Raw genomic sequence first — 100,104 nt, forward strand, 5'->3', positions numbered from 1 at the left:
TTCCCAGGCGGTACAGAAGCGCGGCGGGATTTCCGTCCTCGATCCGGACGAGACAAGGGACACTCTCAATTTGCCAACCGTGAGCCAGTCCCGGGGCATAGTTGATATTGCAGAGGCCGACAGGAATGTCCGGGTGCATGGCCGCGATGACTTCAAGCATGCGCATGCCTACCTTGCAAGTCCCGCACAGTGGCGTATAAAAATAGATAAAGCGAATATCCTGCTTCGCCGCTTTACCGCCCGATCGTTTCAACAGTTGCTTCTCGGTCCATTCCGGCAGCATCGTCTGCTCCCCCATCTTTTTTACATGTTGCTTCCTTGTGTACTAATCTATTAGAATGTAGCTATATATGACAAGGGCAGGTGTGAAAGATGTCAGACTCCACGAACATAAACGAGCCGCGCAAGATCAGCTTGGCTGATGCCATTAAAAACAAGCTCGCGCAGAAAAAACAAGGGCAGCACGAAGCCAGGGCAAACGCCCAACAGCGGGCAGGCAGCGATGCGGTCATGCGCAGCCAGAACAATAAAAAGCCAAACAACCAAAGGCGCCGTACCGGCGGGAGCTAGTCTTGCGCTCCGCAGCCGTATGGGAAAGAAGGATGAGCACCGCTTGATCGGCGGCAGCTCATCCTTTTTCCTGTTTCCGTTATGCGTACAGCGCTTCACGCTGCTTCTTGATCTCTTCATTCTCCAAGTATTCATCATATGTGATGCTCTTGTCGATCAAACCGTTCGGAGTAATTTCGATAATCCGGTTGGCAATGGTTTGCACGAATTGATGGTCATGAGAAACGAAAAGAATCGTTCCGTCGAAGTCGATTAATCCGTTGTTGAGCGCCGTGATAGATTCCAGATCCAAGTGGTTTGTCGGCTCATCCAGAATCAGCACATTGCCGCCGCTCATCATCATTTTGGAAAGCATGCAGCGCACCTTCTCGCCCCCGGACAGCACGCTCGCCTTCTTTAATGCTTCTTCGCCGGAGAACAGCATGCGTCCAAGGAACCCGCGGATGTACGATTCATCCTGCTCCTTGGAGTATTGGCGCAGCCAATCGACCAGGTTCAAGTCCGTATCGAAATAAGCGGAGTTGTCTTTCGGGAAATACGCTTGCGAAGTCGTTATGCCCCAGCTGAATTCGCCCGAATCCGCTTCAATTTCGCCCATCAGAATTTGGAAGAGCGTGGTCTTGGCAATGCCGTTCGGTCCAACGAAAGCGATCTTATCGCCTTTATTGACCGTAAAGCTGATATTGTTCAACACCTGCTGCCCGTCGATCGTTTTATTGATCCGATCAACGGTAAGCAGCTGCTTGCCCGCTTCACGCTCCGGCGTGAATTTGATGAACGGGTACTTCCTTGTGGACGGTTTAATATCCTCGAGCTGCAGCTTCTCAAGCATTTTCTTACGGGAGGTCGCCTGCTTCGATTTGGACGCGTTTGCGCTAAAACGACGAATGAACTCCTCAAGCTCCTTGCGCTTCTCTTCCGTCTTCTTGTTCTGCTCTCTGACAAGCTTCAAGGCAAGCTGACTCGATTCGTACCAGAAATCGTAGTTACCGACATAAAGCTGGATTTTACCGAAATCGATGTCGGCAATATGCGTACATACCTGATTCAAAAAATGGCGGTCATGGGATACAACAATGACCGTCCCTTCGAATTTGGCCAGGAAATTCTCCAGCCAATTGATGGATTCGATATCCAAATGGTTCGTCGGCTCGTCAAGCAGCAGGATGTTCGGATTTCCGAACAGGGCTTGAGCCAGCAAAACACGTACTTTCTGATTGCCGTCCAGCTCTTTCATTTTCAGATCATGCAGATCTTTGGGAATACCGAGCCCGATCAAAAGCTCGGCCGCATCGGATTCCGCTTGCCAGCCGTCCAGATCCTGAAACTCGCCTTCCAGCTCCGCGGCGCGCATCCCGTCCTCCTCGGAAAAATCGGGCTTGGCGTACAAAGCGTCCTTTTCCTCCATAATCTGAAACAACCGCGCATGGCCCATAATGACGGTTTTGAGCACTTCCACTTCTTCATATTCAAAATGGTTCTGCTTCAGCACGGCCAGCCGTTCGCCCGGAGTAATGCTTACTTCGCCTTTATTCGGCTCCAGCTCGCCGGACAAAATTTTTAAAAAGGTCGATTTACCGGCACCGTTAGCGCCGATTAAGCCATAGCAGTTTCCCGGTGTAAATTTGATGTTGACATCCTCGAATAAAGCTCGTTTTCCGTATCTCAAGGTGACGTTCGTAACGGTAATCATATGATAAAAAACCTACTTTCCAAATAGACTGAAGTATCCCTTAAAAGATGACAGCTTCCAAATTTATATTATAGCACAAGTTGCATACGGTTCCCAATACGTGTAAGTTTTTTTACGCTTCGGTCTATTTGTTCCGTGCAATCGTTTCTACAAGCTCGGACAGCTCCGCCCAGCGGTCCATGGTCTGCTCCAGCTTGACGGTAAGCTCCTGCTCCTCGCGGTACAGCTCCTGCACCTTGCCGTAATCGCTCCCGGCCTTTTCAATTTCCTGTCTAACGTGCGCCAAACGCTCCTCCAGCCCGGCGATAATGCCTTCGATTTCGTCCCATTCTTTCTGTTCCTTGTAAGAAAGCTTCCGGGGACGGTTCGGCTCGCGCTTATCATTGGCGGCAGCTTCAGAAGCCTCGGCCGGCTTCGATTCCCGTTTCTCCGCTTCAGCTTGCTTCGTCAGCCGGACGGACTCCATGTACTCCGTGTAGTTTCCGTAAAACCTGGTAACCCGTCCTTCCCCTTCGAACACAAACAAGTGATCGGCCGTCCGGTCCAGAAAATACCGGTCATGGGATACGGTGATGACAACACCGGGAAAATCCTCCAGGTACTCCTCAAGAATCGTAAGCGTCTGAATATCGAGATCATTGGTCGGTTCGTCCAGCAGCAGCACGTTCGGCTCTCCCATCAATGTGCGAAGCAGGTAGAGCCTGCGCTTTTCTCCGCCCGACAGCTTCCCGATCGGCGTCCATTGCTGAGCAGGGGTAAACAGGAAGCGCTCAAGCATCTGCGCTGCGGTCACCGTGTCGCCGCTTGCCGTGCGTACGACCTCCGCCGCCTCCTTGATGTAGTCGATGGCGCGCTGCTTCTCATCCATTTCCACGCTCTCCTGCGTATAATACGCCAGCTTCACCGTCGTCCCTGTGACGATGGCGCCCTCATCAGGTTTCAGACGCCCGGCCAGCATATTCAAGAACGTCGACTTCCCGCTGCCATTCGGTCCGATAATGCCGATACGGTCTTCCGGAAGCACGATATAGCTGAAATCCCTGATTAATGTCCGGCTTCCGATTGATTTGGTGACGTTCTCCAGCTCCATTATTTTTTTGCCGAGACGGCTTGCGCCGAGCGAAATATCCAGGTTCGCCGCCGGTCCGTCCGTTTTGCGGTCGCGCAGCTCGATAACGCGATCCACACGCGCCTTTTGCTTCGTCGTTCTGGCCTTCGCTCCCCGGCGCAGCCAGGCCAACTCGCGGCGCAGCAGATTTTGACGCTTATCCTCTTCCGCCGCTTCCCGCTCAAGCCGGTCCGCTTTCTTCTCCAGGAACGATGCATAATTGCCTTCATAGCTGTAAAGCTTGCCCCGGTCGAGCTCAAAGATCCGGTTCGTCACGCGATCCAGAAAATATCTGTCATGCGTAACCAGCAGCAATGCTCCCTCCCATTTTGCCAGGAAATCCTCCAGCCATTCCACCGTTTCGTGGTCGATATGGTTGGTGGGCTCATCCAGAATAAGTAAATCCGCCGGTTGGATGAGCACTCGCGCCATTGCCACGCGCTTGCGCTGTCCTCCGGAAAGCGTACCGACCTTTTGGCCGAAGTCGCGGATACCGAGCTTGGTCAGCACGGTCTTCGCCGTTGTAGACGCATCCCATGCTCCTGTGGCATCCATTCGCTGCTGTGCGGCAAACAGCTTGGCCTGCCGCTTTTCATCCTCCGGAGCCAGCTGCAGCTCGGCAAGCGCCCGTTCATATTCCCGGAGCGCCTGCATGATCGGAGTGTCACCGAAAAACACTTGTTCGAGCACCGTAGAATCCGGATCGAATGAAGGATTTTGCGGCAGATACTCGACATGGAAATGATTGGCATGAATCAGCTTGCCCTGCTCCAATGGTTCCAGTCCGGCCATCACCTTGAGCAGCGTTGACTTGCCGGTGCCGTTCACGCCGACAAGACCGATCCGCTCCTTTTCATTGATCTGGAATGTCATATCGTCAAAAAGTACTTTTTCACCATAGCTTTTGGATAAATGTTCAACCGTCAATATGTTCACGAGGCTCCTCGCTCCTTCGCAATAGAATACGGTTCTGCGGGCTCCGTCACGTATGCGGCGAGCAGGGCCGTTGTCTGTACGATCGCTTCGACGTGCGTCCGTTCCATCGCGTGGGAGGCGTGCACCCCCGGTCCGATCAGCGCCGCCCGAATGTTGCCGCCAGCTCGAAGCGCTGCGGAAGCGTCCGATCCGTAATGCGGATAGATGTCTACGGCATGCTTCAGTCCATCGCGTTTTGCCAACTCGATCAGTCTGGTGGTCATCGCGTAATCGTATGGACCGGAGGAATCCTTGGCGCAGATCGACACATCGAACTCCGTACAGGTCAGGTCGTCGCCGATGGCCCCCATATCGACGGCAATCATTTCTTCGATATCCTGCGGAATCCAGGCCGCCCCGTGTCCGACTTCCTCATAGGTGCTGATCAATATCTTCAGCTTGCGTGCAGGTACGACCGACTCCCGCCTGATGAGCTCAAGCAGCCCGAACAGCGCAGCCACCCCCGCTTTATCGTCGAGATGCCTCGATTTAATAAATCCGTTGGTTTTAAACTGCGTTCTCGGATCAAATGAAATAAAGTCACCGGGGGCGATGCCGAGCGCCTTTACCTCGTCCGCACTGCTTACACGTTCATCCAGACGCACTTCCATGACGGCTTCTTCCCGTTTCAGGTCACGGGCATCCGAAAAGACGTGAACCGACGGCTTATGGGTCAGGATCGTACCATCGTAGGTCCTTCCGTCACGGGTATGCACCCGGCAGTATTCATTCTCAATGGCCCCCATCATGTATCCTCCGATCAAGGTCAAACGCAGAGCGCCGTTCCCTTTGATCGATCGCACCATGGCACCGAGCGTATCGACGTGCCCGGACAGGCCGATGACCGGGTCCTCACGGCGTCCCTGCACCTCGATAATGCCGCAGCCTTTGGGGGTAAAGTCCATCGCATACCCAAGTTTATCGGCTTCCCGGGCAAGCTTGTCCATGATCTCCCCGCAGAAGCCGCTTGGACTCGGCGTTTTGAGCAGCATGTCCAGCACCTGAAGCACATAGTCTTGATTGACGTTCCATTTCAAGGTCTTCGCCCCTTTCTTGCTTCTATTTTCATTTTCGTGTAAGCTACGTTTGGACACAATGAAGGAGGTTTAATTTTACATGTCAGAAACAGCATTGCCGCCCAAAACTTGCAGCATCGACCAACTGGTGACCAAGGAAAACGACGTAGAAAAGGTGCTAAGCGGCGAAAAAACGGCGACTCGCCGAAACGGACGCTACGCCGATGTCGGCGAGATCATGGAGCTGAAAGGCCGTAAATTCGAAATCACGAAAGTATACCAGCAGTCCTTGGGCGAGTTAACGGACGAAGCCGTTCAAACCGAAGGATACCCTAATGTGGAAGCATACAAAAATTACATATTGTCCATGCATGCCGGAATGCCTTGGCTGCCTCACATGAAGGTGTGGGTTCACGAGTTCCGCGCGGTATGATATGCAAAAACAGTGTAGCCGCCTTTTCGACGGCAACCCAAGGTGCGGTCTCTCCGCACCCCGCCCGTCAACAGGCGCCTGCTACACTGTTTTTGTACTCCCTAACGATGGAGGCCTTATTTCATGTATCCTTGGCTTGTATTCATTCATTCCCTTAGCGCGATGGTGTCGATCGGACCTTACATCGTGCTTATTCCTATGCTCCGGAAGCTGAAAAGCTCCGAGGGAGCCGTGACGGATTCCTATCTGGATTCGTTCCAATTCACCGTTCGCCTGACCAAGCATGCCGGACATGTCCTCGTCGGTTCCGGGCTGCTCCTTATGTGGCTGGGCGACTGGCCTTGGACCACGCCATGGATCGCAGGCACGTTTATCGTACTGTTCGCCTCGCTGTTCTTCCTGGCGCGCGCCTTTTCTCCAACCATCCGCAAGCTGCGCGAACCGGGTCATGACCGCATCGCCCTGGTCCGAAAGCTGGGACGGGCGCTGTACATCTATTTATTCGTTCTTTTCCTGATGTTGTGGCTGATGGTGATGAAGCCTCAGCTTTGGTAACCGCTGCTCATGCCGGAATCAGCTCTCGAAATCGACGCAAATGCTGGTTCCGTCGAGCACTTGCTTCATGTGCGCTTTCACCTCAAGATGGACCGGGTGATTGTCGTACACCTGCAGGTCTTCAAGCGAATCGAACTTCGTAATCAGCACGATGTCATAGGAACGTTCCAGATGAAGCACGTCGATACCCACTTCAATATGGCGAAGCACCGGAATTTTCCCCTCCATATTTTTGAGCACATCGTAAGTCGCCTTTACGGACTCCGGGCTCCGGTCTTTCAGCTTAAACATCACTACATGGGTTATCATCTCATTCGCTCCCCTTTATATCCCATATCTTTTTTTGCTGCATCTCATAGCGTCGATATGCTGCTGTATATGGATAATCTGCCATTTGCAGAATTTTTCCGAAGTTAGCGGCGCAATTCGTCAGCCATTGGATTTTACTGCCTATAAAAGAAAATTTCTTTATCAAGAATTCATTATAACATTGAAAGTGTCCCGTAATCTACTGAAATCCTGACTTCCATTTGCGGAGAATAACAGAAAATACGCCAAGCATTCTTTTCAGGAAAAGAATGCTTAGCTGAAAATGGACGTTCACACGTCTCCTGACAGAAACAGGCGCCGTTCCTGACGGCTCCAGCAGCAGCAGACTGATGTTGTCCTCCGATTTCTTACTCAAAGCCCTGGAGAGCAGCTCATCGCACATCTCCTGAGCGTCCATTCCACTTTGCCGCAGCTTGCGAAGCATGGAAGCAACGGATGGATCGGAATAAAGATTATGAAATCCGTCGCTTGTTACGAGAAACAACGTATGAGCCGAATACAAGCCGGAACGTATGTAAATATCGGGATCCTTACGCATGCCAAGCGACTGCAGCAGGACATGGCGCTTCGGATGCGTGCGGGCGCGCTTGGCGGACATCCGTCCCCTGCGCACCTGCTCGGCAGCCCATGAATGGTCACGGGTCAACCGGCCGCATTGGCCGTTCGGCTTTAAGCGGTAAATCCGGCAGTCTCCCACATGGACAATGGTATATACAGGTTCAACAAGAAGGAGCAGCGTGAGCGTTGTGCCGAGCGCATCGTTTCTTTGGATCGCCGCATCACGAATTTCCCTGTTTATAGAACGAAAAAGCGCTTCGCCCTCCTGCGCCAACGCCGTTAAAGCGTCTGCCGAAACAAGCTGGGGCAAGCGATTGTCGAGCCATGCTTTTACCCTTTGTACGGCAAGCTCGCTGGCCCAACCGCCGTCGGCCGTCCCTCCCATCCCGTCGGCAATGGCTGCGGCGGCATAAGGCTTTCCTTCCCGGCTCGTCCCCATCCGGAGCAGCGAGCGGTCTTCATTCCATGTGCGAAACCACCCGGAGTGCGTGGCCGCTCCGTACCGCCAATGCACGGCAATCGTTTTTTTCACCCGTCAAGACCCCATTTTAAACGTAAATTCGGTCGTTACGATCTTTACTATATCACCTTCTTTCAAAGGCTGCACCTGGTATGGTACCAGAGCTTCCCCATTCAGGGTCGTACCGTTGAGCGAACCCAGATCGCGAATCCCATATCCTTCCTGATCCTGTAAGATTTCCGCATGAAGACGGGACACCCCCTCTTCGGCATGGATCAAATCCGCTTCATCAGCAGCGCGTCCTATAACGAAGCCGGGCTTTTGAATGCAAGCCTGCTCCCGAACGCCATCCCTGAAGAATTCCAGGAAAGGCTCAGCGCACTTTTCCTTTCGGGCAGGCCTTCCAAGGAATACGGTGGCGTCGGGAGGACTGAGCAACATCGTTCGCATCGCCAGATCAGGCGCAGGGGTTAAGGAAGGAAACGGTTCCACCGGTTGGATCTCCTCTTTTAACGGCTCCTTCCGCTGCACCGGTTCCGCAAGGCCGATTCTCGAGAAAAATCCGCCGTCGCCTCCGGCATCCCCGTAATCAGGAGCCCAATCTTCTACAGACGGCTCATCCTCAGCTTCGGGGCCTGCAGCATGACGAATCCGGCGCAGGAAGACAAGGGCGGCCGCACCGAACAGCACAGTCAGTCCGGCACAGACATACAGCATAAGTTCTTGGGGCTGATCGGCATAAAGCTTCCAAATCAACCCCCACATCAGCACAGTCAAGAGTACGATCCAGAGCTGCTTCTTCTTGTGCCGGTTCTCTTCCCTGCCTCGGGCTTCGTATACCTCATCTGTCGACAAGATTGGCGAAACGGCCTGCGCGTGCTGCATATCATCGAATTCTCGGCGCTCCTGCGGCTTTTCCATTATTTTTCGATCAACGGCAGACGGTTTCTCCGGCAGCTCCAAGGACGATGGAATCCCGGGCGGAACTGCTGCGGGAGTTTCCTCAAGAAGGTTCAACTGGTTGTGCAGCAGCTGCTTCAGCTCGGGCAAGTTGAAGGAATCCTCCTGCAAATAGCGCATCAGTTCCTGAAAGCCGCTGCCATGAAGCTCGGTAACGCGGTGGATCCAACGGGAAGCCAACTGCTGAATATCCGAGGACACCGGATGTTTGCCTGTCAAATTGTTTTTGGGCACGTAAGTCAAATACAGATCCTGCAATCCGCTGCCGCAGTAGATGTACTCTTCCTTAAGCACATATCGTCCGGGCTGCAGCATATAAACTTTACTGTCATCGAGGATTTCAATGATCCTTAGCAGCAAACTATAATAACTGCGAAGCGTCAACTGCTCCATGCGGAGCCAATAGGCAAGCATTCTCTTGCCAGTGATGTTGTAGTGAAGCCGCATTTGGCCATCCTTCGCTTCTACCTGCAGCTCAAGCAGTCTGGGAATCCGGTTGGCCGAGAGCATATTGACCTGAAAGGAGGATAGCTCTTCCTGCTCTCCATGAGGAAAAGTGAGGACCATATAATGCCCATGCTCACTTACGTAATTCACTTGCAGACCATAAAGCTGCTGATCCACTCCGTTGTCCTCCTCTCAGCCTAAAATAAGGGTGTACGCCGCCCCCGGCGCTACAGCCCACATAAAAGGAAAGCGCAGACGGCTTCCCGGATCCCCTGCCCATTCAGACGGGTGCAGATCGTGGAAAATGACGATGCGGAGCAGTGACACAGCCGTATCTTTCAGCCTTTGAACTCCGTCGCTGCGCCATAACAAAATTACTACGGCGATACATCCGGCCACCAGAAGGGAAGCTGCCATAGCATACAATACAAGGGTCGCGCCAACAAGCGATCCCAATGCGGCAAACAGCTTTACATCACCGGCAGCTACTGCACGTATCGCATATAAGGCCAGCATCGGAACAAAGCCGCATAGAAATCCAAGACCGGCGAACCACAAACCGTTCCAACCGTCGGCAGCGGCATGGCAAACCACCCCCGCCCCGGTTCCGGAAACCGTAAGCCAATTCGGAATTTTATGCTTCGTAATGTCCGTTACAAAAGCAATGGAAAGCAACAAGCCCGAAAGCCACAGCGCCATCATGATTCCCCTCCCACCCATGCACGCTCCAGCGCTTTTTTTCGCAGCATGATCGTTTTCTTGAAAAACGGAACGGCAAACGTGTATTCATACTGTGCCTCAATGGTGACATAGACCTCCTCATGATGATCGAAATCGGGAAACGAAAGCCTCGTAACCAGCAGCTTCTCCCTCTCCAGCCGGTCCGTCGCGGCCAATGATGCAATGATAGGCGTTGCCGCTTCCGCCAGCCGACGCTCGAGCTCCTGCTTGGCTTCCGCCGCAGCAGAGCCCCCTAATGCCTCAAGCTGCTCCCTCCGCTCTTTCTCCCATTGAGCCAAGCGGACAAGCGGCTCCGGAATCCATCGCCCGTATTGCTCCACAAATTGTTCGGCATCCAACACCTTCTGTCTTGCCGCATCCGCCTGGGCCGCAGCATGGCCGAGCCATACGCTCGCACGGCTGTTTGACCACCGGGATTTCGCTTCTCTGTACAATTGTTCTACTGGATACATATTCGCAGCAACGACCTTAGCCGATTCCGAAACGGCCGACTGCAATGCCATCTCCGTAAGAGACAGCCGTATGAAAGCAGTGAGCAGCGTAACAAAGGCGATAAAGAAAGGCAGCGTCAACGCCGCTTCCAGCACAATGCTTCCCTGCTGCTCTTTCATAATACGCAAGCTCTTCCGCCCCCTAATATGAATAATCCGCCGTCTTGGTGATTCGGCACCTGTTCCCTTCGATGACGCAGCCGGAAAACTCGGATTTCCCTATCGCTTTCATTACCCGCGGAAGAAACCAAAGCTGAAACGAGGTCGAAGCCGTACCCGTGACATAGGTCGAAGCTTCCCGCAAATCGAGGCCCGTATTCAACTGCAAAAGTCCCTGCATACGAGATAACAGCGTCTCTTCCCGGCTGTGCAGAAGCAGAAACACACGCAAATAATCTTTATATCCCATCGTCAAAAGGTTCCCAAGTTTGCTGGAAACGGGAAGCTGCTCGCCCTGGATCAGCCTAGCCATGTCCTGCTGCGCCTGCAGCGCTCCTTCTGCAATGGCTGCGAGCAAAACCAACAGAGGCGAGCCCGCGGTTAATACTTTGCTCTGCGGTTCGAGAAGCGATTCCAGCACGCCAACCGCCAGCCGGAACGCAAACATCTCCGCGTATGCCATGGAATAATTACCGGCGCATGACCCCGCCCCATAAAGCAAGTATTCCACCTCCTGGTTTGTGAGCGGATGCTGTTGAGGAGCCGAAAGCTCTTTGGAGGCTTTGACTTGACCGAAGGCATCTTTTTCAAGCCCTAATGTACGATAACTGAATTTGCTTACCACAAATTCGTTGATATAAAAGTCATCCCTGATCTCCATAAGGGCCTGCTCAAGCTCAGCGACAAGCCTTAAAGCCGACAAACCGGCTTCATCGGGTGTTCGCAGATTGACGTCGGGAACCGGTGCGGCCGCGTTCGCGGCTTGATTCCATTCCAAATAGGATTGAACATACCCCGATCTTTCGCGCTCGGCCGGATTTCCTTGCAGCTCCTTGTAATATCCTTCATATGGATCCGTTCCGCTGATCAGACTGCAGCTTCCAAGGCCTCGCTGAATCTGATCCAGCACAGCTTGTGTTTTTGACCGCTGTTCCCGCTTGGCCGTCCGGTTTGCGCCGCTTATCCGTTGACGCTCCTCATGCCCCGGATTGTATCTGGAAAATACTTCATCCGCCTTCTGACGGAAACCATCCAGAGAAGACATGGTGGCGGCATATTTTTGCTGCGTGAACATCAACCCGTCCTGGATTTGGGCATGAACTCCGTAAAATTTGGAGACCGAGGCGCTAACGCCGGCTTCCTGTTCGTCCAAATCCTGCCGGTCGACAAGATGCACGTTTCCAAAGACCTTTTCGGCTTCCAATGCACCGCTGTTCTCCGCTTGAGAAGAAGCAAGCCGGGAGATTTCGGCGTTGAGCTCGTCGTTTGCCTTCTTGGCCAGACTCATCGCTTGGCCGTAAGCTTCATGCAATGAGCTTAATGCTTTCATATCTGCCGTGGATTTCAGTTTCAGCATAGCGAGTACTTCTGCATATCGGATAAGATCTTGCAGAAGCTGTTCGTACTCCATGACCTTTTGCACGGCCTCATCCAATTGCCGCTCAAGATTCACACGGGCTTGATTCAGCTGGGCTATAGCCTCGGCAGTCACAGCTCCGGCCGAGACCATTGCAGCGATCGATGCATTCAAGCTTCGGATCTGCTCTTGAATGGTCTCCACCTGGGCTTTGGCGTTTTGGAGCGTAGACCGGACATTCTCGATCGTATGAATTCCGATACGCCCGCTGAGTTCGTTCAAATCACGCAAGTGCGTTTGATAGAACGGATGCATCTCCGTCGCCTTTTGACGGATATCGAGAAAGGCCTCCCAAGCCTCGTCCAGACGCAGGTCCCGTTCCTCCAACAGCTTCTCCACCCTAGCGGCATGCTCACCGAATCGGGAGGCTTGGCCCAATCCGGCGGCCACCCCGGTTTTCTTGAACTTGTCGGCCAGCTCCAGCCCATATATCATCGGAGCCCGGTATTTCATCTCCTCCAGTATTTGCTGTTTAAATATGCCGTGGTTGGAGAGAGCATACATGGGTGTGATCCGGGCGGAACCTGCTTCATACCGCTGATCGATAAACCGAAAGCGATCCGGCTCCGCTGCCTCGGACACATTGCCGGCAACGGTCCGTTCAAAGATCCGGTTTGCCCCATCGCCTCCGGAATGAAGCGAATAAAGCCCGTAAGTCTGCAGCGATTTGGAATATGCGGAGAGCGTAGATCGGACTCCGGCCTTTACCGCATTCTCCGCTTCTTTATCCGCGCTTTTCCACCTCATCACATCGATCAACAGCCCGCACAATAAAAATATGGGAACAAGGACCGCAATCAAATAGATCGAGACGGCACCGCTCTGCTCCTTCCAAAGTCGGTTCCGGCTTCTCAGTTCACCCACCTCCCGATTCGTTTTATTCATGAATGACAACGACGATCCCGTTTCGCTCCAGTTCACGCAGCAAGCCAGGCGATAATTTTACCTTGTCTTGTTTGGATGGCTTAAAAAAATGCCAGACAACCCCCTTCACTTCCGTCCCTTTCTTGAGCAGCTCGGCATCTTTGACCATTTGAACCTCGCGTAAATTTTTTTCATTAAAGGTATAGTAAGCTTGATGGGCCACCCCTCCGGCATCCAACGCGTCAATCTTCCGCATGGTTCCCGGATTAACCTCTATCTCCTTTTCTGTGCCGCTGACGAGCAGACGCAAATATTGAGCTGCCTTCTTTTCATTATCGATCAGGGGCTTTTCCTTAACGGAGGTTTTAGGTTCAACCATCGCCGCGAGCGCATCTTGAGGCTTGATTCTGCCTTGAATTTCTCCGATAAACGTTCGTGTCAGATCGGTTAGGCGGATCGTCTCCGCCGGATCGACCACATAGGATTTAGAGGCTCCGCTGACGTTGGCTCTGCCCCACAGCCTTTGCGCAAAGTCCGGAAGGTGCATTGGCTTATGAAGCGCCGCCCGGACAAAACGCAGCACGCCAAAATTTTCGTACCCCAGCTCTCCCTGAGCTTCATCAGCTGCAATGGTACTCGCTGCTCTTACCAGTTTCGCTTGTGGTCCGCTATCTGCGGAAGCGCTGTTTGGAGTCAGCGGAAGTTTGACGGATGCCGACGGCATCGGCAGCAAAAAACTGAACATATGAGAAACGTTATCGTTCGTAAGCCGCCAATACAAACCGTCGTTGTCTCCCGCCTTCACCGCGCCTGTGAACGGATCCTTTTTGCTGTTATCCCAAATATAGGCCGCCCGTTCGGATGCCATGGCTGTCGTATACTGCAGCGAAGCCTGGTGATAGCTAAAGAGCGCCAGAAATAAGAGCAGCACCGTGGCCAGAAAAACGGCCGGCAGCGCAAGCGACGCCTCCAGCATGATTTGACCTGCCGGTTCCCTGAGAAAGCGATGGATTCGTTTCATCATCAGAGCACCTAATTTTGTGAAGCAGGAGGATTGATTCTGACTTTATCCGATTCATAATTGTTTTGGTTATCGATAATTTCTTGGTTTGCTGATTTAAATAAACCATCGATCCATTCAATAATCCACTTCCGAAACGCAATCGCAATGATAATCAATACGGCGACAATCAACAAAATTTCCAGTGTGCCGAGACCGTCCTCCTCTTCCCACAATGGTTTCCAACCTATCGGCCAATTGTTCATCCTTCACCCTCCTCTTCTCGTCTATACACGTTTTGTTATTTATCAGTTCATCATCAGCATGGCCGGAGCCGCCACAATGACCATGACGACAAAGAAAATCAGCACCATCGGAAATACCAGTTTCGACGAACCCTCCTCTCCCAGCGTACGGGCCAGCGCTTTCCGCTTATCCCATAAAGTGATGGACAGCTCTTGAAGCGACATCACAAGTTCATCGCCGCCCCTCTTGTGATTCATAAGCAGCGCAGTCGTAAACAGGGAGGTTTCCTGCATGGCGCAGCGTTTGCTGAACTCTTCCATCACCTTGGAAAAAGAACCGTTCATTTTCAAAGCTTGGACGGCCGCCGCAAGTTCCGTCAGCAGTGGACTTCCCTTGTGTTCCTTGCCTTCCACCGAACGGATTAAGGCTTGAGGCACCGTTTCACCGGCACTGACCAGCAGCAAGATACGGTTGAGCACCTCGGGCAGTTCGATCAGCATCTGCCGCTTTCGCTTCTGACATTGATTTGAAATTTGCTTGTACATTACAAATGGAATAAAAGCGGCCAACAGCAAACCGTACAGAAGCATTTCGGCTTGGCCGCCTGCGGCCCATCCCAGGAGTGTACTCAAGCACAGCGCACCATAGGAATACACGATGGCCTGAGCTGCAAACCGTTTGGTTTCGATCAATGCCTTTTTGGCTCCGTGCAATTGAATCATGATCAAATGCACTTGCCCGAGCGGCTCGGTTAACCGGTCGGCCAGTCTTGTCCGGTCCATGACCCAAAGACCTGCGGGCAAGATTCGGCTGAGCGCATCCAACGGTTTCGTCCCCCGATGCCCATGCACCCACGAACTGTACTGCGGACGGGCCATATATAACGCAGCGAAAGCAGCGGTCAGCTCCAGCACAAACAGGACAGCTATCCACACCTCAACTCACACCTTTATGTCCATTATTTTTTGCGCCAGCACATAACAGCCAAAAAGCACCGCGAGCGCACAGCTCATGATCAGCAGTCCTCCACCCTGGTAGAGCGGCTCCATGTAATCCGGAGTCGTCCAGGCCAGCGTTGCGATAATAGCCACTGGAGCAACGGAGAGTACTTTGGATTCGAATTTTTTTTGTGCCAGCATGACTTGAATATCCTGTTCGATATCCAGCTTTTCCTGAATCAATACGGATGTGCGGCGAACGACTTGAACCAAGCTTCCTCCGGTTCTTTTACAGGTGACGAACACTTCCGCAAACCTGTCGATTTCCTCAATATGAGCCCGTCCGCTAAACCCTGTTAAGCAGCTTTCAACCGTTTCCCCGTTTTCCATGCGCCTTTGCATGATCTCCAGCTCTTGGATGATCATGGCTTTGGAATCGGGATAAAGCAGCCTTAAGTCGCTTAACGCTTCCATCAATGCCGATTCCACCGACCGGCCTGCGCTTAATGCCGATGCGAGCGCCGCCAGCATTTGTTTGAACTGCAGCTTTAACTGCGCTTTTCTTTTGACGATCAACTGCTTTCGGCGAATCGACGGATAGCCCAGACCGACAGCTCCGAATAATGCGGCTGCGACCGGATGCTTATAGAAAATGTAAGCAATGGCTGCCATCACCGCAGCCCCCCATAAGGCGGCGATCGTTATCTGACCTGGACTCATAACGTATTCGTCATAATCTTGAAGTGTTGAATTCGCCGGGGGCCGATGCCCCCGAACAAAAGGAATCGGCACTTGAAGCTTTGGCCGCCCTGGCGTTGCCTTAAACATGGCCATCGATTCTCCTTTTCTGAAGCTCATCTTTTTTTAACCCAAGCCTGCCATCCGAAGCTTCCATGTTCGCATCAGCGGATTTCCCGTCGGCTTGAGTTCACCCAGCACCATCCCCTCCGGCGTTTCTCCTGTTTCCTCGAACAGGTACAATGGATTCAGCATCACCTCCCCATCATCCATTCCCACCACTTCACTGATTTCGGTCACCCGCCGGGAACGGTCCCGCAGCCTCTGCAAATGCACCATCACATCAATCGCCGAGGAGATTTGCTTTCGTACCACGCCCACGGGCAAGCTCGCCCCGCTAAGCACCATCGTCTCCAGCCTGCTGAGCATGTCCTTGACCGAGTTGGCGTGACCGGTAGACAAGCTCCCATCATGACCGGTGTTCATCGCCTGCAGCATATCCAGCGCCTCCGCTCCCCGCACCTCTCCGACAATGATGCGATTGGGTCTCATCCGCAGCGATGTACGGATCAAATCGCGGATAGTAATCTCTCTCCTTTTCCGTCCGTATTGGCATTGCGCGTTTCCAGTCTGACCAAATTCGGTATACCGAGAATCTGCAGCTCCGCCGAATCCTCAATGGTGATGATCCGTTCGTCCGCCGGGATAAACTGCGCCAGCGCATTCAAGAATGTGGTCTTTCCCGACCCGGTCCCGCCGCCGATAAACAGGTTATATTTAGCCTTCACGAGCCGGATCAAGTCCTCGGCAGCTTCCTGGGATACCGCTTGTCGTGCGGTTAAATCCCGGATCGTCATCGGACGCTCCGGAAATTTGCGGATCGTCATGGCCGGGCCCTGAAGCGCAATCGGCGGAAGCACAATATTGACGCGGGAGCCGTCCCGCAGCCGGGCATCTACCATCGGGCTCGATTCGTTCACTAACCGGTTCACCCGGCCGACGATCGCCTGAATGGTATCCTCCAGCTTCTCACGGCTGTCGAAACGGATATCCGTCGCGATCACTTGCCCGTCTTTTTCAATAAAGATTTGATCATGGGAATTGACCATAATTTCCGATATGGTTCTGTCATCCACCAGCGGCTGCAGCACATCCAAGCCCCGAAAAGAGTAAAACAGCTCCGAAACGAGCTGCCGTTTCTGCCCAGCGGTCAGAAACGATTCTTTTGAATCCGCAAACACATGCTGTTCGATCGTTTCAACCAACTGCTCATCCGATAATGTGTTTCCGTAATCCATGCTCTCTTGAATTTTTTTGAGTAATTTCTGTTTCCTTTCCGCTGCGTTCATCCGGCCCGGCTTCTCCTTTCTCGCGCAATAATTCCTGGACCATAGAAGCTGTGAAGGCGGCTGAAACCATCCGCTCTACATGAGCCACCGCTTTCCACTCCGGCACATAAGGAAGCTCTCCCTGAAGGGTTATTCCGTACTTTGAAAAATCATTGAGCGCATGTCCGGTACTTTTATTGAGCCAGAAGGCGATTTTATCTATCGAGAGCATATCCTTATGATTCTCCTCCCCCTTCCAGCTTGCAAAAAGCTCCGCCGTCTTTTGCAAATGAATGCAGTCGTCAAGCACCAGCCAAAAAATATGATCCGCTTCTTGCAAGCCCTTGAGCGTGACCGGACTGGGGAAGGAATCCAAATCCAAAATGATCCAGTCGTATATACCCGATGCCGCCGCCCCTTGCAGAATGCGCTGTAGATCGGCGCTTTCCATCTCTACCATTTCTTTAGGGTGTGATGATGGCGGTACATAGTCGAACTTCAACTCCGGATGCCTGCGCTTTAACTGCTCCATTTTGGCTGCGAGGATGTCCGGATTCGTTTTGGCATAATATAGCATCTGCGAGAAAGTCTCCGACTCCCCGTCGCGATCTTCCGCAAACCAGGGTTTGGACGGAAGCCGTTCCAGCGGCAAGCACAATACCTTCTCCCCATGGAAGGCGAGTTGACGGGCCAGATGGACAGCCGTAACGGTCTTCCCGCTCCCGCCGACAGCGGAGTATACCGCTAAGGTTCTTGCGCCCCTTCTGCCGCGCAGCGGAGCGTCCTTGCAATATTCGTTATAATGAACGGCAATCCCCGACAGCAGATGATTCAGCGGCTGAAATTTAAACAGCACCGGATATTCAAGCAGCCCGCCCGCTCTCATTGAATCGCTGATCAGGACGATGCATCCCGTTTTGACGCGATAAGCCGAATCCGGCAAAGGCATCCAGGATTCATGGACCATCATAATAAACGGCTCTCTGGTTTCTTCCACAAAGCGAAAGCCCTCTTCCGCAGCGGTAAATACGCGTAGGCTGAAGCGTTCCGCATATTCCGAGGAACGAATATAGGCCGACAGCATATCGGCAAAATACGCGTCGTCATCGAGCAGCACCAGCAGCATTTTTGCCAAGCAGCATCACTCCCTTTCCTGTTTAGCGCCGAAAAAAGGCAACAAAAAAAGCACACGCCGCCAAGGTTCCCATCAACCTTGAAACAGCGGTGCTTCCGCTTGATATCATGAAATTAATCGTATTATATCCCTAATATTTGGAAAATGCAAGAGGAAATTGAGATAAAATATCGCTATTGGCCATGTTTATGAAATGGGCTCATCCTCACGTCTCCCAATTCCCTCCCCGACCGTCGGCTGCTAAGCTGAAATTCAAAAAAGCACACGCCGCCAAGGTTCCCTCGAACCTTGAAACAGCGGTGCTTCCGCTTAAATAATGAATTTGATATATCATCAATCTAATATCCCGCGAACCATCAGCAGGTTTTCACCAAAAACAAGGTAAGCTCTTCGCGGTTATGAAAAAGCTGCTTCGCTTTTTGCAGCTCCAGCTCGGGAGACAGATCTTGAATGACCTCCCGGATCGATTGAAATGCTTTTTTGTTCATCAGCTTCACGGTAATAATGGCCGTTCCGCCCGTCTTCAAAGCGTAAAGCAACCCGCGGACCAGCTTGGCCATCTGCCGGTGACTCCAGCTCATATCGCAAACCAGCAGATCGAAGGCGTCTGCCGCAAACACCACCTCATCCGCTTTTTTGGCATGATACGTAAGGTTCGGATGACTCAAAAGCCCGGCATCCAGCTTGGCCGGATCTACCGCCGTCACCTTCAGCCCCCGCTCCAGCAGCAAGGAAGTCCACCCGCCCGGCGCCGCCCCGATATCGAGCGCGGACCGGTACTGCGTAAAATCAAGGCCAAACGCCTGCTCCGCTTCCAGCAGCTTGAATTTGGCCCGGGATACCTGCCCATCTTCCCTGCGGAAGCGAACGGCTCCGCCGGACCAATCCGATAAGTTCTCTTCCGGACGCGACATGCCGTAATAAACGGTATCTTTTGTCAAAAAGAGCGACAAAATGAAGTCCGCTCCTTTGACCACGGGCTCCGCGGTATAATCAGATGAAAGCCTCTCATCCACTGCCGTCTTGACAGCGGAAGAGGAAATGTCCGGTGCGGCATCCTCCGTTTTGCGGACCTGCACCGCAATCTTACTGCCGGTATACGGAGGAGATGCAGACAGCCGTTCGACAACAAAGCCCATGAGCGAGTCCATGGAACCGTTCCATGACGTTCGTGCGTCAACAGGCTGCATATGCCTTAAAAAAACCGGTTCATTGCCCGTGATCCTGCGAATCGCTTCTTCCTTGTCCGTTTCGGCTGCGAACAGAAAGACTTCCCCGGGAACGATCCATTCGGACTTTACCGATCCCAACAGCCGACGCAGCTCTTCCTGCGCCTGCTGAGCAAATCCCCTGTTGGCAGTTCCGATAAAAACGCCTGCGTTCATCATAGTACCCGAATCCAGGGCCGGTCCCCGGACCAATCGATGCGGATCGGAACCTGAAACGCCTTATATAAATTTTCTTCCGTAAGCACCTCTCGCTTTAAGCCGGAAGCAATCAGCTGCCCTTGCTCAATCAGCGCCACATGAGTGAACATCGGAACAATTTCCTCAATATGGTGCGTCACGTAAATGACCGTCATCTGCTGCTCACCAAGCTCATTGATGTTTTCCAGCAGCCTTTCACGCTCAAAAAGATCAAGCCCGGAACAAGGCTCATCCATAATGAGGATCGATGGCCGTGTCATCAGCGATCTGGCTAGCATCACTTTTTTGCGCTCTCCTTGCGAAAGCGTACCCAGCGGTTGATCCGCAAGGTGGCGCAGCTTGACGTCACTCAGCATGTGGAGCGCCTTTTCTTTGGCCTGCACAGGTATTTCCTCATAGAACCGCAGGAATCCGAATTCTCCGGTAGCGACCACCTCCCAAACGGAATCTGCAGGGTTCAGCTTTTCATAAAGCGATTGGCTGATGTACCCGATTTGTTTCCGTACCTCGCGCACGTCGCATTGTCCATATGTATTTCCGAGAACCTGTACTTTGCCTCTGCTCGGAAATTCATATCCGTTCATCATCTCCAGCAGCGTCGTTTTTCCCGAACCGTTCCTTCCGAGAATGACCCAATGCTCTCCGGCTTGGATCTCCAGCTGAACTCCCGATAAATATGCCTGTCTTCCCGGATAAAATGAATTTGCTGTAACGATAAGACCTGTGACACCAGTGACCACAACCTATTCTTTGACGTTTTGGGCAATCTCCTCAAGCAGCGCATGCGGCATGGGGCCATTCACCACAAGGACATGCTCGGGCTTGCTCGCATATAAAGCTTGAAACATATGTTGCCTTCCCGAATCGCTGGATGTGTGTAAATAAATGCGTTTCGGGTAACGGTTTGAAGCAACGATGCCTCTGACGACATCCATCCCGTTAGGCTTGCCCCATCCAAGGTCGTAATCGAGCGAAAGCACATCCACCTCGCATTCCTGCAGCAGAAGAAGGCATTCTTCCGCACTGCGTGCATGCAGGAATCCCTTCGGACAAGTCCGATAATCGTCCAAATAAACATGAATCACCCTTCGCTCAGCTCCTTGACATAACGGATTTCCCCGGCATGCGTCGTCCCTCGCATCAGAGGCGTTTCCAGGACAACCGGAAGATTCATGCTCTTGAGGCGTTGGGAACGCAGCAGCGGAAGAAAAAGCGCTTCACCCATTTGGCCTTTGCCGATCATGGCATGCCTGTCTTTGCATGCGCCGCGCGCATATACGGAATCGTTCAGATGGATGGCGCGAAGATGCGGCAAATAGCCAACGGCTTCGGCATGTCGTTCCCACTCCGGCCAACCCGCCGGGAGCGCCGGGAACAATTTGGAGGCAAAGGCATGGCACGTATCGAAGCAAAAACCGATCAGCTCGGGCCTCCGGCATAATCCCCGAATCTGTACAAGCTCTTCCAGGGTCGTCCCCATCAACGAGCCTTCCCCCGCTTGATTCTCGATCAGCAGCAAGGCGCGACCCGGATATCCCGCAAGCACCTCATTAATACATTCTATAATATTTTTATAGCCTTGTAACGGGTCCTTGCCTTTGTATTTGCCAAAATGAACAACGACGCCTACCGAACCGCATGCATCCGCAATTTCGAGATCGTTGCGAAGAGAAGCGATCGTCGCCTGCCGCAGCTCGCCCTCGTCTACTGCAAGGTTGGTTGGATAGGGCGTATGAGCGATGGTGAGAATGCCATGCTCGCGGCAGTACCGCTCGCAGCTCTCCGCGTCACTGCGATTGTATGCCTTCACCATCAGGCTGCGCGGGTTTTTGGGGAAATATTGAAATGACTGCGCGCCCAACAGGACCGCCGTCCTGGCCGCTTCCAGGTAACCCTTCCGAATACTGATATGGCAGCCGAACCTCATGTCCTCTCCCCCCTTACCGCTGGCAGCCCAGGCAGCAAAAGGATTTCTTCGAGGAGACATCCTGCCTCACGATAGGACGTCCGCAGCGTACGCACGGCTCCCCCTCACGGTCATATACGCGGCATCGGCTGTCGAAGCCTCCAGTTAACGTATCTCCCGTAAAAAGCGGCATTTCCATATACCCGCCATAATGCGTCGCCTCGGTCAGCACTTCTCTCATGGACCGGTACAGCCGGCCAAACTCCAGAGAGGTTAAATCGAACGGACGTCTTGAAGGCAGCAGTCCGGCATGAAAGCAAATTTCATCACTGTAGCAGTTTCCGATACCCGCCAACAAGCTTTGATCCGCCAGATTGCTTTTGAGTGTGCCTCTCTTCACTCGCAGCCGTTCTTCAAACCTCTCCGCGGTAAAGCCGGGATCGAGCGGTTCCGGCCCGAGCTTTTCCATAAGGGCGGAAGCTTCCTCGGCCTCATAAAGATGCAAATATCCCAGGCGGAGTCCTATGCAAAACAAATGCCGGTCTCCAAAATCAATCCGCACCTGAACGGTTCGCTCAGGCGCTTCTTCCATCGTGCCATAAAATATCATGCCCCCCAGCATCAAATGGAGCACCAGGACTTTGCCTGAGGTCAAGGGAAACAGCAAATGCTTGGCTCTGCGATCCACCGTCCGGACCGCTTGGCCTGTCAGTTCGCGTTCAAACCGCAGCGGAGATACGTTGATCGACTTTTCGCGTCCAATCTCTGTGCCGGTAATCGTCCGTCCTGCGATTCGTCCGTTCAGAAGGATGCGGTAATTTTCCATTTCGGGCAGCTCCGGCAACGACTTCACCTTCCTCAACTTTTCGATCTTTCACTAGATTTCCAAGAGGAAGGGAAATTATACCTTAAAGAGGCATCGACAACTGCTCGAATCCGGGGGCGAGCCGCCGTTTTCTTGATGGCTTCGTCACGGAAGGAGACCAAACGGAAGTGGTGGATGAAGCCGACTTTCTTTTCAGCCGTTCAATCCTTTTTTCCAGTTCTGCCGCTTCGTTCCCCGCCTCCTTCGACCCAGCTTCCCGTCTCACGGCTCCCGTCCGGTTTCCGCTGCGCTTTAGCGCGCCTTGGCGCCATACAAGATCGAGTGCCAGCTGAGCGTACTCCAAAGCCGGCTTCCACTCCTTGGCTTTATGTTCGTAATACATAGACAGCTCTATATAAGGCTCCAAGGATGCGGTTCGGCTTCCGCCCTTGCAGGCGATATAATGCTTCCAAAGCAGGCATGCCTCAGACAGCATACGCCGCCGCTTGAAAAATTGAGCCAGAGGCAGCAAGCAAGCATCCACTTCGCCTGTTTCTCTTTGGGCAATGTCTGATAGAAGTTCCTCCGCTAACGCGCTCAAAGCCTCGTCGGCCTGCGCCCTCATCCCGATTTTATCCAGCCACAGCCCGAGCCGGAACCACTCTTCCCTGCCGAATTCACGGGCATGCATCCAATCCAGCTTTCCGCTCAGCAAGGCGGCAAAATGCACGGCCAACCCGGCCAACGACAGAACGTCCAGCTCGTTGTGAACAAATACGCCCTTTAAAATCTCAGGGTCCCGCTCCGCCAAATATTGAAAATAAAGCGCCGGCGCCAGCGATCCCGGGACATCGTTGTCCCGGTACACGCCCAGCCGCTCCTCCTCGATATGGCCTAATCGGCAGGACGGCAGCGTATGCTTCCATAAGCTTCGGGACGGATACAAAAAATCGATATGCCCTGCGGGCTCCGCCTGCAGCGGCATCCGGTTCATAATGTACCGGTTCTTGACGATGGGCCAGTCAAACGATTTGCCGTTATAAGAAATAAGCACCGGACGGCTTTTCAGCTTGTTTTGAAGGTAACCAAGCATGGCCGCTTCTTCCCCGGGATGCCGGATCAGCATTTGCTCGACCGTGAAACGGTCCCCTTCATAGAACCCGATCCCGATCATGAAAGGGACATTGCCGGCGCCATGGCCCAGACCGGTCGTTTCCGTATCCATGAAAAGAAGGCGTTCGTGCGGCATGCCCGACGTTTCGGCAGAACCGGTCCCCGGTTCTTTGGCAGCCAGCAAACGCCAAAGCTCATCCCCGCTGTTTGCCAAATCTCCCAGCCGGCTCCCGCCGTGCCGGTATTCGGCCTCATAGGTATTCCGGCGCAGCACGAAATCGCCCCATTCGCTTTGTTCCATGACCGCGCCAACCGCACTCCACTCGTCCGTAGAAGGATTTTCGCTTGGAGTGACCGGCACGGCCGTCTCCTCAGGCCGCTTATGCCGCAACAGCCTTTCCCTGAGCGAGCTCATCCCGCTCCCTCCAGTCGACGCAGCAAGCCAAGCGACAGCTGCTTCCCGGTCATCCCCACTTCCTCGATCGGACCGACACAAGCCGGGCAGCCGCTAAGGCAGCCGCATGAAGAAATAAGCCGCTGCGCTTCGGCAAGCAGCTTACCATGCACTTCGTAGAGCCGTTCACTGAGACCTACACCGCCCGGATACCGATCATAGAAGAAGATCGTCGGCTGCTTGTTATGCACGGCTTTTACCTGCGGGACGACGCGGATATCCTGCGGGTCGCACATCAAATACAGCGGAGCGATATGCACCAGAACGTTGGACAGCCCGAGAAGCGCAAACTGCATATCGTTCGCCGTCATCCCGGAAGCCGCTTCTTCATCAAATGTGAACCAGTAGGAGCTGGTGTGCAGTTCTTCCTCAGGCAGATGAATCGGTCCGGATCCAATGTTTTCATGAGTCCCCAGCTTGATTTTTTTGAAAATCGTCGCTTTTGCGTTTACCGTCACTTCTCCATACTGCCTCAGCAGTCCCCTCTCGGCCGCTTCCCGATGAACGTGCAGCACCTTCAACTGAACCGCCAGATTGGCGTCCGTAAAGTAATCGACGTTCACTTCGCGGACATACGCTTTCTTCTCTTCATAATCCAGCTTCTCCACTTGAAACTGCACGCCCTCGTGAATATAGATCGCTTCTTCATGGATCAGCGTTGGCGCGCTGAACCTGTCTACCTCGCCGAGAACACGCGCACCGTTGGTCATATCGATGATAATAAAATTTTCCTGCGCGGCGGAGCGCAAGCTGATATCGTGCGCCGGAAACGACTGCTCCATCCAATGCCAGCGGTTCTTTACCCGGTGCAGTATCCGCTCCTCCGTCAAAAACTCCAAAATGTCCTTAAGCGATTCGTCCCCGAACTTCTCATTCTCCTCGAAGGGAAGCTCATATGCGGCGCACTTCACATGATCCACCAGGATGATAAGGTTGTCCGGACTGATCAGCGCCTGCTCCGGCGGGCGTTCAAAGAAATACTGGGGATTTTGGATCATGTATTGATCCAGCGGATTGCTGCTCGCTACAAGAAACGTAATCGAGCTCTCCTGTCTGCGGCCGGCGCGGCCCGACTGCTGCCATGTGCTGGCGATCGTTCCCGGATATCCGTTTAATACGCACGCCTGAAGCTGCCCGATATCGATGCCGAGCTCGAGCGCGTTCGTGCTCACAACACCGCGGATTTCCCCGCTGCGCAGCCCCCGCTCGATCTCGCGCCTCAGCTTGGGCAAATAGCCGCCGCGGTAGCCGCGTATCGATTTGGCGCCCAGCTCGTGGGCGACAAGCTCCTGCAGATATGTAAGAAGGATCTCCACCCGCACGCGGCTGCGCGCAAACACAATCGTCTGAATCCCCTGCTTCAGCAGCAAGCCGGCAAGCTTTCGCGTCTCCAGCACGCTGCTCTTGCGGATGCCCAGCTGCTCGTTGACGACGGGCGGGTTATAAAACACAAAGTGCTTTTCTCCCGATGGCGCCCCATTGTCATCCACCAGCGCCACTGGTTCGCCAATCAGGCGTTCCGCATGCTCCTTCGGGTTATCGACCGTTGCGGAAGCGCAGATAAACTGCGGATTGGAGCCATAAAAACGGCAGATTCGCTTCAATCTCCGGATGACATTGGCGACATGGCTGCCGAATACTCCCCGGTAGGAGTGAACTTCGTCAATCACGATAAATCGGATATTTTCAAACAGCTTCACCCATTTGGTATGGTGAGGAAGTATTGCGGAATGGAGCATATCCGGATTCGTCACTACGATATGTCCGGCGTTGCGGATCGCCTGGCGCACGGCGGGCGGCGTATCCCCATCGTACGTGTGCGTCTTAATATCCGCTCCCATAACATTCGCAAGCTCCTGCAGCTCGGCAACCTGATCCTGGGCCAGCGCTTTGGTCGGAAACAAATAGAGCGCCCGCGCGCTCTCATCCTTCAATATTTCCTGCAGCACAGGAAGGTTGTAGCAAAGCGTCTTTCCGGATGCCGTAGGCGTCACCGTAACGACGTTCCGTCCGGCGCTCACTTCACGGAAGGAGTAGGCTTGGTGCGTATACAGCTTTTCGATTCCTCTTGTCTCAAGCGCTTCTCGCAGAAGCGGATTTAACTCGTCAGGGAACGGCTCGTACCGCCCTTCCCGAGGCGGAATCGTATGCCAGTGCGTCACCTGAGACATCAGCTCAGGCGTCGCCTTGATCAAATCTATCAATTCATTTATGGAAGCAACCTTTCCGGTCAATGGGTTCATCTTTTCGCCTCCTTTTGACGGCAGCGTTACTCCCATTATATAGAATGCATGTTCGTATTACAATTCCTTTTTGCATTTGATCTGCCAAAAGACCTTTTAGTAATGACATATGCCGGCGGATTTCACAGCCTTAATAAAATTTAACATCATAAAATATTTATATGATAAGATTTTTAAAAGGATTAGCCCAGACGTCACCCTATGGCAGTCTTTATCGTGATCCTTGCCGCACGGCCTATTTTTCCCTGAAATAAAAATATAACCCGAGCCGATGGGTTTCGGTTCAGGTCTTTTTTACTTAAACGCGAAAGATGTTGAATATTACCCTTGCCGGCACCCATGGCCGCGCAGGATTGTGTCACTTCCTGCGCTTTCCCGGGCAATTAGGAAAACCCTTAGAGCAAATCAGAGGAATCATCGTAATCGTAACGAAGCCTGTCTTGAGAAGCCGTCGTCTGTAAAGGGGGCGATACCATAGCTGCTGCCGCATTCGTTTTGAGCTTGTCCAGCACTTCATGAAACTTCCATGCCTCTGATTCTTCGCCCTGCGAACGAATTGCGATTTGCAGAGCCTGTTCTATGACGGCGATATCCTGACTTGTGAAAGCCATACCGCAATCCCTCCTCCACATTTTTACTGCAACTATTCTTGCCCAATCCCCTGTTCTTCATACTTTTTTGTGAATCTAAACCTCTTCTTCTCCCTTGGTTCCGGAACGCATTCGTCTATTTGAACCAAATATATATCGGGACGAAAAGTACGCTGGTGATAATCGCCGTTACTCCCATGGCAAACCCACTAATGCTTCCTGCCAGTTCCGAGTCCCGGATCATCCGAGCTGTACCGATACCGTGGGCGGCGGTACCGATGGCCGTGCCGAGTGAAATATCCTCTCTTACCCCGGCCAAACGCAGCAAAGCCGGTCCGAGCAAACTTCCGATCAGTCCCGTTAACACCGTCATTGCGGCCGCGAGCTCGGGTATGCCCCCTGCTTGTCGTGCAATTTCCATAGCTACCGGGGAAGTCACGGACTTGGGCATCATCGTGATCAGCAGCTCGCGACTGCCTCCCAAGCTCCAGACTAGCCCGGCCGACATCATCAGCGCACTTACTGAGCCTACGGTAACGCCAGTGATGATAGGCAAAAAGTTCCGTCCAATTCGCTGGGCGTTCTTGTAAAGAGGGACACCCAGCGCGACTGTAGCCGGACCGAGCAGGAAAACGATGTAGTCCCCGCCCTTTTTATAGGCTTCATAAGGGATCCGCATCAACATCAGCACCGCAATGATCAGGATAGACGAGATAAGAAGCGGATGCAGCCCTTTCCACTTTTGCTGGCACTTTAAAGCGACGGCATAAGCGATCACCGTTAACGAAATGCCGAATAACGGCTCGGCGCTAAGCTCTTGAACGGTCATAACGGCGTTCTCCTTCTTTCATCTTCCTGCCGCTCATCAGCTTCACCGTCCAACCGGTGAAAAGCAGCACGCCGAACGTACTCATGAACAGACTGATCACGATCGTCAGCGCCTGCTCCCCGATCAAGGAGAAAAACACCATCGTTCCAGCCACAATCGGCGCAAATAACAGGAGCATATGCCGAATCAGGAACTGGCTTGCCTCTTCCACCCATGACACCTTAACGATTTTCAGAAATAAGCTGAGCGTAAATAGAATCAAGCCAATAACATTGGCGGGTAAAGGCACTCCGAACCCTTCATGAAGTACCGTTCCCAGCATATAAAAACAAGTAATATGGCAAATCCCATCATAATTTTCGTACTCCTTCCAATGATGGCCGTATACCGGACTCGCCGTATGCATAATTTGCCCTTTCGGGTGGTATCGTAAAATTGGCGCAATGCCACTAACGTATTGACACTAACCAAGACGGGAGTTGAATCATCATGGCCAAGCCGGACAATCGTGCGGACAACGTAGAACACCTGCAAAAAAACATTAATCACACCATCGAAAACATTGAAGAGGCTGAAGCCTATTTGGACGAGCATGCCGAGGAAATCAGCCCGGAGGAACAGCAGCAGATCGAATCCAAAAATGACCGCCGCCGCGAAAGCTTAGCCGCGTTCCGTTCCGAAATCAAAGACGAAGCAAACGAACAGAACGAAGAGTAAACCGCATAAATACCTCCTCCCCCTTCAAAGGGGAGGAGGTTATTAGCTTTGCGGCTATGCATTCGTTGATCTCCGCGATACAGGGATTTCAAAACGAAAATGATCATAGGCCAGGTACGTCTCCTCATGGACAGTACGAGCCTCCGCCGTTAATTGTTCCGCCAGCTCACCTTGATAACGCGAACTAATGTGCGTCAAAATTAACGTTTTCGCACCGGCCTCCCGGGCTGTACGTGCGGCGTCGATCGCCGTCGAATGATCATATTTTACAGCCATCTCTTTTCTCTGCTCCGCAAATGTCGCTTCATGGACAAGCACATCCGCAGCCTCTGCAAGCTTCACCGCATGAGTGCACGGCTGGGTATCGCCCAATATCGTCACCGTGCGGCCGGGAATGGATGGACCGATAAACTCCTGTGCATACAGCACCTTGCCATCCGGCAGTTCGATGTTTTCTCCATTCTTGATTTTGCCGAACAGTGGTCCCGAGGAAAGTCCAAGCTCCTTCAAACGGGCTGCATCCAGCTTTCCTTTTTGCGGTTTTTCGGTTATGCGATAACCATAGCTGTCAATGCGGTGCACCAGAGGGGCCGCCGTAACGGTCAGCTGCTCGTCTTCAAATACAAGGAACGGCTCCGATTCTTTAAATTCTACGATGTCGATCTCATAACTCAGATGGGAATCGCTCACACGAAGCGCCGTTTCAATGAATTCTTTAATTCCCTTTGGACCGTAAATGGTAAAGGGACTCTCTCCCCCTTGGTAGGATCGGCTTGACATCAAACCGGGAAGACCATAGATGTGATCTCCGTGCAGATGGGTAATAAACAGCTTTTCCAGCTTGCTGATTTTGACCGGAGCCCTGAGCACCTGATGCTGCGTTCCTTCCCCGCAATCGAACATCCAATAGACGTTTCTCTCCGCCAGCAGATTCAGCATCACGGAGGTCACATTACGTTCCTTGGAAGGCATTCCGGCGCCCGTTCCCAGAAAATAAAGTTCCAATATCCATCGACTCCCGTTTCGTTAAAGTCCAATCAGTGAAAAGAGTGGAGCGTTCACGCTCCACCCTGTATAGCATACCCCAAATCGGCTTTAGGTGTTAAAATATCTGGCATCGGGATGTGCAAATACGATGGCGGATACGGAAGCCTCTGGCTCCATCATGCTGCCTTCCGTCAGATGAACGCCGATATCCTCAGGGTGCATCAATGCGAAAAGCTGCTGCTGATCATCCAGGTTCGGACATGCGGGGTAACCGAACGAAAACCGCTGCCCGCGGTATTTGGCTCCGAACCTCTCCTGCATGGTCATCTCCGCCGGATCCGGGAAGCCCCATACGTCGCGCATCATTTGATGGATGCGCTCGGCGAATGCTTCCGCCGTTTCAAGAGCGGCCGCCTGCAATGCGTGCGAACGCAGATAATCGCCTTTCTCACGCCACTCAGCCGCCAATTCGCTGATCCCATGGCCGGCTGTGACGACAAGGAAACCGACATAATCCATCTCGCCGCTTTCTACCGGCTTTAAGAAATCGGCCAGACAGAGATAAGGCTCTTTTTGCTGCCGCGGAAAACTAAATTTCTGCAGCACCTTGGTATGATCTTCCGGATCGTAAACCAGCACATCGTCGCCATCGGCCTGAGCCGGGAAGAAGCGATACATACCGTGGGCTTTAATAATGCCTTCACGCTGCGCTTCGAATAAAATCTGATCTACCGTTTCCTTCAACTGAACAGCTTTCGGGTCCTTCTCGGCCAGCAATCGATCGACTTTACCTTTCAGCCCCAAATGGTGTCCAAGCAGCATCTGCATGTTGATATAAGGCATCAAATGACTGATCGGATAATCGCGCAGCACGCGGCGTTCCAAATCCGGCGGCTGCTGTACCGGCACCGTCCGGTCTAACGTAGATACCTTCACCCGTGTCAGCTCAGGCATTTGCTCTTCCTTACGCCCGGATTCCTTCACATCCGACTCCATGCTTTCTCTCAGCTCACGAATCAATTGCTGCTTTTGTTCCGGGTCGCTGAGCTTGTTCGCGATTTCCAAGCCATCCATCGCGTCTTTGGCATAAAGGACAAGGCCGTCATATTCCGGAGCAATCCGTGTCTTGGTAAACTTCCGTGTTAATGCGGCTCCGCCCACAAGAATAGGAACATCAATTCCCGCATTCTTCAAGTCTTGAGCGGTAACGATCATTTGCTGTGCCGATTTGACAAGCAGTCCCGACAGACCGATCGCATCCGCCTTCTCTTTGCGGTACGCTTCAATCAACTGCTCCGGAGGAACTTTGATGCCCAAGTTGATAATTTTATATCCGTTATTGGACAAAATGATTTCGACGAGGTTTTTACCAATGTCATGTACATCGCCTTTCACCGTTGCCAAGATGATTTTTCCTTTGACGGCGCTCTCCGTCTTTTCCATGAACTGCTCCAAATGCGAAACCGATGCCTTCATCACTTCAGCACTCTGCAGTACCTCGGCTACGATGAGCTCGTTGTTATTGAAAAGCCGTCCGACTTCCTCCATCCCTTTCATCAGAGGACCGTTAATGATCTCAAGCGGCGAATATTTTTGCAGCGCGTCGTTCAAATCCGGAATCAGGCCTTCTTTGGTGCCTTCTACCACATAAGAAGCCAGACGCTCCTCCAAGGTCAGATTGGAAATCTTCTCTTTCTTCTCGACCTTCTTGCTGCGGAAATGCGCAACAAAGGCGGCCAGCGTATCATCATTGGTATTATAGATGAGGTTTTCCGCCAATCTCCGCTCTTCTTCAGGAATGGACGCATAACGTTCCAGCTTCTCCGTATTGACAATAGCGTAATCCAGTCCTGCCTTCGTACAGTGGTACAAAAAGACGGCGTTAAGCACTTCGCGCCCAGCCTCCGGGAGACCAAACGAGACGTTGCTGAGACCGAGGATCGTTTCCGTATCCGGCATCGCTTCCTTGATCATGCGAATGCCCTCAATCGTTTCTTTCGCCGATCCGATATACTGCTGATCACCCGTACCTACAGGAAAAACGAGAGGGTCAAAAATGATATCGTTCGGGTTCATTCCATATTTGTTCACAAGCAGATCATAGGAGCGCCGGGCAACCTCCAGTTTGTCTTTCGCTGTAATAGCTTGTCCCCGTTCGTCAATAGTACCTACGACAGCAGCTGCGCCATATTTATGAATGAGCGGTACGACTTTCTCGAACTTCTCTTCGCCGTCCTCCAGGTTGATCGAGTTAATGATCGCCTTGCCCTGAGAATACTTTAGGCCCAGCTCAATGACCCGGTGGTCCGTGGAGTCGAGCATCAGCGGTACCTTTACTTTCTTGACGACAAGCTCCAGAAACTTCTGCATATCCGCCATCTCGTCGCGATCCGGATCCTGCAGGCAGACGTCGATCACGTGGGCTCCGCCCTTCACTTGAGCGCGGGCAATTTCCGACGCTTCCTCATACTTGCCTTCAGCAATCAGGCGCTTAAATTTACGCGAACCCAGAACGTTCGTTCTCTCCCCAACCATGTACGGACGATTCGCGTCTTCAATATATACCGTCTCTATCCCGGAAACGGCCGGCGGGTGAGTCCCTCTATGCACCCGAGGCTTGTATGAGCTGAGCGTCTCCGCCAAGGCTCGAATATGGTCAGGCGTTGTACCGCAGCAGCCTCCGGCAATGTTCAGCCAACCCTGCTCGGCGAATCCCGCTATCTTCATCGCTAACGTCTCCGGAGATTCATGGTAATTTCCGTTCTCATCCGGCAGTCCTGCATTCGGGTAACAGCTGACGGCCGTACCGGCGATATCAGCCAGCGTCCGAATATGATCCCGCATAAATTCCGGTCCCGTCGCGCAGTTCAAACCGATCGAAATCGGCTCCAAATGCTCGAGGGAAATATAGAACGACTCGATGTTTTGACCGGCAAGCGTCGTCCCCATCGGTTCGATCGTACCGGAAATCATCAGAGGAAGCTTTCTGCCCATCTGATCGAACGCCTTGCGAATGCCGATGCTTCCGGCTTTCACGTTAAGCGTATCTTGGGAAGTCTCCAGCAGCAGCGCATCTACGCCGGCTTCGATTAACGCCAGCGCTTGTTCATAATAGCTGTCGATCAATTCATCGAATGTGACGCCGCCTGTGACCGAAAGCGTCTTGGTTGTCGGACCCATGGCGCCTGCCACATAACGCGGCCATTCCGGTGTACTGTATTTATTAGCTGCCTCGATAGCCAGCTTGGCTGCAGCCAGATTGATTTCCCGGGCACGATCCTGCAGACCATATTCCGCGAGCACCACGCTGGTAGCTCCGAAGGTATTGGTCTCAACGATATCCGCGCCTGCGGCAAAATAAGCTTCATGAATTTTACGGATAATATCCGGTCTGGTAAGAACAAGGATTTCATTACACCCGTCCAGCTCTTCCCCGCCGAAATCTTCCGCAGTGAGATTTTCCTGCTGGATCATGGTACCCATGGCACCATCCAATATCATAATTTTCTTTTGTAATTGCTCTTGCAAGGATGACTTATCCATCAATAATCCCCTTTCAAACTGCCGCCATACCTGTCGTCTCTTTTTCTCAACCAGCATCTCTTTCGTCGCTGTCGAATAAACACGAAATTCAGCAAATCGTTTATCCCTAAAGTGTACCAGAAACATGCCATGATGAAAAGGAACTTCCATCATGTTCAACAGCTCACGATGCAAAAAGATTGAACCTGAATTTCGAAAGTAACGTCGTCTAAGAATAGAAAAAAGGCTCAAATCTTTGGTAGAATGTGGTGTTTGCAGACATCACATCACCCAAAGAAAGGAGCACCTTTAAGGTGAAGTCTACCACACCCGTCAGCAAAATCAAGACCGAATTTACTTTACAAAACGCCACAAGCGTCGGAGGAAGCAAAATCTTTCTGGAATATCTCGAAAAAATCAAGCTCGGTAAGGCCTTGCAGAATTTAAATTGTGCCAAGCAAGGCAACTCCCTGTTCCCGGTGTTCCGCATTCTGCTCTATCTCATTGTCGGCTGGGCACTCGGATGCGAACGCCTCTTTCATTTCCGCAAGCTGCAACACGACGCGCTCATCCGGCTGTTTCTCGGCGGGCGTTGCCCGCATCATTCCCTGCTATATAAGGAACTGGACCGACTTAGCAAGACCCGCCCAACCTTAACGATGGAGTTGCGAAAGCTGAATCAGCAGATGATCGCGCCTTGCCTGCCTTCCCATCTCATATTGGATCTGGACTCCACGGTGGAAACAGTATACGGTCAACAAGAGGGAGCGTCCGTCGGTACGAATCCCCACAAACCCGGACGGAAAAGTTACCATCCGCTGATGGCGTTTGAGGGGCAGTCGCGCCTGTGCCTGAATGCAGTACTCCGTGCTGGGAATACGCATGCTTCCACCGATGCAGCCGCTTTTCTCCGTCAGATCTTTGAGCTGCTTGGTGACCGTCCGGTAAAGTACGCCCGGTTTGACAAGGGATTTGGCGGCGAAGACTTCTACAGCCTATGGGAAGCCAAGCGAATCGGGTATGTCGGGAAATTGAAATGGACGCAGCGACTTCAGGCCGAAGTAGGGCGATGCCGCTACTGGAAGCGGTTTGTCGATGAGGATTGGGTCATCGAGGGGATCACCCTGATCTACCAAGCCACCTCGTGGAAGAAACCGCGCCGCGTTGTGGTGATTCGTAAAACGCAGGTGTTTGACGGCGATCAAGCTAGGCTTCTCCTTGATACAGACTGGCAGTACGAAGCGATCGTCACCAATCTCGAGTGGGAGCCGATCGACCTTTGGCGCTTTTACAACCAGCGTTGCTGCATGGAGAACTATATCAAAGAAGCCAAGCGCGGCTTTTCCATCGATCGAATCGCTACCGGTGACTTTGCCGCTAATGAAATTGACCTGCTCATCAAGCTGCTCGCCTACAATCTCTACGAGAGATTCAAGCAAGACTGTTGCGAACCGGTCCTTCAAGGGTATACGATTGCCCGGTTCCGTCTAGAGTTTTTCCACTGTGCAGCTACGATGATTCAGCATAGCCGACAAGTCGTTCTGAAACTGGCTGAAGATTTCGCGAACCGCTGCGCCTGGCAACGTATCGCCGCTAAAGTCGCTGCCTTAGAATGACGTTTACCACAAATTAACATGGAAGCTGATTAGCCCGCTCTGATGGGGAAGGGGGAAGACTATCTTCATTTCATGTTCAGGCGCTGATTATACTGGGTTTTTCCCTGTTTATTACAGCACTTGTCGATCCGGTTTCTTACAGAAAGCCCGCAGTAATGAGCTTTCGAAATTCAGGTTGAAATCTTTCTCCAATACTCATCGACAGATGTGGCACCTTTCACTATAATATATATAGATACGAACAATTCTTATAGGAGAAGAGGGATTTACCATGGCAGAAATCAGAATTCGCAATACCAACGAACGAATCACCGGCGAGCAAAATGTCAAGGCATTTTTGGATAAGCAAGAGGTGCTGTATGAACACTGGAACGCTGCGAAGCTGCCGGCTGAGCTTCAAGAAAAATTTGTACTGACCGATGATGAAAAAGCGCAAATTTTATCCACTTTCGATGCGGAAATCCGCGATCTTGCAAACCGCCGCGGGTACCGGACATGGGACGTCATCGCTCTTTCCGATGCGACGCCCAACCTGGATGAACTGCTTAAAAAATTCGAGCAGGTGCATACGCATACGGAAGATGAAGTGCGCGCCATTACAGCAGGTAAAGGCATATTCATTATTAAAGGCAGCGACGATGTAGGCTATTTTGACGTCGAACTGGAAGCAGGTGATGTCATTTCCGTACCGGAGAACAAGCCTCACTTCTTCACTTTGATGGAAAACCGCCAAATCGTGGCCGTTCGCCTCTTTATTGAAACGGAAGGCTGGATTGCACATCCGTTCGAGGATCCGACGTTCCAGAAGGCATAATTAATTAACAATGAACCCCGCCATATAAGGAGGCCACGGAAGAACTTACACTTTTTCTCGGGGCAGCCAAAGCAGGACGACGAAAAAGGGGCTGTCCCAAAAGTAGCTTTTAGCTACGCAGGGACGGCCCTGTTTTCTTAACTTCTCGTTTCCATACAGAAAAAAAGGTCGAGTAGAGGGCTATACTTGCTCTCTTACTCGACCTTTTTGGTTCATCGCCGCCCACTTTAATAAATTATGGGCAAGGGAAAGCCACCCGACCTCCAGGCTCACTTTGGGCAAGCCGCGAAGCAGGAAACGCCGGTAGTTCCGGTTGTTTTTCATTTGTCCGAACACACTCTCCGGTTCGATCATACGTCGAACCGACAACGCGTAGCCTTCCTCACTTCGCAGCTTTTCCCGCGTCTGCTGCTTGTAACGATGGTACTTGAGACTCACTCGGATTTCCCGGTTCCCTTTGGCTTTCGTGCAGGCGTCTTTCAAAAGACAGCCTGTACACTCCCGACTCCGGAATAGTGCTCCAGCTTGACGTACTTCTCCTCGACAAGAAAACCCAAAATGGCTGTAAAAACCGTTTCGAGAACATCTTTCATCCGCTCGGAGCGGAAGCGGTTAATGGTGCGGAAATCCGGCCGCTGTCTGGCCGCAAGCCACATGAACATGATATTTTCGCGGACGGCTTTGCGATCTGACGAGAGGAATAGATTCGCTGGGTGTAGGCGTACACGATGAGTTTCGTAAGCATTTTCGGATGGCAGCTATCCCGCCCCCAACCCGGGTAAGCAGCCGCAAAGATGTTGTCGTCTAACCGATTAACCGCATCATTGACAATGCGGACCAGATGCCCCGCGGGAATATCTTCTTCTAAATCCATTTGAATGGTTGCTCGTCACTTCCATTTTACCAAGGTTTGGCTTCTTTTTGTTTTACAAAATTGAAAAGGGGGTATCCCCGTCACCTCAGTGACCTCCATCCGATTCAAGATTCCGAACAATATGGTCAATAAGCGGCATCGAGTTTAAAGACTATGAATGGCCGGAACCAGTACTTCCTAAATTCAGAGAGCATTAAAACGAATTAACCGACTTCAATCAAGTCGGTTACTTTTTCATATATTGAACTTTTTACTAGCCAGTTGCTCTAAGACTGAGTCAAACCGTACGGGGGACGGTTTATATCCAAATGCTATTGGGTGGAATGACTCATTGTATGGGGTATCAGGCCAAACGATTTCTAAAGAGAAAATAGGGGAACAATTAGGTGTGATCACAAGCATTAATCTTCCCATGCCAATAAAATCAGGTGAATCGAATAGCTTAATTATACAGGAAAAAAGGTACAGCCTTCTCATTTATTTTAGGGACTGTACCTTTTTTTATTCCAAAGGGACTTTTTCAGTGGCCTCCCCTAACAGAGGGGTTTTCTTTTACCGACAATATGATGAAGTATTAGGACCAATTTACAACGAATCGATGACCGATTGAATCTCACGCAAGCTTTTGATTTCGTGCGACGGTACGATGTCATCCGTACGCTTTAGACCGTGGCGGTTGATCCACATATTGCGCATACCGACGGTATTGGAGCCGAGAATATCCGTCGTCAGCTTATCCCCGATCATCACACCTTCATCCGCTTGAATCCCTAACAAACCCATTGCATGTTCAAAGATCGCAGCCGCCGGCTTCCCTTGACCGAAATCTCCGGAGATGACGATATGATCAAAATACGGAGCAAGCTCAGGAACGCCTGCCAGCTTTTCCTGTTGCAAATCGGGCGAACCGTTCGTCAAAAGGAGCAGCTGGTACTGGCCCTTCAGCTGGTCCAACACCTCGAATGTTTCCTCATAGACGATGGGGCGATTTCTTCGTTCTACGGGAAACAGCTCTCCAAGTTTATAGCCAAGCTCCTTGTCTTCAATGCCTACCGCTTTCAACCCGCGTGTCCAAGACTCGGTACGGTATTGGGGAGCCAGCGCTTGAAGCTTGCGAAATTCTTCTTGTTTCCCTTGGGTAAAATGCGCCCAGAGTCCTTCAAACGGGTTAATTCCGATCATTTTTGTGAACGGGAACGTCTCGTACGATTCATATAAAGCGCGGGCTTCACGTCGTACGGCTTCCTCCAACTGATCCGGATCCACTTGATAATGTTTAGCCGCTTCAGCACAGGTTGCTTGAAAAGCTTCTTTCACACTGCGGTCGTCCCACAGCAGCGTATCATCCAAATCAAAAAGTACTGCTTTGATCGCCATAAAAAGTGTTCCTCTTTCCAGATGTTAATCTTGTATTAACGTCACGTTGTATTTTTCAGCATACTCCTGAAGCTTGATTCTAGCGGAATCGATCGGAAACATATGATAGATCTTGGTGAAAACCCACCGTTTTCCTTTTGCCTTAAAGTTAATGACTATCGCGTCTTTGCTTATGGTAATATCCTTGATTTGGTCCGCGTCATAAAAACGGTCCCCTCCAAATCGGCGGGAAGATAAGGTTTTTTTATCGATTTTCAAAAAAGGGCGCCGAATCCAATAAATCAGTAACGCCAGAAATATATAGCTTGCTCCTGTAATCCAATACAGCTGTTCTTGCCCGGGTTGATTCCGAAACACGATAAAGCAAAAAACACCGGTAGCCACGAGCAGCATCGGCAAAAACCAGCTCCGGCCTTTGAATATGACCGAACCGTCGGCATTTACTCCCGATATCTCACCTTTTCCGCTCTTCCTCCGCTGCATATTAGAAATTTTCGTATTTTTACGAACCATACGTTCCCACTTACGTGACATGATGAGTGCCCCTTATATCGTCATTTACACCTTGCGCGAAAATTTATCAATAAATCGGGTTGGATATTCGTATTCCAGAGCGCTTACATCATCCAGACGCTGCCACAAGGAGTCGTCCAGCTTCCAATCCACCGCTCCCATGTTTTCCTCGAATTGTTCCAATGTCCTCGCGCCAAAAATAGGAGAAGTGATGCCCGGTTTATGAATCAACCAGTTCAATGCCACCTGAGCCGGGGTCTTGTCCGTCTCATGGGCAACCGAAATCAATTCATCCAGAATGCGGAAGTTTTTCTCCGTATTGCGAATTTCCCAACGGCTTTCTCCCGTTTTAGACGCCAAACGCCCTTCCGTCGGTTCCTGTCCACGAACATATCTTCCTGTCAAGAAGCCGCCGCCAAGAGGAGCCCAAGGGATCACACCAACGTTTTCCTCCAAACAAAGAGGCAGAACCTCACGATCCATCGTACGGCATACTAAACTGTACTGCGGTTGAATGGAGATAAAACGGGCATAACGATTAAAGTCACTGATGCTTAATGATTTCATCAGCTGATAGGCCAAAAAGTTGGAGCAGCCGATATACCGTACTTTGCCTGAAGTAACCAGATCATCCAAAGTTCTCAATGTTTCTTCTATGGGCGTAATTTGATCCCATACATGCATTTGATATAAATCGATATAATCAGTGCCTAATCGACGAAGACTGGCTTCCACACCGTCGAGAATATGTTTTCGGGATAAACCGACGTGATTGACATTATTACCTGTAGGAAAGCGTACCTTGGTCGCCAAGATCACATCGGAACGACGCTCCCGAATCGCTTTTCCCACGATCTCTTCGGAAACACCGGAGACATACACATCCGCCGTATCAATAAAGTTTCCTCCGCGATCCAAAAAACGATGAACCATTTCAATCGAGTCTTGTTCGTTTGTCGTATTTCCGAATGTCATTGTTCCTAAACAAAGCTCGGAAACGGCAATTCCGCTTTTGCCCAAAACACGATAATTCATCCCTTAACCCCCCTTCTTACTTCTTCTCTTCCTGATCAACAAACTTGATGTTATCCAGTTGACCACGCAAGGAGGTTTTAAAAGAATCGATATACTTCCTTCTTAATCCATTGCGTTCATCCAGTTCGGCATCGGTTAGCCCTTCCGATTTCGCTTTGCGGGCCAATTCGTTAATTCGCCGCACCAATGCATCATGATTCGATTCACTCATGCCGATCCTCCCGGTAATGTCATTTCAAATTATACTTTGACATTACCGAATCTGATTGTCAAGAGAAGCAATACGGCACATGCGCAGCGATTAGGGAAGCAACAATTTTTGTCCTACTTGCAAATGGGAATTCTTAAGATGGTTGATCCCTTTGATCTGATGTATATATTCCCTTATATCCTGTCCTTGGTCCGCATACTGAGAGGCAATGCTCCAAAGCGTGTCCCCCGATTCAACCTCCACGTAAGAATACATCTGAGGCTGCGAGGATGCCGCATGAACATCTTGGTCAAAAAAGAAGCTGAACATCGTAGAGATAAAGAACACTGCACAAAAAAGGAAGGCACCCAAAACGGTAGCACGAACATATGTTCCCTTATTATTATTATCATTATGCTTGGTTAGCATTACCTGGCGGGAATGATACTTATGTATAAGCCGAGAATTTTGAATCATCATGATCGACCTCCAAACATTTGTTCTGTTTTTAATCTATCAGGAACATTTGTTTGTGTCAACCGTTTATTCGAACTTATGTTTGTACGAACTCCGGTTCTATGTTATACTTCTAAGTAATGATTACCAAAAATGGAGTGATGATCTTGAGCAAAATTTCCAATCGGCAGCAGGCGATTCTAGACTTTATCAAGAATGAGGTCAGAGAAAAAGGCTATCCCCCTTCAGTAAGAGAGATCGGAGAGGCTGTGGGACTGGCATCCAGTTCCACAGTTCACGGGCACTTGGAACGTTTGGAAAAGAAAGGAATGATTCGCAGAGACCCGACGAAGCCGAGAGCTATTGAAATATTGGACGGAAGCTCGGCGGACGGCGCATTCTCCGTATCGGTTGCCAGAGTGCCTTTGATCGGGCGCGTTACCGCCGGCGTACCTATTACCGCGACGGAGAACATCGAGGATTACTTCCCGCTGCCCAGCCATTATGTAAAAAATGATAACGTCTTTATGCTAAGCGTAATCGGAGAAAGTATGATCGAGGCCGGTATTCATAACGGGGATTATGTTATCGTACGCCAGCAGCAAACCGCCAATAACGGAGATATTGTCGTTGCCATGACCGAAGACGATGAAGCGACAGTGAAAACCTTTTATAAGGAAAAGGATCATATTCGACTGCAGCCTGAGAACCCGACGATGGAGCCGCTGAGACTCAAGAACGTCACGATCTTGGGCAAAGTCATTGGTGTATTCAGAAATATTCAATAATTTTTTCCCTTTCACCGCCGATTCCGCCGGTTGAAAGGGATTTTTTATATCAACGCATTTATGGCGAGTCTTTGGAAAGCGAAGAAGGATTTTACCGCTGAAATCCACTTTTTATGAGCCCAGTGCACCGCAGGAAATCTTGTTGAGCGTTTGCAAGCATATGATCTGCGTAAAATAAGCCTGTTCCGGCGTTATGCGGATAAGCGGCTTGTTTAGGCTTGTTTATATATGATCCTCAATTAGAAAAACCAAAAATCTACGTCGTCACCATAGCTCCACCGTTGACATGGACAACCTCACCGGTCACATAGCTGGAATCATCTGATGCCAGAAACACGTAAGCCGGAGCCAGCTCGAACGGCTGCCCTGCACGCTTCATCGGAGTATCCAGGCCGAAGCGCGATACTTCATACGCCGAATAGCTGGAGACGATCAGCGGAGTCCAGATTGGCCCCGGAGCGACGGCATTGACCCGAATTCCCCGTTTCACCAAGGATAGAGCCAGCGAACGCGTGAACGAGACGACGGCTCCTTTTGTGGAAGAATAATCGATCAGCTCGGGTGCACCTCTATATGCGGTGATCGAGGCCGTATTCACAATCGCGCTTCCCGGCTTCAGATAGGGAAGCGCGGCTTTCGTCATATAGAACATCGGGTAAATGTTCGTGCTGTACGTATTGTGCAGCTGTTCGGCGGAAATGTCGGACACGCTTTCCTGCGGAAACTGAACGGCCTGATTCAAAATCAAGATATCGATTTTTCCAAAGGTGCGGAGCGTTTGATATACCGCTTCCCGGCACACCGTTTCCATCCTCAGGTCGCCGGGTATGAGCAAGCATGCTCTGCCGAGCTGCTCGATGCGCTGTTTTGTTTCGTATGCGTCCCGATGCTCATATAAATACGGGATGGCTATATCGGCTCCTTCCTTGGCAAAGGCGACGGCGACCGCCCGACCGATGCCGCTGTCACCGCCGGTAACGATTGCAACCTTGCCGCGCAGCTTGCCGCTGCCGACGTAGTGCGGGTTTTCAAAAATCGGACGGGGCGTCATTTTGTACTCCAGTCCGGGCTGCACGGGCTGATGTTGAGGCGGGAATGCAACCGGCTCCTCGATACATTTCGTTTCTTTTCCAAAATAGGGATAAACGGGTATCATATTGACCTCCTGAACTTCTTATTCAGATGGCCTATTGTATTCCAGCAGGATCGTAACTGTGCAGCCTGGCTGGAACTTGCGTCCACTCCGCTAAGGGAAAAAGCGATGGCCGCGCCTATGGAGCCTCATTCTACTTACAGAGGTCAGCCAAAACAACAAATAATGCCCACAAAAAGAAAAATCCCTTAACGCTTAAAGCGCCAAGGGATTCCCCGATTAATACAGCGTCAAATATTGATCCCGCTCCCATTGATGAACCTGAGTGCGGTAAATGTCCCACTCGATCTCTTTCAGCTCTATGAAGTGTGCAAGTGCGTGATCGCCGAGCGCGTCGCAAATGACATCGTCGCGGAGCAGCTCGTCCAACGCCTGCTTCAAATCAAGCGGAAGACTTGGAATGCCTTGCTCTTCCCGCTCTTCTTCACTCATCACATAAATATTGCGGTCCGTTGGAGGCGGCAGTTGCATTTTGTTCCGGATGCCATCGAGACCGGCCTTCAGCATGACCGCCAGAGCCAGGTAAGGATTGGCCGCCGGATCCGGATTCCGCACTTCCACGCGTGTGCTGACGCCGCGGGATGCAGGAATACGAATCATCGGGCTGCGGTTGCTTGCAGACCAAGCCACATAACAAGGCGCCTCATAACCTGGTACAAGCCGCTTGTAGGAGTTGACCGTTGGATTGGTTATTGCGGCAAAAGCGCGGGCATGCCGCAGTATGCCGGCCATGTATTGTCTGGCTGTCTCGCTTAAGCCCAGCTTATCGCTCTCATCATAGAACACATTCTCTTTGCCGTTGAACAATGATTGATGGCAATGCATTCCGGACCCGTTCACTCCGACCAAAGGCTTCGGCATAAACGTGGCGTGCAGACCGTGCTGTCTGGCAATGGTTTTGACGACCAGCTTGAAGGTCTGAATTTGATCCGCGGCTTTAATCGCGTCCGCATATTTAAAATCGATCTCATGCTGACCCGGAGCCACTTCGTGGTGAGATGCTTCAATTTCGAATCCCATTTCTTCCAGCGTAAGTACAATTTCACGACGGCAGTTCTCGCCAAGGTCGGTTGGTGCCAAGTCAAAGTAGCCGCCCTGGTCGTTTAATTCTGTCGTCGGATTGCCCTTCTCGTCGGTTTTGAACAAGAAAAACTCAGGCTCAGGCCCGACGTTCATTGCGGTGAAGCCCATTTCTTCGGCTTCTCTCAATACGGATTTCAGAATACCGCGCGGGTCGCCCGGGAACGGACGGCCATCCGGCAAATACACGTCGCATATTAAGCGGGCAACACGGTCTTCCGCTACCCAAGGGAACACGACCCAAGTATTCAGATCGGGGTATAAGTACATATCCGATTCTTCAATGCGCACATAACCTTCAATCGAGGAACCGTCGAACATCATTTTGTTATCGAGGGCTTTCTCCAGTTGACTTACAGGAATTTCCACATTTTTGATGGTTCCAAGCAAATCTGTGAACTGAAGTCGAATGAACCTTACGTTTTGTTCCTTGGCGATGCGCAGAATATCTTCTTTGGTGAAATTCTTATCTGTCACTGTGAAATCTCCTCCTTAAACTAAGTGGCAAAATTAACGGAGCATGCCCGGTACGCTTGAAAACGGTACCGGACATGCTCCGGTCAAAGCCTACTTTCTGAAAAAACGGGATAATTCTCCCTGGATCAAGGACACTTGATTAGGACGCCGGCCTCCACCCAAGAGCTGTTGTTTCAGTATCCGGTGAAGCTGCGTGTCGCTCAGCTCTCTACGCTTGACTTCCGTCTGCTCATTGAGTATGGTAGCATCCTCGGAATCCTTATCAACCGGCAGCAGCACCTGCTTGATCCCGGCGATGTTAACGCCTTTCTCGATCAAATCCTTGATCTCGAGGAGACGTTCTACATCATTAAACGAATACAACCTTTGGTTTCCTCCGGTCCGGGCCGGGATGACGAGCTCATGCTGCTCGTAGTACCGGATTTGTCTGGCGGTTAAATCGGTCAGCTTCATTACGATGCCGATCGGAAAGAGCGCCATATTTCTGCGGATTTCATCAGTCATGACCATCACTCCTAAGCTACTCTGGAACCTTACCTCTATTGTAACCTTACCGGAAAACATATGTCAAGCTGTGTTAGGTTTATGCCATATGTTATTTTTGATTACAGCGGCTAACTTCCTATAGCAATAAGTCCTGCTCCTGAGCAGCAGCCGTCAGAGCTTGTCCGCGGCTTTGGCAAGTGAAATAGCTGGCCGAGCTGCGGGAATTAAGCGAGCAGCCCCCGGTCGATCATGTTTTGAATGGCCGTCAGCACACCCATCTTGCAATGGGAGTAGGTTAATCCTCCCTGCATATAAGCGATATAGGGCTCCCTGATCGGAGCGTCGGCAGACAGCTCCAGGCTTCCGCCCTGGATAAAGGTGCCTGCAGCCATAATGACGGGATGCTCGTAGCCGGGCATGTCCCATGGTTCCGGCACGACGTGAGCGTCAACCGCGGCGGCTTGCTGAATCCCTTGTACAAAAGCGATTAAATGCTCGGCGCCCGTAAATTGAATCGCTTGGATAAGATCGGTGCGAGGGTCGCTCCAATGCGGGCTTGTCGTAAATCCGAGCTGCTCGAACACCGCGGCGGCGAACACCGAGCCTTTCACGGCTTGTCCAACCAGATGAGGAGCCAGAAACAAGCCTTGATAGATGGATCTTGTCGTACCGAGCATAGCCCCGACTTCCCCGCCGATCCCCGGAGCCGTTAATCGATACGAAGCCAGCTCTACATACTTGGCTTTGCCCGCGATATATCCCCCGGTCTCCGCCAAGGCTCCTCCCGGATTTTTAATCAGCGAGCCCGCTATCAGATCGGCACCGACCTCGGTCGGCTCGGTCAGCTCTGTGAACTCACCGTAGCAGTTATCGACAAAGACGATGATATCGGGACGGATTTCCTTGACAAAACGAACCATCTCGGCAATCCGGGAAACGGTGAAAGACGGCCGCCAGGCATAGCCGCGCGACCGCTGGATTCCGATGACCTTGGTGCTCGGGCCGATCCGGCGGGCAATTTCGGCATAATCGGGCGATCCGTCCTCGAGCAATCCCACCTCGCCATACGAAATTCCCCAATCCTGCAAAGATCCGTTTCCGTCACCCGGTTTCCCAATGACCTTATGCAGCGTATCATAAGGTCTTCCGGTGATCATGAGCAGCTCGTCACCCGGCCGGAGCACGCCGAACAACGCCGTGCCGATCGTATGGGTTCCCGATACGAAATGGGGACGGACCAGGGCCGCTTCCGCCCCGAACACATCGGCATATACGAGATCCAGCACTTCACGGCCGCGGTCGTTATACCCATAGCCCGTAGAAGCGGCAAAATGATAATCGCTCACTTTGTGCTTTTGAAAAGCGCGAATGACCTTCCATTGATTCCGGTCGACCACACGGTCAATATCTTTCAGCTTCTCCTCGATTTTTTGCTCAGCTTGCTCCATCAAACGGAGCACTCGATCCGTAAACATACCCTAGACGTCTCTCCCTTGTTCTCCCTCAGCAGGCCGGACTGCATCGTAGGCAGCCAGCATATAACCGATTTTATCGAATGCCTTGTGATTTACTCTTACCTTAAACAGCATATCGCTGCCGTCAACCTCATTCTCAAGCACCTCGCCAATGCGGTAGACCAGCGAGATCATATCCCCTTTGTCCGCCGGAATCCGGAAGGAACGGCTGCCGCCCGTCATACGGGCTTCAATCCGCTCTTTGAGCCGAAGTAAATCTTCCTCCCGAAAAGCGGATATTTTCAGGAATTCCCCTTCCGTCGTCAGCATATCGGCCTGCTCCGGCGGGCAAAGATCGATTTTGTTGAATACCGTTATCCGATCTTTCCCGTGGGCGCCCAGTTCTTCAAGCACTTGGTCGACCACCTGCATCTGGGCTGCCATCATCTTGGAAGAGCTGTCCACAATATGCAAAATCAAATCGGCTTCGCAGACTTCTTCCAATGTGGCCCGAAAAGCAGCTACCAAATCATGCGGCAGGTTCTGAATGAAGCCTACCGTATCCGTAACCACGATCTCCAATCCGTTTGGCAGCTTCAGCGAACGCGACGTCGGATCAAGCGTGGCAAACAGCTGGTTCTCGACATATACATCCGCATGGGTCAGCTGCCTCAATAATGTCGATTTACCCGCGTTCGTATAGCCTACCAGCGCGGCTTGATACACACCGGACTTCTTGCGTCTTTCCCGGTGCAGACTCCGATGCCGGACAACCTCCTGCAGCTGCCGCTTCAGCTCGCTGATCCGGTTGCGGATATGACGGCGGTCTGTCTCGAGCTTCGTTTCCCCAGGACCGCGCGTTCCGATACCTCCACCGAGCCGGGACAGATTTTTGCCCTGACCGTACAGCCGCGGCAGCAGATAGGTCAGCTGGGCCAGCTCCACCTGAATAATCCCCTCCCGCGTTTTTGCGCGCTGCGCGAAAATATCCAATATGAGTTGTGTCCGGTCGATGATTTTGACATCCAGAAATTGCTCCAGATTCCGCACCTGAGCTCCCGAGAGCTCCTGATCGAAAATGGCGGTATTCGCCCCGGTTTCCTCGATCATGGCTTTGAGCTCCTCGGCCTTGCCCCTGCCGATAAACCATTTGGAATCGGCATATTCCTTATTTTGCGTAAGCGAGCCGAGCACTTGTACCTTTGCCGTCTCCGCCAGACTGGCGAGCTCGGAAAGCGAAAATTCCGGATCATAGGCTTCCCGCATTTTTTGCTCAGCGGTAACGAGACTGACCAGGATGGCCTTTTCCTGTGCGTTCGGCATCACTTCGTAAGATGTTTTTTTCATATATGTTTATATTTCTCCTTTTTATAATCTCCACTGCTTCGCACTGAAGCAAGAAACAGGAATAAGGAACGTTCACGTTCATTGTAAACGTCCCTTCGCCGAATTACAATTCAATGATGAATTTATAATGATTCTTTCCGGACTGAAAACGTTACAAACCCTCTTGATGACTCCTAACCGTATTTTTATAAGCCAATTTGTTTTTTTCTAAACGGATTCGTCAGCTGATCTTCATAGAGATTAAAATCCTGCGGGAGCAAATTCATTAAATCCTGTTTGTTCGGCTTCTGGGCTTTGCTTAACAACCGGACCGCCTGATACCGTATGGCTTTCTCAATCAGATTTCTGACATATCTCGCGTTGCTGAAATGCAGCTCTGTCAGCTTTTGAATATAAAGATGCTCTTTTATTTTTTTATCGTCTCGGGCATTAGCACATATTCGCGTTCGGAAGCCATTTTCTCCGATATCTTGATCAGCTGATCCACTTGATAATCAGGAAAATCAACTTGAATGGGAAATCGTGACGGCAGCCCGGGGTTCGTTTGCAGGAAATGATCGATCTCATCAGGGTACCCGGCCAGGATCAGGATAAAGTCGTTCTTGTGATCCTCCATGGCCTTGACGAGGCAGTCAATGCTTTCCTTGCCAAAATCCTTCTCTCCGCCCCGCGCCAGGCTGTAGGCCTCATCAATAAACAGAATCCCGCCCAGCGCCTTTTTGACCATTTCACGGGTTTTTAGCGCCGTATGGCCTATGTACTCTCCAACAAGGTCTGCACGCTCCACCTCGATCAGATGCCCTTTGGACAAGACGCCCATCGATTTAAACAGCTTGGCAACGATTCGGGCCACTGTCGTTTTGCCTGTCCCCGGGTTTCCTTTGAAAATCATGTGGTACACATGAGACCCCGCATGCAGGCCGGCTTCCGTTCGAAATTGCTTGATTTGAAGCACCGCATATATTTGGAAAATCAGTTCCTTAACATCTTCAAGACCAATCATGCCGTCAAGCTCTTTAAAAATGTCCGAAAATGTTTCGAGATGCGCAGGTATGGTTTTCCCGTTAATTTCGATCATCTGCGCTGCAGGCGGTTCCTGGTTGTTGAAGACAACATTAATTTGACGGTCCCTTTTGGTTATTTTACGCGTGTCCTCCTCCATCGCTCTCACCTCTTCACTCATTTTATGCATCAAGCCGCTGTGATCATGTTTTAAACTTTTGGCGCTTGTACTAAGGCTTCCTATTTTTGAATAGGGGATGAGACAATAATCGACACATCCTTCTGTTTACTCACGTGACTTTTGTATAATAAAATTGAACTGACGAACTTATGGGCGGGGACGATCACGATGGACCGAAAAGAGCTGGAGATTGAAGACATTGTTGAACAGCGGGGTATCAGTTTGGGAATGTTCAAGGAATGGAATAAGGAAAGCATCAATAACGAACCAGAAAGCTTATTTATAAACGCGAGCTGATAATCAATGAGGCGGCCCCTAGGGACCGCCCTTTTTTTCGTAAGGCATCAACCTCACTTTGAGATGATGGAGAACAGTTTATAATATACCAAGTTTGGCTGCAGCCTTTTGTCATATTCGGATCTGATTCAGTTTACGGTCCAGCACATAAATGTTTCCGTTCAGGTCGCTCTATTTCTCGACTTTGCCGTCCGTTTCAATGCGGTATATACCGTGAGCCCCATTTTCTTGATCCCGAGAAAACCGGTTATACGTTCCGATCACCAAACTCCCATCCTTTTCAGCACTGACCACCTGAATATCGTGAGTATTCAATTGATCATTGATGACGTGACAGTACCCTTGGCTTTGGTCAAAGTCAATTCGCCCGCAAGATCCGCGTTTCTTACAGTGACCTCTTCCGGTGCGGTACGGATCACCCAAGAGGACCCATCCTGATTTTTTTAGCGCTTCACCGGATCGTATCCACCGGCTCATCGATACGCCATCCTTTGCCTTCGACATAGCGCAATTTAATTGTTTTTTCTTCAAATTCATCAAAGAGCGGTACTTGGAAACGGAAGGATCTCGTTCCTTTGCCGTCTTGGATTAATGTCGCCTTGGCATCTGCCCAGCCCGTCATACTTCCGCCGTCAGCCTCAGGTTGGGCCAATTTCCCTTCAATTTCCACAATAGAGCCGTTCTCCGTCTGCTTTTTCCAATAAGCCTCCGCCTGTTCAGGCGTATAGATCTCTTCGATATAGGAGATGAATTTGTCCTTCGTATCTAAATCGCTGCCCATCCAACGGTAAGGATGTTCTTTCCCCGGAACGGAAAAGGACTCGCTGATGTGTTGTCCGTCGCCGCCCCTGGAGATGACCCAGAAATGATTTTGGGCGTCTGCCGCAAGTCCAACCGCATCCCGCTCAGTGATGTCCTCGTTCTTTCGCTGAAGTTTACGATAGGCTTCATTCTCAACGATGACGGTTTGGTTGGCTTCATCCCAGATGACTCTGGCACCTAAAGCTTCCGATAATGCCCTTGCCGGAACTAAAGTGCTCCCATCGATAATTTGAGCGGGGACTTCGGAATGAATCTCATTGCCGTTAACCATCAACTTCACAACTTTAGGTGCGGCAAACGATATTCCCGAAAAAAGTACCGAACCCAAGACGACCCCGCTAACAAAAGATTTCCCGTGTATTTTCACCTGCACAGCTCTCCTTCCATGGATGAAATCATAGATCTGCTCATTTGACGTTTAAGACAGCCCTTTTGTTACGGATTTTGGAAGACATATTCCTTTTTTTAATAAATTACCGGGGCTGCAGTTCTGGGTTGAATGAATTTTTGATTTCCTGAAGACGTTTGCGCGATGCCTTCCTGTATAAATAAGTCCACGAAATAGCAAGACCTATGATTCCATACATCACAATATGAGAAGTCGCTAAATAAACAGTAATCGAAAGGGTGTAAACCATGATGATTTTTATTACGGCTTCGCCAAGCAGTGTGATTCCCCATCCTGCCGTCATGACACGCATCACCTTGCGTACATAAGGCAAATTCCAATTCTCTGCAAAATCAGCCTGCTCAGCCTCACAGCTGCAATACTTTAGAATAAACCCGGTGGCCATAAAAGCAGCGAAGACATCCAGCTTCTTGTGTTTAAGCAGATGAACCAGGGTGTCGATCAGTGGAATTAATGTAGCGATGGACAGAGCCGCTACTTCCGACATATGATTCTCCAGGACTTTGAAGACCAATACCGGCAACCCGCCATTGATGAATAAAGAAATGAATATCCCTCGTATCACCTTTTTCCGATCTATCTATTACACCCCTCTCTCATTCGTATACAAGCCGTGAAAACCAAAAGGAATGTGATGAGGAACCTCAGCCCGTCCTACCTCCTCCAAGCTGCGGGCATTACATACTAACAAATAGGACCTTCCTTTCAAGCCATCCAAAACTACGGAAAGCAAGAGGCCGTCATCCTCCGCTGTTGCTCCGGGAGAAGGAACAAATACCGGTTCACCCGGATAACTGCCTTCTTTATGCCAAATCCAGGATTCACCTGTATGCGTATCGATTTTGATCAATTGGTTGCTTACGTTTTCCGGACGAAGCTGATAAAGCTGTGCATATAGGCAGGCTCTTCCGTTTCTATGGTTCCGATGATACGCCGCCTGGTTGTTTTGGGATCCATCGAATACACATGTGACTTCCATTCATTACACGCTGATAAGCTTCTGTACGAAGAAAACGGTTGGCATAAGCTACGGCTCCCTGTTGAAAAGAAAATTTGTGAATCATGGCCAAGCCGTCGAACCAATGCCCTCCCTGGAAATAAGCCGGCCCATTGCGATACAGTGCTCCGGAAAGCCACGCCGGAATCTCTCCCCTGATCGGAAGCGAACTAAGATTTACTTCTTGCTCCAATGTTGTTAAGCCCATGTGAAATGTTTGCATAACTTCCTCCTATTGCTCGCTTTTTTAAAGCGCACCAACCATGAGAAGGAACATATCCTGCAGCTTCGCAGCCTGACGATCCGGATTTTTGTCCAGCAGCTGGTTTATGCGTAATCCATAGGACAAGGTGACAAACATGGAAGCAAAGGATTTGGCATCTACATCAGCCGGTATGGCGCCGTGCTCTTGCCCAACCTTGATCCATGTCTCAGACAATAACAAAGAGTTTTGATGTACTTCTTCCAAAATAGCTACCGTTTTCATATTATGTCTTTGGCTTAATAAATAAATAAAAATGAGATTACTTACTTCTCTCTCAGCAAACGAGGATACAAGAGCTTGAACAGGCTTCCGGACATCCTTGTCCTTTGATTGATTAACCGCTTCATGGAAGCTATGATTTAATTCCTCCATATAACCTAATAGAATTTTCCCGAACAGCTCATTCTTGCTTTTCACATAATGGTATATCGCTCCTTTAGACAAGCCGGTTCTTTCCATAATGTCCTGCAGAGTCGTTTGTTGACATCCCTTTTCTTTAATCAGCTGCTCGGTCGTCGATAAAATAAATTGAAATGTATTTTGATCCATTTTTTCACTTTTTTGAAGAGCCCTCTTCATCGGATTTGCATTACGCCAGGCTAACGATTAGTTCACGCAGGGGAAGTTCTTCCATGGAACTCAAACGCTGATCATACTCCCCGAACTGAAGTTTGGCGGTAACGCTGTTCGGTACAATCACGCACCACATGCCAGCACGCTTGGCCGCAAGCGCTCCGTTAGGCGAATCCTCGAACGCTACGGCCGCCTCAGGACGTACGCCAAGCCCCTCCAACGTCTTCCTGTACAGCTCAGGGTCCGGTTTGACCTTGGTCACATCATCGGACGTACGAATGCAATCAAACCACGGAAGGAGACCGAAACGCTCCAAATAACCGGTAACCCATGCTCGCGATGAGCTTGAGGCCAGGCCGACGCGCAGACCCAGTTCTTTCGCTTCCTGCAAATAGGCGCGAACGCCCGGACGTACGTCCGCATGCCGCATTTTCTCCTCATAGGTCATCTTGTGCCTTTGACGTGCTGCCTCCCTATCCCATGCCCGGCCTATTCGCGCTTCTAAATCATCATAAGGATTAAAGGCTTCCGGTCCGGTTCCGATGCATTGCCCCCAAATGTCCAGAGTCAGCTCACAGCCGTGCTGCCGGTACATCTCTTGAAACGATTCAAACTCCGGCGTCTCCGTATCCACAATCAGCCCGTCGAAATCAAACACCACCGCTTGGATCACGTTCGTCATCTCCCTTCATTCCTTGTAAACTATCGTACTATGTCCGGAGTTCCTTGGATAGCATATTTTTTCTTCTAACAAAAAAGCGCCTGCCTTCCGGGGCAAGCGCAGCACGCAGCCATCAGGACTCCGCCGCCAGCGTCAGCTTCTTCTTATACACCCATTTGGATAACGAAATGCTGAATTCATAAAGCAGCAGCAGCGGGATAATTACCAGAATATCGGATATGAAATCCGGCGGCGTGACCGTAATGGAAACGACAACCAAAACAAAATAGGCAACTTTTCTCGCTTTCGCCAGCTTAACAGGATTAATCAGCCCGATTTTCGTCAAAAACATCACAATCGCCGGCATTTCAAACAGCAGCCCAAACGGTAAAGTAAGGTTCAGCATAAAACGGAAATATTTGTCCGCCGTATACATCATCAGTACTTGATCCTGGGCCATTTCCTTCATAAAGGAGAGCACCATCGGAAATAAAACAAAATAACCGAAAGAGATCCCTGCAGCAAACAGAACGGCAAGAGCGGGAATGAAAGCGAGCGCCGCCCTTCTCTCATCGGGCTTTAATGCCGGTTTGACAAAGCCCCATGTCTGGATGCCTGCAACAGGTATGGTCACCGCAATCGCAAACACGCCGGAGATCATCAGATACACCCACAGCAAATCGGTCGGACCCAGTACGGTAAGCCTGCCTTCCATGTCGCGAACCAGCCAGGCATATATCGGTTTGGCATATAAAAAGGCGGCGGCAAGCGCAACCAGGAAGGAGCACAAAGTCACGATCAAACGCCTTCTCATTTCTTCCAAATGAGTGATTACTTGCAATTCCTGATCTTGTTGTGCCATGAGATTTCCTCCGTAATCAAAAGATCGCTTCCGGTATGAAACAAGCGGAGGGGGTTCGCTTGTCCACCGGAAGCGCGCATATTGGCTTGCATTAAGACTGTGTTTTCTCGACAGCAATCAAGTGAGGCTTGGTTTCAGCCGGCGAAGCGTTGGCAACGGCAGCGGAGGCGGGTTTCTCCTGTGTCTTGTCGTTATCGGTCTTCTCTTCGTCTCCACCGATCAATCCCTTCGTGGCGCTTTTAAATTCACTCAAGGTACGGCCAAAAGCTCTTCCGAGCTCGGGAAGCTTGGACGGTCCGAAAATGATTAAGGCAATGATTAAGATTAAGATCAATCCGGGAATCCCGATATTACCAAACGGCATGTAAAGTCAGCTCCTTATTAAAATTGAAAACCGGTAATCGCGATCACGGCCGGACGAGGCATCGTATCTCCCGGACGGCGCGGCCAAGTGCTGGTCGGTTTGCTTGGATCTGTCGTGTTTTCACCCGGATGCTGCACGGCGAGGAACAAAGTGCTTTCATCGGGTGTAAACCAGGGGCCTGTCATCTCGGCTTCGACCGGAGCGGAAGCAAACTGCATCGCAACTCCCATATTCGGACCCGTTGTCGGGATCACAAACATGCCGTTGTTGGCAAACGAAGTGAATACTCCCTTGTTCAAGCTGCCTGAAGATATATCGGTTACTGTCCACAGATTGCCGTTGCTGTCGAAGGTAAGGTTGTCCGGCGCGCTGAAGCCGCTTTGGCGTCCGCCTGCGGCAAAAATCTCAAAGTCAAATTCCATCGCGCCAAGGTCACTGTCTTTCTCAAAGAAGCGGGTGATGTGCCCGTGAATGTTCCCGTGATTGTCATTGTTGGTGTGAGCTACGAAGAAGGTATTGTCAAAAGGACAAATTTCGATGTCCTCAGGACGATCCGTCGGCGTTGCGCCAAGAATCAAGGCCGCTTCGTGCGTATTCACACAAACATCCGCCTGCGTCTGGAATTTGGCCGCGAGCTCTTCTTTTGTCGCTTTAATCAGGCTAGGCACCTTGAATTTTTCATCCTTCAATGCTTTCTGGACGGCTTCGATAGTAAGAGCAATCCACTTGCCTTTCTTCAAATCCGCAGCGTAGAGCGTTCCTTCCGTCAGCAGAGCCGTATTGGCGCGACCCATTTCGGGTACATAATTGTTCTTGGAAACGAATTTGTACACACAGGCATCCTTCTTGTCGTCTCCCATGTATACAACGACACGGCCGTCTTTGCTAAGGCCCATCGCCGTATTCTCATGGTTAAAGCGGCCGAGCGCGGTGTGCTTGCGGATTTCAAATGTCGGATCAAACGGATCGACTTCCACAACCCACCCGTAGTGCGTAGCATCCAGCCCCGCTTGTCCGGACGTCTCTTCAAAGTTTTCCTCACAGGTCAGCAGCGTGTTCCACAGCGTCATGCCGCCGGAACAGTTCGCGAATGTTCCCTGAACATTCACCGCCCCATTCACCGCCTTCGTTCCTGCAGCAGGACCCACTAATTTCGTTGGCGTCAAACCGGTCACGCGGCGTGCGTATTTCGATTGGGTGTCGAGCTTCCAGACCCCTTTTTCGTCGCGGCGCACTTCGATGACCGACCCGCCCTGAACATACAGCATTTTCTTGATCTGCTCCGCCGTATAATTCCCGTCGGCGCCCGGCTGGCCATGGACGAACACATCGCTGGAGTATTCATGGTTTACCCACAGCAAGCCGTGCGTATTGGAGCCGTCGATTGGAAAATAGACGGTAAAATCATTGTTAAAACCAAACGTATCTCCTGCTTCGTTAATGACGTCTCCGTACGCAGCCACCACATCGTATTTAAATCCTTTTGGAAGAATCACATCGTCTACCTTACTGTGCGCAATCGGCTCAAAAAAACCGGACACTTTGTTGCTTTTGTAACCAAACAAGTGGTCAGCCGTCCTGGCGGCATAGGCTTTATCGCCGCCGGTCAGGGACCCTAGTCCGGCAGATGCGGCGGCCAGCGCAGCCGTACCTGTACCCAAATAAGCAAGAAACTTTCTTCTGTTCATCTCCATACCATTACACCGTCCGTTTCTCCGTATTGGTAATGATTGTTTTCAAAGCTATCATACGGGACAAACGTAAAAGGAAGATTAAGGCGGTATGGATTTTTTGTAAATGAGCGTAAGAAAATGCATTGTATATTCATCTATTTTATCGTATATTTATTCATGAATTGCGGATATAAGCTATAAACGAGGAGTCGAACGAGACATTGAGCACGGCCTTTTTTTCATATATCGAGTCATTGGCCCTGAGGACATGGCCCGCGGAGACGGAAGAATACCACAACGGTTGGGTTTTTCGGGCCTCCGGCGGGATCACCAGACGGGCGAACAGCATCTGGACATCCGACGGCACAGGGCCTTGGCAGCTGGATGACGCCAGGCCCAAGATGGCCGAGGCATTCTACCGGAAGCACCTTCTTCCCTTGCGATATCATATCAGCGACGCATCGCCCGCGGGCTTGGATGCTTGGCTGGAGCGGCAAGGATATGCAAAGGAAACCCCATGCTCCGTAATGATCGCCGATACGGACGAGGTTTGCGAAAGGACCGAAGCATCCCGTAACACCAAAATCAAAACGGTCGTCCAGCATCGGCATGACCCGGCGTGGGTGGAGCATTTTATACATATGGAAGGGTTTAAATCCGAGGCTGCCGGTTTTTATGACGGCTTATTCCATCGGGTGAAGCCCGACAAAGGGTTTGTGAGCCTGATTGACGGAGAGCGGTGCGTTGGGGCAGGTATGGCCGTTGCCGAGGATGGTTGGGCAGGTTTCGTCAATGTTGTGATTCATCCTCAGGAACGCGGCCGCGGACTGGGAAAGCTGCTTCTGCACGAATTGGCCCAGTGGAGCCGCGACCATGGAGCCTCCCGATTGTACTTGCAGGTCATGAACGACAATGCCCCCGCGATTCGGCTGTATAGCAGTACAGGCTACAAAAGACTCTACGGGTTTCATTATCGTACACAGACTTCATCATAACTTTATGCATAAAAAACTCCCTGTTCCGTAAGCTTTCAGCAGCATACGCAGCAGGGAGTTTCAGTAAATATACTTATGATTTTTTCTCATCCTGGGGCTTGCTGTTATCTTCTTTATCCCCGGATACGAGGCCGCGAGTGGATTCCTTAAATTCGCTCAGCGTTCTGCCGAAGGCTCTCCCCAGCTCGGGAAGCTTGGACGGTCCGAACAGCAGCAATACTACGATCACGATCAATACGAGACCGCCGATACCGATATTACCAGGCAAGTCATTCCTCTCCTTTACGTTCAAACAGGTGTAGCTTTATTATATCAGCTTGTTTATGGAAAAGAAACCGTTCCCGCATTGTGCCTCGCCAACCTGCCATTCTATTCCGCTATTCAGATTTCCGTCTGCTGTCCGAATACCATCCTGACCTTGTCCCACTGCCATTTGGTTAAGGCTAATGTCTCCCTGCCTTTATGCCAGGCCATCATGAGCACCCTGGAATCCATTGGCGAGACCGCGGGGTCTTCATATCCCAGAAACCGGGCGATATCGAGCGCCCTTACGGCGTGATAACGGTGAGTTATAATGACGGACGAGGTCCAGCCGTTACTGCGCATGATTTTTTGGCTGAACAGCATATTTTCGTAAGTGTTCGTTGCTTCATTTTCCAGGTAGATGTCGCTCTGGCGGACCCCCTTATCCACCAGATAATTGCGCATGCCTTCCGCTTCCGTAAGCTCGGCGTTCGCATGATCGTATCCGCCGGATACAATAATATGTTTAATGGTACCCGATTCATACAATTGAACCGCACGGTTCAAGCGCTCCTGTAATGCCGGACTCGGTTCCGTTTGCCACAGTGCGGCGCCTAGCACGATCCCTACCTCTTTGGGCGGGAGCTTGCCATCCGGCAAGCTGGCCATCTTCCATTGAATGAATAGCACCCACAGGAGAGCGATGGCCGTAACCATCAGCATCACTTTGACCGGAAACCTTAAAGCTTTCGCCAACCGGGGCGCAGAATTTCCTCTTCTTACCTTCACCTTCAAACCGAACACTCCCATACCCCAATCATTTCAAAAAACGCTCCACCGCTGCAAATAATTGCGGCGCTTCCGGCTCCATGCAAATCAGATGACGGGAATGCGGAAAGTAAATCAATTCCCTTTCCCCCTTCAGCTTGCGGTAAATATACTCTGCGCTTCGGGGGTGTACAATTGGATCCCGTTTTCCTTGAGCAATCAGCGTCGGTACCGTAATCCGCGGCAGCTCACGCAGCTTCGTATAACGAGCCAGCTTCGTAAATTGAAGGGCTGCAGGAAGAGGCGTATGTTTAATACGGTACAATGGCTCCAAGTCCCTGCAGCGGAGGCGGCCGGCCAAATCGCGAATAAACAAGTACGGGCTGAAGTAAATCGCCGCGGCATTAAGCAGCACCAGCCTGCGTACTGGGAAGCGGTTGGCCAAATAAGCGGAGAGGAGTCCGCCCATGGAAAAGCCTACTACCTCAATCTCCCCAAACTGCCGCGCAAGCCGATCGGCCTCCCGCGCGGCCGCTCTCAGCCAATCCCGCCATGTGACGTCACCGAGTCCCTTCAAGCCTTGATCATGACCAGGCAGCGTAGGCACATGACAATGAAAGCCTTGCTCGCGCAAATGCTCGGCCAGCGGCATGACCTCGTAAGGTCCGCCGGTAAATCCGTGCAGCAGCAAACAGCAGCGGCCATCTAATGACGGCGTGCCGGGAGCGGATGCCGAAGCATCCGGTTCAGGGCAGCCGCTGATATGAAGCGTCATAAGTACTTCTCCCCTTTAATGACGATGGAAGTTGTCGTTTCGTTCCGTTCTCCATAAAAATATTTAACCACAGCCGGATATATACGAATCTTTCTCCCCGGGTTTGATGTCAAAAAAGCAGCGTGGCGGACCACGCTGCTTTCTATTTTTCAGTTATCTCTATCGATTGGATCGTGACTTTCTCCGTCGGTACGCTCGGCGTCGGCTCATTCCCTTGCTTCACCGGTGTAGCGGCGATGTTCAGCACAACATCCATGCCCTCCACGACTTTGCCGAAAATGGTATATTTCTTGGGCAGGCCTTTGCTGTCCTCGCCCGTACAAATGAAAAACTGGCTGCCGTTCGTGTTTTTGCCCGAGTTCGCCATAGCGACAATGCCCGGCTCATATTGATGAGGCGAATTCAGTTCATCCTCGAACTTATAGCCGGGACCTCCCGTTCCATTGCCGAGCGGGTCGCCGGTTTGGATCATAAACGACTGGATGATCCGGTGGAACGTGATGTCGTTATAGAAGCCTTCTCTCGATAGGAAGACAAAATTGTTAACCGTCTTCGGAGCGTCTTTGGCGAACAGCTCGATCGTGAATGTGCCTTTGGAAGTCGTCACCTTCGCATGATACGTTTTGTTCGGATCAATCTTCATCTCTGGAGGAGATGACCAGGATTTCTTCCCGGCCGGCTCTTGGGACGATGCATTTTGCCCGGCAGGCTGGCCGCCGCTTTGAGGAGCGTTCCCCGTATTCGAAGGCGCAGTTTTCGTGCCGCAGCCCGTCATCATCAGGGCCAGGAGCGCCGCAGTGCAGAACCAAATGGCTATTTTTCGTAATCGCAAAGCTTTCATCCTTAGCAATTCACTCCAATGCTGTTATGTCGAAATGCGGTTAGTATCCGGTGTTCATTATACTACGGATGTACGCCAAATTAAAAAACCAAACGAAGTGCCTCATTACTGCCTTTGAGCGTTCGAAGCTCAGCGTATCCATCCTGGTATCGGCTCCTGAGGTATGACGGCCCCAGGCTCGGAGGCCGGCGGGAACTGGATACCGGGTCCGCCGGGGCCGTCTGCCGGAGGAGCCGGCCCTGTGCCGCCGGTACCATTATCGGAGTCTGTGCGGGGTTCATCGGTGCCGGTGCCGCTACCGTTTTGGCCGCTGTCCGGTGTACGTTTGCCGCCATTCTGACGGCCTGGCCCCGTCTGCCCTCCCGGACCATACCCGTTCCCCGGTCGATCGGTTCCCGGCAGGCCTGTTCCCGGTCTCTCTCCCGGCCTTGTTCCAGACTCTCCAGTGTCTGGGTATTCCATTCCAGGATCATTCGGATCCGCTTGCTCTTCATTCGGATCCGTACCCGGCTGCTCCGGATGCAAAGGATTCGAATCGTCGCCTTGCTCCGGAACCGTGACGGATACTACGTTGGAACGCGGGCCTGCCGTATTGTTTTCCCCATTCAGCGGCACAACAACATATTGATAAGTATCCGGCTGTATGGCGGAAATATCGTTTACTTCCGTTGCCGTGGTGGTGATGAGAGGTTCTGCCGGGAAATCCTGCATTTTGCTGTCCTTGCGGAATAATTGATACGATACCCCGGAGCCCACGCCGCTCCAACGGAGATGGACCGATCGTTTATCCTGTTGATATTCCGCCGTCAAGTCACCGATTGCTTTTGGAGGCGCAGCAGGCTCCTCCACGCCGGCCGGCCTCTTAAATGACCTGACCGGACGATTCGTCAGCGATTTCTGCATCACTTCTTTGAAGATCGCCGCGGCGCTGCCGCTGCTCATCGATACATAATGCTTCGAATCGGTCTTGTCGAATCCCATCCAGACGGCAGCTGTCCATTCCGGGGTATAGCCGACGAACCACAAGTCCCGCATGTATCGTTCCAACCCTTTGATATCCAGCTGCGTCGAGCCGGTTTTACCTGCAACCGGACGTTCGAATTTCGCCGCCGTACCGGTTCCCCCGGGTTCAACCACCGTTCGCAGCATCTGGGTCATATACCAAGCCGTTTTGGCGCTCATCACAGGCGACTTCCGCTCTTCTTTAAACGAAGCCACCTCACCCTTGTCATTCGTAATTTTGATAATCGCATGAGGTTTGTTCATATACCCATTGTTGGCAAATGCGCTGTAAGCTCCGGCCATCTGAAGCGTGGTTACACCTTTGTGCAATCCCCCCAGCGCAATGGCCAGGTTGTTATCCTCGGGCGTCAGCTCGATTCCCAATTTGCGGACGAAATCCCTGCCGGTCCTGACCCCGATCTCATTCAACAGATCGACGGCAGGCATGTTGATCGATCTTCTGATCGCTTCCTGCATGGTGACCTCGCCGCGATAAACGCCATCGTAGTTTCTGGGCGAATACCCGTTGTACGATCTCTGTTCGTCTCTAAGCCGCGAGTATGGCGTATACCCTTTTTCTTCAATTGCAGGCGCGAAGACCACAAGCGGTTTAAACGCCGAACCCGGCTGTCTAGGTTGAGACACGGCACGGTTCAACCCGCGAGTCACATAGTCCCTTCCTCCGATCATGGCGACGATGCCGCCATCCTCATTATTCAGAATGACCATGCTGCTTTGCATTTTTTGCTGCGGACCGTCTTTTTGGAAAAATTTATTATTCGCATACGTTTGTTCCATGATTCTCTGAGCTACAGGGTCTAAGGTCGTGTAAATCTTATACCCTCCCCGCAGCAAATCATCTTCCTCAAAGCCGTACATATCCTGCGCTTCCTTGAGCACATAGTCGATATACGTTTGGTAATTGCTTTCCGCCACACCCTTCGGAGGCGTATACTCCACGGCGGCCGCTTCCGCCCGCTGCGCTTCGGTAATATAGCCTTGCTCCTGCATCAGTTTAAGCACAACCGCCCGGCGCTCCATAGATTTTTCAGGATCGTTCAACGGATTATATGCATTCGGCGCCTTGGGCATAGCGGCGAGCGTAGCCATTTGCCATAATTTCAGTTGATTTAAATCCGACACGCCGAAGTATACTTTGGACGCCGCTTTCACACCGTAAGCTCGCTTGCCAAAATAAATACGATTTAAATAATAGCTTAAAATTTCATCTTTCGTATATCTTTGCTCGAGCGCTACCGCAATGGACATCTCCGTCGCTTTGCGGAAAAACGTTTTGTCCGAGCTCAAGAACACGTTTTTGGCCAACTGCTGCGTGATCGTACTGCCGCCCTCCACCATGCTGCGGGCGACGATATCCTTGACCAAAGCGCGGCCGATGCCCAAAAAGTCAACGCCTGCGTGTTCCTCGAACCGTTTGTCCTCCGTGGCAACAAAAGCTTTTTTCAGCAGGTCCGGAATTTCGGACGAATCTACATTCTCCCGGTTTTCCACTTTCAACGAACCCGCTTCCTGCCCATGCACATCATAAATGTGGGACGCTTCGCTAAACTCTAATTTATCCAAATTTTCGGTCAAGATCCGGTTGCCGTTGACGATAATAAAGATATACACTCCCATGGCACAGATCGCCGCCACTGCTCCTGCAACGAAGGTCCACCAAAACACTTTTCCTATCGAAACTTTCTTTGCCTTCTTTTTGACCTTGCCCGACGCCGGTTTTTTCTCCATGGATGCTTTTCTCGGTGTCTTGCTGTTTCTTTCCGTCATGCCCCGACTCCCTTTCTTTATCTGTCTCTTGCGTTTTACAGGATCTGAACCTGCAGCACTGCCTCTTAAAGAAAGAACAACCCAAGGAATCAGGGTTGCTCAGGGAACTGTATTCTAATAGACGTACCGGATGACCAAAATGTTGCTTCCAAAAATTTGTGCTCTTGGCGCAGTCAAACGTGATTACTCGCCGCTTTCCGGCTGCTGCATCAAAGAAACCGCACGCTGCGGGGTAAAGGTCGAGATGGCATGTTTGTATACCATTTGCTGACGGCCTTCACTATCAATGATAATGGTAAAATTATCGAATGCGCGAATCACGCCGCGAATTTGAAACCCATTGGTCAGATAGACGGTGACTGGAATGTTCTCCTTGCGTAGTTGGTTTAAAAACGTGTCTTGAATGTTGATCGTCTTATTCATCCATGGGCCCCCTCCAAAATAATTAACGGTCAAGCTTAAGCTTTTGTGCTATTATAGCATGAATCTGTTCCAGGTGTGTAGGAAATTCTGCCAATTCACTCACATCAACCCATTCGATATCCTTCATGCGGCGAAACCATGACAACTGCCGCTTGGCAAAATGACGGGTGTCCCGCTTAAGCAGCACAACCGCTTCCTCAAGCGAATAATGGCCCAAGAGATAACCTGCAATCTGTTTGTAGCCAAGCCCCTGCATCGCAACCGACGACGGACTGCAGCCTTGTGCCAGCAAGCCTCTTACCTCCTCCACCAAGCCTTGCTGCATCATGGAATCGATTCGCTCTTCAATACGTTTATATAGTAAAGCTCTATCCATTGTCAACCCGACGATACACAATTCGTACGGCGACTGTTTTTTTTGACGTTTCAACTGATCCGACAACCGCTCTCCGGAGACATGAAAAATTTCGAGCGCCCGGATAATCCGCCGCTGATCGTTGGGATGCAAACGCTCCGCGCTTTCCGGGTCTACCTGCTTAAGCCGTTCATGAAGAGCTTCCGCGCCTTGCGCTTGGGCAAAAGCCTTCTGTTCTTCGCGGAAAGCGTCGTCCGAGCCGGCATCGCTGAATTGAAAGTTATAGCACACCGACTCGATATACAATCCAGTGCCACCGACGATAAAAGGCAGCTTGCCGCGTCCATGGATCTCCCGGATCAGTTCTGTGCATCTTTCTTGAAATTCCGCTACGGAAAACGGCTCATCCGGATCACGGATATCGATCATATGGTGCCTGATTCTGGCCCGTTCTTCGGGAGTAGCTTTGGCTGTGCCGATGTCCATCCCGCGATATACCTGCATCGAGTCTCCAGAAATGATTTCCGCGTTGTATTGTTCAGCCAGCGTAAGGCTCAGCTTCGTCTTGCCGACGGCAGTAGGGCCGACCAGCACAAGGAGCCTTGGCCGCTGCCGGTCCGTTTCTGTCAGCATCTGATCACTCCATAAGCAATTTTGTTCCCGGAGAGGTGCACTTCGGCAAAACCGAGGCGGGCGAATTGATCGCTGTCGCGGTGCTCCTTCATGACGACGGCCCTGCGGGAAGCCCGTATCGCTTCCTGCACGCTCTCTTCCGACAGCGCCCGGTCGTCGGCTAATCCGCGAATCGCCCCTATGGAAGCCGACTCTGTGATCGGCTTGCGGAACATCGGATCGAAATAAACGACATCGACGCTGCTGTCCGGCAGGTCGCGCAAGTAGTCCAAATGGTCCATTTGGATCACCTCAATACGGCGCATGGCGTCATTCAAACCGGCCACATCGGAATGATAGGTCTTCAGACCTTGCTGCAGTAAAAAACAAGGAATGCCCGCATTCTCAATCGCCGTCACCTTGCCGTCCGCCCCTACAGCAAAGGAGAAAACGAGCGCATCGGAGCCGAGTCCGGCCGTACAATCGACAATCCGGTCACCGGCTCTGACGCCTGCGATCTCCAGGAGGGGATCGCTTTCGCCTTTGAGCAGCCGCTTGATGCGAATAACCGCCGTACTGGGATGAAAAAACAAGGGTGCCCGCCGGGCATGATGATACTCGAGCCTTTCCTTGGACACCAGAAGGATCTCCTCGTCCCCGTATCGCCGCCTCAACTGCGACAAAGACATCTGCCGGCGTTCAATATAGCGGCCGTTCAGCAGATGCGCGAGCCGCCGGGCTTCTTCCAGCTGCGCGGGACAGGGATCATAGGAGGTAGTAACGAACAACGATGATCACCCTTTACGGTTATGCTTCAATATTCACTACCATTATAATGCAATTGCGCGGGAACGCAAATTCCGCGTCCCGCTTTTATTGTACCCGTTTGAACATTTTTTCCAGCTCATAGGTGGAGAAGCTGACGACGATCGGCCTTCCGTGCGGGCACGTGTACGGATTGCGGCAGGCCGCAAGCCGGTCGAGCAGCGTTTCGATCTCCAGCGTTCCGATGCTTTGATTCGCTTTGATCGATGCTTTGCAGGAGCACATGATCGCCGCTTTTTCCCGCAGCTTGCCGATATCCACCTGCTTCTTCTCGCTTAACAGCCATTCGATCATTTCTTCTACAATCGCCTGCTCATCGCCTTTCGGCAGCCAATGCGGATAAGCGCGGACAAGAAAGGACGTTCCTCCGAACGGCTCCAAATACACCCCTGCCTGCTCGAGCTGCGGAAGCTTGTCCGCCAGTCTTTCGGCCTCTACTGCCGTAAACTCCAGGGTAATGGGAACGAGCAGCTCCTGGCTTGCCTCTTCAGGCCTGCCGAACATGTCAAAGAAACGCTCGTAATTGATCCTCTCATGCGCCGCGTGCTGGTCGATCAGGAACAAGCCTTCCTCGTTCTGGGCGACGATATAAGTGCCGTGAAGCTGCCCGATGGGCTGAAGCTTCGGGAAACCCGGCAGCGCCGGCGGAGTCTCCGGCTCCGGTGCCAGCGTGCGCAGCAGCGCGCCGGAAGCGGCGGCCGCTTCGCGCGGCTGCAGCCGCTCGCGCGGGGCCTCCGCCCGCACAGGTGCCGGCGGCTCACCGCGCGGCGCCGCGAATGCGGGGCGCTCCGGACGCGGCGCATCGCCTGCAGGCGGCTGTGCCCACGGTGCCCGGGGTGCCTGGCCGACCGTGCCCGTCAGGCGCTCCGCGGCTGCGGCGGCCTGCGGCCGATACAGCTCGAGCTGCTCCTGCACGAGCGGCTCGCGCGGCCGCTTTCCCGCACCTCCCGGCTGTCCAGCCGAGGGGATCAACCGCTGCCGGCCGAGCGTTTCGCGCGTTTCGCGCTCGATCAGCTGCATCAGCTCGGGCTCCTTGCTGAAGCGCACCTCCAGCTTGGCCGGGTGGACGTTCACGTCGATCAGTGTCGGATCCATCTGTACGTGCAGCACCGCCACCGGGAAGCGGCCGATCGGCAGCAGCGTGTGATAACCCTGCAATAGAGCCTGTACCATCGGATAATTGCGGATATAGCGCCCGTTGATCACGGTCGTCATGCCGCCGCGGTTGGCCCGGGTAACCTCCGGCTTCGCGATAAAGCCTTCCAGCCGGTAATCCAGCGTTTCGCCGTGAACCGGAAGCATGCTCTTGGCCACAGCGGTACCATAGATCGACGCAATGGTCTGAAGCAGATCCCCTCCCCCGGGCGTCTGCGCCAGCACATGCCCGTTATGCTTCAGCGTGATGGCAATGTTCGGATGCGCTAGCGCCAGACGGTAAATATAATCCGTCACGTGCCCAAGCTCCGTTTGGATCGTCTTCATATATTTCAGCCTGGCCGGGGTGTTGTAAAACAGCTCCCGTACCGTAATATCCGTTCCTTGGGGTGCCGTGGCATCGGAACGCTCCAGCACGCTGCCGCCTTCCAGCACAAGGCGCGTCCCGAGACCGCTTGAATCCGGGGAAGTCAGCAGCTCCACCTTCGATACCGCCGCAATACTGGGCAAAGCTTCCCCGCGAAAGCCGAGCGTACGGATTTGGAACAAATCGTGAGAGCTTGCGATTTTGCTTGTGGCATGGCGGTAAAATGCCGTTTCGCAATCCTCGCGATCCATCCCCGACCCGTTGTCGGTCACCCGAATGAGCTGCAGACCGCCTTCTTCAATGGTGACATCGATCCGGGAGCTTCCGGCATCGATGGCATTTTCCACAAGCTCCTTCACGACCGAGGAAGGCCGTTCGACCACTTCGCCCGCGGCGATCTGGTTGGCGATATGTTCATCTAAAATGGTGATTTTTCCCATATGCCCGGACTCCTTTACGCGGTTGGTTTCTTCACTTGCTCAAACCCGATCGTGATATTCCTGCCGTCATCGCTCCATTTCAGGGCACTCCATACGGAAGCCGCCTGACGAAGGCTCACAAAGCCTGTACCGTCTTTCAGCAGAAGCTCTCCGCCGGCAGAACCAAATTCGAATTGGCCGTCTGCGGAACCGATCCGTACCGTCCGGTTCACCTCGTTCCACTCCACGGTACCGCCGATCAGAGCCGCCAGCACACGAGAGGGAACATAGGTTTGACCTTGTTCACGAATAACCCGGAAGGTGTTGTCCACGGCTAAACCGTTCACGGTCAAGTTCAGCCGCATCAGCGACAGGTCGATGCGGTTCGCACCGGCCAACCGGAGAGCCGTCAGCAGCTGCGGAACGTCTCCGCCCTCTACTTTAATGTCCGGCTCGATCCCCACTCCGTTCACTTTTCTGAACTTGGGAGTCAAATACTCTTGGATGGTAAGCTTCAAGGCACCGCCCGATTTCAGCGGAACCACCTGCTGCACACTGCCCTTTCCGTACGTTTTCGTTCCGATGACCTTAATCGCGCCATAATCCTGCAAAGCCCCTGTCAGCACTTCCGACGCGCTTGCGCTGTTTTCGTTGACCAGGAAATAAACCGGAAAAGGCTGCGTTGTCCCGTTCGTTATTTTCACCGGGTCGTCCACGTTATCGCGGTCCTTGGTATGCATCAGCGTACCCTCTTTCACGAAGAGCCTTGCCATTTGCTGAGCCGTCTCCAGAATGCCGCCGGGATTATCGCGCAGATCCACGATCAGGCTTTGGATTCCTTGCTCCTTGAGCGCCGCCAGCTCTTGACTCATCTTCTCATCTGCGTCGCTGGAAAATCCGATCACCTTCAAATACCCGATGCCCGGCTGAAAACGCCCGGCCGTTACACTGGGAACCTGCACTTTTTGACGCTCGATCGTCAGGTCCTTCGGTTCGCCGTCTCGCGTGATTTGGAGGTTCACCTTCGTTCCGGGCAAACCGATAATCCTGGAGGTAACTTCCTCCAACGGCTTCCCGATCGCGGATTCTCCCTCCACCCTGACAATCAGGTCGCCTGCCTTCAGTCCCGCTTGGCTGGCCGGAGAACCGCCAAACACTTCGGTGATGTAGAGCCCGTCCTCTTCCATGGTTACCCTGACGCCGATTCCGACGTATTGATTCTCGACCGAGGCTTCAAAAGACTTCAATTCTTCCGGCGTAAAGTATACCGTATACGGATCGTTCAACGCATCGATCATCGCTTGAATGGCCGCATCGGACAATTTGCTTCCGTTCGGGGAGCTCACATGGTTTCGCTCCAGCAGCTCCAGCACTTCCGTCACGCTCCCCGCGCCCGCAGCCCAAGCCGGGGCTGCGGCCGGAAACAGAAGCGACAGCGATAGTACGGCAGGAATCGCCTTGCGTAAGAGCAAGTTTTTCATTGTTCGTTTCATGATTAGTCCCTTCTCCCCACAGCCTCTTCGCCTTGCGAATCTTGATTTAGGAGGACAGTTGTTTTTTTAATTCATATAAAAAGTTCATGGCCGCCATCGGCGTCATATTCACCAAATCGGCCGAACGCAGCTGTTCAAGCACCTTGTCTGCTTTGGCCTCCTTTCGGGAAGGCTTGTCCGCCTTCTCCTCGGGTATAGGGAAGAGGCTCAGCTGCACGACCTCTTGCTGCCCGGAATGAACCGGCTCGGACTCCTTTACCTGCGGAGGCGGCTTAGGTTCATTGCGTTCTCCGCTTTCGCCGGCAGATGCCTGAAGCTGTCCCTGCAGCAGCTCTCCCCGCGCTTCAAACGCATGAAGCAGCTCGTAAGAGCGGTCGATGATCCTGGACGGCAAACCGGCGATTTGCGCGCAATAAATGCCGTAGCTGGTGCTTGCCGCCCCGCGGATCAGCTTCCGCAGAAACGTGACCTGCTGTCCGCTTTCTTTCACCGCCATGCAGTAATTGCGGAGTTCCCGCAGGCTTTCTTCCAGGTGCGCCAACTCGTGAAAATGAGTCGAAACCAGCGTTTTGCACCCGATCTGGTCGTGCAGATATTCGATCACCGCCTGTGCGATCGCCATGCCCTCGCCCGTGGACGTCCCTCGTCCCAGCTCGTCAATGATGACAAGACTTTTGGCGGTCGCCTTCTCGGTCATCACTTGAATATCCATCATCTCGACCATGAAGGTGCTCTGCCCGCCGATCAGATCGTCGGCCGCGCCGATGCGCGTGAAAATACGGTCAACGATCGGTATCCTTGCGCTCTTCGCCGGAACAAAACAGCCGATTTGCGCCATCAGGACAATCATCGCCACCTGGCGCATATAGGTGCTTTTACCCGCCATATTCGGACCGGTAATCAGCAGGATGCTGCCATCCTCTTTGGACAGCCTGGTTTCGTTGGCGATGAACACGCCGTTTTCCAGCACCGCTTCCACGACGGGATGACGCCCTTGCTCAATGAACAGCTCATATTCGTCACTGATTTCAGGCTTTGTAAAGCGATTCGCGCTGCTCACGTGTGCCAGCGACTGGTACACATCCACCGTCGCGATCAGCTCGGCCAGCTGCTGCAGCCTTGGGATGTGTGCAGCGAGCTTGTCCCTCAGCTGGATAAACAGCTCGTATTCGAGATCGACCATGCCTTCCTGGGCTTCAAGAATGAGGGCTTCCTTTTCTTTTAGCTCGGGCGTAACGAACCTCTCGGCGCCGGCCAGCGTCTGCTTCCGTTCATAACGGCCTTCCTCCAGAGAGGCCAGATTCGACTTCGTCACCTCGATGTAGTAGCCGAACACTTTGTTAAATCCGATTTTGAGCGATTTGATCCCTGTTCTCTCCCGCTCATGCTTCTCCAGCTCGGCGATCCACTGCTTGCCGTTCGTGCTCGCCTCGCGAAGCTGATCCAGGCGGGCGTTCAGCCCCGCCCGGATCATCCCCCCGTCCCGAATGGAGACGGGAGGGTCGTCCACGATGGCCTCTTCGATGGAGGCCATCAGATCCTGGCACGGATCGATCCGTGCCGCAAGCGCCGCCAGCGTGGCGGAGCCGCTGGTTTCACAAAGCTGCCGGAGCTTGGGCACCTGCGCGAGCGATGCCTTGAGCGCGACCAGATCGCGCGCGTTGGCGCTGCCGTAGGCAATGCGGGCCGTCAGCCGCTCCAGATCGTAAACCTCCTTCAGCGACTGCTTGAGCTCGTCGCGGACGATCAGTTGGCGGTACAGAAGATCCACCGCTTCCAGCCTTTCCTCGATATGCGTCCGGTTCATGAGCGGCTTCTCGATCCAACGGCGCAACAGCCGCCCGCCCATCGCCGTCACCGTCTTGTCGAGCAGCCACAAAAGCGTCCCTTTCTTCGACCGGTCGCGCACCGTCTCGACGAGCTCCAGATTACGGCGTGTGAACGGGTCCATCACCATATACTGGCTGGGCTCATAGACCCGGATATGCTTGATGTGCGTCAACGAACGCTTCTGCGTCTCCTGCAGATATTCCATCAAGAGCGCCAGCGTATCGCGGCCGCCCTCCGGAAGCGAGCGAAGCTGCGCCTCCGAGAAATGGCCTTCCGGAGACAAGCCTCCTCCTGCCGACGACCCGTCGCGCTCCCGCGGTGTCATCACCGCCGATTTCATCCAAGCCGCCGCCCCGCTGCGGATTCGCTCCAGCAGCGCGGCACTGCCCAGCACCTCGGACGGGCTGTACACATTCAGCTCGTCAAGCAGCAGCTCAAATGAGCCCTCCAGACGCGTCACGTAAAGCTCTCCGGTAGAAATGTCGCAAGCGGCAAAGCCGTAGCCTTCTCCGGAACGGACGACGGCAACGATATAGTTATTGCTCGTCTCGCCGAGCAAACGCGCGTCCATCACCGTGCCCGGCGTCACAATGCGAACGATTTCCCTGCGGACAGGCCCCTTCGCTTCAGCCGGATTCTCCACCTGTTCGCAGATGGCGACCTTATATCCTTTTTCTACCAAGCGGGCAATATAGCTTTCCGCCGAATGATACGGAACGCCGCACATCGGTATGCGCTCTTCCGCGCCGCCGTCCCTGCCGGTCAGCGTGATTTCAAGCTCGCGGGAAGCCAGCACCGCGTCATCAAAAAACATTTCATAGAAATCGCCTAAACGGAAAAACAAAAAAGCGTCCTGCACCTCCGCCTTGATGGCGAGGTACTGTTCGATCATGGGTGTATATTTGGCCATGCTTCATCCTCCAGATGCCTGCTGCGAAATCGCCCGCAAACATGCGTTTAACGATCCGTCGTGTTCTTATGTACAGCCGCGTTCTGCGGGCAGCAAGAGTTTCCGAAAGTTCGCCAAGCTTTGCAAACCTTCGTTACTCTATCTTTTAATTCTATCATGCCAATCATTATATCACGAAAAGATAGAGAACACTCGCGTTCTCTTCTATGCAAAGGGAGAGATTTTCCATTTGGGGCGGATGTCCTCCCGTTCATTCCAGGACCTCATCTGCAGCATCATGCGGCGAAGCGGAAGGAGATAGGATTCATGGCGCGCGTAACCGGGCAGCTTCTCCACATCACGCCAAAGCGCCGAAAGCAGCGGCCGGATGCGTGCTTTGTCCCCTTGATAATAGGCTCTCGTCACCTCGGGCTCCGCAAGCGGCCGCTGTTTCAGTTCAAGGTAATGTTCGGCCACCAGCTTCGCGAGGGCCAGCACCCCCTTGGCTACCGTCGGAGAAACCATCCAGCTCGGCAGGACGCGGTATTCGAATCCACCGTGCCTGGCCTTGCGAAAATCGCCCAGAAATCCGTATTGCGGCTTGCGCCAGCCGGTCGTCGTGTCCTCAAGCAGGGTCAGCGGGAGTGCAATATAGTTATCCAGCGCCCGCAGCAGCCTGCCGTCCAGCGGAGTCCCGCTGAAGTGAATATGTCCTCCCAGCGGAAGCCCGCGAACGGGCATTCCGCCCGCCACCCAGAGCAGATCCGAATCCGTGATCCGCTTTGCGGCAAGCTGCATCGTCCTATGAAGATGAATGAGGAGCTCCCGCACCTCGGTGCTCGGCTTCGGCCGCAGCTCGGCCAGGGGGAATATTTTCCTTCGGCTCCGGAGCACGATGGCATCGCAGCCGAAGGGCCCATCCTTATCGACATAACGGGAGGCGAATTTGACTTTTCCCCCCGGGGTAAGCAGCAGAAATTCAGGGTCCGCGCCCAGCATCACTTCTTTGTGCCGGCTGAAAACGCCGGAAGCCAACTGCTCGTCAAAGCGGTTCATCGCTTCGGCGAACAGCTCGGCCAGCCGGGGCGTCAATTGGGGAATCGCCTCCAGGCGAAGCACGGCCATCGTGCCGTCCGGCCTGACACCAACGCGGACAACGCCGTAGTCGAGTCCAAGTGCATAGATCGTTTTCACGGCTTCGCGCATCGCATGCGCGGCGTAATATGTAGGCCGGTCGGTCCCGAGCTCCGTCCATTCGGCCGCCGCCCCATCACGAATCCGCACCCCCGAAGGCGCGCCCGAACTGTAGTATACGCCAAAAGATTGATGAAACAAGGATAGCGCCTGCAGATGAAAAACGGGCACCGCATAGATATGGGTCCAGCGCCTCCCTTTCCCGGGAGCGGCGGCTGCGGCGGTCAGGTTCGTCCGCGCGGCTGACGACGGGTTCCCCTTTGCGGATGGGTCCTCTTCCAAAGCACAGTCTATTCCATGCATTTTCAACAGCTCTGCCACTCTTGCAGGCTGTAAAGAAAGGAGCAGGCTTTTGACCGGTTGAAGCGCCTCGGCATGGCCTCTTTCCGGATGGTAAGCGCCCCAGTGGATGATAAACCATGCTTCTTGTTCAGAAGGCAATCGGCTCCCGTGAGCAATGGTCAGCTTGTCTAACAACAGTTCCAGCGCAGGTTCGTTGGAATGCAGCAAAAATGCGCGCATAAGGAGGTCCTCCTTCTTCAAGTTTGCGGTAATGTCCAGGCGATGGCCAGCCGGCAGGACTGCTGACAAGCAGTCTTGGCACATACCCGCCCTGCCCAACCAGCCCATTTTTAAGCGGACAACCGCCGGGAACAAAAAAGAGGGCTGACGCCCTCTGCCGAAATGCCTTGTTCCGGCATATGATGTTAAGGAAAGATCGGATCAGTCCAGTTCCTCGTCTAACAGATCGGGATCCAGGTCCTCATAATCGCCGTCCTCGGTGCTGTCGAAATCCACATGCTTGTCGTCGAAATCATCGCAGCCGTTAGGGCATACCACCACGCATACCTTCGTCTCTGCGATCATTTCCACCTTAAATTCCCGTTCCACGCGAATAAGCACAGTATCTCCATGAGAGGAGATGCTTGCTTCCACGCAGTTCGGTTCCTGGGTAGCGACAGCCGACACTTCCGCTGTAGACGGCTTATGCTTTTTATCAAGATAGTGAAGCGACACCAACTCCGAATAAGATACGGTTTCTTTCGCAACATCGGTTTTGGTATTCCGGTCGTAGGAATACCATATGTTGACGTCGTAAGTACCTACCACTTCCACATGTTCACCCGACTTTACCGCATCGTATTGGTTGTTGATGATCCAAGCACCCAAAATACTTGTCGGAGCATGAGGCGGAGTGATCGAGTTGGTTACTTGTGAGAATTTGCGTCCTTTGCCACAGACAGCCTTCGTATAGATCTCTCTGCACTGCAAATCTTTATCTATTGACATCCTTCTAACCTCCTCCATACAATCATTCATTACATTTGTATGCAGGACATTCGTCTAGTGTGCCATTTTCTTTGTCATTTTTAATGAATTTCAAAAGTTTCTCAGAAACGTGCCGTTGTTAAGCGTCCTGCCCCACAGGACGTTTTTCCCGTTTGGCTACGCTAAAATAGACCTTCCTCTCTTCCGTGATCTGCAGCAGCTCGGCGCGAATCTCGAACTCTTCTCGCGTTGACGGCAGCGGCATGGATTTGAACTGCTTTTCCAGCTCCGCCAGCCGGTTCTCCGCTCTTCCCGTACAGCGCGGCATCTTCACGTCCTCTGCGAGTTCCTCAAACACGCCGGCCGGCAGTTCTCCGTGCGGCAGCATTTGATAGACCCTGGCGACAAGCTGTACCCTCCGCCGAATCGCTTCCAATTGCCGCTCGCGCATATAGAAATAGGCGGGCCGCGGCGCCCGGATCGCCTGCTCCAGCATATCTTCAGCCTCCAGCAGTCCACCGCCTCCGCTCCAAATATGCTCTGTATCTCTCAAATGGCGCGCTAGCTCGTTAAAAATCTGCGAGAACAGCAGCACCACCCTCACTTTGTATTCGAGCAGATTCAAGCTCGACACCATGTACCCCGCATATTGCCTTTTTCAGATGTTATCCTTGATGAGCCTTGAGCACAAAAAAAGGAACCGCCCGCTGAGCCGATTCCCGTATACTCTTTACCGCCTTCTCCCTACCAGCTTGCCTTCGAGGTAAGCTACCCCTTGATACATCACCGTCGCCGCGATAGCAATGATAAACAAGCTGCCGATCACCAGCGTGAAGTTGAAGACCTGAAAGCCATAGATGATCAAGTAACCCAGCCCTTGTTTGGATACGAGGTATTCGCCCACGATAACCCCGACCCAAGACAATCCAACATTCACCTTAAGCGTAGAAACGATGGTGGGATAGGAGGCGGGTAAAATGACTTTACGGAAAACCGTACGCCGGCTCCCGCCGAAGATCTGCACGACCTTGATCAAATTCGGGTCCACCTCACGGAAGCTGTTATAGATGACCAATATCGTGATAATCACGGTGATGGAAAGCGTGGTGGCGATGATCGACATCATTCCGGGCCCGAGCGCCACGATAAAAAGCGGCCCGAGCGCTACTTTGGGCAAACTGTTCAAGACGACAATGTACGGATCCAGCACCCGTGAAAGAAACGGGGAGAACCAGATGAGTGCTGCAATGGAGGCGCCCATGACCGTGCCCAGCAGGAAGCCGACCACCGTCTCCCATACCGTTACCCAAGTGTGAACCAGCATAGTTCCGTCAGCCGTCTTCTCCAGCAGCAGCCCTGCGACCCGGCTGGGCGAGCTGAACAGCAGCCCGTCAATCCATTGAAGCCGGCTGGCCGCTTCCCATAACCCGATAAACAAAATCAGCATGGTCCACTGTGTCAAACGAACATAGAAGGCAAGCTTTCGCTCCCTGTTGCGATACTGCTCGAAGACTCGCTCGGCCAACGGATCCATGGAGACTCCGGTCTCATTCCGAAGTCCGATTCGTTCACTCCGCTCCACTTTTGTTCCCTCCCCTCTTATCCATCTGCTCAAAAAGCCCCCACAAATAATGAAACAATTCATGAAATCCGTGCTCCTCCCGTGCTTTGAGCGGCAGCGCCCTGCGGATCGCTTCGGGCACTTCCACCTCCGCCAGCACGCGCCCCGGATTCGGACGCAGCACGATAATACGGTCGCTCATGGCAATCGCTTCGGAAATATCGTGCGTCACGAGCACCGCGGTTTTTTTCCGTGCCTTCAGCGTTTGGGCTACCAGGTCCTCAAGCTGCAGCTTGGTTTGGTAATCGAGTGCGGAGAACGGCTCATCCAGCAGTAAAATATCCGGTTCGGGAGCAAGTGTCCGCACAAGCGCCACCCTTTGCCGCATTCCCCCGGAAAGCTGGTGGGGATAACGGTCAACCTGATCGCTCAGGCCCATTTCATCCAGCAGCGCCAGTACGGACGAACGGGTATGCTCATTCAGCCGGCCGAGCAGTTCCAAACCGATCGACGCGTTCTCATCAATGGTGCGCCACGGGAATAAGTAGTCCTGCTGCAGCATATACCCCACCTTGGCCGTCGGCTTCCGAATCTCCTCCCCCAGAATGCGAATGGTCCCGGAAGTCGGGGGCAGCAGTCCGCTGATCAGTGAAAGCAAGCTCGTCTTGCCGCAGCCGCTTGGACCGATCAGGGTCACGAATTCACCCGGACGGATGGTAAGATCAATATCTTTAAGCGCTGTGAAAGTGCCTTTCCTATTGACATACACCTGCGACACGCCGTTCAATTCCACGGCGGATATCATGCTCATCCCTCCCTTGCCTTGTCTTGATGAAGATAGCGAAGAGGCGCCCGGCTTTGATTTCCATGACCGCCCCTATCGCTGCTTGATCCTCCGTCTTTCCTCATTCTTTTACGGTTTGCTTAGCCTGTTCGGCAAAGCGGGTATCGACAAGCGTTTGATGATCCACCCGCTGCTTCAGCTCTCCGGCTGCCTGCATGATGTCCTGAAGATGGTTCCACTCCTGCTCATCGACAATCCCGTCGGTTGCGAAGGAGCCCTGACTTTTATAGCGCTCTACGACGCTTTTTATAATTTCCTTATCCGTATCCTGGAAAAACGGCGCTATCGCCTCCGTTATTTCGTCGGAACCGTTTTTCTGCACCCAATTCTGGGCCTGCTGCACCGCATTCGCAAACTTTTGAATCGTTTCATGATTTTGATCGATGTAGCTTTTTTTGGCCATAAAGACCGTGTAAGGCAGCTTCCCGCTTTCTGCCCCGAACGAGGCGATCACATACCCTTTTCCTTCCTTCTCGAACATCGTCGCCTGCGGTTCGAACAGCTGCACATAATCACCTGTTCCGGAGGCGAACGCCGTAGGAATGTTGGCAAAATCGACGTTCTGGAGAAGGTTCAAATCCTTATGCGGATCGATACCGTGTTTTTTCAGCGTATACTCACCGGCCATCTGCGGCATTCCGCCTTTTCTTTGACCAAGGAAGGTGCTCCCCTTCAGTGTATTCCAATCGAAGTCGCCCTCCGGTTTGCTGCGGGAAACCAGAAACGTACCGTCTGTTTGCGTCAATTGAGCGAAGTTAATCACCGGATCGGCACTGCCCTGCTGATGCACATAAATGGAAGTTTCCGATCCGACCAGCGCGACATCGATGCCTCCTGACAGCAGTGTCGTCATCGTTTTATCGCCTCCGAACGTTGTCGTCAGCTCGATATCCAATCCCTGATCCTTAAAAAATCCCTTGCTGATCGCCACATACTCCGGGGCATAGAAGATCGAGCGCGTGACCTCGCCCACCCGCACCTTCTGAATGTCTCCCGCCTTTTCCGGGCTACAGCCTGCAAGCACCGCACCCACAGTCAGTATGAGCGCAAGCACAATAGCATACCCTTTTACCCGCCGCATCGTTTTCATAGGCCAGTCCCTCCCTGTCTGCTTCTACAATTCTTGATGCCATCATATGCACCTGCCCAAGGAAAGGTTCAGGATGGACCGCCGGAAAAGTCGTCAACATGGAATAAGGCATTCCCCGGATGCCCAAGGAATGCCTTGTTAATGAATGAATGTTTAGAGCCTGTAAATATCCGAATATTTCTCGCGCAAGTAATCCACCAAATAGTCGGGATTCAACTCCTCTCCGGTGACCTGCGTAATGATTTCCGTTGGCGTCAGGCTTTTGCCGTGACGGTAAATTTTGTCCGTTAGCCAGTCCTTGATCGGATGCAGATTTCCTTCCCGAATCAGGGCGTCCATGTCCAAATCCTGCCGAAGCGTACGCATGATCTGCGCCGCGTACATATTGCCGAGCGCATAAGAAGGGAAATAACCGAAAGCGCCTCCGGACCAGTGCACGTCCTGAAGCACCCCTTCCCCATTGTGGGCCGGTACGACTCCAAGGTAGTCGCGGTATTTTTCGTTCCAGATCTCCGGCAGGTCAGCCACCTTCACGCTGCCGCTGAACAATGCCTTTTCAATTTCGTAGCGGACCATAATATGCAGATTATATGTAAGCTCATCGGCCTCGATGCGGATCAGCGAAGGCTTCACTTCATTGGTAGCCCGGTAAAAGTCCTCCATAGCGACATGGTCGAACTGTCCGGGGTAATTGTTCTGCAGCTTCCCGTAGTATTGGGTCCAGAAAGGACGGCTCCGGCCGATCATATTTTCCCAGAAGCGGGACTGCGACTCATGAATGCCCATCGATGTGCCGGTGCACAGAGGCGTGCCGATCAGATCCGGCGAAATGTTCTGTTCGTACAGTGCATGCCCGCCCTCATGGATCGTACCGAACAATGCACTGTTCACATCGTCGGGCAAATACCGGGTCGTAATCCGCACATCGCCCGGATTCAGACCGGTAGCAAACGGATGGACGGTTTCGTCCAGTCTTCCGGCCTCAAAATCATAGCCCATTTGCTCCAGGATATACAGGCTGAACCGCTTTTGCTTTTCCTTATCAAACTCCTGTTTTAAAAAGGACGTATCCGGTTTATGCGGCGAAGACTGAATGGCAGTAAGCAGCGGCACAACCTTCTCACGGAGCGCGCCGAATACCTGATCGAGCTTCTCCACCGTCATGCCCGGCTCATACATATCCAGCAGCGTGTTATACTTATGTCCCTTGTAACCCCATAAATCGATAAACTCCAGATTCATATCCACAATTTTTTCCAGATAAGGCTGGAAGCCCGCAAAGTCCGCCTGTTCTTTAGCTGCTTCCCATGCCGCTTCCGACTGGGAAGTGAGCACAACGTATTCCTGATAGCGTTTGGGAGGAATTTTTTTACTGCGGTCGTACTCCTTCCGGCATTCGCTGACGATCTTCCTATATAAGGGATCCAGCCGGTCGTTCACCTCAGGGGAAGCAAAATAGTCCAGAAACGCTCCCATTTCATCCGACACCGACATTTTGAACAGCTCGCCGGAAAGCTCGCCTACCACCTCGGAACGCGTCGCAATCCCTTTTCTCGGCGCTCCCGTGCGCATATCCCAATAGATGAGTCCTACGGCTTCCTCGTAGCTTTTCATCTTTTTTAAATAGTGCTTGAAGTCGTTCAACTTTGTTTCAAAGCTTGATGTCGTCACTCGGCATGCCCCTTTCCTTTATCGGTATATCTTGATCATACTTCCTCTTGAAAACAGAAGCAAATTTCTCCAAAATGGGGTATGATAGATAGAGGAGGAGAGTGAACACCATGCATATTACTTTTACCGAAGAGGCCGCCAGGGAGATTGATTCAAAGTTGAGCGCCGCTGCCGGCGGCAAGCTGAAGCTGGTCTATGACGCGGAAGGCTGCGGCTGCGCGGTCAGCGGCGTGCCGACGTTATGGATTACGGACAAGCCCGACAGCAACGATTTCACGGTTCAGGACGAGCCTTACCCTCTGCTGATGGATCGCAAGCATGAAGTGTTTTTCGAGGAGCGCATGACCATAGATTACAAAAAGAGCGGTCATTGCTTCGTATTGACAAGCGGCGGCCAAATTTTCAATGCCCACATGCGGCTTTTGGACAAAAGATAATATAAAGAGCAAAGAAAACTGGATCATAGATTTGACCTATTGGGGAGGACTAGAGATGTCTATATTATCCGATATTATCGAACACAATCAGGCATTCGTGGAGGCCAAAGCGTACGAGCAGTTTAAAACCACCAAATTTCCCGATAAAAAAATGGTCATCCTGACCTGTATGGATACACGTCTTACCGAGCTGCTGCCCAAAGCGATGAACCTGCGCAACGGAGATGCCAAAATTATCAAGAATGCCGGGGCGATCGTCTCCCATCCGTTCGGAAGTATTATGCGGAGCATCATTGTGGCGGTTTATGAGCTCAATGCCAAGGAGGTCTTTGTTGTCGGCCACTACGAGTGCGGCATGACCGGACTGAATGCGAAAGATGTACTGAACAAAGCCCGCAGCCGCGGCGTAACGAGCGAGCTGATCGATACGCTGCAGAATGCGGGTATCAATCTTGACGGTTTTCTGACCGGCTTCGATTACGTGCACGACGGTGTCGTCAACAGCGTAAAGCTGATCAGAAACCATCCGCTGCTGCCCAAAGATTTGCCCGTGCACGGCTTAATCATCCATCCGGAAACGGGCCGCCTGGACATCATCTCCAACGGATATGAGGCCATCGGCTGAACGTATCCATGGACTGAAATCATCGCGGAGCTGCCGATATGCGTTATCGGCCTTCACTGCGATGATTTTTTTATTTCAGCTTCTCCATCATCCGTCTCCCGCTTCAACCGCTGCTTCCGCTTGAGCTGTTTCTGAAGCTCCCGCTCCGCCACGACCGTGCTGCGGTCGCGCAAGGTATGCTTATGAATCAGAAACTCATCGTTCATATCCGTTGGCTGTCCCCATACTTTGCCGGTGCGGGCGCAAGCCTGACCGCATAAGGTTGTCAGTGTCTCGTCCTTCAAGGGGATGTCCAGATCCGAGTAGATGAAGCTCGCCGGATCCATGCATTCCTGCAAACGAGCCTGAAGGCGCTCCCTGAACTTCTCTCCATCGATGCCAAGTCGTTCCAGCCGTTCCTTGTCTAGCCGCTGGATGGCGCTGGTTAGCATTTTGACCGCTCCGGACAGATTGCCCCGTCTTTGATGGTAAAGCGAAACAGCCACCTGAATCAGGCCGACATACGCTTCGCTGTTCGGGTCTTCCGGATGCTCCTTCCAATATTCTTCCAGCACTTCGTGACATTCGAAAAAATCCCGCTCGGCATGAAAATGAAACAAATAGTCGATATAAGCTTTCGGGTATAAGTTCATCGGCATTCATCCTTTGGACGTTCATCAGATTTTAATTTTATTTTAACCTTTTCGTTTAAAATGTGAAACCATCGTCAACATTGATCGTATTACATCTTGAAAATACTATATATACTGGAGGATGCTCATGATGTGGAAGAAAAAATTGTCTATGATTCTGTTGGCTAGCGTGGTCGCTTTATCGTTTACAACGGTCACCCTGCCTGATCAGGCGGACGCCAAAAGATCATACAGCTCTTCGAAGAAAAGCTTCAGCCCAAGCTCGGGATCGACAACTCAAACGCCAAACAATAATATCAATCGAAACCAATCGACGACGTCCAACCAACAGGCTGGTACTACGGCAACGCAAAAACCCGGATTTTTCGGCGGCGGTTTGATGAAAGGCTTGATGATCGGCGGTCTGGCAGGCATGCTGTTCGGCGGCTTGTTCGGCGGTATGGGCTTCCTTGGCGAAATGCTCGGCATGATGGTCAACCTGCTTGCGATCGCGGCACTGGTTCTCATCGTGTTCCGTCTAATCGCATTCTTCAAGGACCGCAAAAAAGAAAAACTCAACGAAGAACCGAAGCGTTTGTAATGTATAAAACTCTGTTCAAAAGAGGTTAGCGCGCTAATGAGACTTTCGGAACAAGATATCATCAATGCCATTTGCCTGAATATTGCTGAACGCAAGCAAATTCAGCCCACGCAGGTTGAAGTGGAGCTCATGTGGGATGAGGATTTGGGCTTCTCGGCGGAAGTGCATGCGGAAGGACGCAGCCAAATTCTGATTGCCGCCAATATGCTGGAAGCGATCGAACGGTATCTGCTAAAGGAGTACAACATGCGGGTGTTCCGCGATCAAATCCAGCTTAACCTGGAAGACGAAATCGTTGCAGACATCGTACAATAACGGCAGCAGCCCCAGCCCCCTGTCAAGAAAATCTTGGCAGGGGGCTTTCGTTTATTTCACAATCTATTTTATCTATGAAAATACCCTATTCATTTCCAACGCAACTTATCACCCTCTTTTTACGTTTAATAGAGTAGACTTACTAGAAAGAGGTTGATCTATGTTGAAGCGCAAGGCATTGCTGTCCTTGTCGGTCTTGACCCTGTTCTTTTCTTCCACTGGCTCCGTAATGGCCGCAGACAAAACGACCAAGTATCGTGTCTATCAGGATACCCGCATCATACTGGAGACATCGGATTATAAATCTGCTGAAAATTACGCCAAAAACTATCATCGGAGCCATGTCGAGGACATCGCCACACGTCAATGGCTTTGGGATAATTATCCCCGCTACAAGGTTTACCAGCACGGCTACAGCTCAACCGCCTGGGAATTTGCCACGCGGGATGCGGCGATAAGGGAAGCCGCCAAATGGGGATTCTCCAGTGTGCGCGATTTGCAATCGGGCGGTTGGATTTGGAATAACTATCCGAAGTACCGTGTGTACCAAGGCGAAATCACGCTGGACCATTGGAAGTTTCAAACCTTGGCCGAAGCCATGGCCGAAGCCAAGAAATGGGCCAATTCCTACATCGTCGATTTGGATACAAACCGCTGGGTATGGGATAACGTAACGGAAAGCAGAAAATCGGAGCTTCGCCGTTCCGGAAAGAAGATATATCAGGTCTACCAAGGTACATACACCGCAGATAGCTGGAAGTTTGCATACCTTGGCGATGCGGTGAACGAATCGCTGAAATGGTCTAATTCTATCATTCGCAATGCGGAAAACGGTAAAGTCGTCTATTCCAACGTGAAACCTTACAAAGTATATCAGTACGATAACTTTCTTCAATCGTTTCTCAGCTTGAATGATGCGATCAATTATGCCAAGCTTTACGATCACACCAAAATCATGAACGACAATGCGCCGGCCGTGGGCGGCAAATCCGGTCCTATTTGGAATAATTATCCTTATTATCAAGTGTACCAAAACGATAAATGGATTGCCGATTTCTCTACGATACCTGCCGCTTTACGGTATGCCAAAGGCTATGCCAATGCTTCGATCCGCACTTACAGCGACGGAATAAGCATTTGGGATAACCTGCGCAAGCTGCAGTTCTGGGGTTGGAACGGCACCTCCAGCGATGCGACGATTCGCGCTCATGTCAACAACACTTCAGGGCTTGATGTCGTTTCGCCGACCTATTTCCAACTCGCGGACCCTACAGGGAACATCACGGATTCCTCGAACAAAGAAACCGTAGCTTGGCTCAAACGTCAGGGATATACCGTATATCCCCTTGTCGCAAACCAGTTCGATTCGGCGCTGACGACTCAGTTTTTGGCTAAGCCGGAGGCCCGCACCAAATTTATCAACGACCTGGTCAGCAAAGCGGTTGCTCTTGGCGCAGACGGGCTTAATATCGACTTTGAGAATCTGGCAGGTTCCGACAGAGACCGCTTCACCGCGTTTATGCAGGAGCTGACGCAAAAAGCACGTGCACAGAAGCTCATCATCTCGGTCGACCTGCCGCGCGGCAGCCTCAGCTGGAATGATAAAACGGCTTTCGATCACGAGAAGCTCGCAGGCATCGTTGATTACATCATTACGATGACCTACGATCATCATTGGAAGGGCAGCACCGAGCCAGGTTCGGTCGCAGGTCTTTCTTGGGTGGAGGAAGGCGTGAAGGAGTTTTTGTCCTACGGAATTCCAAGGGACAAGCTGATTATGGGGATTCCCTTCTACGTTCGGGAATGGCAGGTGGATTCCTCGGGCAAGCTGGTCAGCAACCGGGCCTTGTTCATGAAGGACCTGTCCAAGCTGATTGCCGAGAAGAAGGCGTCGATGACTTGGGACAGCCGGTTTAACCAATACAAGGTGGAGTACAAGCAGGACGGCTTCACCAACGTATTTTGGCTTGAAAATGAAGAATCGGTCAAAGCCCGTCTTGCCATTGCCAAGAAGTATGATCTGGGCGGTGTCGCCGCATGGCGATTAGGCTACGAGCCTCGTGAGCTCTGGAATGCCATGATACAAGAAAAATAAAATGATAAAAACGGACAACGTTTCCTCGTAAGGAACGGTTGTCCGTTTTTTCGATGTGCCGAAATCCGGTGACCGCCTGCTCAACTAATTCCGGTAGGAGCTTATGTAACGATAGCCGGAGCTTGCTGTACGCTTATCTCTGATGATCAGAAAAGCCGTCGAGATACAGAAAAGCCCCGCCAAATATCCCGCGGCAATATCGGTTATGTAATGAACGCCAAAATAGACCCGGCTGTATCCGACTCCGAGAATCATCAGTGCTCCGGCGGAAATGATAGCCCATTGACCCCATCGGGTTCGGATGCTGCGCACCAAAATATATGAAAGCATGCCGTATACTACCATGCCGACCGTCGCATTACCGCTTGGAAAGCTGAAGCCCGATGCGTCAATCCAGCCTTCATGGAGGGGACGCTCCCTCCCTACCCATAATTTGACCGCCGTATTGAGCAAGTACGCCGCGGCTACCGTGACCAATAATGCCACCGCTTCTTTTCTGCGCCGCAAAGCCCACACCATCACGGAACCCGCAATGGTAATAGCTCCGAAGGCCGCGGTTGAACCGAGAAGATTGACCGCACTAAGCCATATCGAAGGCCCGGACGAAGCATCGGCCGCCATATTCGCTTGGCCCCAAGCGTTCCAATCGGTTTACATCGTCTCGTAGTACCGACATCATGATCAAGGCAAATCCCATTGCGCTAACCAATGCAACCGCCACTGCCCATCTTTTTTTCTAATCAAGCCTATGACCTCTCCTTTGGTTTAGATTGCCATTTCTCTTAGAAATCGTACCGGAATCTATCAGGTTCGGTCAACCCCTGGTTACAGGATTTCCCGCATTCAGGGGCCTGAACATAAATAAGGCCGAGGAAATTTGATCCCTCGGCCTTGCAAGAACTCTTTATAAATTTAGCAGCTCCCGCAGCTCTTCAAGATCGCTTACCGGAGACTGGCATGCGTAATTTTCACACACATAGACCGTTGCCCGTCCACCTAGCGGCAGTTTATCCTGCACGAGCGGGATCAAACGTCCGGTCTCTTCAGCAACGGCCGGATCGGACGTTCGAAGAATCGTCAGCGCGTTCGGGAGGAATGACTGCCGCACCTCCCGGATCATCGCTTGGGTATCGTCCTTTACCGGATCTCCGGCGATCACGATTTCCGTCGGCGCTCCATACGCAAAGTCTACTGCCATCAGAAACAACGCATGACCTGAAGGATAGCGCTCCACCGATCCGGCGAAGGCTTTCAACTGCTGCTCTGCTTTTTGCGCCAATGCCGCATTGTAGGTGTAGCGCGACAGCTTCTGCAGGTTTAGCGCGGCAGCCGAATTTCCCGACGGCATAGCGCCGTCGTAGATTTCCTTCGGTCGCGTGAAGAGCTGTTCCCCGTCTTCTCCGTAAAAGAACAAGCCGCCCTTGGCTTCATCCCAGAACAACCGCAGCATCTCGTCATTCAGCTCTACCGCCTGACGGAGATAGTCTGGCTCAAACGTAGCCTCATAAAGCTCAATCAATCCCCATACCAGGAAGGCGTAATCGTCGGCATAGCCGAGATAAGCCGATTCTCCGTCACGGTAACGAGCTAAGAGCCTTCCATCCTCCCTGCGCAGCTTCGTCAATATGAAAGCGGCCGCTTTCTTTGCCGCATCGGCATACTCCGGGTTATCCAGCGCCTTGGCCGCTTTGGCCAAAGCCATGATCATCAGACCGTTCCAGGAGGTCAGAATCTTGTCGTCTTTATGCGGATGGATGCGCTGCTCACGGTGGGCAAAAAGCTTTTGACGGGAAGCCTCCAGCCGCTCTTTCAGCTCTGATTCGTCCAATTGCTTCAGGCGGGCCATGGTTTCTACCGTAGCGTGAATCAGGTTCGGGATGCTGTGCCCCTCGAAATTGCCGTCTTCCGTAATATCATAGACTTCGCAGTACAGCTCTCCCTCTTCCTCCCCGAGCACCTGCTTCACTTCTTGAGGAGACCAGACATAAAATTTCCCTTCCTCCCCTTCCGAATCCGCATCCTCCGCCGAGTAGAACCCGCCTTGGGGATCGGTCATATCCCTTAGCACATAAGCAATAATCTGCTCCGCCACGTCAGCGTACCACCGCTTTCCCGTCGCCTGATACGCTTCCACATACGTCATCGTCAGCAAAGCGTTATCGTACAGCATCTTTTCAAAATGCGGCACCAGCCACTTCTCGTCCGTAGAATACCGTGCAAAGCCATATCCGATATGATCGTACATGCCTCCGCGGAACATCGCATCAAGCGATTTCTCCACCATATGCAGCGCTTTCTCATTGCCCGTCCGTTTCCAATATCTCAGCAAAAACGATAAATTATGGCTCGTAGGGAACTTCGGCGCATCCCCAAACCCGCCGTAGCTTGAATCAAACATACGTTCATACATCTCGAACGCGCGATCCAGCAGCTCCTCCGATAAATCCCCCTCCAGATTGGCGATCAGCCGCTTCTGCGTCTCCTCCACAACCTGCTCGCCGATCTCGATCACCTTGTCCTGATTCTCCTTCCACTTCCCGGCGATTTGCGGTAAAATATCCATCAACCCATGACGCCCATATCTGCGGGCCTTGGGGAAGTACGTTCCGGCAAAAAACGGCTTCTTCTCCGGAGTCATGATGATCGTCAGCGGCCACCCCCCCTGTCCGGTCATCGCTTGACAAACGGACATGTACAGATGATCGACATCCGGACGCTCTTCCCGGTCCACCTTGATCGAAACATAGTCGCGGTTCAGCAGCTCCGCCACTTCTTCATCCTCGAACGATTCTCTTTCCATAACGTGACACCAATGACAGGTGGAATAGCCGATGCTCAGAAACACCGGCTTGTTTTCTTTTTTCGCCCGGTCGAAAGCTTCTTTTCCCCACGGATACCAGTCTACGGGGTTGTAAGCGTGCTGCAGCAAATAGGGAGATTTTTCGTTGGCCAGTCGGTTGGGTTTATGCTTTGTTGTCAAGAAGCATCGCCTCCTTGTTCCATTGGTTATTTTTGTTATTTGAAGCTTAGCATATTCTGCAGTAAAAAGAAAAACCCATGTTTAAAAAGCAAACAATCGCAGAAAGCGGAGCATTGTCGCATAATAAGGACGTGAATAATAGTCTTCTGCCGACTGGAATGATTCCAGCATGAGATGAGGCACAATGAAAACCGTTGTGCTTCCACCAATGAAAATAGCCGCTCTTCCTTCGAGCAAACGTGCGGCAACCACATCAGGCCTTTCGGTATTGGAGATTGTCGGGAAAATGGAGAACGGAGCATCCTCGATAAATTCTTCGATATATCCCACAAATCCTTCTCTGGGGCCGCGCACGGTGGTTTCGGTAACCGGTTCATCAATGCTCCGCATTTCCCATGCCCGGGCACCCGGAACATAAACGTAGTCTAAACCGTCAACAAACAAAATAGGATCCCCCTGCATCAGCAAGGCGATACCTTTTTTCATCGATCTCTCTTTTTTATACTGCTCATGCTAAGGACGTTTTTTTCAACATAGGTTAGCAGTTCTGTTCCTTTGATTTCTTGAAAATCAAGATTCATCAAGGGTTTAAGAACATTTTCGTTTACCGTGTTTTTTTTCGTATAAGCCGTCAATAGCGACTAAAAAAGCTTGGATCTCTTGCTTCTTGCCGATCGAAAAAGAACGAAACACGATGTCCGAGCTTTCTTGAAATAATTCTTGCATGTAGGAAACAAGTGAAAATGATTGCTCGGGGAAATAAGCCCAATGAATAGGATACGCAAGGGGGCAGGCGGATTGTTCATCCGCCTCTTTCATCAAAATAGACTTAAAACGTCCATTAAGGCCATTATTCCGAATTTTACCCTTCGTGCTTTGTTATTCTCCTATTCGTTACCGTTAATTTATATATTTTACTGATCACAGGCAAGCAAAGAATGAGAATGGTCAAGATCATAAAAGTTAAAGATAGCGGTCTTGTAAAGAAAATCGTCATATCGTTTTTGGAGATTAAAAGAGATTGCCTTAAGTTTGTTTCGATCATCTTGCCAAGGACAACAGCCAGAACGAAAGGCGTTAGCGGAAAGTCAAACTTTTTCATGAAATAGCCCAAGAGCCCGAATATCATCATTAAACCTATATCAAAAAAGCTGTTTGACAACGTATAAACACCTATAAAGCAAAGAGCGGCGATCAAAGGAATCAGGTACGGCTGCGCTTTCTTTATAAGAATAGCAAAAGCAGGTACGAAAGCTGTGTTTAAAATGAATAACAATACGTTCGCAAATACTAAACCCGCAATGACTGCCCAAACAAGATCTCCTGATTTTTGAAGCATTAACGGTCCCGGTTGTAAACCGAACATGACCAATGCGCCTAACAAAACAGCGGTTGTACCCGAACCCGGAATTCCCAAGCTGAACAGCGGGATTAGCGCCCCCCCAACGGAAGCATTATTTGCGGATTCCGGAGCACTTACGCCTTGTTCAGCACCTTTTCCAAATTCTTCAGGAGTTTTGGACAATTTCTTTTCTAAATTATAGCTTAAAAACGTCGCAATCGTAGCGCCGGCGCCAGGTAAAATCCCAACCAAAAAACCGATGATAGAGCCTCTCACGATACTCCATTTGTTCCTTAATATTTGCTTCACGGTCGGAAACAGTTCTCTAAAAGGAATCTTCCCTTTGTATTCTTCCGATTTTTTCGCCTTCTCCTCGATTAAAATCAACACCTCCGAGAGACCGAAAACACCGATCGCCACAACAACAAAGTCGATACCGTCCATAAGCTCGAAAAATCCGAATGTCAAACGGTTAATACCTTGAATGGAATCGGAGCCGATCATGGAAATTAATAATCCTAATCCCATGGCGATCAGACCTTTGATTAATTTTTTGTCGCCCAGACCGCTTGTGGCAATTAATGCAAATAACATGAGCGCGAAATATTCAGGGGAGCCAAAAACATATGCCCATTTGGCCACATACGGCGTTAAAAATATCAATCCGATAAAACCGATCGTCCCGCCGATAAATGATCCAATCGCACTTAATGCCAGCGCAATGCCGGGCTTGCCTTTTTTGGTCAATTGGTAACCGTCCAAAGTCGTTACTGCCGACGAGGCATCGCCCGGTACATTAATTAAAATGGAAGTAAGGCTTCCTCCATACATCGATCCCTGGTAAATGCTCATGAGGAGCGTTAGTGCGTTGAGCTCGCCGATGGTGAAGCTTAGAGGCAGAAGCAGGGCTACTCCAGCCGTTGGACCAAGCCCGGGGAGCGCGCCGACCAATGTTCCGATAATTACCCCGAGAACGCACCAAAAAATAACCTGTGGGTCCAATATATTCATAAAACCTTGCAGTAATAGTTGTAATTCCATTCACTTCACCTTCTACCCCAATATCCCTTTCGGCAAATTTAGTCCGAGCCAAACATCAAAAATGAAATAAATGCATACCGTAGCTGCCGCACTGAAAATGGCCGCTCTTACCCATGACAGTTTTTCGACCATAACCAAAGTCACAAGCAGAAATAAACCTATGGTTAACTCCATTCCTAAATAATCACCGGCCCACAAAGAGAAGGCCATCATTACCATTAAAAAACACTGCTGCCAAACGGTTGATTTTAAGACCGGCTCCTTTTGGGGATATCGTCTTCTTTTCAAAATCAACTCTACTAAATAATAAATAATCAAAGCGATCAAAATGATGATCAGGATTCTCGGAAAAAAACCGGCACCCATTAATCCGTTTTTTATTAAGAACGGGAGTTTCATAGATTGCACAAAAAAAACCAACATAAGTATTAACAGTGAAGCGCCAAATATAATTTCAACTAACATTTGTCCTCCCTTTTTCTTTTACGTCATGATGAATCAAGTGTAAACCCTATTACGCAGGTGTTAAATTCATGCAGAAATACAAAAAACGAAGTCACCCTCCTTCAGGATCACATCTCCGGTTGTCCGGTCGAATTATTTCATATTATTCACATGTATTTAGTATGGATTAATGTTTGTTATGATAGCATCGCCAAAATCTTCTGTCAATACCGATGTTACCCTTTTCATCGACCTCCGGCGATTCCGCTCCTCACTTGATTACCTCTATTATAACAGGTGTCGTAATTAACATTTTTAACATAAAGAAAGCTGTCGAGACTTTCTCGACAGCCTGACCTGTTCCGAAGAACAGGCCGGATTTGTTCATCAAATCCCTTTTTGGAGGATTCGATCTGTTGCAATTTTTCTTTTCCATCACGAACTTATTTGGGCATTCGTTCATATAAAAAGTCAACGATGTGCACGGCTTGCATTTTGTCCGTAAGATCGGCCCTTTCAATGCCAAGTTTCATTTGCAGCAAACAGCCGGGATTGCTGGTAAGCAGATATTGGGCGTCTGTTTTCCTCGCATTTTCCATTTTATGGTCGAGAATTTGCGCTGCCATATCCGGATGAACCAGGTTGTATATTCCTGCTGAACCGCAGCATTGGTCAGACTGGGGCAACTCTACGAACTGAACGTTTTTGATGCGTTTCATGAGTTGGCGCGGCGCAGCGGATGACCGCATCACGTTGCGCAAATGGCAGGAATCCTGGTAAGTAATTTTTTCCCCAGGCCATGCCGCAAATTCAGGTACTCGTCCTTTTTCCAGCAAAATCAGGCTGACGTCCTTGACACGGGAGGCAAACCATTAACGCCTTTATTAGGAAGCATCCGGTATAATCCGCTCCATCTGGCTCAAATTTTTGCCGAATAGCCGGGTGACCCGAAGTTTTTGCGCGAGCCGCCTGAACCCCGACTTTAGATAGATTTGCAAAGCCAAGCCGAGCATGCGCATCTTGTTCTGGCGGGGGAACAGATAACGGAACATCCACGTGCGCATCCACTTGACCCATCCGCGATGTTCGGCGTGCTGCCCGATTATATGATACGGCTTCGTCATCGTTCCGAAGTTTATTTTTAACCCCGACATCATAGAGCTTGCCAGTCCGAATACCTTTTTAAATTGCATTTGATCAAATCCATACAATTTCCCTGCGGCTGCCGCAGCACCAATCACACCGAGTGTCGCGCTGGGATGCCACCCTCTGATGTTATGGGATGGATTGAAATAATTTCTCAGCTTTGTCATGACTTCTACCCCGACGGCAAAAGCCGTAATCAATTCTCTGCCGGTTTTGTTCTCAGCTTCGCAAACAGCCAGAACGGCAGCGTATACCGGTAAACTGGGGTGGCCTCTCAAACCCGCATGTACATCGTCGAAATCAATGGCATGACCCATGGTGCCATTTAGTAATACCGCTAAAGTTTCGGATGTTTTAAAACCATACCCCAGGACAGTGGATTTCGGAGCCGCAGATTGTTGTTTTACCCACTCAACGAGTATTTTGGTGACAGGCTCTTCATACCCTGTGAAAATAACGCCATGCGTATCAATAATCGCTTTTTTGGCATTTTCCACCACTTCCGCAGGCAAATCTTCATATCCAATCGAGCTGCAAAACCGACTTACATCGTCCATAAAGGCCATTATTCCGGCACGCCCTCGTCGTACTTTTGTATTCTCTTTTTGGCAACGGTTATTTCATATATTTTTTTGATCACAGGAAAGCAAAGAATGAGAATGGTCAAGATCATAAAAGTTAAAGATAACGGCCTTGTAAAGAAAATCGTCATATCGTTTTTGGAGATTAAAAGAGATTGCCTTAAGTTTGTTTCGATCATCTTGCCAAGGACAACAGCCAGGATGAGAGGCGTTAGCGGAAAATCAAACTCCGTTTTGCAGCATTTCACAATGGACCATAAGAAAAAATGTGAAAAAAAATTGACATCAAAAATTTTGCATAATATAATGTATCTGTAACAACTGTTGTTATAGCAACAAGGAGGTGGTTGTTTGAAGTTGTTAGATGAATATATCAGCATTTTTATTCACCAGACCGACTTAACCTTGACCAGTTACATTAAAAAGCAATTGGCTCCATACAACCTGGCGCCTGAACAAAATCTGGTTATGATGCTTCTTTGGGAGAAGGATGGCCTTACCCAAAATGAAATTGCGGAACTGCTCGTAAAGGATAAAACCAATGTTGCACGGATGTTGTTTAATCTTGAACAAAAAGGATTTATCCGAAGAGCATGTCCGAAAAACGACCGTCGATCATTGATCGTTTATTTGACGGAAGAAGGAAAACAACTCGGCAATCACATTATTCCTCTCACTGAGAAGTTTAATGAGTTGGTAAAAAATGAGATTACAAATGAAGAATTAAAGGAACTAAAAAGAATCCTTACAAAGATAAGCCATAATGTCACATAAAATCCTGCATATCGCTGCCATCATGCAGCTCTTGTATATTCATATAGAGACTTTGCGAGCACTAAAGTTGCTATAACAACCATATACTCATTAGAGGGAGTGTCGAACGATGTACGATATTGCTGTTATCGGTGCAGGCCCTGCCGGAGCAACCGCTGCACTCTTTGCCGCTAAAGCCGGTAAAAAAACGTTATTGATTGATAATGACAAAACCATGACGAAAAGAGCTTGGGTTGAAAACCATTATGGCGTACTCGAAATCTCAGGACCCGGGCTTGTAGAAACAGGAAAAAAACAGGCAAGCAAATTGGGGGCGGAAATGGTTACAGCTACAGTGGATAATATTACGGAAACAGAAACAGGTTTTAAAATTCATTTGGACAATCAAACCGTTGAATCGAATCAAGTGATTTTGGCTACGGGCGTCCTAACTGATCTGGCCGAAAAAATTGGCTTGGCCACAAAAGAAGGCACAGAACCGCGCATAAAGAAAGTGATCTCCGTCGACAGCCATGGTAAAACAAACAAAAAAGGCATTTGGGCGGCAGGAACTGCAGCAGGGGTAAGCGTTCATACCATTATCACAGCCGGCGATGGCGCGAAAGTGGCGATTAATGTCATAAGTGAGTTAAATGGCGAACGTTATGTTGACCATGATGTACTTAAGTCTTAATTTAATTTAGAAAGAGGGTTATTTTATGGTGAATCAACCGGTTGTTGTTCATGCGATCATCAATGGCGAGAAAGTCGAAACAGATAAACAGTATTCCCGCGAGAATCCGACGAACCCCAACGAAATTGTCGGCTACGGCCCTGTGAACACACGCGAGGAGGCCATTGAAGCCATTGAAGCTGCGGCAGCGGCTTTCCCCGATTGGAGCAAGACACCCATCGAGGAACGTATTGCACGGATGCAGCGCGCCATTGCAAAGCTAAAAGATGCTAGCCCGGAAATTTCGAAGCTTCTGTCCCGTGAGCATGGCAAACCTCTGTACGATGCAGAAGGTGAGCTTGCGATTTCCCTGATGTGGATGGAATATGCCTGCAACACGGCTAAGGAAGTGCTTAAAGATCAGGTACAGGAGCATGAGAACGGAAAAACCATTATTTCCAAAGATGCGATAGGTGTCGTTTCCGCCATAACACCATGGAATTATCCGCTCTCCCTTTCGACCATTAAAATCGCTCCGGCGCTGTTGGCGGGCAATACCATGGTGCTCAAGCCGAGCCCCCTTGCCCCGTTGGCTGTAAGCAAAGTCATTGAGATGATTGCAGCCGAGTTTCCGGCAGGCGTGCTTAACATGGTCCACGGCGAATCGGATGTGGGAGTGGAACTGACCTCTCATCCCAAGGTTTCCAAAATCGCATTCACCGGCGGAACCAAGACGGCAAAAGCCATCATGAAAGCCGCGGCAGATACTATTAAGGATATGACATTGGAATTAGGCGGAAATGATGCGGCGATTATTCTTTCTGATTTCGACGTGAACGATGAACGTGCGATGCGCCGCCTCGTGATCTCAAACTTCCTTACTGCCGGACAAATTTGTATGATTGCGAAAAGAATCTATGTCCATCGCTCAATTTATGACAAATTCGTGGAGAAATATATTGAGGCGGCGAACAAGTGGATTCGGGTGGGCGATCCCTTTAACCCGGACGTTACCGTTGGCCCAGTGAATAACGCTGGTCAGGTTAAGTTTGTACGGAGCTTAATCGACGATGCTCAAAACCGGGGTGCCCAAGTGATCAAGTTGGGACGTATTCTTGATCCGGAACTGTTTGAAAAAGGTTACTTCCTGCAACCGACTGTCGTATTGGGAGCCGGATACCATGACCCTATCGTCGTGGAAGAACAGTTTGGTCCCACCGTCCCGATCCTGCCCTTCGATGATGATGACCAAGCCATCTCCTTAGTCAATGACAGTATTTATGGTCTGACGAGCTCCGTATGGGGCGAGGAAGAGCATGCCCTTAGGGTAGCACGGCGAATCGAAGCAGGTACAACCATGATTAACACCGCTGCCGTACAGGGACTTGACGTTCGTTTTCCATTCGGCGGGGTTAAGCAGTCCGGCATAGGGCGTGAATATGGTCCGGAAGGCATTCTCTCCTATGTCGAAACTCACGTCATTAACATACCAAAGGTCGGCGAATTGCCTTATATTCCCGAATAACCATTTCCTTTTTATAAGCATGTCGTGGCTTCCTGCCTCGACATGTTTTTCTGTTTATGTTTCACTCGGAAATGAAGGAATCGTGATTGCTTTCCGGATCGGCTGCCAGGTTTGGCCGGATTTAAAATGATTGGATTTACCAGCAAGATTTGGTACAATAATCTGAAGGTCTCCCTTATGGAGACCTATATTTACATGGGAGGGATTTCGATGGTAAGTGGCTTTAACTTCAGAGTATATGGTTTGCTTCGTAAAGGAGGGGAAATCTACTATGAACCATAGTCTTATGTATCAAGGTTCCCGGCTGCAACTGGTGAATCAGCTGGTTTATTTTGACGATGAAAAGCTGAATTTCCTCAACCAGTATTTCCCTGAGCCTAACCAAAAACGCCGCAATGTGGAGAAGACAATATCAGTATATTGTTCGACGCTTGAAAGGATTATCAAGGATCTAACCGAAGAAAATCTGAATTCCATGGCGCTCATAGGAAGCCAAGTAGATTTGCGATATCTGGACGATGGATCAACGGAATCTCTTACGATTGTATTCCCGCATCGGACGGATCCCAATAAAAACCTGATATCTTTCTTATCTCCTATAGGCTTTCAACTGCTGATGGCACAAACCAATGAAAACTATCAGCTTGTGATACCTTCCGGCGAAACCTTGGTAAGAGTGGAAAATATTAAGTTTGTTAATCACGGCGATGTACATTAACGGTTATGAGATTTAGAAGAGCAGACCTGGCAATTGGGCACGCTGCTTTTCATAAAAAAAAGTCAGCTAGTGCAAAAACTGGCTGGCTTTTTGTGCATATTTTATTTATTGCGATTTCTATAAAGCAGATAGATAAAGAAGGGTGCACCTACACCCGCAGTAAACACGCCCGCGGGAATATCGAGTGGGAGAAAAGCCGTTCTGCCAAACGTATCGGCAATCAGAAGCATCAGGCTGCCAATAAGAGCCGCTACCGGAATTAAGCCGCCAAACGAAGCGCCTACGAGCTTTCTGGCGATATGCGGAGCAATTAAGCCGATAAATCCAATCGCTCCGGCTACGGCCACGGCTGAACCCGCCAACGCCACGCTGATGAACAGCAGCATTAATCGGTGATGCTGAACAGGAGCCCCTAAAACCATCGCAATATCGTCCCCCAGCTCTTGAACATTGATGTGTCTGGAATAAATCAGGGCCAGCGGAATAAAATAATCAACCAAGGCAGCAAAGCATACACATTATCCCACGATGCACCGTAAATACTTCCGGTTAACCAAATATAGGCCTGACCGGCTGCTTTAATGGGGCTGAGAACGATCATTAGCATGGTTAAAGAGCTTGTCGCCGCTGAAATCCCAATCCCAATCAGCACCAGCCTTGTTGGAGTAACTCCTTTATTCCATGCCAGCAAATAAATAACGATCGAGACCAAGCCGGCCCCCAAAAAAGCTGCTACCGGGAGCCACTGGATGCTTACCGTCCCCGCAAAATAGGTAATAAACGCCACTGCCGCAAATGTGGCCCCTCCTGTAATCCCGACAATATCCGGCGAGGCCAGCGGATTGCGGATAATGCCCTGAAGGATCGATCCGGAAACCCCCAGAGCCGCTCCGACCAATACAGCCAGAATAATACGGGGAAGCCTTAACGTCCCAATAATCAGCAAATTCACGGCCGTCCCTTGCCCAAGGATCGTTTTGTACACGTCCGCCAGAGAAGTACCCTTGTTGCCCAGCCCGATACTCATCATCAATACAAATAATAACAATAACGTTAACACGGAGAGCACAATCATCGTTTTCTTCTGTACAAGAAAAGAAAAGCGCCCCGTTTTGCTTCGAAAAACAACCAGCCGCTTCATTGCGAAACCCCTTTCGAGCGAAACCCCTTCCTGGCAATGTAGATAAAAAATGGCACTCCGATTAATGCCGTCATTACTCCGATCGGCAGCTCTCCAGGCATAATCACAAAACGAGCGACGATATCTGCAAGCAGCAACAAGATAGCCCCCAGTACTGCGCTGTAAGGAATAATCCAGCGATAATCAACACCCACCAGAAAGCGGGCAATGTGCGGAATAACGAGACCTACAAAGCCGATGGAACCGGCAACCGCAACAGAGCTGCCCGCCAATAAAATGACCGTAACAGCAATCGATATTTTCACAAGGCCTGTTCTTTGCCCCAATCCTTTGGCAATATCCTCTCCCGAAGAAAGAATGTTGACAGGCTGTGCCAGTACCAACGCGGCGATCCCGGCGAATATCATGTACGGCAAGACCGGAATTAACCCCTCGGCCGATTTGCCTGCGACAGAACCGGCTAACCAAAACAACACATTTTGCAAGCCCGTTTCATTGACAACCAGCATCCCTTGAGTAAAAGAAGTAAACAAGGCTGTCATCGCCGCGCCGGCTAGTACGATTTTAATCGGAGTCATGCCGTCCCGACCCAGAGAACCGAGGTAATAAACGGTCAAAGCGGCAATACCCGCTCCAAAAAAGGCGACCCATACCAATTGATCCAGGGAAGAGACCGGGAGAAAGGCTAACGCCATTACCACAAAAAAAACGGCACCCGAATTAATGCCGAAAATACTTGGAGAAGCCAAAGGATTCCGGGTCAACGCCTGCATCAGAGCGCCCGCAACGGCTAAATTCCCCCCTATCATAGCGGCAAATAAAGCGCGGGGTAACCGTGTCGTTTGGATAATCACATGTTCGTCCGATGACATATCATAATGGATAAACGACTCGATAGCCGTGAGAAAGCTGATTTTCGTTGTTCCCAGCACGATACTCAGTATAAAAGAAATAACAAGGATTAAAATACCAAACACCAAACCCGAAGCTTTTAAAGATGTCTGGTGTAATAATGGACTCACAAAGACCCTCCTCTTTGAGGTTTCATTCTCTCCACAGCCTTCATGAAACGAAGCGGAATTTAAGGAAGAAACTTCTTAGAGGCTGTTGATCCCGTCGTTGTTCAACAGCCTCCTCATCAAAATATGCTATTTTAAACCATAGAATTCATAGAGATCATTTACCATCTCCATAGCCGCTAACGGGCCGGAGCCGTTATTCCATACCGCCGTATCCACCTCGAATACTCTGTTGTTTTGAACGGCTTTTAATTTTTTCCACAGCGGATGCTCGCTCCATGCTTTTCTCAAATCCAGTCGGCCGTCATCTCTTGTCGTACTCGTCTGATCAAATATAATGTCTGCATCCATTTGCGGAATACTTTCCTTTGATGTGAGCTGGACTCCCCATTCCGTTCCCCTCTGGCTGGCTGGCCGGGCGATTCCCAACTCGTCCAAAACGAGAGCTGAAAATCCGGTATAAACAATTCGGGCATGATCTACCCGGAAGTCAACGATGCCGGCTTCCAATTTTAATTTATCGCCCATTTTCTCCTTAAAATCGGCTACCTTCCGATTCCACTCTTCCAGAAATTTTTTCTCTTCATCCTTTTTGTTTAAAGCTTCTGATGTCAGAGCCAACGTATCCTTCCACAAATGAACCTCTTCTGTCATGACTGTTGGCGCGATGGCCGATAATTGCTTATAAATCTTCTCATGGCGTGTCTTGGAAGCGATAATCAAGTCCGGCTGAATTGAAGCCAATTTTTCCAAGTCCGGCTGGTTTTCCGAACCCAGGTTAGTTACCCCTTCCATCTGGGCTCTGATGTAATTGTACCAGGGTTGTTCGATCCAGGATTCAACGGCTCCCACAGGCTTAACTTTCAGCGCCAAGGCAGCGTCCGTAGCCCCTTGAAACAGGGTGACCACGTTTTTAGGCGTGCCTTTAATTTCAGTCGTGCCCATGGCATGTTGAACGACTCTGGCGTCCTGATTTTCGGTTTCTGGTACTTGTGGCGGCTGAGAAGCCTCTCCCCCCTGCTGATTCCCCCCGCAGCCGGCGATCACGAGCATCAATACGAACATCGCCGCCAGCATCAATACTAATTTTTGGCGTCTAACCATTTGTGTACCTCTCCTTTTTCTTGGTGTACCTATTAATGATATTGATTCTTATTCTCATTATAAGGATGTACCACATAATGAACATGGAGATTTTTGATCACTTTTTGGACAATACAGATCTTTCTGCAGCGGCATCTGCCATCAACAGCTGGTGCATTTTGTCCAGAAATAAATCATGTGACAGAGGATTATAGCTTGTATAAAGATGCTGGCTGTCATACATAAAATAAACTTTTTTGTTCCTGACCGCTTTTAGCGCATGCCATTGTTTGTTGGCATATAACGCGCATACTTCATTCCGGATGGCCTGATCCATATGTGCAGTACCATCGTGCCTGTAGCTGGTTAACAGGATACGATCCGCATCAAACTCCAACAAATCCTCCAGCAATATCTCCTTATAGTGAGCAATCCCCGATACACCTTTGGGAGCGGCCAACCCTAAATCGCCATAAAGAACCGACCCCATGTTTCGCAGACCATACACGCACATTTTCCCTTCGCCAATGCCAACAATTAAGAAGGTTTCATCTCCTATTTTGCTTTTGATTTGTTTTCGGATCGTGTCTGCTTTCCAATCGTAACGCTCCAGCCAATCGTTTGCTTCCTTTTCTTTGCCGACGATCTTTGCTATCGTCTGAAAATGAACTCTCCAGTCTTTGGAAAAATGAAGCGTTATCGTCGGTGCGATTTGATTAAATATTCTCTCCTTCGGTGATTTTTCCACTTGGCGGGAACCGCTCGCCACAATTAAGTCCGGCTTGGCGGTCATCAGTCTTTCCAAATCGGGATTGAAGTGGCCGACGGCTATGGTGTTGCGTAACCGGGTAGTGATGGGGTAAGCGTTATTGATGATAGCGGCATAAGGCTCGATGTCCAGCGCAATCAAATGACCTGTAGTTTGATGATTAAGCGAAGCAATTTTACCGGAATATTTGATTTTTTTCACATAATTCATCGGCGAGCAGCCTGTTTCTGCCTTAAACTTGCGGCTGAAATAAAATTCATCGCTAAAGCCGACGCTTTGGGCAATCGAACGAAACGATTCACCGGACTGGACCAGCAATTGCTTGGCTTGATTAATCCGGATTTCAGTCAAAACTTTCATCGGACTTTTTTTAACCTGTTTTTTGAAGGCCCGCGAGAAATAATCCGCACTCAAACCTGTCATTTCAGCAAGCTTTTCCCGGGTTATGTTTAAAGGATAGTACTGTTCCATATAATCTAATGTAAGACGAATCGCTTGCTGCAAATCCGACTTCTCTTCCTGAATGGTATCCTTGAATAGCGTGATGATCATTTCTTGAAACATAATATTCGCTTTCATGGCATCCCAGCTATTGTCACTACGATGTTTTATCTCCATCTTTTGAACCATGTCGATCAGAAACTGAAAATGCGAAGCAAACAGTTCATCCGGACATTTCAATTCCGCAAGAACGAAATGCCCCCGGCCCGCAGGCCGCAGCGCATAAAACCGTATGTAATAATAATCCGCCTGCTCATTTTGAATGAACAGTTTGACATAGGTGCCGGGAGATACGATAAAAATCTTCTGCCGCTGCAAGGAATAGCTCCGTCCGTCGATGACAATGCTTCCTTCGGCTTCCTTAAAAAGCAGCATGCCGTACAACGAATGATCATGTTGAAATATGGACTCATTCGAGTTTACGTGTTGAATATCTTCCAGTCTAAACTGGCAAGCAGCGAGCTGCATTGAAAGATGTGAGCCGTTGTCCATTTGTACTCGTCCTTTTTCGTGAATAATAATCATTCTCATTATATATGATTTCGACAAATCTTTCCCGATTTCCTTGTTCGGATCCGTTTTTTATTATTCCTTCAGAACGGCTGCATCGGCAACGATTTTTCTTGCAACCGTCTGGTTGATCAGCAAGAGAACGGCGGAAAAAATAAAAATCATCGGCAAACCAAAATAAGACGCGACCACCCCCATCCCCATGGACCCTACCATACCTCCCAGAAACAAGGCACAATGGGAATAGCTGAATGTACGGCTTTCCATGCCATTCGGCGCATAGCGACGAATCAGGACATGGATGGAAGGGGTCATGCCGCCAAGGAACACACCCGTACAGAATCGCAGCACAATGAGCTGCCATAATTCCTGAACGATGCTTGGCACGGATGAGCATTAATTTACGTCCATACCGGTCTCCAAGCTTTCCCCATACCAATGAAAAAATAAAAGTGGTCAGCAGGTTTGCCCCGAAAATAAGGCCCGACCATATACGGACTTCTTCAGTGTCAGTGAGTCCTAATTGCTACAAATGCTTCACCTTTGGACAGTTTGAACAGTAGCCTTCGTCAGGAGAAACTTTATAGTAGAAACAGCATGTCTTTCGCATACGAACCGGTTGAACTGCAGAAGAAATCGTACATGCAGGATAGTAATACCTTGCCATTGGATTATCCGTTTCCCCGAATAAGGTCCCGGGCGCTGTACTAATCAGATATTTGAAATCCTCCTGTATGCGCTTGTTTTCCTGTAAGTCGGACCCTTCCCCCATTCGTTTCTCATAGAGCGAATATAAACGAACAGCCGTATTTTCCCATAAAATAGCCATTGGAATATCGGCGGCCTCCGAAATGGAACGCCACAGTTTTGCCAAATGCCCCGCGAACAGATTTCTTATCGTTTCATCGCGCCATTCATCGCGCTTCCCTGCCGCAGGTTCGTTCACCTGCAAATCTGGCGCGCATAGACGGGCCGACCACGATTTTTTGAGCGTTGCGGACGATTCAAGAAGGCTGTTTTCAATAGATAAATCCAATCCTTTATTATATATCGTCATAGCGTATAACCCGGGAGCAAGGGTTAAAAAAGCATACCTCTTGGCGAATTGCGAGGCGGTAATCATTCTTGACGGAGACTGGAGAACCATAGTTAATTCATCCAAGTAGGACGCACATTTTTCACCGTCAAGCAAATCGACGATTCGGATCGAACTCGTGAAATGGGGTGACTGCTCTATGGAAAAATAAAAATTTTTTATTACGTATTCCAATTCCCCCACTTCAAGCCGGGACTGCGTTTTCACCTGATTTCCTCCCTATGTCACGCTGCTTCGCATGGAGCGGATTCACAGCCGTGCCGTTGGTCATGATACTGATTATTATTATTAACTCAACTTTCGCAGCATGAAATGGGCAAACAAGCCTTAATGTAGTTGGGTAAAGCGGCAATCCATTGCTGGAGTTGACGTTGAATCAGAGCCGAAAGCTTTTTTCCTGCTTTCGTTGCGGTTTCGTTGATCAGATCGAGCAGTTGCTGCAAGGCGATCGCCCAGTCCAACGTGCCAACTTCGTCGCACAAAACATAAAACAAGCCGCCGAACGAGCGAGCATCTGTACTTTGCCGGTGCTGCCATGCCAGCAGAATATAGCGTGAAAACACAATGGTCGTATGGCTAATCAGCAAATCATAGGAGCGACCTTGAAACTCTTTCTGCAAACGAAGCAGCGACTTGGTGCACTTGAAGAAGACCTCGATGTCCCAGCGGATCCCGTAAATACGGATCACGTCCTCCACGGAGAGGGAAAGATCCGTCGACAGTACCGCGAGCCATTCATTCTTCTTCGTACGATGACGGACGAATACCACGCGAACCGGTATGCCGGGGGCAAGCTCGGTTTGAATCGAACGGAGGATGCCCCGTTTCTTACTCTGCACCGGAGACGCTGCCGCATATAGTTCTTTGAGCGACAGCTTCCGGCCTTGAACAAGGAAACGCTTATTGTCGTTCTTGACCATGCCGATCACGTCGAGCCCGCGAGAAACGATTTCGCCAATGAGGGGCGCGTGCGTGAACCAACTGTCCATCAAGACGTAGGAGGCCGTGGCTCCAGCGGTAAGCGCACGATCCAACATCGATACGATTACCTGCGGAGCCGGCAGGAGTGCTTCTTGACGTCGCTTATAGCCGTTCGTCCGTTTGTCGATCTTCTCGTTCATGCCGTTAATGGCAGATTTGCTGGAACTGAGCAGTGTGAAGTCCAGCG

The 100,104-nt window shown here is 51.1% G+C and carries 96 protein-coding genes and 6 pseudogenes (1 of these 102 cut by a window edge); 17 read left to right on the forward strand and 85 right to left on the reverse strand.

What is annotated here, in order from left to right; all coding sequences use genetic code 11:
• A protein-coding gene (locus tag EXW96_RS04800) for a thioredoxin family protein (protein ID WP_254611212.1) crosses the window boundary here: on the reverse strand, positions 1-283 show its 5' portion. Its footprint begins 62 nt before the window's first position; 283 of the gene's 345 nt are visible here — the first part of the coding sequence; the start codon lies at positions 281-283; its stop codon lies off the left edge, out of view.
• Positions 284-372: 89 nt separating this feature from the next.
• Between EXW96_RS04800 and EXW96_RS27260 the strand changes: the two genes are divergently transcribed.
• Positions 373-570 carry a hypothetical protein gene (locus tag EXW96_RS27260; protein WP_074726888.1) on the forward strand — a complete coding sequence of 66 codons (198 nt, stop codon included), beginning with the start codon at positions 373-375 and terminating at the stop codon, positions 568-570.
• Between the two features lie 79 nt (positions 571-649).
• Here the strand turns inward: EXW96_RS27260 and EXW96_RS04810 are convergent, their stop codons facing one another.
• The 3 genes from EXW96_RS04810 to EXW96_RS04820 form a co-directional block, all read right to left on the reverse strand.
• Positions 650-2,263 carry an ABC-F family ATP-binding cassette domain-containing protein gene (locus EXW96_RS04810; protein WP_062408714.1) on the reverse strand — a complete coding sequence of 538 codons (1,614 nt, stop codon included), beginning with the start codon at positions 2,261-2,263 and terminating at the stop codon, positions 650-652.
• A 124-nt stretch (positions 2,264-2,387) separates the two neighbouring features.
• Positions 2,388-4,307: an ABC-F family ATP-binding cassette domain-containing protein gene (locus EXW96_RS04815; RefSeq protein ID WP_174350007.1), complete on the reverse strand. Its 1,920-nt coding sequence runs from the start codon at positions 4,305-4,307 to the stop codon at positions 2,388-2,390.
• Positions 4,304-5,338 carry a M42 family metallopeptidase gene (locus tag EXW96_RS04820; RefSeq protein ID WP_174350078.1) on the reverse strand — a complete coding sequence of 345 codons (1,035 nt, stop codon included), beginning with the start codon at positions 5,336-5,338 and terminating at the stop codon, positions 4,304-4,306. Before EXW96_RS04820 ends, EXW96_RS04815 begins: the two co-directional genes overlap by 4 nt.
• A 124-nt stretch (positions 5,339-5,462) precedes the next feature.
• Here EXW96_RS04820 and EXW96_RS04825 point away from each other — a divergent pair, with 124 nt between their 5' ends.
• Together EXW96_RS04825 and EXW96_RS04830 are read left to right on the forward strand one after the other, a co-directional pair.
• Positions 5,463-5,795 (forward strand): ASCH domain-containing protein, encoded by a 333-nt coding sequence (locus EXW96_RS04825; RefSeq protein ID WP_062408716.1) that lies wholly within the window; start codon positions 5,463-5,465, stop codon positions 5,793-5,795.
• A gap of 123 nt (positions 5,796-5,918) precedes the next feature.
• Complete coding sequence (locus tag EXW96_RS04830; protein ID WP_174350008.1) at positions 5,919-6,350, forward strand: DUF2269 family protein; 432 nt, start codon at positions 5,919-5,921, stop codon at positions 6,348-6,350.
• Positions 6,351-6,368: 18 nt separating this feature from the next.
• Here the strand turns inward: EXW96_RS04830 and EXW96_RS04835 are convergent, their stop codons facing one another.
• The 22 genes and pseudogenes from EXW96_RS04835 to EXW96_RS04940 all read right to left on the reverse strand — a co-directional run bounded on the left by EXW96_RS04835 (position 6,369) and on the right by EXW96_RS04940 (position 27,935).
• The gene (locus tag EXW96_RS04835) at positions 6,369-6,659 is read right to left on the reverse strand and encodes a Dabb family protein (protein ID WP_174350009.1); all 291 of its coding nucleotides are present in this window, start codon (positions 6,657-6,659) and stop codon (positions 6,369-6,371) included.
• A gap of 199 nt (positions 6,660-6,858) precedes the next feature.
• Positions 6,859-7,770 (reverse strand): PP2C family protein-serine/threonine phosphatase, encoded by a 912-nt coding sequence (locus EXW96_RS04840; RefSeq protein ID WP_174350010.1) that lies wholly within the window; start codon positions 7,768-7,770, stop codon positions 6,859-6,861.
• A gap of 3 nt (positions 7,771-7,773) precedes the next feature.
• On the reverse strand, positions 7,774-9,282 hold the full coding sequence (locus tag EXW96_RS04845) for a DUF6382 domain-containing protein (protein WP_174350011.1): 1,509 nt from the start codon (positions 9,280-9,282) through the stop codon (positions 7,774-7,776).
• Between the two features lie 15 nt (positions 9,283-9,297).
• Positions 9,298-9,807 (reverse strand): A24 family peptidase, encoded by a 510-nt coding sequence (locus EXW96_RS04850; RefSeq protein ID WP_254611213.1) that lies wholly within the window; start codon positions 9,805-9,807, stop codon positions 9,298-9,300.
• Positions 9,804-10,457 (reverse strand): TadE/TadG family type IV pilus assembly protein, encoded by a 654-nt coding sequence (locus EXW96_RS04855; protein WP_074726948.1) that lies wholly within the window; start codon positions 10,455-10,457, stop codon positions 9,804-9,806. Before EXW96_RS04855 ends, EXW96_RS04850 begins: the two co-directional genes overlap by 4 nt.
• 22 nt (positions 10,458-10,479) lie before the next feature.
• Complete coding sequence (locus EXW96_RS04860) at positions 10,480-12,798, reverse strand: hypothetical protein (RefSeq protein WP_217437247.1); 2,319 nt, start codon at positions 12,796-12,798, stop codon at positions 10,480-10,482.
• A complete protein-coding gene (locus tag EXW96_RS04865) occupies positions 12,791-13,801 on the reverse strand; it encodes a hypothetical protein (protein WP_174350012.1) in 1,011 nt (336 codons plus the stop codon). The genes EXW96_RS04860 and EXW96_RS04865 overlap by 8 nt, the downstream gene beginning before the upstream one ends.
• An 8-nt stretch (positions 13,802-13,809) precedes the next feature.
• Complete coding sequence (locus EXW96_RS04870) at positions 13,810-14,043, reverse strand: Flp1 family type IVb pilin (RefSeq protein WP_054818232.1); 234 nt, start codon at positions 14,041-14,043, stop codon at positions 13,810-13,812.
• A gap of 42 nt (positions 14,044-14,085) precedes the next feature.
• A complete protein-coding gene (locus tag EXW96_RS04875) occupies positions 14,086-14,958 on the reverse strand; it encodes a type II secretion system F family protein (protein WP_309225017.1) in 873 nt (290 codons plus the stop codon).
• 6 nt (positions 14,959-14,964) lie between these two features.
• Positions 14,965-15,789 (reverse strand): type II secretion system F family protein, encoded by an 825-nt coding sequence (locus tag EXW96_RS04880; RefSeq protein ID WP_171005822.1) that lies wholly within the window; start codon positions 15,787-15,789, stop codon positions 14,965-14,967.
• Between the two features lie 36 nt (positions 15,790-15,825).
• Positions 15,826-17,048: pseudogene (locus EXW96_RS04885) on the reverse strand (TadA family conjugal transfer-associated ATPase).
• Positions 16,969-18,162: a P-loop NTPase family protein gene (locus EXW96_RS04890; protein WP_174350013.1), complete on the reverse strand. Its 1,194-nt coding sequence runs from the start codon at positions 18,160-18,162 to the stop codon at positions 16,969-16,971. Before EXW96_RS04890 ends, EXW96_RS04885 begins: the two are co-directional and overlap by 80 nt.
• A 356-nt stretch (positions 18,163-18,518) precedes the next feature.
• On the reverse strand, positions 18,519-19,550 hold the full coding sequence (locus EXW96_RS04895; RefSeq protein WP_174350014.1) for an SAM-dependent methyltransferase: 1,032 nt from the start codon (positions 19,548-19,550) through the stop codon (positions 18,519-18,521).
• A pseudogene (locus EXW96_RS04900) lies at positions 19,547-20,319 on the reverse strand (ABC transporter ATP-binding protein). Before EXW96_RS04900 ends, EXW96_RS04895 begins: the two are co-directional and overlap by 4 nt.
• Positions 20,320-20,332: 13 nt before the next feature.
• Positions 20,333-20,674 (reverse strand): cyclic-phosphate processing receiver domain-containing protein, encoded by a 342-nt coding sequence (locus EXW96_RS04905; protein ID WP_062408725.1) that lies wholly within the window; start codon positions 20,672-20,674, stop codon positions 20,333-20,335.
• A complete protein-coding gene (locus tag EXW96_RS04910; protein WP_054818226.1) occupies positions 20,671-21,516 on the reverse strand; it encodes a deoxyribonuclease IV in 846 nt (281 codons plus the stop codon). Before EXW96_RS04910 ends, EXW96_RS04905 begins: the two co-directional genes overlap by 4 nt.
• 13 nt (positions 21,517-21,529) lie before the next feature.
• Positions 21,530-22,339 (reverse strand): Fpg/Nei family DNA glycosylase, encoded by an 810-nt coding sequence (locus tag EXW96_RS04915; protein ID WP_174350083.1) that lies wholly within the window; start codon positions 22,337-22,339, stop codon positions 21,530-21,532.
• 64 nt (positions 22,340-22,403) lie between these two features.
• Positions 22,404-23,828: a ribonuclease H-like domain-containing protein gene (locus EXW96_RS04920; RefSeq protein ID WP_174350015.1), complete on the reverse strand. Its 1,425-nt coding sequence runs from the start codon at positions 23,826-23,828 to the stop codon at positions 22,404-22,406.
• Entirely contained in the window at positions 23,825-26,110 is a 2,286-nt protein-coding gene (locus EXW96_RS04925) for a DEAD/DEAH box helicase (RefSeq protein WP_174350016.1), read from the reverse strand. Before EXW96_RS04925 ends, EXW96_RS04920 begins: the two co-directional genes overlap by 4 nt.
• A 395-nt stretch (positions 26,111-26,505) precedes the next feature.
• On the reverse strand, positions 26,506-26,721 hold the full coding sequence (locus EXW96_RS04930) for a hypothetical protein (RefSeq protein ID WP_054818223.1): 216 nt from the start codon (positions 26,719-26,721) through the stop codon (positions 26,506-26,508).
• Positions 26,722-26,836: 115 nt separating this feature from the next.
• On the reverse strand, positions 26,837-27,529 hold the full coding sequence (locus tag EXW96_RS04935) for an LrgB family protein (protein WP_074726878.1): 693 nt from the start codon (positions 27,527-27,529) through the stop codon (positions 26,837-26,839).
• A complete protein-coding gene (locus EXW96_RS04940) occupies positions 27,510-27,935 on the reverse strand; it encodes a CidA/LrgA family protein (protein ID WP_254611214.1) in 426 nt (141 codons plus the stop codon). The genes EXW96_RS04935 and EXW96_RS04940 overlap by 20 nt, the downstream gene beginning before the upstream one ends.
• Positions 27,936-28,018: 83 nt before the next feature.
• Between EXW96_RS04940 and tlp the strand changes: the two genes are divergently transcribed.
• A complete protein-coding gene (gene tlp / locus EXW96_RS04945) occupies positions 28,019-28,246 on the forward strand; it encodes a small acid-soluble spore protein Tlp (RefSeq protein ID WP_062408732.1) in 228 nt (75 codons plus the stop codon).
• Between the two features lie 54 nt (positions 28,247-28,300).
• Here tlp and rnz read toward each other — a convergent pair whose 3' ends face one another.
• Both rnz and metH read right to left on the reverse strand, forming a co-directional pair.
• Positions 28,301-29,251, reverse strand: coding sequence for a ribonuclease Z (gene rnz / locus EXW96_RS04950; RefSeq protein ID WP_062408733.1), 951 nt, complete (start codon positions 29,249-29,251; stop codon positions 28,301-28,303).
• A 90-nt stretch (positions 29,252-29,341) separates the two neighbouring features.
• A complete protein-coding gene (metH, locus tag EXW96_RS04955; protein ID WP_174350017.1) occupies positions 29,342-32,776 on the reverse strand; it encodes a methionine synthase in 3,435 nt (1,144 codons plus the stop codon).
• 293 nt (positions 32,777-33,069) lie between these two features.
• Here metH and EXW96_RS04960 point away from each other — a divergent pair, with 293 nt between their 5' ends.
• The gene (locus EXW96_RS04960; protein ID WP_174350018.1) at positions 33,070-34,371 is read left to right on the forward strand and encodes an IS1380 family transposase; all 1,302 of its coding nucleotides are present in this window, start codon (positions 33,070-33,072) and stop codon (positions 34,369-34,371) included.
• Between the two features lie 271 nt (positions 34,372-34,642).
• A complete protein-coding gene (locus tag EXW96_RS04965; protein ID WP_054818220.1) occupies positions 34,643-35,185 on the forward strand; it encodes a 1,2-dihydroxy-3-keto-5-methylthiopentene dioxygenase in 543 nt (180 codons plus the stop codon).
• A 180-nt stretch (positions 35,186-35,365) separates the two neighbouring features.
• Here the strand turns inward: EXW96_RS04965 and EXW96_RS27265 are convergent, their stop codons facing one another.
• From EXW96_RS27265 to yneA, 7 genes and pseudogenes are all read right to left on the reverse strand, one after another.
• Entirely contained in the window at positions 35,366-35,668 is a 303-nt protein-coding gene (locus tag EXW96_RS27265; RefSeq protein ID WP_254611215.1) for a transposase, read from the reverse strand.
• A gap of 29 nt (positions 35,669-35,697) precedes the next feature.
• A pseudogene (locus EXW96_RS28485) lies at positions 35,698-36,059 on the reverse strand (transposase); the annotation flags it as partial.
• Positions 36,060-36,644: 585 nt separating this feature from the next.
• A complete protein-coding gene (locus EXW96_RS04975) occupies positions 36,645-37,436 on the reverse strand; it encodes an HAD family hydrolase (protein WP_174350019.1) in 792 nt (263 codons plus the stop codon).
• A gap of 24 nt (positions 37,437-37,460) precedes the next feature.
• Positions 37,461-37,970, reverse strand: coding sequence for a hypothetical protein (locus tag EXW96_RS04980; RefSeq protein ID WP_171005805.1), 510 nt, complete (start codon positions 37,968-37,970; stop codon positions 37,461-37,463).
• Positions 37,971-37,994: 24 nt separating this feature from the next.
• On the reverse strand, positions 37,995-38,984 hold the full coding sequence (locus tag EXW96_RS04985) for an aldo/keto reductase (RefSeq protein ID WP_062408735.1): 990 nt from the start codon (positions 38,982-38,984) through the stop codon (positions 37,995-37,997).
• Between the two features lie 16 nt (positions 38,985-39,000).
• Complete coding sequence (locus EXW96_RS04990; RefSeq protein ID WP_054818217.1) at positions 39,001-39,195, reverse strand: DUF896 domain-containing protein; 195 nt, start codon at positions 39,193-39,195, stop codon at positions 39,001-39,003.
• Between the two features lie 90 nt (positions 39,196-39,285).
• Positions 39,286-39,654: a cell division suppressor protein YneA gene (gene yneA / locus EXW96_RS27275; RefSeq protein ID WP_254611217.1), complete on the reverse strand. Its 369-nt coding sequence runs from the start codon at positions 39,652-39,654 to the stop codon at positions 39,286-39,288.
• A 143-nt stretch (positions 39,655-39,797) separates the two neighbouring features.
• Between yneA and lexA the strand changes: the two genes are divergently transcribed.
• Complete coding sequence (gene lexA / locus EXW96_RS05000) at positions 39,798-40,418, forward strand: transcriptional repressor LexA (RefSeq protein ID WP_062408736.1); 621 nt, start codon at positions 39,798-39,800, stop codon at positions 40,416-40,418.
• A gap of 256 nt (positions 40,419-40,674) precedes the next feature.
• Here the strand turns inward: lexA and EXW96_RS05005 are convergent, their stop codons facing one another.
• From EXW96_RS05005 to EXW96_RS05080, 16 genes and pseudogenes are all read right to left on the reverse strand, one after another.
• A complete protein-coding gene (locus EXW96_RS05005) occupies positions 40,675-41,574 on the reverse strand; it encodes an SDR family oxidoreductase (RefSeq protein ID WP_174350020.1) in 900 nt (299 codons plus the stop codon).
• 216 nt (positions 41,575-41,790) lie between these two features.
• Positions 41,791-43,128, reverse strand: a complete 1,338-nt coding sequence (gene glnA / locus EXW96_RS05010; protein WP_174350021.1) for a type I glutamate--ammonia ligase — start codon at positions 43,126-43,128, stop codon at positions 41,791-41,793.
• A gap of 90 nt (positions 43,129-43,218) precedes the next feature.
• On the reverse strand, positions 43,219-43,632 hold the full coding sequence (locus EXW96_RS05015) for a MerR family transcriptional regulator (protein WP_054818215.1): 414 nt from the start codon (positions 43,630-43,632) through the stop codon (positions 43,219-43,221).
• Positions 43,633-43,838: 206 nt separating this feature from the next.
• A complete protein-coding gene (locus EXW96_RS05020; protein ID WP_174350022.1) occupies positions 43,839-45,089 on the reverse strand; it encodes a methionine gamma-lyase family protein in 1,251 nt (416 codons plus the stop codon).
• A 3-nt stretch (positions 45,090-45,092) separates the two neighbouring features.
• Entirely contained in the window at positions 45,093-46,415 is a 1,323-nt protein-coding gene (hflX, locus tag EXW96_RS05025) for a GTPase HflX (RefSeq protein WP_074726871.1), read from the reverse strand.
• A gap of 185 nt (positions 46,416-46,600) precedes the next feature.
• Positions 46,601-47,577, reverse strand: a pseudogene (locus tag EXW96_RS05030) (AAA family ATPase).
• 489 nt (positions 47,578-48,066) lie between these two features.
• Entirely contained in the window at positions 48,067-48,372 is a 306-nt protein-coding gene (locus EXW96_RS05035) for a hypothetical protein (RefSeq protein ID WP_174350023.1), read from the reverse strand.
• A complete protein-coding gene (locus tag EXW96_RS05040; RefSeq protein ID WP_174350024.1) occupies positions 48,347-49,084 on the reverse strand; it encodes a DL-endopeptidase inhibitor IseA family protein in 738 nt (245 codons plus the stop codon). Before EXW96_RS05040 ends, EXW96_RS05035 begins: the two co-directional genes overlap by 26 nt.
• Before the next feature lie 106 nt (positions 49,085-49,190).
• Positions 49,191-49,613, reverse strand: coding sequence for a DUF3159 domain-containing protein (locus EXW96_RS05045; RefSeq protein ID WP_174350025.1), 423 nt, complete (start codon positions 49,611-49,613; stop codon positions 49,191-49,193).
• Between the two features lie 96 nt (positions 49,614-49,709).
• Positions 49,710-50,105 (reverse strand): carotenoid oxygenase family protein, encoded by a 396-nt coding sequence (locus tag EXW96_RS28490; protein WP_174350026.1) that lies wholly within the window; start codon positions 50,103-50,105, stop codon positions 49,710-49,712.
• Complete coding sequence (locus EXW96_RS05055; protein WP_174350027.1) at positions 50,041-50,346, reverse strand: carotenoid oxygenase family protein; 306 nt, start codon at positions 50,344-50,346, stop codon at positions 50,041-50,043. Before EXW96_RS05055 ends, EXW96_RS28490 begins: the two co-directional genes overlap by 65 nt.
• A 24-nt stretch (positions 50,347-50,370) precedes the next feature.
• Positions 50,371-50,937 (reverse strand): TetR/AcrR family transcriptional regulator, encoded by a 567-nt coding sequence (locus tag EXW96_RS05060; RefSeq protein WP_174350028.1) that lies wholly within the window; start codon positions 50,935-50,937, stop codon positions 50,371-50,373.
• A 40-nt stretch (positions 50,938-50,977) separates the two neighbouring features.
• Positions 50,978-51,634, reverse strand: a complete 657-nt coding sequence (locus EXW96_RS05065; protein WP_054818257.1) for an HAD family hydrolase — start codon at positions 51,632-51,634, stop codon at positions 50,978-50,980.
• 121 nt (positions 51,635-51,755) lie between these two features.
• A complete protein-coding gene (gene tatC, locus EXW96_RS05070; RefSeq protein ID WP_054818256.1) occupies positions 51,756-52,484 on the reverse strand; it encodes a twin-arginine translocase subunit TatC in 729 nt (242 codons plus the stop codon).
• A 91-nt stretch (positions 52,485-52,575) separates the two neighbouring features.
• Entirely contained in the window at positions 52,576-52,848 is a 273-nt protein-coding gene (gene tatA / locus EXW96_RS05075) for a twin-arginine translocase TatA/TatE family subunit (protein ID WP_062408742.1), read from the reverse strand.
• Between the two features lie 17 nt (positions 52,849-52,865).
• Positions 52,866-54,542, reverse strand: coding sequence for a PhoX family protein (locus EXW96_RS05080; RefSeq protein WP_062408743.1), 1,677 nt, complete (start codon positions 54,540-54,542; stop codon positions 52,866-52,868).
• 200 nt (positions 54,543-54,742) lie between these two features.
• On the opposite strand from EXW96_RS05080, the gene EXW96_RS05085 reads away from it, so the two are divergent.
• A complete protein-coding gene (locus EXW96_RS05085) occupies positions 54,743-55,516 on the forward strand; it encodes a GNAT family N-acetyltransferase (protein ID WP_137669718.1) in 774 nt (257 codons plus the stop codon).
• A gap of 73 nt (positions 55,517-55,589) precedes the next feature.
• Here EXW96_RS05085 and tatA (EXW96_RS05090) read toward each other — a convergent pair whose 3' ends face one another.
• From tatA (EXW96_RS05090) to EXW96_RS05175, 18 genes are all read right to left on the reverse strand, one after another.
• Entirely contained in the window at positions 55,590-55,784 is a 195-nt protein-coding gene (tatA, locus tag EXW96_RS05090) for a twin-arginine translocase TatA/TatE family subunit (RefSeq protein ID WP_062408745.1), read from the reverse strand.
• Between the two features lie 113 nt (positions 55,785-55,897).
• On the reverse strand, positions 55,898-56,548 hold the full coding sequence (locus EXW96_RS05095) for a SanA/YdcF family protein (RefSeq protein ID WP_249929481.1): 651 nt from the start codon (positions 56,546-56,548) through the stop codon (positions 55,898-55,900).
• Positions 56,549-56,576: 28 nt separating this feature from the next.
• Entirely contained in the window at positions 56,577-57,302 is a 726-nt protein-coding gene (locus EXW96_RS05100) for an alpha/beta hydrolase (RefSeq protein WP_083351145.1), read from the reverse strand.
• A 142-nt stretch (positions 57,303-57,444) separates the two neighbouring features.
• Positions 57,445-58,143: a peptidylprolyl isomerase gene (locus EXW96_RS05105; protein WP_054818206.1), complete on the reverse strand. Its 699-nt coding sequence runs from the start codon at positions 58,141-58,143 to the stop codon at positions 57,445-57,447.
• A gap of 129 nt (positions 58,144-58,272) precedes the next feature.
• Positions 58,273-60,933 (reverse strand): PBP1A family penicillin-binding protein, encoded by a 2,661-nt coding sequence (locus tag EXW96_RS05110; protein ID WP_174350029.1) that lies wholly within the window; start codon positions 60,931-60,933, stop codon positions 58,273-58,275.
• A gap of 183 nt (positions 60,934-61,116) precedes the next feature.
• Positions 61,117-61,356 carry an RNA chaperone Hfq gene (gene hfq / locus EXW96_RS05115; protein WP_054818203.1) on the reverse strand — a complete coding sequence of 80 codons (240 nt, stop codon included), beginning with the start codon at positions 61,354-61,356 and terminating at the stop codon, positions 61,117-61,119.
• 22 nt (positions 61,357-61,378) lie between these two features.
• Positions 61,379-62,344, reverse strand: coding sequence for a tRNA (adenosine(37)-N6)-dimethylallyltransferase MiaA (gene miaA / locus EXW96_RS05120; RefSeq protein WP_054818202.1), 966 nt, complete (start codon positions 62,342-62,344; stop codon positions 61,379-61,381).
• Positions 62,338-63,111 (reverse strand): class I SAM-dependent methyltransferase, encoded by a 774-nt coding sequence (locus EXW96_RS05125; RefSeq protein WP_174350030.1) that lies wholly within the window; start codon positions 63,109-63,111, stop codon positions 62,338-62,340. Before EXW96_RS05125 ends, miaA begins: the two co-directional genes overlap by 7 nt.
• 85 nt (positions 63,112-63,196) lie before the next feature.
• Positions 63,197-65,110, reverse strand: coding sequence for a DNA mismatch repair endonuclease MutL (gene mutL / locus EXW96_RS05130; protein WP_174350031.1), 1,914 nt, complete (start codon positions 65,108-65,110; stop codon positions 63,197-63,199).
• Positions 65,111-65,124: 14 nt separating this feature from the next.
• Entirely contained in the window at positions 65,125-66,582 is a 1,458-nt protein-coding gene (locus EXW96_RS05135; RefSeq protein ID WP_174350032.1) for a S41 family peptidase, read from the reverse strand.
• Positions 66,583-66,628: 46 nt separating this feature from the next.
• A complete protein-coding gene (gene mutS, locus EXW96_RS05140; RefSeq protein WP_174350033.1) occupies positions 66,629-69,322 on the reverse strand; it encodes a DNA mismatch repair protein MutS in 2,694 nt (897 codons plus the stop codon).
• A 204-nt stretch (positions 69,323-69,526) separates the two neighbouring features.
• Positions 69,527-71,017 carry a putative amidoligase domain-containing protein gene (locus tag EXW96_RS05145; protein ID WP_054819915.1) on the reverse strand — a complete coding sequence of 497 codons (1,491 nt, stop codon included), beginning with the start codon at positions 71,015-71,017 and terminating at the stop codon, positions 69,527-69,529.
• A gap of 201 nt (positions 71,018-71,218) precedes the next feature.
• The gene (locus EXW96_RS05150; protein WP_054819914.1) at positions 71,219-71,785 is read right to left on the reverse strand and encodes an outer spore coat protein CotE; all 567 of its coding nucleotides are present in this window, start codon (positions 71,783-71,785) and stop codon (positions 71,219-71,221) included.
• A gap of 118 nt (positions 71,786-71,903) precedes the next feature.
• Complete coding sequence (locus tag EXW96_RS05155) at positions 71,904-72,401, reverse strand: hypothetical protein (RefSeq protein WP_054819913.1); 498 nt, start codon at positions 72,399-72,401, stop codon at positions 71,904-71,906.
• A 93-nt stretch (positions 72,402-72,494) separates the two neighbouring features.
• Positions 72,495-73,298: an ABC transporter permease gene (locus tag EXW96_RS05160; RefSeq protein ID WP_174350084.1), complete on the reverse strand. Its 804-nt coding sequence runs from the start codon at positions 73,296-73,298 to the stop codon at positions 72,495-72,497.
• 34 nt (positions 73,299-73,332) lie between these two features.
• The gene (locus EXW96_RS05165) at positions 73,333-74,130 is read right to left on the reverse strand and encodes an ABC transporter ATP-binding protein (protein ID WP_054819912.1); all 798 of its coding nucleotides are present in this window, start codon (positions 74,128-74,130) and stop codon (positions 73,333-73,335) included.
• A gap of 100 nt (positions 74,131-74,230) precedes the next feature.
• Positions 74,231-75,250 (reverse strand): ABC transporter substrate-binding protein, encoded by a 1,020-nt coding sequence (locus EXW96_RS05170; protein WP_174350085.1) that lies wholly within the window; start codon positions 75,248-75,250, stop codon positions 74,231-74,233.
• 162 nt (positions 75,251-75,412) lie between these two features.
• Positions 75,413-76,930 (reverse strand): carboxypeptidase M32, encoded by a 1,518-nt coding sequence (locus tag EXW96_RS05175; protein WP_174350034.1) that lies wholly within the window; start codon positions 76,928-76,930, stop codon positions 75,413-75,415.
• Between the two features lie 110 nt (positions 76,931-77,040).
• On the opposite strand from EXW96_RS05175, the gene EXW96_RS05180 reads away from it, so the two are divergent.
• A complete protein-coding gene (locus tag EXW96_RS05180; RefSeq protein ID WP_174350035.1) occupies positions 77,041-77,367 on the forward strand; it encodes an iron-sulfur cluster biosynthesis family protein in 327 nt (108 codons plus the stop codon).
• 55 nt (positions 77,368-77,422) lie between these two features.
• A complete protein-coding gene (locus EXW96_RS05185) occupies positions 77,423-77,992 on the forward strand; it encodes a beta-class carbonic anhydrase (RefSeq protein WP_054819917.1) in 570 nt (189 codons plus the stop codon).
• A gap of 53 nt (positions 77,993-78,045) precedes the next feature.
• Here the strand turns inward: EXW96_RS05185 and EXW96_RS05190 are convergent, their stop codons facing one another.
• Positions 78,046-78,624, reverse strand: coding sequence for a DUF309 domain-containing protein (locus EXW96_RS05190; RefSeq protein WP_174350036.1), 579 nt, complete (start codon positions 78,622-78,624; stop codon positions 78,046-78,048).
• A 127-nt stretch (positions 78,625-78,751) separates the two neighbouring features.
• Here EXW96_RS05190 and EXW96_RS05195 point away from each other — a divergent pair, with 127 nt between their 5' ends.
• From EXW96_RS05195 to EXW96_RS05205, 3 genes are all read left to right on the forward strand, one after another.
• Positions 78,752-79,204 (forward strand): hypothetical protein, encoded by a 453-nt coding sequence (locus tag EXW96_RS05195; RefSeq protein WP_254611219.1) that lies wholly within the window; start codon positions 78,752-78,754, stop codon positions 79,202-79,204.
• Positions 79,205-79,240: 36 nt separating this feature from the next.
• Positions 79,241-79,519, forward strand: a complete 279-nt coding sequence (locus EXW96_RS05200; protein ID WP_054819911.1) for a YxcD family protein — start codon at positions 79,241-79,243, stop codon at positions 79,517-79,519.
• Between the two features lie 160 nt (positions 79,520-79,679).
• Positions 79,680-81,614, forward strand: a complete 1,935-nt coding sequence (locus tag EXW96_RS05205; RefSeq protein WP_254611220.1) for a glycosyl hydrolase family 18 protein — start codon at positions 79,680-79,682, stop codon at positions 81,612-81,614.
• An 84-nt stretch (positions 81,615-81,698) separates the two neighbouring features.
• Here EXW96_RS05205 and EXW96_RS05210 read toward each other — a convergent pair whose 3' ends face one another.
• The 8 genes and pseudogenes from EXW96_RS05210 to EXW96_RS05240 all read right to left on the reverse strand — a co-directional run bounded on the left by EXW96_RS05210 (position 81,699) and on the right by EXW96_RS05240 (position 89,133).
• Positions 81,699-82,235: a phosphatase PAP2 family protein gene (locus tag EXW96_RS05210; RefSeq protein WP_174350037.1), complete on the reverse strand. Its 537-nt coding sequence runs from the start codon at positions 82,233-82,235 to the stop codon at positions 81,699-81,701.
• Between the two features lie 283 nt (positions 82,236-82,518).
• Positions 82,519-84,594, reverse strand: a complete 2,076-nt coding sequence (locus EXW96_RS05215; RefSeq protein ID WP_174350038.1) for a thioredoxin domain-containing protein — start codon at positions 84,592-84,594, stop codon at positions 82,519-82,521.
• Positions 84,595-84,675: 81 nt separating this feature from the next.
• On the reverse strand, positions 84,676-84,948 hold the full coding sequence (locus EXW96_RS28030) for a spore germination protein (RefSeq protein ID WP_309225028.1): 273 nt from the start codon (positions 84,946-84,948) through the stop codon (positions 84,676-84,678).
• Positions 84,934-85,092: pseudogene (locus EXW96_RS28260) on the reverse strand (spore germination protein); the annotation flags it as partial. The pseudogene EXW96_RS28260 and the gene EXW96_RS28030, both read right to left, overlap by 15 nt.
• 364 nt (positions 85,093-85,456) lie before the next feature.
• Positions 85,457-86,977 carry a tripartite tricarboxylate transporter permease gene (locus EXW96_RS05225; protein WP_174350040.1) on the reverse strand — a complete coding sequence of 507 codons (1,521 nt, stop codon included), beginning with the start codon at positions 86,975-86,977 and terminating at the stop codon, positions 85,457-85,459.
• Positions 86,978-86,989: 12 nt separating this feature from the next.
• Positions 86,990-87,442, reverse strand: coding sequence for a tripartite tricarboxylate transporter TctB family protein (locus EXW96_RS05230; protein WP_174350041.1), 453 nt, complete (start codon positions 87,440-87,442; stop codon positions 86,990-86,992).
• A 422-nt stretch (positions 87,443-87,864) separates the two neighbouring features.
• Positions 87,865-88,257 (reverse strand): (Fe-S)-binding protein, encoded by a 393-nt coding sequence (locus EXW96_RS05235; protein ID WP_302621099.1) that lies wholly within the window; start codon positions 88,255-88,257, stop codon positions 87,865-87,867.
• A gap of 48 nt (positions 88,258-88,305) precedes the next feature.
• Positions 88,306-89,133, reverse strand: coding sequence for an MmgE/PrpD family protein (locus EXW96_RS05240; protein ID WP_217437249.1), 828 nt, complete (start codon positions 89,131-89,133; stop codon positions 88,306-88,308).
• Between the two features lie 366 nt (positions 89,134-89,499).
• On the opposite strand from EXW96_RS05240, the gene EXW96_RS05245 reads away from it, so the two are divergent.
• The 4 genes from EXW96_RS05245 to EXW96_RS05260 all read left to right on the forward strand — a co-directional run bounded on the left by EXW96_RS05245 (position 89,500) and on the right by EXW96_RS05260 (position 92,817).
• Positions 89,500-89,922: a MarR family winged helix-turn-helix transcriptional regulator gene (locus EXW96_RS05245; protein ID WP_174350043.1), complete on the forward strand. Its 423-nt coding sequence runs from the start codon at positions 89,500-89,502 to the stop codon at positions 89,920-89,922.
• Between the two features lie 109 nt (positions 89,923-90,031).
• On the forward strand, positions 90,032-90,595 hold the full coding sequence (locus tag EXW96_RS05250) for an FAD-dependent oxidoreductase (RefSeq protein ID WP_174350044.1): 564 nt from the start codon (positions 90,032-90,034) through the stop codon (positions 90,593-90,595).
• 25 nt (positions 90,596-90,620) lie between these two features.
• Entirely contained in the window at positions 90,621-92,099 is a 1,479-nt protein-coding gene (locus EXW96_RS05255) for an aldehyde dehydrogenase family protein (protein ID WP_174350045.1), read from the forward strand.
• Positions 92,100-92,370: 271 nt separating this feature from the next.
• Positions 92,371-92,817 carry a GreA/GreB family elongation factor gene (locus EXW96_RS05260; RefSeq protein WP_062408770.1) on the forward strand — a complete coding sequence of 149 codons (447 nt, stop codon included), beginning with the start codon at positions 92,371-92,373 and terminating at the stop codon, positions 92,815-92,817.
• A gap of 101 nt (positions 92,818-92,918) precedes the next feature.
• Here EXW96_RS05260 and EXW96_RS05265 read toward each other — a convergent pair.
• From EXW96_RS05265 to EXW96_RS05295, 7 genes and pseudogenes are all read right to left on the reverse strand, one after another.
• Positions 92,919-93,958, reverse strand: a pseudogene (locus tag EXW96_RS05265) (FecCD family ABC transporter permease).
• Positions 93,955-94,980: a FecCD family ABC transporter permease gene (locus EXW96_RS05270; protein ID WP_062408772.1), complete on the reverse strand. Its 1,026-nt coding sequence runs from the start codon at positions 94,978-94,980 to the stop codon at positions 93,955-93,957. Before EXW96_RS05270 ends, EXW96_RS05265 begins: the two are co-directional and overlap by 4 nt.
• A gap of 126 nt (positions 94,981-95,106) precedes the next feature.
• Positions 95,107-96,081 carry an ABC transporter substrate-binding protein gene (locus EXW96_RS05275; RefSeq protein WP_174350046.1) on the reverse strand — a complete coding sequence of 325 codons (975 nt, stop codon included), beginning with the start codon at positions 96,079-96,081 and terminating at the stop codon, positions 95,107-95,109.
• A gap of 97 nt (positions 96,082-96,178) precedes the next feature.
• A complete protein-coding gene (locus EXW96_RS05280) occupies positions 96,179-97,822 on the reverse strand; it encodes a helix-turn-helix domain-containing protein (protein ID WP_254611222.1) in 1,644 nt (547 codons plus the stop codon).
• A gap of 93 nt (positions 97,823-97,915) precedes the next feature.
• On the reverse strand, positions 97,916-98,227 hold the full coding sequence (locus EXW96_RS05285) for an MFS transporter (protein ID WP_174350047.1): 312 nt from the start codon (positions 98,225-98,227) through the stop codon (positions 97,916-97,918).
• Between the two features lie 139 nt (positions 98,228-98,366).
• Positions 98,367-99,143, reverse strand: coding sequence for an IucA/IucC family C-terminal-domain containing protein (locus EXW96_RS05290; RefSeq protein WP_174350048.1), 777 nt, complete (start codon positions 99,141-99,143; stop codon positions 98,367-98,369).
• 86 nt (positions 99,144-99,229) lie between these two features.
• A partial coding sequence (locus EXW96_RS05295) for an IS4 family transposase (protein ID WP_174350049.1) occupies positions 99,230-100,104 on the reverse strand: 875 nt, incomplete at its 5' end.

The sequence above is a fragment of the Paenibacillus sp. JMULE4 genome, from assembly GCF_013337105.1.
Classification (GTDB): domain Bacteria; phylum Bacillota; class Bacilli; order Paenibacillales; family NBRC-103111; genus Paenibacillus_G; species Paenibacillus_G naphthalenovorans.

Excerpts from the sequence above, each read along its gene's own strand:
- EXW96_RS27260 (WP_074726888.1), top strand. The coding sequence starts at position 373 with ATGTCAGACTCCACGAACATAAACGAGCCGCGCAAGATCAGCTTGGCT.
- EXW96_RS04810 (WP_062408714.1), bottom strand. The coding sequence starts at position 2,263 with ATGATTACCGTTACGAACGTCACCTTGAGATACGGAAAACGAGCTTTA.
- EXW96_RS04820 (WP_174350078.1), bottom strand. The coding sequence starts at position 5,338 with ATGCTGCTCAAAACGCCGAGTCCAAGCGGCTTCTGCGGGGAGATCATG.
- EXW96_RS04825 (WP_062408716.1), top strand. The coding sequence starts at position 5,463 with ATGTCAGAAACAGCATTGCCGCCCAAAACTTGCAGCATCGACCAACTG.
- EXW96_RS04830 (WP_174350008.1), top strand. The coding sequence starts at position 5,919 with ATGTATCCTTGGCTTGTATTCATTCATTCCCTTAGCGCGATGGTGTCG.
- EXW96_RS04835 (WP_174350009.1), bottom strand. The coding sequence starts at position 6,659 with ATGATAACCCATGTAGTGATGTTTAAGCTGAAAGACCGGAGCCCGGAG.
- EXW96_RS04850 (WP_254611213.1), bottom strand. The coding sequence starts at position 9,807 with ATGATGGCGCTGTGGCTTTCGGGCTTGTTGCTTTCCATTGCTTTTGTA.
- EXW96_RS04855 (WP_074726948.1), bottom strand. The coding sequence starts at position 10,457 with ATGAAAGAGCAGCAGGGAAGCATTGTGCTGGAAGCGGCGTTGACGCTG.
- EXW96_RS04860 (WP_217437247.1), bottom strand. The coding sequence starts at position 12,798 with ATGAATAAAACGAATCGGGAGGTGGGTGAACTGAGAAGCCGGAACCGA.
- EXW96_RS04865 (WP_174350012.1), bottom strand. The coding sequence starts at position 13,801 with ATGATGAAACGAATCCATCGCTTTCTCAGGGAACCGGCAGGTCAAATC.
- EXW96_RS04870 (WP_054818232.1), bottom strand. The coding sequence starts at position 14,043 with ATGAACAATTGGCCGATAGGTTGGAAACCATTGTGGGAAGAGGAGGAC.
- EXW96_RS04880 (WP_171005822.1), bottom strand. The coding sequence starts at position 15,789 with ATGTTTAAGGCAACGCCAGGGCGGCCAAAGCTTCAAGTGCCGATTCCT.
- EXW96_RS04895 (WP_174350014.1), bottom strand. The coding sequence starts at position 19,550 with ATGATGAACGCAGGCGTTTTTATCGGAACTGCCAACAGGGGATTTGCT.
- EXW96_RS04910 (WP_054818226.1), bottom strand. The coding sequence starts at position 21,516 with ATGAGGTTCGGCTGCCATATCAGTATTCGGAAGGGTTACCTGGAAGCG.
- EXW96_RS04920 (WP_174350015.1), bottom strand. The coding sequence starts at position 23,828 with ATGAGCTCGCTCAGGGAAAGGCTGTTGCGGCATAAGCGGCCTGAGGAG.
- EXW96_RS04925 (WP_174350016.1), bottom strand. The coding sequence starts at position 26,110 with ATGAACCCATTGACCGGAAAGGTTGCTTCCATAAATGAATTGATAGAT.
- EXW96_RS04930 (WP_054818223.1), bottom strand. The coding sequence starts at position 26,721 with ATGGCTTTCACAAGTCAGGATATCGCCGTCATAGAACAGGCTCTGCAA.
- EXW96_RS04935 (WP_074726878.1), bottom strand. The coding sequence starts at position 27,529 with ATGACCGTTCAAGAGCTTAGCGCCGAGCCGTTATTCGGCATTTCGTTA.
- EXW96_RS04940 (WP_254611214.1), bottom strand. The coding sequence starts at position 27,935 with ATGCATACGGCGAGTCCGGTATACGGCCATCATTGGAAGGAGTACGAA.
- tlp (WP_062408732.1), top strand. The coding sequence starts at position 28,019 with ATGGCCAAGCCGGACAATCGTGCGGACAACGTAGAACACCTGCAAAAA.
- metH (WP_174350017.1), bottom strand. The coding sequence starts at position 32,776 with ATGGATAAGTCATCCTTGCAAGAGCAATTACAAAAGAAAATTATGATA.
- EXW96_RS04965 (WP_054818220.1), top strand. The coding sequence starts at position 34,643 with ATGGCAGAAATCAGAATTCGCAATACCAACGAACGAATCACCGGCGAG.
- EXW96_RS04975 (WP_174350019.1), bottom strand. The coding sequence starts at position 37,436 with ATGGCGATCAAAGCAGTACTTTTTGATTTGGATGATACGCTGCTGTGG.
- EXW96_RS04980 (WP_171005805.1), bottom strand. The coding sequence starts at position 37,970 with ATGTCACGTAAGTGGGAACGTATGGTTCGTAAAAATACGAAAATTTCT.
- EXW96_RS04985 (WP_062408735.1), bottom strand. The coding sequence starts at position 38,984 with ATGAATTATCGTGTTTTGGGCAAAAGCGGAATTGCCGTTTCCGAGCTT.
- EXW96_RS04990 (WP_054818217.1), bottom strand. The coding sequence starts at position 39,195 with ATGAGTGAATCGAATCATGATGCATTGGTGCGGCGAATTAACGAATTG.
- yneA (WP_254611217.1), bottom strand. The coding sequence starts at position 39,654 with ATGATGATTCAAAATTCTCGGCTTATACATAAGTATCATTCCCGCCAG.
- EXW96_RS05005 (WP_174350020.1), bottom strand. The coding sequence starts at position 41,574 with ATGATACCCGTTTATCCCTATTTTGGAAAAGAAACGAAATGTATCGAG.
- EXW96_RS05015 (WP_054818215.1), bottom strand. The coding sequence starts at position 43,632 with ATGACTGATGAAATCCGCAGAAATATGGCGCTCTTTCCGATCGGCATC.
- EXW96_RS05020 (WP_174350022.1), bottom strand. The coding sequence starts at position 45,089 with ATGTTTACGGATCGAGTGCTCCGTTTGATGGAGCAAGCTGAGCAAAAA.
- hflX (WP_074726871.1), bottom strand. The coding sequence starts at position 46,415 with ATGAAAAAAACATCTTACGAAGTGATGCCGAACGCACAGGAAAAGGCC.
- EXW96_RS05035 (WP_174350023.1), bottom strand. The coding sequence starts at position 48,372 with ATGAGCCGGTGGATACGATCCGGTGAAGCGCTAAAAAAATCAGGATGG.
- EXW96_RS05045 (WP_174350025.1), bottom strand. The coding sequence starts at position 49,613 with ATGTCGGAAGTAGCGGCTCTGTCCATCGCTACATTAATTCCACTGATC.
- EXW96_RS28490 (WP_174350026.1), bottom strand. The coding sequence starts at position 50,105 with ATGGAAGTCACATGTGTATTCGATGGATCCCAAAACAACCAGGCGGCG.
- EXW96_RS05055 (WP_174350027.1), bottom strand. The coding sequence starts at position 50,346 with ATGCAAACATTTCACATGGGCTTAACAACATTGGAGCAAGAAGTAAAT.
- EXW96_RS05060 (WP_174350028.1), bottom strand. The coding sequence starts at position 50,937 with ATGGATCAAAATACATTTCAATTTATTTTATCGACGACCGAGCAGCTG.
- tatC (WP_054818256.1), bottom strand. The coding sequence starts at position 52,484 with ATGGCACAACAAGATCAGGAATTGCAAGTAATCACTCATTTGGAAGAA.
- tatA (WP_062408742.1), bottom strand. The coding sequence starts at position 52,848 with ATGCCGTTTGGTAATATCGGGATTCCCGGATTGATCTTAATCTTAATC.
- EXW96_RS05080 (WP_062408743.1), bottom strand. The coding sequence starts at position 54,542 with ATGGAGATGAACAGAAGAAAGTTTCTTGCTTATTTGGGTACAGGTACG.
- EXW96_RS05100 (WP_083351145.1), bottom strand. The coding sequence starts at position 57,302 with ATGACGCTTCATATCAGCGGCTGCCCTGAACCGGATGCTTCGGCATCC.
- EXW96_RS05105 (WP_054818206.1), bottom strand. The coding sequence starts at position 58,143 with ATGAAAGCTTTGCGATTACGAAAAATAGCCATTTGGTTCTGCACTGCG.
- EXW96_RS05110 (WP_174350029.1), bottom strand. The coding sequence starts at position 60,933 with ATGACGGAAAGAAACAGCAAGACACCGAGAAAAGCATCCATGGAGAAA.
- hfq (WP_054818203.1), bottom strand. The coding sequence starts at position 61,356 with ATGAATAAGACGATCAACATTCAAGACACGTTTTTAAACCAACTACGC.
- miaA (WP_054818202.1), bottom strand. The coding sequence starts at position 62,344 with ATGCTGACAGAAACGGACCGGCAGCGGCCAAGGCTCCTTGTGCTGGTC.
- mutL (WP_174350031.1), bottom strand. The coding sequence starts at position 65,110 with ATGGGAAAAATCACCATTTTAGATGAACATATCGCCAACCAGATCGCC.
- EXW96_RS05135 (WP_174350032.1), bottom strand. The coding sequence starts at position 66,582 with ATGAAACGAACAATGAAAAACTTGCTCTTACGCAAGGCGATTCCTGCC.
- mutS (WP_174350033.1), bottom strand. The coding sequence starts at position 69,322 with ATGGCCAAATATACACCCATGATCGAACAGTACCTCGCCATCAAGGCG.
- EXW96_RS05145 (WP_054819915.1), bottom strand. The coding sequence starts at position 71,017 with ATGCGCGCATTTTTGCTGCATTCCAACGAACCTGCGCTGGAACTGTTG.
- EXW96_RS05150 (WP_054819914.1), bottom strand. The coding sequence starts at position 71,785 with ATGTCAATAGATAAAGATTTGCAGTGCAGAGAGATCTATACGAAGGCT.
- EXW96_RS05155 (WP_054819913.1), bottom strand. The coding sequence starts at position 72,401 with ATGGTGTCGAGCTTGAATCTGCTCGAATACAAAGTGAGGGTGGTGCTG.
- EXW96_RS05160 (WP_174350084.1), bottom strand. The coding sequence starts at position 73,298 with ATGGATCCGTTGGCCGAGCGAGTCTTCGAGCAGTATCGCAACAGGGAG.
- EXW96_RS05165 (WP_054819912.1), bottom strand. The coding sequence starts at position 74,130 with ATGATATCCGCCGTGGAATTGAACGGCGTGTCGCAGGTGTATGTCAAT.
- EXW96_RS05170 (WP_174350085.1), bottom strand. The coding sequence starts at position 75,250 with ATGCGGCGGGTAAAAGGGTATGCTATTGTGCTTGCGCTCATACTGACT.
- EXW96_RS05180 (WP_174350035.1), top strand. The coding sequence starts at position 77,041 with ATGCATATTACTTTTACCGAAGAGGCCGCCAGGGAGATTGATTCAAAG.
- EXW96_RS05185 (WP_054819917.1), top strand. The coding sequence starts at position 77,423 with ATGTCTATATTATCCGATATTATCGAACACAATCAGGCATTCGTGGAG.
- EXW96_RS05190 (WP_174350036.1), bottom strand. The coding sequence starts at position 78,624 with ATGAACTTATACCCGAAAGCTTATATCGACTATTTGTTTCATTTTCAT.
- EXW96_RS05195 (WP_254611219.1), top strand. The coding sequence starts at position 78,752 with ATGATGTGGAAGAAAAAATTGTCTATGATTCTGTTGGCTAGCGTGGTC.
- EXW96_RS05200 (WP_054819911.1), top strand. The coding sequence starts at position 79,241 with ATGAGACTTTCGGAACAAGATATCATCAATGCCATTTGCCTGAATATT.
- EXW96_RS05205 (WP_254611220.1), top strand. The coding sequence starts at position 79,680 with ATGTTGAAGCGCAAGGCATTGCTGTCCTTGTCGGTCTTGACCCTGTTC.
- EXW96_RS05210 (WP_174350037.1), bottom strand. The coding sequence starts at position 82,235 with ATGGCGGCCGATGCTTCGTCCGGGCCTTCGATATGGCTTAGTGCGGTC.
- EXW96_RS05225 (WP_174350040.1), bottom strand. The coding sequence starts at position 86,977 with ATGGAATTACAACTATTACTGCAAGGTTTTATGAATATATTGGACCCA.
- EXW96_RS05230 (WP_174350041.1), bottom strand. The coding sequence starts at position 87,442 with ATGTTAGTTGAAATTATATTTGGCGCTTCACTGTTAATACTTATGTTG.
- EXW96_RS05240 (WP_217437249.1), bottom strand. The coding sequence starts at position 89,133 with ATGGCCTTTATGGACGATGTAAGTCGGTTTTGCAGCTCGATTGGATAT.
- EXW96_RS05250 (WP_174350044.1), top strand. The coding sequence starts at position 90,032 with ATGTACGATATTGCTGTTATCGGTGCAGGCCCTGCCGGAGCAACCGCT.
- EXW96_RS05255 (WP_174350045.1), top strand. The coding sequence starts at position 90,621 with ATGGTGAATCAACCGGTTGTTGTTCATGCGATCATCAATGGCGAGAAA.
- EXW96_RS05260 (WP_062408770.1), top strand. The coding sequence starts at position 92,371 with ATGAACCATAGTCTTATGTATCAAGGTTCCCGGCTGCAACTGGTGAAT.
- EXW96_RS05275 (WP_174350046.1), bottom strand. The coding sequence starts at position 96,081 with ATGGTTAGACGCCAAAAATTAGTATTGATGCTGGCGGCGATGTTCGTA.
- EXW96_RS05280 (WP_254611222.1), bottom strand. The coding sequence starts at position 97,822 with ATGGACAACGGCTCACATCTTTCAATGCAGCTCGCTGCTTGCCAGTTT.